At 72.7% G+C, this 92,409-nt stretch carries 85 protein-coding genes; 45 read left to right on the top strand and 40 right to left on the bottom strand.

The window, feature by feature from the left end; all coding sequences use genetic code 11:
- The 3 genes from ACH01S_RS30185 to ACH01S_RS30195 form a co-directional block, all read right to left on the bottom strand.
- Positions 1 to 929, bottom strand: a 929-nt coding sequence (locus ACH01S_RS30185) for an AMP-binding protein (protein ID WP_157406331.1), incomplete at its 3' end; no start/stop codon positions are given.
- A gap of 16 nt (positions 930 to 945) precedes the next feature.
- A complete protein-coding gene (locus tag ACH01S_RS30190; RefSeq protein WP_067899218.1) occupies positions 946 to 2,205 on the bottom strand; it encodes a CaiB/BaiF CoA transferase family protein in 1,260 nt (419 codons plus the stop codon).
- A 111-nt stretch (positions 2,206 to 2,316) separates the two neighbouring features.
- Positions 2,317 to 2,946 (bottom strand): TetR/AcrR family transcriptional regulator, encoded by a 630-nt coding sequence (locus ACH01S_RS30195; RefSeq protein WP_067899220.1) that lies wholly within the window; start codon positions 2,944 to 2,946, stop codon positions 2,317 to 2,319.
- Between the two features lie 195 nt (positions 2,947 to 3,141).
- Here ACH01S_RS30195 and ACH01S_RS30200 point away from each other — a divergent pair, with 195 nt between their 5' ends.
- Genes ACH01S_RS30200 through ACH01S_RS30240 form a run of 9 tightly spaced genes read left to right on the top strand, consistent with a single transcriptional unit; the run spans position 3,142 to position 13,107 of the window.
- Complete coding sequence (locus ACH01S_RS30200; protein WP_067899225.1) at positions 3,142 to 4,524, top strand: 4-hydroxyphenylacetate 3-hydroxylase N-terminal domain-containing protein; 1,383 nt, start codon at positions 3,142 to 3,144, stop codon at positions 4,522 to 4,524.
- A 4-nt stretch (positions 4,525 to 4,528) separates the two neighbouring features.
- Positions 4,529 to 5,764, top strand: a complete 1,236-nt coding sequence (locus ACH01S_RS30205) for an acyl-CoA dehydrogenase family protein (RefSeq protein WP_246236831.1) — start codon at positions 4,529 to 4,531, stop codon at positions 5,762 to 5,764.
- Positions 5,765 to 5,776: 12 nt separating this feature from the next.
- Complete coding sequence (locus ACH01S_RS30210) at positions 5,777 to 6,871, top strand: homogentisate 1,2-dioxygenase (protein WP_067899228.1); 1,095 nt, start codon at positions 5,777 to 5,779, stop codon at positions 6,869 to 6,871.
- Positions 6,868 to 8,052: an alpha/beta fold hydrolase gene (locus tag ACH01S_RS30215; protein WP_067899231.1), complete on the top strand. Its 1,185-nt coding sequence runs from the start codon at positions 6,868 to 6,870 to the stop codon at positions 8,050 to 8,052. The genes ACH01S_RS30210 and ACH01S_RS30215 overlap by 4 nt, the downstream gene beginning before the upstream one ends.
- Positions 8,022 to 9,188, top strand: coding sequence for an acyl-CoA dehydrogenase family protein (locus ACH01S_RS30220; protein ID WP_067899234.1), 1,167 nt, complete (start codon positions 8,022 to 8,024; stop codon positions 9,186 to 9,188). Before ACH01S_RS30215 ends, ACH01S_RS30220 begins: the two co-directional genes overlap by 31 nt.
- Before the next feature lie 19 nt (positions 9,189 to 9,207).
- Positions 9,208 to 10,419: a thiolase family protein gene (locus tag ACH01S_RS30225; protein WP_067899237.1), complete on the top strand. Its 1,212-nt coding sequence runs from the start codon at positions 9,208 to 9,210 to the stop codon at positions 10,417 to 10,419.
- Positions 10,416 to 11,174, top strand: a complete 759-nt coding sequence (locus ACH01S_RS30230) for an SDR family NAD(P)-dependent oxidoreductase (RefSeq protein ID WP_067899241.1) — start codon at positions 10,416 to 10,418, stop codon at positions 11,172 to 11,174. Before ACH01S_RS30225 ends, ACH01S_RS30230 begins: the two co-directional genes overlap by 4 nt.
- Entirely contained in the window at positions 11,171 to 12,343 is a 1,173-nt protein-coding gene (locus ACH01S_RS30235; RefSeq protein WP_067899437.1) for an acyl-CoA dehydrogenase family protein, read from the top strand. The genes ACH01S_RS30230 and ACH01S_RS30235 overlap by 4 nt, the downstream gene beginning before the upstream one ends.
- A complete protein-coding gene (locus ACH01S_RS30240) occupies positions 12,340 to 13,107 on the top strand; it encodes an enoyl-CoA hydratase/isomerase family protein (protein ID WP_067899243.1) in 768 nt (255 codons plus the stop codon). Before ACH01S_RS30235 ends, ACH01S_RS30240 begins: the two co-directional genes overlap by 4 nt.
- Here the strand turns inward: ACH01S_RS30240 and ACH01S_RS30245 are convergent, their stop codons facing one another.
- Positions 13,108 to 13,419, bottom strand: coding sequence for a hypothetical protein (locus ACH01S_RS30245; protein WP_067899246.1), 312 nt, complete (start codon positions 13,417 to 13,419; stop codon positions 13,108 to 13,110).
- 111 nt (positions 13,420 to 13,530) lie between these two features.
- Here ACH01S_RS30245 and ACH01S_RS30250 point away from each other — a divergent pair, with 111 nt between their 5' ends.
- Both ACH01S_RS30250 and ACH01S_RS30255 read left to right on the top strand, forming a co-directional pair.
- A complete protein-coding gene (locus tag ACH01S_RS30250; protein WP_067899249.1) occupies positions 13,531 to 15,495 on the top strand; it encodes a sensor histidine kinase in 1,965 nt (654 codons plus the stop codon).
- Entirely contained in the window at positions 15,473 to 16,111 is a 639-nt protein-coding gene (locus tag ACH01S_RS30255; RefSeq protein WP_067899255.1) for a response regulator, read from the top strand. The genes ACH01S_RS30250 and ACH01S_RS30255 overlap by 23 nt, the downstream gene beginning before the upstream one ends.
- A gap of 32 nt (positions 16,112 to 16,143) precedes the next feature.
- Here the strand turns inward: ACH01S_RS30255 and ACH01S_RS30260 are convergent, their stop codons facing one another.
- The 9 genes from ACH01S_RS30260 to ACH01S_RS30300 are packed head-to-tail and all read right to left on the bottom strand — an operon-like array spanning position 16,144 to position 26,875.
- Positions 16,144 to 16,797: a GntR family transcriptional regulator gene (locus ACH01S_RS30260; RefSeq protein ID WP_067899257.1), complete on the bottom strand. Its 654-nt coding sequence runs from the start codon at positions 16,795 to 16,797 to the stop codon at positions 16,144 to 16,146.
- 33 nt (positions 16,798 to 16,830) lie between these two features.
- The gene (locus tag ACH01S_RS30265; protein WP_067899259.1) at positions 16,831 to 18,015 is read right to left on the bottom strand and encodes an acyl-CoA dehydrogenase family protein; all 1,185 of its coding nucleotides are present in this window, start codon (positions 18,013 to 18,015) and stop codon (positions 16,831 to 16,833) included.
- 50 nt (positions 18,016 to 18,065) lie between these two features.
- Entirely contained in the window at positions 18,066 to 19,694 is a 1,629-nt protein-coding gene (locus ACH01S_RS30270) for a flavin-containing monooxygenase (protein ID WP_067899262.1), read from the bottom strand.
- A gap of 17 nt (positions 19,695 to 19,711) precedes the next feature.
- Positions 19,712 to 20,689 (bottom strand): cyclase family protein, encoded by a 978-nt coding sequence (locus ACH01S_RS30275; RefSeq protein WP_218010448.1) that lies wholly within the window; start codon positions 20,687 to 20,689, stop codon positions 19,712 to 19,714.
- The gene (locus ACH01S_RS30280; protein ID WP_083981302.1) at positions 20,686 to 21,825 is read right to left on the bottom strand and encodes an ABC transporter substrate-binding protein; all 1,140 of its coding nucleotides are present in this window, start codon (positions 21,823 to 21,825) and stop codon (positions 20,686 to 20,688) included. The genes ACH01S_RS30275 and ACH01S_RS30280 overlap by 4 nt, the downstream gene beginning before the upstream one ends.
- 5 nt (positions 21,826 to 21,830) lie before the next feature.
- Positions 21,831 to 23,558, bottom strand: coding sequence for an ABC transporter permease (locus ACH01S_RS30285; RefSeq protein ID WP_067899268.1), 1,728 nt, complete (start codon positions 23,556 to 23,558; stop codon positions 21,831 to 21,833).
- Positions 23,555 to 24,667, bottom strand: a complete 1,113-nt coding sequence (locus ACH01S_RS30290; RefSeq protein WP_067899271.1) for an ABC transporter ATP-binding protein — start codon at positions 24,665 to 24,667, stop codon at positions 23,555 to 23,557. Before ACH01S_RS30290 ends, ACH01S_RS30285 begins: the two co-directional genes overlap by 4 nt.
- Entirely contained in the window at positions 24,664 to 25,659 is a 996-nt protein-coding gene (locus ACH01S_RS30295) for an alpha/beta hydrolase (RefSeq protein ID WP_067899273.1), read from the bottom strand. The genes ACH01S_RS30290 and ACH01S_RS30295 overlap by 4 nt, the downstream gene beginning before the upstream one ends.
- Positions 25,643 to 26,875: a CaiB/BaiF CoA transferase family protein gene (locus ACH01S_RS30300; protein WP_067899275.1), complete on the bottom strand. Its 1,233-nt coding sequence runs from the start codon at positions 26,873 to 26,875 to the stop codon at positions 25,643 to 25,645. Before ACH01S_RS30300 ends, ACH01S_RS30295 begins: the two co-directional genes overlap by 17 nt.
- Positions 26,876 to 27,062: 187 nt before the next feature.
- Here ACH01S_RS30300 and ACH01S_RS30305 point away from each other — a divergent pair, with 187 nt between their 5' ends.
- The 5 genes from ACH01S_RS30305 to ACH01S_RS30325 all read left to right on the top strand — a co-directional run bounded on the left by ACH01S_RS30305 (position 27,063) and on the right by ACH01S_RS30325 (position 32,549).
- On the top strand, positions 27,063 to 27,683 hold the full coding sequence (locus tag ACH01S_RS30305; protein ID WP_067899277.1) for a dihydrofolate reductase family protein: 621 nt from the start codon (positions 27,063 to 27,065) through the stop codon (positions 27,681 to 27,683).
- 226 nt (positions 27,684 to 27,909) lie between these two features.
- On the top strand, positions 27,910 to 29,322 hold the full coding sequence (locus ACH01S_RS30310) for a peptidase inhibitor family I36 protein (RefSeq protein WP_148344507.1): 1,413 nt from the start codon (positions 27,910 to 27,912) through the stop codon (positions 29,320 to 29,322).
- A gap of 4 nt (positions 29,323 to 29,326) precedes the next feature.
- Positions 29,327 to 29,938, top strand: coding sequence for a helix-turn-helix transcriptional regulator (locus ACH01S_RS30315; protein ID WP_067899283.1), 612 nt, complete (start codon positions 29,327 to 29,329; stop codon positions 29,936 to 29,938).
- Complete coding sequence (locus ACH01S_RS30320; protein WP_067899288.1) at positions 29,938 to 30,552, top strand: Pvc16 family protein; 615 nt, start codon at positions 29,938 to 29,940, stop codon at positions 30,550 to 30,552. The genes ACH01S_RS30315 and ACH01S_RS30320 overlap by 1 nt, the downstream gene beginning before the upstream one ends.
- Positions 30,549 to 32,549 (top strand): ATP-binding protein, encoded by a 2,001-nt coding sequence (locus ACH01S_RS30325; protein ID WP_067899291.1) that lies wholly within the window; start codon positions 30,549 to 30,551, stop codon positions 32,547 to 32,549. Before ACH01S_RS30320 ends, ACH01S_RS30325 begins: the two co-directional genes overlap by 4 nt.
- A gap of 13 nt (positions 32,550 to 32,562) precedes the next feature.
- Here the strand turns inward: ACH01S_RS30325 and ACH01S_RS30330 are convergent, their stop codons facing one another.
- Together ACH01S_RS30330 and ACH01S_RS30335 are read right to left on the bottom strand one after the other, a co-directional pair.
- On the bottom strand, positions 32,563 to 34,020 hold the full coding sequence (locus ACH01S_RS30330; RefSeq protein ID WP_148344506.1) for a COG1470 family protein: 1,458 nt from the start codon (positions 34,018 to 34,020) through the stop codon (positions 32,563 to 32,565).
- A gap of 93 nt (positions 34,021 to 34,113) precedes the next feature.
- Entirely contained in the window at positions 34,114 to 34,740 is a 627-nt protein-coding gene (locus tag ACH01S_RS30335; RefSeq protein ID WP_067899297.1) for an eCIS core domain-containing protein, read from the bottom strand.
- A gap of 218 nt (positions 34,741 to 34,958) precedes the next feature.
- On the opposite strand from ACH01S_RS30335, the gene ACH01S_RS30340 reads away from it, so the two are divergent.
- The 5 genes from ACH01S_RS30340 (at position 34,959) to ACH01S_RS44645 (ending at position 38,675) form a co-directional block, all read left to right on the top strand.
- The gene (locus ACH01S_RS30340) at positions 34,959 to 35,924 is read left to right on the top strand and encodes a toxin glutamine deamidase domain-containing protein (protein ID WP_067899301.1); all 966 of its coding nucleotides are present in this window, start codon (positions 34,959 to 34,961) and stop codon (positions 35,922 to 35,924) included.
- Between the two features lie 143 nt (positions 35,925 to 36,067).
- Positions 36,068 to 37,633: a phage tail sheath family protein gene (locus ACH01S_RS30345; protein WP_067899304.1), complete on the top strand. Its 1,566-nt coding sequence runs from the start codon at positions 36,068 to 36,070 to the stop codon at positions 37,631 to 37,633.
- A 48-nt stretch (positions 37,634 to 37,681) separates the two neighbouring features.
- Positions 37,682 to 38,131 carry a phage tail protein gene (locus tag ACH01S_RS30350; protein WP_067899307.1) on the top strand — a complete coding sequence of 150 codons (450 nt, stop codon included), beginning with the start codon at positions 37,682 to 37,684 and terminating at the stop codon, positions 38,129 to 38,131.
- Entirely contained in the window at positions 38,131 to 38,535 is a 405-nt protein-coding gene (locus tag ACH01S_RS30355; RefSeq protein ID WP_218010449.1) for a hypothetical protein, read from the top strand. The genes ACH01S_RS30350 and ACH01S_RS30355 overlap by 1 nt, the downstream gene beginning before the upstream one ends.
- Entirely contained in the window at positions 38,532 to 38,675 is a 144-nt protein-coding gene (locus ACH01S_RS44645; protein ID WP_169809383.1) for a DUF6760 family protein, read from the top strand. The genes ACH01S_RS30355 and ACH01S_RS44645 overlap by 4 nt, the downstream gene beginning before the upstream one ends.
- A gap of 433 nt (positions 38,676 to 39,108) precedes the next feature.
- Here ACH01S_RS44645 and ACH01S_RS43900 read toward each other — a convergent pair whose 3' ends face one another.
- Complete coding sequence (locus tag ACH01S_RS43900; RefSeq protein WP_148344505.1) at positions 39,109 to 40,257, bottom strand: hypothetical protein; 1,149 nt, start codon at positions 40,255 to 40,257, stop codon at positions 39,109 to 39,111.
- Between the two features lie 1,081 nt (positions 40,258 to 41,338).
- On the opposite strand from ACH01S_RS43900, the gene ACH01S_RS30360 reads away from it, so the two are divergent.
- The 8 genes from ACH01S_RS30360 (at position 41,339) to ACH01S_RS30395 (ending at position 48,792) form a co-directional block, all read left to right on the top strand.
- The gene (locus ACH01S_RS30360) at positions 41,339 to 41,602 is read left to right on the top strand and encodes a hypothetical protein (RefSeq protein WP_067899311.1); all 264 of its coding nucleotides are present in this window, start codon (positions 41,339 to 41,341) and stop codon (positions 41,600 to 41,602) included.
- Between the two features lie 10 nt (positions 41,603 to 41,612).
- The gene (locus ACH01S_RS30365) at positions 41,613 to 42,038 is read left to right on the top strand and encodes a phage tail protein (protein WP_067899313.1); all 426 of its coding nucleotides are present in this window, start codon (positions 41,613 to 41,615) and stop codon (positions 42,036 to 42,038) included.
- Positions 42,038 to 42,742: a CIS tube protein gene (locus tag ACH01S_RS30370; RefSeq protein WP_067899315.1), complete on the top strand. Its 705-nt coding sequence runs from the start codon at positions 42,038 to 42,040 to the stop codon at positions 42,740 to 42,742. Before ACH01S_RS30365 ends, ACH01S_RS30370 begins: the two co-directional genes overlap by 1 nt.
- A 16-nt stretch (positions 42,743 to 42,758) precedes the next feature.
- Positions 42,759 to 44,543, top strand: coding sequence for a VgrG-related protein (locus ACH01S_RS30375; RefSeq protein ID WP_067899318.1), 1,785 nt, complete (start codon positions 42,759 to 42,761; stop codon positions 44,541 to 44,543).
- 14 nt (positions 44,544 to 44,557) lie between these two features.
- The gene (locus ACH01S_RS30380; RefSeq protein ID WP_067899321.1) at positions 44,558 to 45,031 is read left to right on the top strand and encodes a GPW/gp25 family protein; all 474 of its coding nucleotides are present in this window, start codon (positions 44,558 to 44,560) and stop codon (positions 45,029 to 45,031) included.
- The gene (locus ACH01S_RS30385) at positions 45,031 to 46,983 is read left to right on the top strand and encodes a putative baseplate assembly protein (protein WP_067899325.1); all 1,953 of its coding nucleotides are present in this window, start codon (positions 45,031 to 45,033) and stop codon (positions 46,981 to 46,983) included. Before ACH01S_RS30380 ends, ACH01S_RS30385 begins: the two co-directional genes overlap by 1 nt.
- 112 nt (positions 46,984 to 47,095) lie before the next feature.
- Positions 47,096 to 47,608 carry a phage tail protein gene (locus tag ACH01S_RS30390; protein ID WP_218010450.1) on the top strand — a complete coding sequence of 171 codons (513 nt, stop codon included), beginning with the start codon at positions 47,096 to 47,098 and terminating at the stop codon, positions 47,606 to 47,608.
- On the top strand, positions 47,605 to 48,792 hold the full coding sequence (locus tag ACH01S_RS30395; protein ID WP_067899331.1) for an NADase-type glycan-binding domain-containing protein: 1,188 nt from the start codon (positions 47,605 to 47,607) through the stop codon (positions 48,790 to 48,792). The genes ACH01S_RS30390 and ACH01S_RS30395 overlap by 4 nt, the downstream gene beginning before the upstream one ends.
- A gap of 51 nt (positions 48,793 to 48,843) precedes the next feature.
- On the opposite strand, the gene ACH01S_RS30400 is transcribed toward ACH01S_RS30395, so the two are convergent.
- The 3 genes from ACH01S_RS30400 to ACH01S_RS30410 form a co-directional block, all read right to left on the bottom strand.
- Complete coding sequence (locus ACH01S_RS30400) at positions 48,844 to 50,034, bottom strand: serine hydrolase domain-containing protein (protein ID WP_067899336.1); 1,191 nt, start codon at positions 50,032 to 50,034, stop codon at positions 48,844 to 48,846.
- Positions 50,035 to 50,154: 120 nt separating this feature from the next.
- Positions 50,155 to 50,811, bottom strand: a complete 657-nt coding sequence (locus ACH01S_RS30405; protein WP_067899338.1) for a response regulator — start codon at positions 50,809 to 50,811, stop codon at positions 50,155 to 50,157.
- A complete protein-coding gene (locus ACH01S_RS30410) occupies positions 50,799 to 52,073 on the bottom strand; it encodes a sensor histidine kinase (RefSeq protein ID WP_067899341.1) in 1,275 nt (424 codons plus the stop codon). The genes ACH01S_RS30405 and ACH01S_RS30410 overlap by 13 nt, the downstream gene beginning before the upstream one ends.
- 173 nt (positions 52,074 to 52,246) lie before the next feature.
- Here ACH01S_RS30410 and ACH01S_RS30415 point away from each other — a divergent pair, with 173 nt between their 5' ends.
- Positions 52,247 to 52,486: a hypothetical protein gene (locus tag ACH01S_RS30415; protein WP_067899344.1), complete on the top strand. Its 240-nt coding sequence runs from the start codon at positions 52,247 to 52,249 to the stop codon at positions 52,484 to 52,486.
- Between the two features lie 41 nt (positions 52,487 to 52,527).
- On the opposite strand, the gene ACH01S_RS30420 is transcribed toward ACH01S_RS30415, so the two are convergent.
- The 3 genes from ACH01S_RS30420 to ACH01S_RS30430 all read right to left on the bottom strand — a co-directional run bounded on the left by ACH01S_RS30420 (position 52,528) and on the right by ACH01S_RS30430 (position 56,150).
- Positions 52,528 to 54,339: an alkyl/aryl-sulfatase gene (locus ACH01S_RS30420; RefSeq protein WP_067899444.1), complete on the bottom strand. Its 1,812-nt coding sequence runs from the start codon at positions 54,337 to 54,339 to the stop codon at positions 52,528 to 52,530.
- Positions 54,340 to 54,620: 281 nt separating this feature from the next.
- Positions 54,621 to 55,010, bottom strand: coding sequence for a hypothetical protein (locus tag ACH01S_RS30425; RefSeq protein ID WP_067899346.1), 390 nt, complete (start codon positions 55,008 to 55,010; stop codon positions 54,621 to 54,623).
- 159 nt (positions 55,011 to 55,169) lie between these two features.
- Entirely contained in the window at positions 55,170 to 56,150 is a 981-nt protein-coding gene (locus ACH01S_RS30430; protein WP_067899349.1) for a threonine ammonia-lyase, read from the bottom strand.
- Between the two features lie 61 nt (positions 56,151 to 56,211).
- Between ACH01S_RS30430 and ACH01S_RS30435 the strand changes: the two genes are divergently transcribed.
- Together ACH01S_RS30435 and ACH01S_RS30440 are read left to right on the top strand one after the other, a co-directional pair.
- Positions 56,212 to 56,535 (top strand): ArsR/SmtB family transcription factor, encoded by a 324-nt coding sequence (locus ACH01S_RS30435; RefSeq protein WP_246236829.1) that lies wholly within the window; start codon positions 56,212 to 56,214, stop codon positions 56,533 to 56,535.
- A complete protein-coding gene (locus ACH01S_RS30440; RefSeq protein ID WP_067899357.1) occupies positions 56,532 to 57,014 on the top strand; it encodes an SRPBCC family protein in 483 nt (160 codons plus the stop codon). Before ACH01S_RS30435 ends, ACH01S_RS30440 begins: the two co-directional genes overlap by 4 nt.
- Positions 57,015 to 57,042: 28 nt before the next feature.
- On the opposite strand, the gene ACH01S_RS30445 is transcribed toward ACH01S_RS30440, so the two are convergent.
- A complete protein-coding gene (locus tag ACH01S_RS30445; protein ID WP_174564924.1) occupies positions 57,043 to 57,420 on the bottom strand; it encodes a MerR family transcriptional regulator in 378 nt (125 codons plus the stop codon).
- Between the two features lie 45 nt (positions 57,421 to 57,465).
- Here ACH01S_RS30445 and ACH01S_RS30450 point away from each other — a divergent pair, with 45 nt between their 5' ends.
- The 3 genes from ACH01S_RS30450 (at position 57,466) to ACH01S_RS30460 (ending at position 60,283) form a co-directional block, all read left to right on the top strand.
- Positions 57,466 to 58,353 carry an NAD(P)H-binding protein gene (locus tag ACH01S_RS30450; protein ID WP_067899359.1) on the top strand — a complete coding sequence of 296 codons (888 nt, stop codon included), beginning with the start codon at positions 57,466 to 57,468 and terminating at the stop codon, positions 58,351 to 58,353.
- A gap of 222 nt (positions 58,354 to 58,575) precedes the next feature.
- Positions 58,576 to 59,532 (top strand): hypothetical protein, encoded by a 957-nt coding sequence (locus ACH01S_RS30455; protein WP_218010451.1) that lies wholly within the window; start codon positions 58,576 to 58,578, stop codon positions 59,530 to 59,532.
- Between the two features lie 37 nt (positions 59,533 to 59,569).
- Positions 59,570 to 60,283 (top strand): Crp/Fnr family transcriptional regulator, encoded by a 714-nt coding sequence (locus ACH01S_RS30460; protein ID WP_218010452.1) that lies wholly within the window; start codon positions 59,570 to 59,572, stop codon positions 60,281 to 60,283.
- Here the strand turns inward: ACH01S_RS30460 and ACH01S_RS30465 are convergent.
- Positions 60,273 to 60,740: a Pycsar system effector family protein gene (locus tag ACH01S_RS30465; RefSeq protein ID WP_067899363.1), complete on the bottom strand. Its 468-nt coding sequence runs from the start codon at positions 60,738 to 60,740 to the stop codon at positions 60,273 to 60,275. The genes ACH01S_RS30460 and ACH01S_RS30465 overlap by 11 nt on opposite strands.
- A 214-nt stretch (positions 60,741 to 60,954) precedes the next feature.
- On the opposite strand from ACH01S_RS30465, the gene ACH01S_RS44920 reads away from it, so the two are divergent.
- From ACH01S_RS44920 to ACH01S_RS30500, 7 genes are all read left to right on the top strand, one after another.
- Positions 60,955 to 61,704: a hypothetical protein gene (locus ACH01S_RS44920; protein WP_067899368.1), complete on the top strand. Its 750-nt coding sequence runs from the start codon at positions 60,955 to 60,957 to the stop codon at positions 61,702 to 61,704.
- Between the two features lie 4 nt (positions 61,705 to 61,708).
- Complete coding sequence (locus ACH01S_RS30475) at positions 61,709 to 63,859, top strand: hypothetical protein (protein ID WP_067899371.1); 2,151 nt, start codon at positions 61,709 to 61,711, stop codon at positions 63,857 to 63,859.
- A complete protein-coding gene (locus ACH01S_RS43910) occupies positions 63,856 to 65,205 on the top strand; it encodes a hypothetical protein (protein WP_067899373.1) in 1,350 nt (449 codons plus the stop codon). Before ACH01S_RS30475 ends, ACH01S_RS43910 begins: the two co-directional genes overlap by 4 nt.
- Complete coding sequence (locus ACH01S_RS30485; RefSeq protein ID WP_067899376.1) at positions 65,205 to 66,554, top strand: DUF4407 domain-containing protein; 1,350 nt, start codon at positions 65,205 to 65,207, stop codon at positions 66,552 to 66,554. The genes ACH01S_RS43910 and ACH01S_RS30485 overlap by 1 nt, the downstream gene beginning before the upstream one ends.
- A gap of 89 nt (positions 66,555 to 66,643) precedes the next feature.
- The gene (locus ACH01S_RS30490) at positions 66,644 to 68,080 is read left to right on the top strand and encodes a tetratricopeptide repeat protein (protein WP_067899379.1); all 1,437 of its coding nucleotides are present in this window, start codon (positions 66,644 to 66,646) and stop codon (positions 68,078 to 68,080) included.
- A gap of 163 nt (positions 68,081 to 68,243) precedes the next feature.
- Positions 68,244 to 69,095, top strand: a complete 852-nt coding sequence (locus ACH01S_RS30495) for an SAM-dependent methyltransferase (protein WP_083981305.1) — start codon at positions 68,244 to 68,246, stop codon at positions 69,093 to 69,095.
- 156 nt (positions 69,096 to 69,251) lie between these two features.
- A complete protein-coding gene (locus tag ACH01S_RS30500) occupies positions 69,252 to 69,875 on the top strand; it encodes a dihydrofolate reductase family protein (RefSeq protein ID WP_067899383.1) in 624 nt (207 codons plus the stop codon).
- Between the two features lie 29 nt (positions 69,876 to 69,904).
- On the opposite strand, the gene ACH01S_RS30505 is transcribed toward ACH01S_RS30500, so the two are convergent.
- The 11 genes from ACH01S_RS30505 to ACH01S_RS30555 form a co-directional block, all read right to left on the bottom strand.
- Positions 69,905 to 71,050 (bottom strand): RNA polymerase sigma factor, encoded by a 1,146-nt coding sequence (locus ACH01S_RS30505; RefSeq protein ID WP_067899386.1) that lies wholly within the window; start codon positions 71,048 to 71,050, stop codon positions 69,905 to 69,907.
- A 5-nt stretch (positions 71,051 to 71,055) separates the two neighbouring features.
- The gene (locus ACH01S_RS30510; RefSeq protein WP_067899389.1) at positions 71,056 to 71,463 is read right to left on the bottom strand and encodes a YciI family protein; all 408 of its coding nucleotides are present in this window, start codon (positions 71,461 to 71,463) and stop codon (positions 71,056 to 71,058) included.
- Between the two features lie 119 nt (positions 71,464 to 71,582).
- Positions 71,583 to 72,722 (bottom strand): amidohydrolase/deacetylase family metallohydrolase, encoded by a 1,140-nt coding sequence (locus tag ACH01S_RS30515; RefSeq protein WP_067899390.1) that lies wholly within the window; start codon positions 72,720 to 72,722, stop codon positions 71,583 to 71,585.
- On the bottom strand, positions 72,719 to 73,576 hold the full coding sequence (locus ACH01S_RS30520; RefSeq protein ID WP_067899396.1) for an ABC transporter permease: 858 nt from the start codon (positions 73,574 to 73,576) through the stop codon (positions 72,719 to 72,721). The genes ACH01S_RS30515 and ACH01S_RS30520 overlap by 4 nt, the downstream gene beginning before the upstream one ends.
- Positions 73,569 to 74,354: an ABC transporter permease gene (locus tag ACH01S_RS30525; RefSeq protein ID WP_067899399.1), complete on the bottom strand. Its 786-nt coding sequence runs from the start codon at positions 74,352 to 74,354 to the stop codon at positions 73,569 to 73,571. Before ACH01S_RS30525 ends, ACH01S_RS30520 begins: the two co-directional genes overlap by 8 nt.
- The gene (locus tag ACH01S_RS30530; protein ID WP_067899402.1) at positions 74,351 to 75,154 is read right to left on the bottom strand and encodes an ABC transporter ATP-binding protein; all 804 of its coding nucleotides are present in this window, start codon (positions 75,152 to 75,154) and stop codon (positions 74,351 to 74,353) included. Before ACH01S_RS30530 ends, ACH01S_RS30525 begins: the two co-directional genes overlap by 4 nt.
- Before the next feature lies 1 nt (position 75,155).
- Positions 75,156 to 76,274 (bottom strand): ABC transporter substrate-binding protein, encoded by a 1,119-nt coding sequence (locus ACH01S_RS30535; RefSeq protein ID WP_083981306.1) that lies wholly within the window; start codon positions 76,272 to 76,274, stop codon positions 75,156 to 75,158.
- 35 nt (positions 76,275 to 76,309) lie between these two features.
- On the bottom strand, positions 76,310 to 77,365 hold the full coding sequence (locus tag ACH01S_RS30540; protein WP_067899408.1) for an alcohol dehydrogenase catalytic domain-containing protein: 1,056 nt from the start codon (positions 77,363 to 77,365) through the stop codon (positions 76,310 to 76,312).
- Positions 77,366 to 78,115, bottom strand: coding sequence for an RraA family protein (locus tag ACH01S_RS30545; protein ID WP_067899411.1), 750 nt, complete (start codon positions 78,113 to 78,115; stop codon positions 77,366 to 77,368).
- Positions 78,112 to 79,014 carry an amidohydrolase family protein gene (locus ACH01S_RS30550; protein WP_067899413.1) on the bottom strand — a complete coding sequence of 301 codons (903 nt, stop codon included), beginning with the start codon at positions 79,012 to 79,014 and terminating at the stop codon, positions 78,112 to 78,114. The genes ACH01S_RS30545 and ACH01S_RS30550 overlap by 4 nt, the downstream gene beginning before the upstream one ends.
- Positions 79,015 to 79,355: 341 nt before the next feature.
- Complete coding sequence (locus ACH01S_RS30555; RefSeq protein WP_067899415.1) at positions 79,356 to 79,751, bottom strand: RidA family protein; 396 nt, start codon at positions 79,749 to 79,751, stop codon at positions 79,356 to 79,358.
- Positions 79,752 to 79,883: 132 nt separating this feature from the next.
- On the opposite strand from ACH01S_RS30555, the gene ACH01S_RS30560 reads away from it, so the two are divergent.
- Positions 79,884 to 80,849 carry a helix-turn-helix transcriptional regulator gene (locus tag ACH01S_RS30560; protein WP_067899417.1) on the top strand — a complete coding sequence of 322 codons (966 nt, stop codon included), beginning with the start codon at positions 79,884 to 79,886 and terminating at the stop codon, positions 80,847 to 80,849.
- Positions 80,850 to 80,868: 19 nt separating this feature from the next.
- Here ACH01S_RS30560 and pntB read toward each other — a convergent pair whose 3' ends face one another.
- The 3 genes from pntB to dnaE all read right to left on the bottom strand — a co-directional run bounded on the left by pntB (position 80,869) and on the right by dnaE (position 87,574).
- Positions 80,869 to 82,329: a Re/Si-specific NAD(P)(+) transhydrogenase subunit beta gene (gene pntB, locus ACH01S_RS30565; protein ID WP_067899419.1), complete on the bottom strand. Its 1,461-nt coding sequence runs from the start codon at positions 82,327 to 82,329 to the stop codon at positions 80,869 to 80,871.
- A 3-nt stretch (positions 82,330 to 82,332) separates the two neighbouring features.
- Positions 82,333 to 83,859, bottom strand: coding sequence for a Re/Si-specific NAD(P)(+) transhydrogenase subunit alpha (locus ACH01S_RS30570; RefSeq protein WP_067899421.1), 1,527 nt, complete (start codon positions 83,857 to 83,859; stop codon positions 82,333 to 82,335).
- Positions 83,860 to 84,016: 157 nt separating this feature from the next.
- On the bottom strand, positions 84,017 to 87,574 hold the full coding sequence (gene dnaE, locus ACH01S_RS30575) for a DNA polymerase III subunit alpha (protein ID WP_083981307.1): 3,558 nt from the start codon (positions 87,572 to 87,574) through the stop codon (positions 84,017 to 84,019).
- A gap of 104 nt (positions 87,575 to 87,678) precedes the next feature.
- Between dnaE and ACH01S_RS30580 the strand changes: the two genes are divergently transcribed.
- The gene (locus ACH01S_RS30580) at positions 87,679 to 88,647 is read left to right on the top strand and encodes a LysR family transcriptional regulator (RefSeq protein ID WP_067899425.1); all 969 of its coding nucleotides are present in this window, start codon (positions 87,679 to 87,681) and stop codon (positions 88,645 to 88,647) included.
- Here the strand turns inward: ACH01S_RS30580 and ACH01S_RS30585 are convergent.
- Positions 88,619 to 89,341, bottom strand: coding sequence for a DUF4386 domain-containing protein (locus ACH01S_RS30585; RefSeq protein WP_067899427.1), 723 nt, complete (start codon positions 89,339 to 89,341; stop codon positions 88,619 to 88,621). The genes ACH01S_RS30580 and ACH01S_RS30585 overlap by 29 nt on opposite strands.
- Positions 89,342 to 89,580: 239 nt before the next feature.
- Between ACH01S_RS30585 and ACH01S_RS30590 the strand changes: the two genes are divergently transcribed.
- Positions 89,581 to 91,035 (top strand): aldehyde dehydrogenase family protein, encoded by a 1,455-nt coding sequence (locus ACH01S_RS30590; RefSeq protein WP_169809384.1) that lies wholly within the window; start codon positions 89,581 to 89,583, stop codon positions 91,033 to 91,035.
- A gap of 73 nt (positions 91,036 to 91,108) precedes the next feature.
- On the opposite strand, the gene ACH01S_RS30595 is transcribed toward ACH01S_RS30590, so the two are convergent.
- Positions 91,109 to 92,409, bottom strand: a 1,301-nt coding sequence (locus ACH01S_RS30595) for a CaiB/BaiF CoA transferase family protein (RefSeq protein ID WP_157406332.1), incomplete at its 5' end; no start/stop codon positions are given.

A 92,409-nucleotide genomic window follows, 5' to 3' on the forward strand; every position in this document is an offset into this window, starting at 1 on the left:
CAGACCGTCCCGCACGTCTCGGTCAGCCCGTAGACCTGGACGAAGTCGCAGCCGAGCGCCGCCCGCGCGGCGGTCAGCAGCGCCGGGGCGATCGGGGAGCTGCCGTAGGCGACCAGCCGCAGCGCGGACAGGTCGTGCTTCGCGACCTCGCCGCTGTCCACGATCGCGCGCAGCATCGCCGGGACGAGCTGCGCGTGCGTCACGCCCTGCGCCTGGAGCGAGCCGAGGACGTGTCCGGGCGACGCGTCCGCGACCAGGACGATCCGCGCGCCGAGGCGCAGCCCGTACATCGTCCAGACGCCCCCGGCCACGTGGAAGACCGGCGCGACGATCAGCAGGACGGGGGACTCCGGCCACTCCCACCCCGGATAGGCGTCGAGCGCCCTGATCCAGCGCCCGGCCTCGTAGACCACGCCCTTCGCCCGCCCGCTGGTGCCGGACGTGTAGTACAGCAGCGTCGGGTCGCCGTCGCGGGTGCCGCGTCCCGCGTCCGGCTCGGCGGGGAGACCGCCGTACCAGTCGCGGAAGCCGCCCGGCCCGCGGACGACCACGACGGGCGCGGCCGACCCGGCCGGCAGCGCGTCCCGCAGCAGCGGTTCGAACTCCGCCTGGACGACGAACACCGCGGGCCCGGCGTCGGCGACCACGGCGCTCAGCTCGCGGGCGGACAGCCGCCAGTTCAGCGGGTTGGTCACCGCCCCGACCCGCTCGGCGGCGAGGTGCAGCAGCGCGTAGTCGGGATGGTTGCGGCCGAGCCAGGCGACCCGGTCGCCGGGCCGCACCCCCGCGGCGCGCAGCCCCGCGGCGATGCGGTCGGCGGCGTCGTCCACGTCCCGGTAGGTCAGCGGCGGCCCGTCGTGCCCGGCGAAGGCGACGGCGTCCGGCCGCAGCTCGGCGTGCCCGCGGACGAGGGACTCGGTGGTGCGCATCGGCGGTGCTCCCTTGCTAGTGCCGGACGGCGGCGGTCGGACGGGGCGCGGCGGCGGGCCCGCCGTCCGGCGGGTCCACGCGCCGGACGACGCCCCGGGCGGCCAGCAGGTCGATCTCCTTCTCCGGGCATCCGGCCCACTCCCGCAGTACCCGCTCGGTGTCCGCGCCGAGCAGCGGGCCCGCCGCGCGGACGGCGCCCGGCGTCCGGCTCAGCTTCGGCACGACGCCCGGCATCGGGATCTCCAGCCCTGTGCCGGGGTCGGTGAGCCGTACGATCATCTCCCGGGCGGCGTAGTGGGCGTCGGCGAGCATGTCCGCCGGAGTGTAGATCCGCCCGCGCGGGACGGCGTGCTCGTCGAGCAGCCGCTCGGCCTCCGCGAGGGAGAGCCCGGCGACCCAGTCGCCGACGAGCTCGTCCAGCTCCGCCATGTTCCGGCCGCGCGCCTGGTGGGTGGCGAACCGGGGATCGTCCGCCAGCTCCGGGGCGCCCATCGCCGCGCACAGCCGGACGAACAGCGCGTCCCCGTTCGCGGCGATCAGCAGCTCGCCGCCGTCGGCCGCCCGGTAGACGTTGGACGGCGCCACCCCGGGCAGCGTGCTGCCGGTCCTGGTCCGGGTGGAACCGGCGATCTCGTACTCGGCGAGCGTGGACTCCATCAGCGCGAACACCGCCTCGTACAGCGCGACGTCGATCTCCTGCCCGCGCCCGCTGCGGTGCCGCTCCTGGAGCGCGGCGAGGACGCCCATCACCGCGAACATCCCGGCGAGCGCGTCCCCGAGGCTGATCCCGACCCGCGTCGGCGGCCGGTCGGGATGGCCGGTGAGGGCGCGGATGCCGCCCATCGCCTCGCCGACGCTGCCGAACCCCCGGTCGCCCGCGCGCGGCCCGGTCTGCCCGAAGCCGGAGACGTGCGCCATGACCAGCCGCGGGTTCGCGGCGGACAGCGCGGCGTAGTCGAGGCCCCAGTCCGCCAGCCGGCCGGGGGCGAAGTTCTCGACCACGACGTCGGCGCGGTGCGCGAGCCGCCGCACGAGGTCCCGGCCGCGCGGGTCGCGCAGGTCGACGGCCACGGAGCGCTTGTTGCGGGCGAGCTGGGCCCACCACAGCGACCGGCCGTCGCGCAGCACGCCCCAGCGGCGCATGGCGTCGCCGTCGCAGGGCTCGATCTTGACGACCTCGGCGCCGTAGTCGCCGAGGAGCTGGCCCGCGAACGGACCGGCGATGAAGCTGCCGAGTTCGAGGACCCGGACGCCGTCGAGGGGGGCGCGGCCCACGGAACCTCCCGAGGATGGGCGAAAAACTGAAACTGAAACTAGCCTCAGTCTTCCGCGAGCGCAATCCCCCAGGGACGGTTCTAGGTCCGGACGGGCGGGGCGAAGACGGGGTCAGGCGGAGGGTTGGTCCCCGGGTTCGCCGTGGTAGACGGCGCGGTACCAGAGCAGGCTGAGCGTCTCGATCGCGGCCTCGTCGTCCGGCGGATCGACGTCGGTGTCGCCGCCCGACACCATCCACACCCAGCAGAACGCCTCCAGCACGGAGACGATCGCGGAGGCGAGCAGGCCGGGCGCGGCGCCGACGCGGTACCCCGACCGCTCGGCGTTCCTGATCCCGGCCCGGACGACGCGGATGCCGACGGCCCGGTGCTCGCGCCAGCGCTCGGCGAAGGTCTCGTCCGTCATGGACATCTGGAACACGCCCACCATCTCCGCCAGGTACTTGCGGTAGGTGGTCCAGTAGGCGCGGACGGCGGCGCGGATGCCGTCCATCGGGTCCTCGCCCCGGGCCTGGAACGAGCTCTCCAGGACCTCGACGGAGAACTGCTCAAGCAGCGCCTGGAGCAGCTCTTCCTTGTTCTCGTAGTAGTTGTAGAACGAGCCGGGGGACTTGCCCGCCGCGTGCGCGATGTCGGAGATCTTGGCGTTGAGGTAGCCCTGCTCCGCGAAGACCTTCCGGGCGGCGTCGAGGAACGCCGCCTCGGTTCGGCGCCCCTTGGGCGTCGGTGGGCTCGCAGGCATCCTCCATCCCTCCTGATGACGGCGGACCGATCCCCGCGCACACCTGCCTGACGGGCACCGAGTCTAGAGGATCACCCCGGTCCGGCGTGCTCACCGCGATTGACTAAAACTGAATTTAGCATCAGTATTATTGCCGGGGCGGCGACCTGGGCCGCACCGGCGAACGTCCGACCGAAGGACCGAAGGGACGCACCCATGGCGATGATGACCGGGGAGGAGTACCTCGCCTCACTCGACGACGGCCGGCGGGTCGTCGCCGAGGGCGAGGACGTCAAGGACCTCGCATCCCACCCGCAGTTCGCGACGGCGCTCAAGCTGGTGGGCGAGGGCTACGACCGGCACCACCGCCCCGGGCCGGACGCCAGCGGCCCGTACTTCAAGATCCCGCGCAGCCCCGCCGAGCTGAAGGACATCCTGGAGCTGCTGCTCGGCTGGGACATGGTCACCGTCACCACCTCGCAGGGGCTGCTGGCGCTGCTCACGGCGGCGGCCCGGATCCGTCCGGCCAGCGCGGAGTACGCGCGGCGGATCGAGGACTACTTCGCCCACTGCCGGGACAACGACCTGCGCTGCGTCCAGGCGATCACCGACGCCAAGGGCGACCGCCGCGTCCCGCCGAGCGGGCAGGACGACCCCGACGTCTACACCCGCATCGTCGAGCGGCGCCCGGACGGCATCGTCGTCCGGGGCGCCAAGCTGCACATCTCGTCGGCGGCGGTGAGCCACGAACTGGTGGTGATGCCGACCAAGAACATGAAGCCGGGCGAGGAGGACTGGGCGGTCGCCTGCGCGATCCCGGTGAACGCGCCGGGCGTGACGATCGTCAACACGAGCTACGCGCCGCGCGAGCGGGAGGCGGACTTCCCGGTCAGCTCCCGGCACAACATGCCGGAGGGGTTCGTCATCCTCGACGACGTGTTCGTCCCGCACGAGCGGGTGTTCCTCGCCGGGGAGATCGAGCACTCGGCGACGTTCGCGCACTCGCTCGGGCTCTGGGAGCGCCTCGGCGGGACGGCCCACCTCGCCGAGTACGGCGACACGCTCGTCGGGCTCGCGCAGCTCATCGCCGAGGCCAACGGCACCGAGCGGGTCTCGCACATCCGCGAGAAGATCGCCGAGATGGTCATCTACGCGACGCTGGTGCGCGGCGCGCTGGAGGCGGCCATCGCCAACGCCGAGGCCAGCCCGGAGGGCTGGTACTTCCCGAGCGAGCTGTACACGAACGCGGCGAAGCACTACGGCGCGGCCGAGTTCAGCACGATGGTCCGGCACCTGCACGACATCGGCGGCGGGGCGATCGTCACGGCGCCGTCCATCAGCGACCTGGAGCACGCGGAGGTCGGGCCGTTCATCCGCAAGTACATGCGGACGAAGGACGGCGTCGACGGCGAGTACCGCACCCGCCTGTTCCACGCCATCCGCGACTTCACGGCGGACGCCTACGGCGGCTGGCAGCTCGTCACGATGCTCCAGTCCGGCGGCGGGCTCTACGCGCAGCGGCTCGTGGCCCGCAAGCACTACCCGATGGACGACGCGAAGGCCCTCGCCCGCAAGCTGGCCGGGCTCGCGGGGGACTGAACCGGTGCCGAAGAACGACCCCACCAGGCCCACCGGCCCCGTCCCCAGCCTGGCCGAGTTCCGAGCCGAGGCCGAGCGGTTCCTGCGCTCGATCGCCGACGAGTTCACCGACGCCGGGCTCGCCGAGCGGCGCCGCGCGTCCGACCGCATCGCCGCCGTCGAGGAGCTGGGCGAGGAGCACGGGCTCCAGGTCAAGCGGGCGAGGGAGCTCCAGGCGCGGCTGTTCGACGCGGGCCTCGCCTGGCCGAGCGGCCCCGCCGACTGCGGCGGCCGCGGCCTCGGCCGCGAGTACGACCAGGTCGTGGACGACCTCCTCGGCGACCTCGGCTTCCCGTCCCGGGAGATGCTGTTCGTCGGGCTGCACATCGTCGCGCCCGCGATCGACGCGCACGCCGCGCCCGAGCTGCGGCGGCGGACGCTGACCGCGCTCTACCGCGCGGACGTCATCGGCTGCCAGCTCTTCTCCGAGCCCGGCGCCGGATCGGACCTCGCGGGCGTCGCGACCCGCGCCGTCCGGGACGGCGACGACTGGGTCCTCACCGGCCAGAAGGTGTGGACGTCGATGGGCCACCTCGCGGACGTGGGCGAGGCGCTGGTGCGCACCGACCCGTCCGCCCCCAAGCACGCCGGGCTGACCATGTTCCTGGTGGACATGCGCGCGCCCGGCGTGACCGTCCGCCCGATCCGGCAGATGACCGGCGGGTCGGCGTTCAACGAGGTGTTCCTGGACGGGGTCCGCGTCCCCGACGCGCACCGGATCGGGGGCGTCGGCGAGGGCTGGCGGGTCGCCGCGACGAGCCTCGGCAGCGAGCGCGCGACCATGGTCGGCGGCGACGGCCCGGTCAGCCCGTACGTGCTCGGACGGCTCGCCGCCCTGGTCGAGCGGCTCGGCGCGGCCGCCGACCCGGTGCACCGCCCGCAGATCGCCCGGACCGTCGCGGCCGTCGCCGCGATGCGCGCCGCCGCCGACCTCCCGGACGGCTCCTGGGGGCACGCGACGGCGCCCGTCGCCGGGTCCGTCCTGAAGATGCTCATGACCAGGGCCGTGGACGAGATCGCCGCGCTCGCGGCCGAGACGCTCGGCGACCGCGCCTTCACCGACCCCGGCGAGCCCGACACCTTCGCCTGGTCGGAGTTCGTCCTCGGCGCCCCGGGACTGCACATCGCCGGGGGCACCGACGAGATCCAGCTCGACATCATCGCCCAGCGCGGGCTCGGCCTGCCCCGGCCGCCGAAGTAAGGACAGCACACGATGGAATCCTTCATCCAACTGCGCAAGGGAACGACGCCGCGCCGAGTCCACCGCGACCTGGACGGGCTGAAGGAAGACGAGATGGGCCGGTCCGGGTTCACCGGCCGCACCACGTTCTTCTACCGCCGCAACGACCCGAGCGTGTACCGCGTCGAGGGCGACCTGCGGCCCCTCGACGTCCAGACGAACGACCTCGAACCGACCGACCTGCGCGACGCGGCGGGCGAGCCGCTGCTCCTGCTCAGCAACGACGACTGCCGGATCCTGCTCAGCCGCCGCGGCGAGGCCGCGCCGTTCTACGAGCGGAACGTCGACGGGGACGAGCTGTACTTCGTGCACCGCGGCACCGGGCACTTCGAGACCGAGTTCGGACGCCTGCCCTACCGTCCCGGCGACTACGTCTACCTGCCCAAGGCGACGACGTACCGGCAGGTCCCGGACGGCGGCTCGCACCTGATCGTCATCGAGGCGCGGGAGGAGTTCCGGGTGCCGGAGGCGGGCGCGCTCGGCCGGTACTTCCCCTACGACCCGGCGCTCGTCACCGTCCCCGAGCCGGAGGCGTTCGAGGAGCCCCGGCGGGACGAGCACGAGATCCGGCTCCGCCACCGCGGCGGCCGGACGTCGCTGTTCACCCGCCACCACCCGCTGGACGCCGAGGGCTGGCGCGGCGACAACTTCGCCTTCTCCTTCAACATCGACGACTACGACGCGATCACCTCCGAGAGCGTCCACCTGCCGCCGACGGTGCACCTGTTCATGCAGGCCACGGGCGTGTACGTGATGAACTTCCTGCCCCGTCCGGCCGAGTCGGTGCCGGGCGTCGAGCGGATCCCCTGGTACCACCGCAACGTCGACTACGACGAGGTCGCGTTCTACCACGGCGGCAGCGTGTTCGGCGTGGACATGCCCGCCGGGCTGCTGTCGCTCGTGCCGCAGGGCGTCCACCACGGCGTCCCGGAGCGGGCGCGGGAGCGGTCGCGGCGCAGGTTCGACGTCGACACGCGCGTGGAGTGGCAGGTCATCGCGGTCGACACGCGGCGGCGCCTCACCCCGAGCCGGGCCGTGCTCGAAGCCGCGCCGGGGGAGGACGCGTGACCGCCTCCGCCGACCGGTACGAGTACGACCGCATCCCGTACCTGGTGGTCTTCAAGGACGACTCCGCCTACCGCGACACCTACGGCGGCGTGGTCGAGGACGTCGTGCTGGAGAGCTACCTGCTGAAGCCGCGCGGCGTCCCGTCCGACACGGTGCTCGTGTTCATGCACCCGATCGGCGGCGGCGCGTACCTGCCGATGAGCAACGCGCTGCCCAGGGCCGGGCACCACGTCATCTACTGCAACAGCCGCTACCGGGGCGTGGACAGCGCGCTGATCATGGAGAAGGTCGTCCAGGACCTCGGCGCGTGCGTCCGGGACGCGCGGGAGCGGCTCGGCTACCGCAACGTGATCCTCGGCGGCTGGAGCGGCGGCGGGTCGCTGTCGCTGTACTACCAGCAGCAGGCGCAGTCGCCGACCGTCACCGCCACGCCCGCCGGCGAGGCGCCCGACCTGACCGCGCTCGGGTTGCAGCCCGCCGACGGGATGATGCTGCTCGCCGCCCACGTCAGCAGGCACGGCACGCTCACCGAATGGATGGACGCGTCCATCCTGGACGAGCGCGACCCGGAGAAGCGCGACCCGGAACTCGACCTCTACAACCCCGAGAACCCGAACCAGCCCCCGTACACCGAGGAGTTCCTGAGCCGGTACCGCCAGGCGCAGATCGACCGCAACCGGCGGATCACCGCCTGGGTCAAGGAGACCCTCGCGGACCTGCGCGCGAGCGGACGGCCGCTGGAGGAGCGCGGCTTCGTCACCCACGGCACGATGGCCGACCCGCGCTGGCTGGACCCGTCCGTCGACCCCAACGACCGGCGTCCCGGCTGGTGCTACCTGGGCGATCCCAAGGTCGTGAACATGGGCCCGGTGGGGCTGGCGCGCTTCTCCACGCTGCGGAGCTGGCTGTCGCAGTGGAGCTACGACGACGCGCACGGCGACGGGCTGGCCTGCGCCGCCGACCTGGAGGTCCCGACGCTCGTCATCGGCAACTCCGCCGACGACGCCTGCACTCCGAGCCACACCCAGCGGCTCTACGAGGCGGTCGGGCACAAGGACAAGACGCTGCACACCGTCCAGGGCGCGAACCACTACTACTCGGGGCCGAGCCAGCGGCCGCACCTGGCCGAGGCCGTCGACACGATCACCGGATGGCTGGCCGAACGGGGCTGGGCGAGGTGAGCGAGGAGCTGCTGAGCCCGGAGGAGGTCAGGTCCGCGCTGCGCGAATTCTTCGCCGACGCCTCCGCGCTCGACGAGGCCAGGGCGCTCCGCGACGGCGGCTTGGACGGGGGCTTCGACGGCGACGGCTTCGACCGCGACCGCTGGCGGGCGCTGGCGGGCGAGGTCGGCGTCGTCGCCATGGCCGCCCCGGAGAGCGCGGGCGGGCTGGGCCTCGGGCTCGGCCATGTGACGGCGGCGCTCGAAGAGGCGGGCGCGTGCCTGTATCCGGGGCCGCTGCGGGCGGCGATCCTCGCCGCGTGGACGCTCGGGCTGCCCGGCGCGGCCCGGCCCGACGAGGTCGACGGGCTGCTGGACGGCACCCTGATCGCCGGGATGCCGCAGTCGTTCGCCGCGCACCGTCCCGAGGTCGTGCTGTCCGGCGGCGGCCGCGTCTCCGGCGCGGTGCGCGGCGTCACCCACGGCATGGCGGCGGACGTGCTGCTCACCGTGGCCGGGTCGGCGGACGGGGACGTCCCCGTGCTGGTCCGGCTGGCGGGCGGGGGCGGGGAGGTCGGGCGGCGTCCCGTCCGGGCCGTCGACCTGACCGCGCGTCCCGCCGACCTCGACCTGGACGCGGTCGCGGCGGTCCCGCTCGCCGGGGCCGGGGAGGCGCTCGCCCGGACGCGCGACGTCGCGCGGCTGCTGCTCGCGGCCGAGCAGGTCGGCGGCGCGCAGGGCTGCCTCGCGCGGGCGGTCGAGTACGCGGCGATCCGGACCCAGTTCGGCCGGGTCATCGGCACCTACCAGGCGATACAGCACCGCTGCGCGCGGGTGGCGGTCGCGGTCGCCGGGGCGCGCGCCCTGGTGCTCGCGGCGGCCAAGGCGATCGACGCGGGCGGTACCGGCGCCGACGCCGACCGCGCGGCGGCTCGGCAGCTCGTGCCGCTGGCGAAGGCGGAGGCGTCCGAGGCGTTCGACGCGGCGGCCGACGCGCTCGTCCAGGTGCACGGCGGGATCGGGTTCACCTGGGAGCACGACGCCCACCTGTACTTCCGGCGGGCGCGGGCGACGGCCGCGCTGGACGGGCGCCCGTCCCGGCTGCGCGACGACGCCGTCACCGCCGGCTGCCTGTCCCTGCTTACGAACTTCGCATAGAACGTCGAAAGGACTTACCGTGCCGACTCCCGTCATCGTGGAGGCCGTCCGCACCCCGGCGGGCAAGAGAGGCGGGTCCCTGTCCGGGTGGCATCCCGCCGAGCTGGCCGCCGAGACGCTCAAGGCGCTGGTCGAGCGCGCCGGCGTCGCACCGGCGGACGTCAACGACGTGATCATGGGCTGCGTGACCCAGGTGGGACCGCAGAGCACCAACATCGCGCGCAACGCCGTCCTCGCCGCCGGGTGGCCCGCCGCCGTCCCGGGGACGACCGTGGACCGGCAGTGCGGATCGTCCCAGCAGGCGGTCCACTTCGCGGCGCAGGCGGTCGCGTCCGGCTTCATGGACGTGGTCGTCGCGGCGGGCGTCGAGTGCATGAGCACGGTGCCGATGTTCTCCAACGCGCCCGGCGGCGACATCAGGGCCGTGTACGGGGACGAGGTCCAGTCCCGGTACGCCGACCGCGTCTCCTACGGGACGTCCGGGCTCGTCCCGCAGGGGATCTCCGCCGAGCTGGTCGTCGACCGCTGGAACCTCACCCGCGAGGAGCTCGACGCCTACGGCCTGCGCAGCCAGCGGCGGGCGGCGGCGGCCACCGCCGAGGGCCGGTTCGCGCGCGAGATCGTCCCGGTGGCGCGCAAGGTGCGCGACCGGGAGACCGGCGAGGTCACGGCGCCCGGCGGCGCGCCGCTCACCGAGGACGAGTGCGTCCGCGCCACCTCGGCGGAGGCGCTCGGCGGGCTCAAGCCGGCGTTCGTCCCGGACGGGCGGGTCACCGCCGGGAACTCGTCGCAGATCGTGGACGGCGCCGCCGCCGTCCTCGTCATGAGCGACACGGCCGCCGAGCGCCTCGGCCTGACGCCCCGCGCCGCGATCCGGGGCATGGCGGTGGTGGGGGACGACCCGGTCGAGATGCTCACCGCGCCCATCCCCGCCACCCGCGCCGTCCTCGCCCGGACCGGCCTGACCGTGGACGACATCGACCTGTTCGAGGTCAACGAGGCGTTCGCGCCGGTCGTCCTCGCGTGGCAGCGCGAGCTGGGCGCCGACCCGGACCGGCTGAACGTCAACGGCGGCGGGATCTCGCTCGGGCACCCGCTCGGCGCGTCCGGGGCCAAGCTGATGACGACGCTGCTGCACGAGCTGGAGCGCACCGGCGGCCGGTACGGGCTCCAGACGATGTGCGAGGGCGGCGGCATGGCCAACGCGACGATCGTCGAGCGCCTCTCATGACCGGCCTGCCCGGGCTGTTCGCCCTGGACGGGCGGGTCGCCATCGTCACCGGCGCGTCCAGCGGGATCGGGCGGCACATGTGCCGGGTCCTCGCCGAGGCGGGCGCGACGGTGGTGGCGGCCGCGCGCCGCGAGTCGCGGCTCAGGGAGCTGTCGGCGGCCGACGACCGGATCGTCGCGGTGGCGTGCGACGTGACGTCCAGCGCCGACTGCGCGCGGGCCGTGGAGCGGGCCGCGGACTTCGGCGGCCCGGACGTCCTGGTCAACGCGGCGGGCTTCGGCGACCCCGTGCCCGCGCTTGAGCTGCAGGTCGAGGAGTTCCGCCGGACGCTCGACGTGGACCTCACCGGCACGTTCGAGATGAGCGCCCAGGCCGCGCGGGCGATGCGCGGGCGCGGCGGCTCCATCGTCAACATCGCCTCGATCCTCGGGCTGGGCGCGTCGTGGCCGGTGAGCCAGGCGGCCTACTGCGCCGCGAAGGGCGGGGTCGTCAACCTCACCCGCCAGCTCGGCGCGGAGTGGGCGGACGAGGGCATCCGCGTCAACGCCATCGCGCCCGGCTGGTTCCCGAGCGAGCTGACCGAGGAGATGTTCGCCGACGGGAAGGCGATGCGCTGGCTCACGCGGAACACGCCGATGCGGCGTCCCGGACGGCTGGACGAACTCGACGGCGCGCTGCTGCTGCTGGCGAGCGACGCGGGCGCCTTCATCACCGGCCAGACCATCGCCGTGGACGGCGGGTGGACGGCCCGATGACCAGGCGCAGGCTCTACGACGACGTCCACGAGGAGTTCCGGGACAGCTTCCGCGCGTTCGTCGCGGCGGAGATCGTCCCGCACCACGACCGCTGGGAGGAGAGCGGGCGCGTCGACCGGGAGATGTTCGCGGCGGCGGGCGAGGCCGGGTTCCTCGCGATGGCCGTGCCGCCGGAGTACGGCGGCCTCGGCGCGGACGACTTCCGCTTCAACGCCGTCATCGGCGAGGAACTGCAGCGCGCGAACGTCATCGGGTCGGGCATGTGCATCACGCTGCACAACGACGTCGTCCTGCCCTACCTGCTGCGGTTCGCGGACGAGGCGCAGCGGCGGCGCTGGCTGCCCGGGATGGTCACCGGCGAGCTGATGGGCGCGATCTCCATGACGGAGCCGGGCGCGGGCTCCGACCTCGCCGCGCTGGTCACGAGCGCCCGCCGGGACGGAGCCGACTACGTCGTCAACGGCGCGAAGACGTTCGTCACCAACGGGCTGAACGCGGACCTGGTCGTGCTCGCCGTCCGCACCGACCCGGCGGAGCGGCACAAGGGCGTCAGCCTGCTGGTGGTCGAGGACGGCACGCCCGGCTTCACCCGCGGCCGCCACCTCGACAAGATCGGGCTGCGCAGCCAGGACACCGCCGAGCTGTTCTTCACCGACGCCCGCGTCCCGGTCGCGAACCGGCTGGGCGGCGAGGGCGAGGGCTTCGCCATCCTGATGCGCAACCTCGCGCAGGAGCGGCTCGGGCTCGCGGTGTCGGCGATCTCCGCCGCCCGCGCCGCCCTGTCCTGGACGGTCGACTACTGCCACCAGCGCGAGGCGTTCGGGCAGCCGCTCATGAAGCACCAGAACACCCGCTTCACCCTCGCCGACCTCGCCGTCCAGGTGGACGTCGGGCAGACCTACGTCGACAGCCTCGTCGAGGCGCACGGCCGGGGCGAGTTGACGTCCGAGGACGCGGCCAAGGCCAAGTACTGGACGACCGAACTCCAGCAGACGGTCGTCAACCGCTGCCTGCAACTGCACGGGGGGTACGGGTTCATGCGCGAGTTCCCGATCGCCAGGGCCTACCTGGACGCCCGGATCCAGACGATCTTCGGCGGCACGAACGAGATCATGAAGGAGATCGTCGCGCGCACCCTGGACGCCGGCCGTCCGGCGGCCCGGCGGTGAGCGTCGACGTCGCCCGCGTCGGCGGGGTCGTCGAGATCACGCTGAACCGTCCCGGCAAGCGCAACGCCATGACGGACGCCATGTGGGCGCGCCTGGACGAGATCCTGGAGGAGATCCTGGAGGAGATCCTCGCCGATCCCGCGGACACCCGCGTCCTCGTGGTCACCGGCGCGGGCGGCGCGTTCTGCGGCGGCTCGGACGTCTCCGGCCTGCTCGGCGACCCCGGCTCGCTGCCCGCGCGGATCGCCGTGTCGAACCGGTGCGTCCTCGCGCTGCGCGAGCTGCCCGTCCCGACGGTCGCGAAGGTCGCCGGGGTCGCCGCCGGGTCGGGCGCGAACCTCGCCCTGGCCTGCGACTTCGTCCTCGCCTCCGCGGACGCCTACTTCGCGCAGCTGTTCGTGCACCGCGGCCTGTCGGTGGACAGCGGGGCGAGCTGGCTGCTGCCCCGCCTGGTCGGCGACCGGAAGGCCCGCGAGCTGTGCCTGCTGGGCGACCGCGTCCCCGCCCGCGAGGCGCACGCCCTGGGCATGATCACGGACGTCGTCCCGGCCGCCGACCTGGACCGCGCCACCGCCGACCTGGCCGAGCGCCTGGCCGCGCTCTCCCCGCCCGCGCTCGCCGGGACCAAGCACCTCCTGAACCGGACCTGGCAGGCGACCTTCCGGGAGGCCCTGGCGGCCGAGGCGGCGAACCAGGCGGAGGTGATCGAGACCCCCGCCGCCCACGCGGCGATCACCGCCTTCGGCCGGAACCGGCGTCCTTGATCAGCCGGAGATGTCGACGGGCTTCGGGTCGGGGGCGGCGGCGCGGCGCGAGCGGAGCCAGGCGCCGAGGGTCACGAGGCCGAGCCCGGCCGCGTAGATGGCGACGTTGACGAGGGCGTAGCTCCACGGGACGGTGTCCGGGTCCTTCGGGAAGGCGCGGGTCTCGCCGCCGACCCACGCCCTGGTCAGCGTCATCGTCTGGAAGGTGAAGGCGAACGAGTGGACGCCGACGTACGCCAGGTAGGCGGCCGTCCGGTTGCGGACGAGGTAGCCCAGCGGGAGGGGCAGCAGCACCATGAGGATGAGTTCCATGCCGCCGAGCGTCGCGCGACGGGGGTGAGCGGCACATCCGGGCCAGCGCCGGAGTGCGGGCACGTGCTGGCACGGATGTGCGGATGACCTGCGAAGGCGCATGATGTCGGGATGGGGATCGGTCTCGCGTCGCGCCCGCGCACGGCGGTTCCGGCGGGCGTGTTCGCGGTGGGGGCCGGGGCGCAGGTCGCGCTGTCGGCGCGTCCGGACCTCGGGGACCCGGCGCCGGTGCTGGCCGGCACGCTCGCGGTCCTCGCGATCCCCGTCGTGCTCGGCTGCCTGGTCGGCACGCGGGTGCCGGACGGCCAGGTCGGCGCGGCGCTCGCCTGGGTCGGGGCCGCGCCGGCGGCGGTGTTCGCGGTCGAGCTGTGGGGCGAGACGGACCTGACGTCCAGCCCGTGGCCCGGCGCGCACGCCGTCTACCTGGTGAAGCTCGGCGCGTGGGTGTGGAACCTCGCCGGGTTCGCGGCGCTGTGCCTGGTGTTCCCGTCCGGGCTGGCGCCGGGGCCGCGGTGGCGGGCGGTCGCGTGGACGGTCGCGGCGGCGGGCGTCGCGGTCAACGCCGCGGTGTCCTGGACGGCGGCGAACCGGTGGGACGGCCCGGCCGAGACCGCCGCCGTGCTGACCGCGTTCGGCGTGCTGCTGGCGGCGCTCGGCGCGGCCGTGCTGAGCCTCGTCGTCCGGTACCGGCGCGGGACGGAGACGACCAGGACGCAGCTGCGCTGGCTGGTGCTCGGCGCGGGGTCGGTGCCGGTGCTGCTCGCCTGCGGGTGGGCGGCGCAGACGTGGTGGGACGCGTCCAACGACGTCGCCTACTCGGGGTTCCTGCTGGCGATGCTGGTCGCGGTGCCCGCCGCCGTCGTCGTGGCCGTCCTGCGCCACGACCTGTTCGACGTGGACCGGCTGCTCGGCTCGTCCCTCGCCTGGCTCCTCACCTCGCTCGCCTCCGCCGCCGTGTTCGCGTGCGTCGGGTACGCGGCCGGGAGCCTGCTCGGCGCGGACGCCCGGCTCGGGGTGAGCGGCGCCGCGTTCGTCGCCGCGCTGGCGCTGCCCGTCCTGCACCGCCAGGTCAACGACCGGGTCGGGCGGCTCGTGGACCGGGAGCGGTTCGTCCTCGACGCCCGCGTGCGCGACTTCGTCCGGGACGTCCGCGACGGCACGGCGCAGCCGGAGACGGTCGAGGCCGTGCTCCAGGACGTCCTCGGCGACCCGGAACTGCGGCTCCTGGTGCGGCTGCCGGACGGGCCGCCCGGCGAGTACGTCGGGCTGTCCGGTGAGGCGGCCGTCCCGGCGGAGGGGCGGACGCGCATCCCGCTCCGCACCGGCGAGATCGAGGTCGGCGTGATCGTGCTCGGCGCGACGTCCGCGCGGCGGCTGCGCCGCGCCCGGCACGCGGCGGTGCAGGCGCGCCTGCCGATCGAGGTGACCCGGCTGCGGCTGGAGCTGCGCGCCGCGCTGGCGGAGGTGCGCACCAGCCGCGCCCGCCTGCTGTCGGCGTCCGCGCGGGAGCGCCGCCAGCTCGAACGGGACCTGCACGACGGCGCGCAGCAGCAGATCGTCGCGGCGGGCATGCGGCTCCGGTCCGTGCAGCGCGGGCTCCGTCCCGGGACGCCGGAGCACCGCGACCTCGACGCCGTGGTGGAGACGCTGGAGGCGACCGTCGGCGAGCTGCGGCGGCTCGCGCACGGCGTCCGCCCCGCCCGGCTGGACGACGGGCTCGCCGCCGCGCTCGGCGCGCTGGTCGCGGCGAGCCCGGTCGAGGTGCGGCTGTCGGTCCCCGGCGACGTGCGGGTGGACGAGGTCGCGGCGACGACCGCCTACTACGTCGTCGCGGAGGCGTACGCGAACGCGCTCAAGCACGCCGACGCCGCGACGGTCACCATCCGGGTGGACGACGACGGCGGCGTCCTGCGCATCATGGTCGCGGACGACGGGGTCGGCGGGGCGCGCGGCGCGCTCGGGTCCGTCCGGGACCGGGTCGCCTCCGCCGGGGGCGACCTCGCGGTGTCCAGCCCGCCGGGCGGCGGCACGCTGGTGGAGGTGAGCATCCCGCATGCGGATCGTGGTGGCCGATGACTCGGTGCTGTTCCGGGAGGGGATCGTCCGGCTGCTGACCGAGGCGGGGCACGAGGTGGTCGCCGCAGTCGGGGACGCGGACGCGCTGGAGGCGGCCGTCGCCGCCCACCGCCCGGACCTCGCCGTGATCGACGTGCGGATGCCCCCGGCGATGGCCGACGACGGCGCCCGCGCCGCGCTGCGGCTCCGCGCGTCCGCGCCCGGACTGCCGATGGTGCTGCTGTCGCAGCACGTGGAGACGCGGCACTCGGTGTCGCTGGTGGCGTCCGGCGGGTTCGGCTACCTGCTGAAGGACCGGGTGCTCCGCGTCGACGACTTCCTGGACGCGCTGGACCGCGTCGCGTCCGGCGGCTCGGCCCTGGACCCGGAGGTGGTCGGCGCCCTCCTCGCCCCGGCCGGGCGCCCGGACCCGCTCGCCGCGCTCACCGAGCGGGAGCACGACGTGCTGGCCCTGGTCGCCGAAGGCCACACCAACGCGGGCGTCGCCGCGCGGCTGTGCCTGGCCGAGCGGACGGTCGAGACGCACATGCGCGGCATCTTCCAGAAACTGCGCATCACCGACGACGGGGACCGGCACCGCCGCGTCCTCGCCGTCCTCGCCTACGTCACCCGCTGAGGGTCACTCGCTGAGGGTCACCCGATGAAGGGTCACTCGGTCGAGAAGACGGCGGCGAGGCGGCTCGGGACGCGGCTGCGGTGCTGGTCGGACAGCTCGACGACGGCCGCCCGGTCGCCGCGGCGCAGCGCCTCGACGATCGCCGCGTGCTCCTCGACGATGCGCTTGCGCGCCTCCGCCTCGTACAGGTAGACCGAGCGGTACGCCTCGGTCAGGGACCAGATGCGGCGCAGCTCGTCCACGATCAGGTCGAGGCCGGAGGCGCGGAAGACGAAGAAGTGGAACTCGTTGTTGAGCTGCTGGATGGTGAGGACGTCGGCGACGTCCCCGGCCTCCTTGATCCGGCCGTTGATCTCCGCCAGCTCGTCGAGCTGCGCGGCCGACAGCTCCGGCAGCGCGTTGATCACTTCGCGTTCCAGCACGCGGCGCATCAGGTACGCCTGTTCGAGGTCCTGGACGGTCAGCCGCTTCACGGAATAGCCGACATTGCGCTGGTAGTCGAGCACGCCCTCGCTCTGCAGGATGCCGAGCGCCTCCCTGATCGGCGCGCGGCTGACGTTCAGCCGCGACGCCATGTCCTCCTGCCGGATCTGCTGGCCCGGCAGGAGTTCCATGACGGTGATCATCTCGCGGATGCGCGACACCGCCCACCGGACCGAACCCGTGTCGGACGTCGACTTCGCCATTCCCTGTTCTCTGTTCCCGGGGAGCTTTCCGCGTTACCGGAACGCCGATAGGCCGGTGATGGAACGCGCGATGCTCAGCACGTGCATTTCCTCCGTGCCCTCGTACGTCATGACCGTCTCCAGGTTGTTCATGTGCCGCATGACCGTGTGGTCGAGGGTTATTCCGGCTCCGCCGAGAAGGCTTCGCGCGATACGGGCGACGTCCGCCGCCGCCCGGACGTTCGCCAGTTTACCGAAACTGATCTGCTCGGGTTGGAGCGTACCGGCGTCCTTGAGGCGGCCGAGATGGACGGCGGTCAGCGCCGCGCCGTTCACCGCGACCACCATCTGGGCGAGTTTCGCCTGCACCAGTTGGAAGGACGCCAACGGCCTGCCGAACTGCGTCCGCGTGGTGGTGTGCCGCAGCGCCTCCAGGTAGCAGGACCTGGCCGCGCCGACCGCGCCCCACAAGATCCCGAACCGCGCCTCGTTCAGGCAGGTCAGCGGCCCGGACAGGCCCAGCGCCCCGGGCAGGACGGCGTCGCCGGGGACGCGCACCTCGTCCAGTGCCAGTTCCGCCGTGACCGACGCGCGCAGCGACAGTTTCCGTTCGATCTTGCGGGCGGTGAAGCCCGGCGTGTCCGTCGGCACGAGGAATCCGCGGATCCGGCCGTGGTCGGGGCCGTCCGGGTCGGCGACCTTGGCCCAGATGACGGCGACGTCCGCGAACGTCCCGTTAGTGATCCACATCTTCGACCCGCTGACGACCCATTCCCCGCCGGTGCGGACGGCGGTGGTGCGCAGCGAGCCGGGGTCGCTGCCCGCGTCCGGCTCGGTCAGCCCGAAGCAGCCGATGAGTTCCCCGGCCGCCATTCCGGGAAGCCATTTCTCCCGCTGCTCCTCGCTGCCGTGCCGGTGGATCGCGGACATCGCCAGCGACCCGTGCGCCGACATGAAACTGCGCAGCCCCGAGTCGACCGCCTCAAGCTCGCGGCAGGCGACTCCGTAGGCGGTGGCGGGCAGGCCCGCGCAGCCGTAGCCGGTCAGGTGCATCCCGAAAAGGCCGAGTTTCGCGAGCTCCTTCGCCGCCTCCACCGGCAGCCCGCCGCCGTCGTACCAGTCGCTCACGTGCGGCGCCAGTTCCGCCCGCGCGTACGCGCGGACGGTGTCGCGGACGGTGCGCGCGTCCGCGTCCAGCAGTTCGTCGACGGCGAGGAAGTCGTCCGGATCGATCCCCATCGGTGTCGTGTCTCCCCTCGTTGCGGCTTTCGCCGTGGCTCTCGTCGTGGCTAGGAATGGACGTCGAATTCCTGGAACTTCTCGGCGGCGGCGCGCTCGCACCGTTTCCGGTACTCGGCGAACCCGCCCGCGTAGGCGACCGCCTGCCGTTTGGCGCCGGGCGCGATCCGCGACATCCACCAGCTGTCGGTGTGCGGGATCAGGGTCTGCTCGTAGATCTCGTCCACGTGCCGCGACCAGGCCGCCTCGGCGTCCGGGACCGGTTCGGCGGTCGCGCCGTCGCCGCTTTCGCGCAGGTGGTCGATGAGGCGTCCGATGTACCGCGTCTGGTAGTCGGCCAGCAATGGCGGCGAGAAATGCGCGCACGGGCTCTGGTGGCCGTTGACGAAGAACAGGTTCGGGAAATTCGACGTCATCATGCCGAGGTGCGTGCGGACGCCCTCGGCCCAGTGGTCGCGCAGCGGCAGGCCGTTCCGGCCCCGGACGTCCATGCGCAGCACGGCCCCGGCGCCGCCGTTGAACCCGGTCGCGCAGATCAGCACGTCCAGCGGGTGCCGCGCGCCGCTCTCCAGCACCACGCCGTCGGCGTCGCAGCGCGCGATCGGGTCGGAGCGGACGTCCACGAGCGTGACGTTGTCGCGGTTGAACGCCTCGTAGTAGCCGGACTCGCCCGGCGGCCGCCGCGTGAACGGGCGGTGCTCCGGCACGAGCAGGTCGGCCACGGCAGGGTCCTGCACCGCCGCGCGGATCTTCTTCTCCAGGAAGGCGCGGACCGTGTCGTTGGCCTCCGCGTTCCGGCCGAGGTCGCGGAAGATGCGGCCCCAGTGGACGCCGCCGTCCCGCCAGAGGCCCTCGTAGGCGGCCTCGCGGTCGGCGTCCGGGAGCTCCAGCGCGCCGCGCGGCTCCGGCAGCATGATCCGCTTGCCGACGAGCACCATGCCCGGGCCCCGGGTGGTGTGCTCCAGCCTGCGGATCTCCGCGTAGTTCTCCTTGACGAACCGCTCGTACTCGGCGGGCATCGGTTCGTTGCGCAGCGGCAGCGCCCAGCTCGCGCTGCGCTGGAAGACGGTGAGCCGCGCCGCCGTCCGCGCGACGGTCTGGATCACCTGGATGCCGCTCGCGGCCGTGCCGATGACGCCGACCCGCCCGGTGAGGTCCACCTCGTCGTGCGGCCAGGCGCCGGTGTGGACGAGGCGGCCGCGGAAGCCGTCCAGGCCGGGGATGTCGGGAAGGCGCGGGGCGGAGAGGAAGCCGGTGGCCATGACGCAGTAGCGGCAGCGGAGCGCCTCAGGCCCGTCGCCGCCCTCGACGGTGAGCGTCCAGAGGCGGGTGTCGTCGTCGAAGACGGCGCTTCGCACGCGGCGGCCCAGTTCGATGTCGCGCCGCAGGTCGAGTTTGTCGGCCACCCAGCGCAGGTACCGGAGGACGTCCTCCTGCGCCGCGTACCGTTCCGGCCAATGCCATTCCTGCTGCAGTTCGTCGGAGAACGCGTAGGAGTATTCGACGCTCTCGATGTCCACTCGCGCACCCGGATACCTGTTCCAGTACCAGGTGCCGCCAACGTCGTCCCCGGATTCCAGGACCTTCACGCCGAGCCCCTGTTCGCGGAGCCGGTAAAGGGCGTTCAGGCCGCTGAATCCGGCGCCGACGACCAGGACGTCGTAGACGGGTCCGGTCATTGCGTCGCCTCCCTCACTCATTTGATGGCCACCGGGTTGATGGGCGACCCGACGGCGCCGGTGATCGTCAGGGGCTGGGCGGCGAGCAGGAACGCGTAGCCGCCGTCGGCCGCGCAGTCGCCCGCGAGCGCCTCCAGGTCCCACATCTCGCCGATGTAGATCCCGGCGTTGACCAGCAGGATCGCGTGCAGGGGCGCGATCAGGTCGGACGTCTCGTAGGGCAGCGCCTCCAGCCCCCAGGTGTCGGACGCGACGCCGCTCACGCGCCGGGAGCAGAGGAACTCCGCCGCGCTTACGCCGAGCCCGGGCGCGGGCCCGCCCGCGTAGCGGCCCCAGGAGCCCGCCTCCCGCACCCGCGCCAGCTCGCCCGTCCGGACCAGGACGAAGTCGCCCTCACCGACCTCCACGCCCTGGTCGGCCGCGCATCGCGCGAGGTCCTCGGCCTGGATGCTCGCGTCCGTGGGCAGGTGGTCGTGCCCGCTCCACCGCGCGACGTCGAGCAGGACGCCGCGTCCGACCGCGCGGTCCTTCAGATTCGTGACGCTGTTGAACTTCGCGCCCTGATTGGCCGTGACGCTCGACGTGCCGCGGCCGTTGTAGGTGCGGCCGTCGTAGAAGGCGTGGCACAGGCCGTCCCATTGCGTGCCGGACTGCAACGGCATGTAGACCGCGTCGTCGCTGAACCGCTGCAACGGGTTCTCGCCCGGCCACGGGTCGGTCGGCAGGACGAGCATCACGTGCTGCGGATTGGCGCGCAGCGACCCCGCGCCCTGCGGGCCCGACCTGTCCAGCGGAAGGGCGAGCGAGAACACCGCGCCTTTCCGCACTTCCCGGACGGCGGCCAGCACCTTTTCCGCCGTGACGCGGTTCGGCGCGCCCAGTTCGTCGTCCGGGCCCCAGACGCCCCAGGTGCGGTGCCTCACGGCGAGTTCCTCGACGGACGCCCGCGTGTGCTCGCGCTTGCGCAGATCTCCGCGCCGCGTTCCGGCCGTCACGAGTTCACCGGCTTCACCCAGGCCAGGAATTCCTGCAGGACGCGGTTGAAGTCCTCCGGCGGGATCTGCGGCAGCGCGCTTTCCAGCGCGTGGTAGTCGGGCCATTCCGGCGGCGTGCCGACGCCGGGCCGCAGCGGCGTGTTCAGCCCCTTCGACGCGATGAGTTTCTGCGCCTCGGGCGTGAGCATCCAGGACGCCCACAGCTTCGCGGCGTCCTCGTGCGGCGCGCCCTTGATGACGGCCGTCGAGCCGTAGAGCAGCGACGACAGCGCGGGCACGGCGGTGAAGCCCACCGGCGCGCCGTTCTGCTTCTGCCGCAGATACCGCATGTGCGACGCGAAAGGCATCATCGTCGTCTCGCCCGTGACGAGCCGGTCGTAATAGGGGCGGGTCGAGTCGACCTGCTTGCCGTTCTGCTTGAGCTTGCGCATCTGGTCGAGCGTGAGCCTGTTCGCCTTGAACAGCGGCATGAGCGACTGCGCGGTGAGGACGCCGAGGGACGGCTCGTCCAGCACGAACCCCTTCAGGCGGCCCGAGACGAGGTCGTCCATGTTCTTCGGGACGTCTTTCTCCGCCATTTTCTTCGTGTTGTACATGAACCCGTAGACGTCGCCGTACGGGACGTAGAAACGCTGTTCGGAATCGCGGTAGCGCGCCGGGAGGTCGTCCACGGTGGCGGGCTCGAACGGTTGCAGGAGGCCCTTGTCGGCGCAGACGCTCACCGACTCCAGGCCGAGCATGAGGGCGTCGCCGACCTGCCGTCCGCTCGACACCTCGGACTGCACCGCGCTCACCGTCGCGCCCGGCGGCTGCACCTTCGGCACGATCTTGACCGGGTAGCGCTTCGCGAAGTCCTGCCAGATCGGGCGGAACAGCTCGGCGTACGCGCCGTACACGACCACCTGCGTCTGGCCCGCCTTCGCGGCGCGCTCGCACAGGTCGGCCAGCGCGCGGGCGTTGGCCGCGTCGCCCGCCCACGCGGCGTCGCCGGAGGCGCTCGACTCGCACCGCTTCGCCGCCGCCTCCTTCCCGGCCCCGCCTCCGCACCCGGCCGCCGCGGCGAGCGCGACCACCGCCGCCACCATGGCGCCGCCTGCCCTGCGACCTGTGAACACAGTGCCTTTGAACACGGTCATGACACTCACCTCGACGTTGGAACGTGGATTCTTCGGGCGGAGCCCGCCGTTGCGGTGCGGACCGCGTACCGGAGCACGACGTGCCGGAGCACGGCGTACGCGATCCCGAGGGAGCAGATCAGCGCGGTCAGCAGGACGAGCAGGGCGCACGCCTGCGTCGGTACCGCCGAGCTGGAGAACAGGCTGTAGGACAGGGTGGCGACGTTGGCGTCCGTCGCGGGCAGGAGCAGCAGCGGGACGTCCAGTACCCCGGCCATGATCACGCTGCACACCAGCCACCCGGCGAGGAAGCTGCGCGCCATCAGCGGCAGCACGATGCCGCGGAACGCCCGGAGCGCGGACGCGCCCGACATGCGGGCCGACTCCTCAAGGTCGGCGCCGATCTGCGCGAGCGCCCCGGCCGCCGCCCGGCTCGCCACCGGGACGAGCAGGACGACGAGCCCGATCACGCAGAGCCAGGTCGTCCCGTACAGCTGCCGCAGCCCGGGGACCGACAGGTACGCCCAGCTCAGCGCCGCCGCGAGGACGACGCCCGGCAGCACGAGCGGCGCGAGGCTCAGCACGTCGACGTACCGGCTCAGCCGCCGTCCGAGCCGGTTGCTCGCGTAGACCAGCAGCGTCGCGAACACCATCGTGACGAGCCCGGCGGCGACCGACAGCGACAGCGTGAGCTGGAACGCCCCGACCGTCTGCGGGTCGTCCAGGACGGCGGTGTAGTTCGCCAGCGTGAAGCCGCTGTACATGCCGAGGACGCTCTGGAAGGACGTGAGCGCCACCTGCGACGCGGGCAGCAGCACCCCGACCAGCACCAGCAGGACGATCGCGGCGGTGCCGAGGCGCCCGCCGCGGCCGAGTATCCAGCGCGCCGACGTGTAGCCCTTCCCGGTGACGGTCGCGAAACCGCGCCTGCCGGTGTAGCGCCATTGCAGCAGGATCAGGACGGCCATGCAGAGCATCATGATCAGCGAAATGCCGCTGGCCGCCGAGTAGCGGGCCGGGGTGGACGCCGCGATGTAGAAGAAGATGCGCGTCGACAGGGTGTCGATTCCGGCGTTCTCGCCGATGATCTGCGGGATGTCGAACGTGCCCATGCAGTAGATGCCGACCAGGATGCCGACGCCGAACAGCGTGGGGGCGAGGCTGGGCAGGTCGATGGAGAGGAGCGTCCGGCGGCGGCTCGCGCCGGAGGTGTACGCGGCCTCCTCGAAGCTCGTGTTCAGCGTCGAGATGGGCCCGATCAGCAGGAAATAGCAGAACGACGACAGTTTCAGACCCTGCACCAGGATCAGTCCGGGCCACGAATAGATGTTCAGCGGAGAGACGCCGAAGACCGCCTCGATCGGCTTGTTGAGCAGGCCGACCTCCGGATTCCCGAGCAGGCCCCAGCTGATCGCGTACAGCAGCGTCGGCAGCGCGAGCATGAGCAGCATGACCGGCGTTATCAGGCTCCGGCCCGGCGTCGTCGTGCGCACCGAGAGGAAGGCGAAGGAGAAGCCGACCACCATGGCCACGGCGGTCGCGCCCACCGAGAAAAGGACGGAGTTCCACAGCGCGTCGTAGGTCTTCGAGTCGCCGAACACCTCGGGGAAGGCGGACAGCGTCCAGGTGCCGCCCTGCCCGGGCGGCGCGCTGCGGAACGTTCCCGCGAGCAGCATGACGAGCGGCCAGCCGAGCAGCAGCGTCGCGAACGCGACCAGGGCCAGCGCGGGCCCCCGCCCGCGCAGGGCGGTCATGACGCGCGCCCCTCGGCCGGGCCGTCCGCCGCCGGGATCACCGCGATCTGGCCCGGCTCGATGCGGATCGCCGCGTCCGCGCCGTCCGGCCGGGGCCAGGCCGCGACCTGCTTCGCGACGAGCCGCGACCCGAACGCCGCGACCTCGTGCTCGGTGGCGGTGCCGAGGAACGTCGAGCGCACGACCTTCGCGTCCAGCCGGTTCGGGCCGTCCGCCGGGCCCTCGTCGAAGGTGACCGCCGTGCTCCGGATCGCGATCCAGGCGCGGTCGCCCGCCGCGCACCGGGTGGTCCGAGTGCAGGTCAGGGACGTTGCCCAGCCCTCGGGCCGGACTTCGGCGCATCCGTCGCCGACGCGCTCGACCCGTCCCGGCAGGACGTTCTCGTACCCGAGGAACTCCGCCACCCACCGCGAGGACGGCTCGTCGAACACCTCGCGCGGCGTCCCCGTCTGCACCGAGCGCCCGCCGTGCATGACCGCGATGCGGTCGGACATGCTGACCGCCTCCTCCTGGTCGTGCGTGACGTAGACCATGGTCGAACCGGTCTGCTCGTGGATGCGCTTGAGCTCGGCGCGCATCTGCGTGCGGAGCGCGGCGTCGAGGTTGGAGAGCGGCTCGTCCAGCAGGAGGACGCTCGGCTCGCGGACGAGCGCCCGCGCCAGCGCCACCCGCTGCTGCTGCCCGCCGGACAGCGCCGACACCGAGCGGGACGCGTAGTCCGCCAGCCCGACCAGCTCCAGCGCCTCCATCGCCCGCGCCCGCGCGGCGGGCTTGCGCCGCCGCTTCAGGCGCAGCGGATAGCTCACGTTCTGGACGACCGACATGTGCGGCCACAGCGCGTAGCTCTGGAACACCATGCCGATGTCGCGCTTGTGCGGCGGCAGCTCGAACCCCCGCGACCGGTCGACGACGGCGCCCGCGCCGAGGCTGATGCTCCCCTCGTCCGGCGACTCCAGGCCCGCGACGCAGCGGAGCGTCGTCGTCTTGCCGCAGCCGCTCGGGCCGAGCAGGGTCACGAACTCGCCGTCGCCGATGTCGAGGCTGACCCGGTCGACCGCGGTCACGCCGCCGAACCGCTTGGTCAGCGCGTCGATGCGCACGATGCTCACGCCGCGCCCCCGTCCGCGCTTCCGGCCGCGTCCCCGTCCGCGATGGCGAGGCGCTCGCGCAGCCAGCCCGCGATCCGCTCGTTCTCGGCCCGCGCCCCGGCCACCCGGTCGGGGATCTTGAGGAACTCGTGGTCGGCGTGCGGGACGACCGACAGCGTCACCGGCACGTCCGCGTCGGCGAGCCGCCCGGTCATCGCGAGCGAGTGGCCGAGCAGGGCGTCCTCGGCGCCGCAGGACAGGTAGGTGGCGGGCAGGACGTCCAGGTCGGGGCTCTGCGCCGGGCTGACGAGGGGGTCGCGGAGCCGTCCGCTGAAGTTCGGCCCGAGGTAGGCGGCGAGCGAGATCTCCGGCTCGCCCGCGTAGTACTTCGGCTCGGTGATCCAGCGGTGCGCGTCCAGCATCCCGAACAGCAGGAGGAGCGCGCTCACCGTGACCGGCGTGCCCGCGAGGTCGCCGCTGCGCAGCACGGCGGGCGGGCCGTGCAGGGCGAGGACGGTCGCCGCCGCGAGGTTCGCGCCCGCCGAGCTGCCGCCGACCGCGAGCCGGGCCGGGTCGCCGTCGTAGGACGCCGCGTTCCCTACGGCCCAGCGCGCCGCGTACACGCAGTCCTCCAGCGCTCGCGGGAACGGCTGCTCGGGGGCGAGCGCGTAGGCGGCGCTCACGACGAGCATCCCCTCGGCGGCGAGGGACGCGCAGTACCGCCGGTCCATCGCGGGCGACCCGGTGTACCAGCCGCCGCCGTGCAGATACAGCAGCACGGGGTGCGGGCCGGGCCGGGCGGGCTGGTAGACGTCCGCCGTCAGCTCGCCGTCCAGGCCGTGCAGCGCGACCTTCTCGTGGAGCCGGACCCGTTCTGCCTCGTCCGGGGTGAGCGGGGCCGGGGCGGGCGCCCGGCGCCGCGCGACGAGCTCCTCCACCGACCGGGCGACGGTGTGCTCCACCGGCCGCCCCTGGAACAGCGACTGCCAGTGGGCCTTATTCGCGTGGGGCATGTCCCTCCTCTCCTTGGGGTGTGACCAGCGCGCCGCGGCCGAGCAGGGCGGCGATCGCCGCGTCGTCGCAGCCCGCCTCGCGCGCGATCTCGACGGAGTGCTCGCCGAGCCGGGGCGGGAGCCGGGGCGCCGCCGTCGCGCGGTCGCCCATGTCGACGGGGGAGCGCGCCATCCGGAGCCGTCCGACGGACGGGTGGTCCACCCGCTCGAAGAAGCCCGTCGCCGCGAGGTGCTCGTCCTCGAAGAGGTCCCGGATGGTGTTGACCTTGCTGGACGGGATGTCCGCGCGCTCGAACGCCTCCTGCCATTCGGCCGTGGTGCGCCGGGTCAGGTGCTCGTCCATCAGCGAGTACAGCTCGTCGACGTTCTCGGTGCGGGTCCCGATGGTGCGGTAGCGCGGGTCGTCGGCGAGTTCCGGTTCGCCGATCGCGGTGAAGAACGACCGCCACTGCTCGTCGGTGTAGACCATGACGGCGAGGTAGCCGTCCTTCGTCCGGAACGGCTTCCGGTACGGGGACTCGGTGCGCGGATAGCCGATCGGGCCGTCCGGCGGGTCGAATATCCAGCCGCCCTGCTGCTCCAGGAGCATGAACGACGCCATCGACTCGAACATCGGCACCTCGATGGCGCGTCCGCGGCCGGTGACCGCCCGGCCCTGCACGGCCGCGAGCACGGCCGCCGCGCCGAGGATCCCCATCGTCTTGTCGGCCGCCGCCGACCGCCAGTACGCCGGACGGCTGCCGTCCACCGCCTGCACCGCCGCCATCCCCGACGCGCCCTGGATGACGTCGTCGTAGGCGGGACGGTTCTCATACGGCCCGCCGGAGCCGAAGCCGCGGAAGGCGCAGTAGACCAGCCGGCCGTTCAGCGCGAGCATCCGCTCCGGCGTGATCCCGAGCCGGGCCGCCGCGCGCGGGCGGAGGTTGTGCACCAGCACGTCGGCCGTCTCGACCAGCCGGGTGAGGACGCCGCGCGCGCCGTCGTCCTTGAGGTCGATCGCCACGCTGCGCTTGCCGCGGTTGGCGTTCAGGAAGATCGGGCCCATTCCGGGGGCCCGGGCGTCGCCGACGTAGCGGAGGACGTCGCCCTCCGGCGCCTCGACCTTGACCACGTCCGCGCCCCACTGGGCGAGGAGCGTCGTGCAGTAGGGGCCCATGAACGTGGTGCTGAGGTCCACGACCCGGAGGCCGGTCAGCGGGCTCGGCTCGTGCGCCACGGTTCCCCCTGGGGGTGGGATTGCTGCCCAATATTGGCTCCAATATCGCATGCAGTCTCCCGGGCCACAAGGGACCGCCCGAAATCCCCTCGATCTCCGCGAAATGCCGGGCCGCGGACCGATGAGTTCCGCGCGGGGCCCCGGTCGTACTGGGTGACACGAGGAACCGACCAGAAGGAGGCCCACGATGCGGAAGATCACGGCCGGGCTGTTCATCTCGCTCGACGGCGTCATCGACAACCCGCAGGACTGGCACTTCCCCTACTTCAACGAGGAGATGGGGCAGGCCGTCGACGGCCAGCTCGGGGCCGCCGACACGCTCCTGTTCGGGCGGAGGACCTACGAGAGCTTCGCCGGGGCCTGGCCGGAGCGGGAGCGGGCCGGCGGCGAGGACGCCCCGTTCGCCAAGAAGCTCGGCGAGGCGCGCAAGATCGTCGCGTCCGGGCGGCGGCTCGACTTCACCTGGCGCAACTCCGAGCAGCTCCAGGGCGACCTCGTCGAGACCGTGACCGCGCTGAAGGAGGAGGGGCCGGACACGTCGCAGATCGGGATCAGCGGGTCGGTCTCGATCGTCCGGCAACTGCTGGAGGCCGGGCTGCTCGACGAGCTGCACCTGCTCGTCCACCCGATCGTGGTGGGCAAGGGCATGCGGCTGTTCGAGGACCGCGAGGCGCCGCTGCCGCTGGAGCTCGTCTCGTCCAAGACGTTCAAGACGGGCGTCCTCCACCTCGTCTACCGCCGCGACCCGAACGCGCCGACCGGCGACTACGCGACGGCCAAGGCGAGCCTTCCGCAGGACGAGGTGTAGGCCCGCTGAACTGCGGATTCGCTAGGCGGGTACAGCAGCCTGTACCGGTGATTGGGTAGCCTCCGGGGATTCCGGGGACGGCGGCCTTCGCGAGGCTTGTCGGCATGAGTCGACATGTGATCGCGGAGGCCCGCGGGCCCGCCGCGAAGGGGGACATGGTCGCGGCCACCGGGGACGGGCGGGGCGTCCCGGACGGGCGGGGCACCGCATGAGGCAGGGGCCGCCGGTGTCGTTGCTGAGGGCCGGCGCGGTGTCCGGCGCGCTGCTCGTGGCCGCCGCGGTGGCGGGCCCTCCGGCGCGGGCGCGCGACGACGTCCCGTGCCGCGACCACGAGGGCTTCTGGTGCCTGTACGGAAAGCCCGGCCTGCGGGACGGCGGCGGGCTCATCGGCACCAACAACGGCGACACCGATCTGAAGATGGACGGGGACTGGACCTTCTTCAACGATCAGACGCGTTCGGTCAGCAACCGGAGCGGAAGCTACCTCGGCCTTTACGACGACATCGACTTCAAGGGCCTGATGGCGTGCCTGCCGCCCAGTTCGACGCTGAACGGGATCGGCGCGGGCGTCAGCTCCCTGCGCGTCCATCCGACGAGCGGCGCGGCGTGCGGCAGACCGGCTTCGGCCGGGCGGCCGAAGCCGAAGAAGACCAGGCCGGTGGAGAAGCCGACGCCGGAGAAGAGCGACCTTCCGGCGGACCGGCCGAAGAAGTCCGAGGAGCCGGCCGACCCTTCGCCGAGCCTCGCGCTGCCGTCCCTGGACGCGATGCCGAAGCTGCCCAGCGCGCCGCCGGTGAACGCCTCGGCGGACAGGTCCGCCGACGATTCCGGCGGCGTGCCGTGGGGCACGGTCGCCGCGATCGGGGGCACCGTGGCGACGCTCCTCGCGTTAGGCGCGGGCGGCTGGGCGCTCGGCCGCCGCCGCGCCGCCGCCGTCCCGGCGCCCCGCACGAGCACCGACCCGGGGGCGGCCGGACGCGTCCACGCCGCGCTCCTGCTGCTGGCGGTCGACTGCGAGCAGGCGGGCCGGGACGTGCCGAAGGTCCGCGCGGTCACGATCGACGACGCCGAGGTGACGCTGCACCTCGCCGCCGCCGACGAGGCCGCGCCGCAGCCGTGGCGGGCCGCGCCCGGCGCGCGGCGCTGGCGGCTGCTCGTCAGCGACATCGACGAGCTGACCGACGACGTCCACCCGGTCGCGCCCTACCCGCTGCTCGCGGGGCTGCGCCCCGGGACGTGGGTGAACCTGGCCGCGTATCCGGGGCCGATCGCGCTGGTCGGCGGCCGGAAGGCGGCGCGGAAGGCGGCGCTCGGGATGGCGCGGCGGCTGCGCGCGGACCCGTGGCACTGGTCGGTCCGCGTCCGGACGGTGGGCTTCCCGCCGGAGGCGTCGATCGAGCCGGAGGAGGGCGCCGAGCGCGGCCGGGTCGTGTTCATCGACGACGGCATGGAGGTGCCGGGGAAGATCCCGCCGGGTTCGGCGGTGGTCTCGGTCGGGCGCCCGGAGCGCGCGGGGACGATCTGGCGGGTCCGCCGCGACGGGACGGTCGTCCCGCCCGCCGAGCTGCTCGCGAAGGACGCCGGGCCCCCGGACGCCGAGGCGCCCGGCCCCGGCCCGGCGGCGGCGGGGAGGCGGTGACGCCGTGCAGACGATTCCCGTGGCGGTGCACGCTCCGGACCCCATCACGCACGAGGGGGTGGTCGGCGGGCTGCGCCGCCGTCCCGAGCTGCACCTGGTCGCCGAGGCCGAGGCGGTGGTCGTCGTGGTCGTCGCCGAGGTGGTGGACGAGCGGGTCAAGACGGTCCTGCGGCGGTTCTCCCGGACCGTCGGGGCCCGGCCCGTCCTGATCGTGAGCGACCTCAAGGAGGCGCACCTGCTGGAGGCCGTCGAATGCGGCGTCGTCGCGATGCTGTGGCGGCGCGAGGCCACCCCGGACGGGATCGTCCGGGCCATCGTCGCGGCCGCGGGCGGCGGCGGCAGCCTGCCCCCCGACCTGCAGGGACGCCTGCTGAAGCAGGTCGGCCGCATGCAGCGCGGCGCGCGGGCGCAGGGCCTCGCCGCCGCCGGGCTGGCCGAGCGCGAGCGCGAGGTGCTGTGCCTCGTCGCGGACGGGCTCGACACGTCCGAGATCGCGGGGAAGCTCGCCTACTCCGAGCGGACGGTCAAGAACGTCCTGCACGGCCTGATGACCCGGCTCCACCTGCGCAACCGCGCCCACGCCGTCGCCTACGCCCTCAAGGAGGGCTACATCTGATGCTCCACGAAGTGGACGACGCGCTCCGCGCCCTGCTGAGCGCCCGCGCTCTCGCGGGCGGGGACGTGCAGCTCGTGTTCGACGCGCCGACCCGCGACTGGGCGGCGCGCCGCAACACCCCGACCGTCAACGCCTACCTGTACGACGTCCGCGAGGACATGGCGCGGCGGGAGCTCGGCCCGGCCCGCGTGCACGGCGAGGACGGGCGGGTGACCGGCTACCGGCGGCCGCCCCGCCACTACCGCCTCTCCTACCTGATCAGCGCGTGGACGAAGCGGCCCGAGGACGAGCACCGCCTCCTCTCGGCGGTGCTCGGCTGCCTGCTGCGCTACGAGACGCTCCCCGCCGAGACGCTGCCGGACGGGGGCGTGCTCGCCGCGACCGGGACGGCGATCCCGGTGACGGTGGCCGTCCCGCCGCCGGAGCCGCGCTCGATCACCGACCTGTGGTCGGCGCTCGGCGGCGAGCTGAAGCCGTCGCTGGACGTCGTCGTCCTCGCGCCGTTCCCGCTGGCGCCCGACCTCGGCGCCGCGCCGCCGGTCACCGAGGTGGAGGTGGCGGTGCGCGAGCGCGTGTCCGCGCTGGTGGACGTCCGGCGGAAGCGGCTGACGTGACCGATCCGGCCGGATACCTGCTGGCCAGGATCGAGCTGCTGCGCACCCGCGTCCGGCGGCTGGTCGAGGAGCGGTCGGGCGCTGACCCGTCCGCCGGGGACGAGTACCGGGGCCTGTACGTCCCGCCGGAGACGGCGCGGTGGCTGGCCGGGGGGCCGGGGCCGGAGCCCGTCCCCGACCCCCGCTACGACCGGGCCGCGCGGGAGCTGGCGGAGGCGGCGGGCTCGGAGGCGCGCGTGCACCGGCTCGCCGCCGCGTTCGGCCTCACCGACCTCGACCTGGAGATCCTGCTCGTCGCGCTCGCGCCCGACCTGGACCGCTCGTTCGAAGCGCTCTACGGCTACCTCAACGACGACGTGAGCCGCCGCCGCGCGTCGGTCGGGCTCGCGCTCGACCTGTGCGGGACGCCGGTGACCTCGGCGCCCGGCCGGGCCCGGTTCGCGGCCGGGGCCCCGCTGATCACCGGGCGCCTCCTCGTCACGCGGGACACCGACCGGCCGTTCCTGAGCCGGGCGCTGCTCGTCCCCGACCGGGTCGCCGCGTTCCTGCTCGGCGACGACGCGCCCGACGACGAGCTGACCGGCGCGGTCCGCCTCGACGAGGTGACGGAGGCCGTCGCCGGCGGGTCGCCGCCCGGCCTCGCGGAGCGGCTGCGCTCCGCCGACCCGACGCTCGTCTACCTGCACGAGTCCCGGCCCGGCTCGGGCGTCGCGGCGGCCCGCTCCGCCGCGGCGTCCGCCGGGCTGCCCGTGCTGGCCGCCGACCCGGACCGGCTGGACGCGGCGCTCGTCCCGGTCGTCCTGCGGGAGGCGGCGATGCGCGGCGCGGCCGTCGTCGCGGGGCCGCTCCCGGACGGCGGCGCCCTGCTGCGCGCGTTCGCGGAGGCGTCCGCGAAGGTCCCGGTGCTGCTGACCGGCCCGCAGCCGTACGACCCGGGGTGGAGCGAGGCGCAGCCGCTCGTCCTGGACGTCCCCGCGCGGGAGAGCGCCGCCGGGGCCTGGCGCGCGGAGCTGCCGGGCGACCCCGGCTTCGACCTGGACGCCGCCACCGCCACCTACCGCTTCACCCCGGACCAGGTCCGGCGGGCGGTGCGGGCGGCCCTCGACCACGCGGCGCTCGACGGCGTGCCGCTGTCGGCCGCGCACCTGCACCGGGGAGCGCGCCTGCAGAACGCGGGCGGCCTGCACAAGCACGCGCGGCGGATCGTCCCGTCGGTCGGCTGGGACGATCTCGTCCTGCCGGCCGAACCGGCGGGGCGGCTGCGCGAGCTGATCCAGCGGGCCCGGCACCGCGACCGGGTCCTCGGGGAATGGGGGCTGCGCAGCGGCGGCGGCCGGGGCCGGGGCGTGGTGGCGCTGTTCGCCGGGGACTCCGGCACCGGCAAGACCATGTCGGCGGAGGTGCTCGCCGCCGAACTCGGCCTCGACCTGTACGTCGTGGAGCTGTCCGCCGTCGTCGACAAGTACGTCGGCGAGACCGAGAAGAACCTTGAGCGGATCTTCGCCGAGGCCGACCGGATGGACGCGGTGCTCCTGTTCGACGAGGCCGACGCCGTGTTCGGCAAGCGCTCCGACGTCCGGGACGCCCGCGACAGGTACGCCAACCTGGAGAGCGCCTACCTGCTGCAGCGGCTGGAGTCGTTCGGCGGGATCGCCGTCCTCACCACCAACCTGCGCGCCAACATCGACGACGCCTTCACCCGGCGGCTGGACATCGTCATCGACTTCCCGTTCCCGGACGCGGCGCAGCGCCGCGCGCTGTGGGAGCACTGCCTCGCCCCGCCCGTCCCGGTGGACGGCGCCGTCGACCTCGACCGGTGCGCGCGGGAGTTCGAACTCGCGGGCGGCGCGATCCGCGGCGCGGCCGTCACCGCCGGGTACCTCGCGGCGGCGGCCGGACGCCCCGTCGCGATGGCCGACCTGCTCGCCGGGGCGCGCCGCGAGTACCGCAAGCTGGGCCGCCTGCTGCCCGGCGACGTGCCCCCGGCGGACCTCTGACCCGGCGGCCGTCTCATCGCGGGTCGTAGGGGATGCGCATCGCGGAGATCCGGTCCTGGTCCAGCGGGACGTTCGAGCGGACCTCGATCGGCGAGTCGCCCGACCGCACCCAGAAGCCGACGCTCAGCTTGCCGCCATTGATGTCGCGGAAGTCCTCGCCCTCGGCGAACTCCAGGCCGACCTCCTCGGTGTACTTCTGCCATTCCTGGTTCGGTTCGAGCTTGAACGGCTTGAAGACCTCGCGGCGCTGGAGCACCTCCTTGTCCCCGTCGAAGTTCCAGTCGAAGATCACCGAGATGCTGGCGTCGGGGTCGCCGTTCGACTTCACCCAGAAGTCGAACGTCGTCGAGCTGCCCGGGACGTAGGCGTCCTTCATCCCGCAGAGCGTGTACCGGACGGAGCTCCACGTGCACTTCCACTCGTCGTTCAGCCGCTCGAAACCCGGGCTCTTCACCGGGAACGGCCAGGTGGCGGGCTGCTCGCCCGGCTTCGGCGGGTCCGGCCACGGGGCGGCCCTGCTCAGGTAGAGGAGGCGGCGGCCGGGGCCGCCGAGCTGCCGCTCGCCGCCGTCGCCGCCCGGCGGCGGCTCCTCCCCGCCACCGCCGCCGGGCGGCGGGGCGGGCGGCGCCTTCCTCGGCTCCTGGTCGGGCTCCGGCGCCTTGGACGGCTTCCCGTCCGGCATGCTCAGCGGATTGCCCACCGGGACCATGCCGCCGTCGCGCGCCCGCGAGCCGAACTTCGGATCGAACACGAACCAGGCGATGGTGAACGCGACGGCGGCCGAGACGAGCACGCCCATGAAGCCGAGCAGCCAGCGCGGCATCACCGCCCGCTGGACGAACACGCCCCCCACTTCGACCGGCTCCACCCCGGAGCGCAGCACGTTCACCGTGTAGGGGTGCGACTCGCGCTGCCCGAACCAGGTGATGGAGCCGGGCCTGATCCGTCCCTGCACCCACGCGGCCCGGCCCGGATCGACCTGCACGTTCGCGGGGTGCAGCTCGAAGCCGAGCCGCCCCGTGTTGTCCTTGCCGGTGAGCGACGCGGTCAGCCGGGTGTTGCCGAGGTTGTCCAGGGCGAACTTGGGCTTGGCGCGGAACCGTCCGGCCACGGTGTGCGGGAGCAGCTCAGCCCGCACCTCGGTGAACGGCGTGACGGTGAGGTGGCCCTCGACGACGGTCTTGTCCCCGGGCTGCTCGGTCGGGACGATCTCGACGGCGAACGGGTGCCCGCCGGCGGGCGCGTCCGGGGTGCGCGGCGGCCGGAACGTGATCTCGACGGTGCCGGTCGTCCCCGGGTAGAGGCGCAGCGACCGCGGCTCGACCGCGGCCCACACCGCGGGCCCGCCCGCGACCGAGACGCGGTACTCCTCCACCAGGTCGGTCGTGTTGCGCAGCCGCAGCGTGACGGACGCGGCGGCACCGGGGTCCACGGTGGCGGACGCCGGATCAAGAGAACTCCAGATGCTCACCGACCGGACACTAGGCGCGCCCGCGCGGGGCGGGCATGGCCCCGCGTGCACCCTCGGGTGCACGCTCCCCTGCCCCCGCTGACACCGGCGCTCCTACGCGTGGTCGTGCTCGGCGTCGGTCTGGACGGGACGCCGGAGCGCGGCGTCCGCGTCGGCGTCGGCGGCCTTCTCCAGGGCGTCGGACGGGTCCGACACCGACAGGCCGTTCCCGTTGTCCGTGCCGGGGACCGTCCCGGCGCGCTGCTGGTTGTAGTGCGACAGCTCGTGCCCGAGAAGCCGGTTGCCGCCCGGCGACCCGGGATCGTACCGACCCCGCTGGAACGCGATGTGCGAACCGGACGTGAACGCCACCGCCTGGACGGAGACGGCGGCCCGGTGCGCCGCCGAGTCGGTGTGCACGCGGACGCCGGACAGGTCCGTGCCGTACCGGGCCTCCCATTCCGCGCGGACGGGCGCCTCCAGCGGCCGTCCCGGCGACCGCAGCACCTGTTCGACGTGCTCGCGCTGGACGGCCGCCGCCTGCTCGCCGCCGTCCTCGCCTTGGGTCCGGGCGGAGAGCAGGCGCGCCACGGCGGCGTTCCCGACCAGCCGTTGCAGCGCGACCACCGACCGCGCGGCCGGTGTGGTCCCGGCCGTGGCGGCGGCGTCGGTGCGGGCCTTCCCGGCGCTCGGCGTCCGCCGCGCCCCGCCGTCGTCCCGCTGATTCCTCAGCTCACGCACAACACGCTCCCTGTCGACGAGTTCGGTCCCGCGCCCAAGGGTGGAACGCGCCCTCACCGGCTGTGAAGGAACGGACGGGCACCGGACGCGGCACGGGGAGATGCCCGAACGGACACCCGGACAAGGAGGCACCGAACGCTGCCCTTACGGTCCTCCCGCCGCGACGGGCGCGCTGGTAGGTCTGCCCCGACGAAGCCCAGAGGGAAGGCGGTTCGCCGATGCGCAAGAGTGAGTTGCAGGAGTGGCCACGGTCGGGTGGCCGCGCGTCCTCGCGTCCGCGCGCACAGGACGCCGAGACCGGCCCGGACCAGGCCGACCTGGCCGCGGCGGGCGGCCCGGCGAGCGCGGCCGGCGTCCTCGCCCTGCAGCGGACGGCCGGGAACGCGGCCGTCACGCAGGCGCTCGGGGCGCGGCGGCACGACCGCGGCGGCGCGCTGCCCGTGCAGCGGGCCCTCCGGAACAACCAGCGGGAGTACGGCATCACCCCGGGGCTGCTGATGTCGCCCAGGCAGTCGGACCAGAACGAGCTGGAACGCGTCTTCCCCAGGGACGAGAACGGCGCCTTCCAGCAGTTCCCGGACCCGGTCACGCTCGGCGTCGCCGTCGGGGGCAAGCTGAACAAGCTGCTGCACAAACTGAAACACGACCAGCCGGAGGCCACCGTCCCGGAGGCCGCGGACTGGGTGAAGGGCATCAACCCCCGGTTCCCCGAGGGCGGCGGCTACCGCCGCAACTGCGTCGACGCGGCGCGCAGCTTCGTGGCCTCCTGGTCCGGCAACCCCACCGTGGCCGTCGGGGTCGTCGGCACCACCGACCAGGACGTCGAACGCGGCGGCAACGACCGGACGGCGACCTGGCTGGCCACCCGCTGGAAGACCGACGAGGCCGTGGCGCCCGACGGCCAGCCGGTCGCGGACGTGTGGGCGAGGGTCGCGGCCCGGCTGCTCGGGCAGGGGCACGGCGCGGTCAGCATCGTGGTCTTCAAGCGGGAGGAGAACGGGAACGTCCACGCCGTCTGCGCCGTCAACCACGAGAACAAGGTCGTCTGGGTCGATCCGCAGGTCGGGCAGATCAGCGTGGACGGCCCGATGTACCGGGGCACCGCCTTCATGACGATCACCCTCAGCCCCCAGTTCACGCCGGTCGACGCGCCGCCGCCCCAGCCCACGGCGCTGTCCCTGTAGCCCCGCGCCGGGGGCCGCCGCGAGGGGCCGCGCGGGCAGCCGAGGGTGCCCCCGGGACGGGACGAACGGACGTTCCGGGCGGCGCGGCGGGACGGCAGGGTTTCGGTAGACCAAGCCGTCCCGAACCGGGGGAGTAGCTGCCAATGCCCACGTACCTGTCGCCCGGCGTCTACGTCGAGGAGGTGGCCAGCGGGTCCCGCCCGATCGAGGGGGTGGGCACGTCCGTGGCGGCCTTCGTCGGATTCGCTCCCGAAGGCCCGCTGAACGAGCCCGTGCTCGTCACGAACTGGTCGCAGTACGTCGCCTCCTTCGGGGACTTCACCGACGGCTACTACCTCGCCCACGCCGTGTACGGGTTCTTCAACAACGGCGGCGCCACCTGCTACGTGATCCGCGTCGGCGGGACGGCCCAGAACGGGAACGGCGCGGACGGCGCGCCGAAGCAGCTCGCCGCCGCGCCGGAGCCCGCCCGGCTCGGCGGGTTCGACGTCGCGGCCGTCCCGGGGGCGGCGGCCGCGAGCGTCACGGTGGAGGTCGCCGACGCCGACGGCGGCGACAAGGGCGGCGAGAAGGCCGACGACCGGTTCAAGCTCGTCGTCAAGGTCGACGGTGCGGTCGTCGAGAGCTTCACCGTCTCGACGAAGAAGAACACCCGCAACTACGTCGTCACGCAGGTGCGGGAGCGGTCGAAGCTCATCACCGTGACGGAGGCCGCGGCGGGGCAGCTCGTCCGACCCGACAACCAGAGCGTGACGCTGGCCGTCCCGGCGGCGCCCGCCGCGCCGACCGCCGACGGGCGGGCGATCACGCCCGAGCACTACCTCGGCGACACCGCCGACCGGACCGGCTTCGGCGGCCTGGAGGCCATCGACGCGGTCACGATGGTCGCCGCGCCGGACCTGATGAGCGCCTACGAGCGCGGCGTCCTCGACCTGGAGGGCGTCAAGGCCGTCCAGCTCGGGATGATCGCGCACTGCGAGCTGATGGGCGACCGGGTGGCGATCCTCGACCCGCCGCCGGGGCTGAACGTCCGGCAGGTGCACGAGTGGCGGCAGGAGACCGCCGGGTACGACTCGCGCTACGCCGCCCTCTACTACCCGTGGATCAAGGTCTTCGACCCGTCGTCCGGGCAGACGGGGCTGGTGCCGCCGAGCGGTCACATGGCGGGCATCTGGGCCCGCAGCGACGTCGAGCGCGGCGTGCACAAGGCGCCCGCGAACGAGATCGTCCGCGGCGCCGTGGACCTGGGGCTCCAGGTCACGAAAGGCGAGCAGGATCTGCTCAACCCGATCGGCGTGAACTGCATCCGCGCCTTTCCGGGACGGGGCGTCCGGGTGTGGGGCGCGCGGACGCTGGCGTCCGACCCGGCGTGGCGCTACCTGAACGTCCGGCGCTATTTCAACTACCTGGAGGAGTCGATCCTCATCGGCACCCAATGGGTGGTGTTCGAGCCGAACGACCAGGAGCTGTGGGCGCGGATCCGCCGCAACATCTCCGCCTTCCTGGTCACCGAATGGCGGGACGGCGCGCTCTTCGGCGCCACCGCCGACCAGGCGTTCTACGTGAAGTGCGACGAGGAGACCAACCCGCCGGAGTCGGTCGACCTCGGACGCGTGGTCTGCGAGATCGGCGTCGCGCCGGTCAAGCCCGCCGAGTTCGTCGTCTTCCGGCTGGCGCAGATCTCCGGCGGCGGCGAGCTGGAGGAATAGCGCGCCCCGCCGCTTGATACGTGACGGTCTTCAAAGACAGGGAGAACCATGGCATTCAACAAAGCCGACTCGGCAGCCGCGCACAATTTCGGCCTCCAGATCGACGGCACCACCGTGGAGTATCTGCAGCGGGTGAGCGGGCTCGGCCAGGAGCAGGACGTCATCGAGTTCAAGCAGAACTCGGCGAAGGGCCAGCCGGCGACGGCGAAGATGCCCGGCGTCGCCAAGGCCGGGGAGATCCAGGTCGTCCGCGCCACGACGCAGAGCCAGGCCTTCTCCGACTGGATCAAGAAGTCGTTCGAGGGCGACATGAGCTCCGCCCGCAAGAACGCCACGATCATCCAGATGGACTACCAGAACAACCCGGTGCGGCGGTTCAACCTCCGCAACGCCTGGTGCAGCAGCCAGAAGTTCGACGACCTGGAGGCGGGCAGCACCTCGCCCGTCACCGAGACGATCACCATCACCTACGAAGAGATGAAGGTCGAAGGCGGCTGATGCGCCGGTCAGCGCCCGCCGTGGACTCGGTCCGGATGCGGACCGAGTTCACCTTCGAACTCCCGCGCGGCTACGTGGACAAGAGCGGGGCCGTCCACCGCGAGGGCGCGATGCGCCTGGCCACCGCCAAGGACGAGCTCATCCCCCTCCAGGACGTGCGCGTCCGGGAGAACCCGCCGTACCTCTCGGTGGTGCTGCTCGCCCGGGTGATCACCCGGCTGGGCTCGCTGACGGAGGTCCACGACGGCGTCGTGGAGGGGATGTTCGCCTCCGACCTGGCGTTCCTCCAGGACTTCTACCGCCAGATCAACGCCGAGGGCCACACCCTGGCCAGCGTGGAATGCCCGTCCTGCGCGGAGTCCTTCCAGGTGGACCTCGCCGGGAGCCGCCTGGGGGAATCGTGACGTACCCGCCGGACCGCCTGCACCGGGAGATCGCCTACATCGCCTACCACTTCCACTGGTCCCTTGAGGAGATCATGAACCTGGAGCATCCGGACCGGCGCCGGTACGTCACCCAGATCGCCTCCCTGGTGAGCGACTGACCATGGGCCTCCGCGACCTGTTCACCCGCCGCCCGCACCCGGCCTCGGTCCCTGCGGGCGCGCCCGGCTGGCGGGAACTGCCGGAACCGGGCACCCCGCCCCCGATGGGGACGATCTCCAGCACGTCGTTCGGCTCGGCGCTGGCGACGTGGCGGTCGCCGTCGCTCTCGGGGGAGATCGCCCGCCAGGTCCGGTTGGACGCGCCGAACAGCATGGAGTGGGACCCGCCCCGTCCCGTCCACGAGGGCACGTCCCCGCCGATGCCGCTGGCGGCTGCGGAGCCCGACCCGGCACCGCGTCCCACAACGCCTTTGACGACCGCGCGAGCGGTGCCGCGCCCGGTACGCCCGCTAAGGTCGCACCCCGAGGCGCCTCCGCCCGCAACCCCTCCGGCCGACGCCGAGCCCACCGCACCGGCCGATGTTCCGGCGGTTCAGCGCAAGGCGGCGACACCAGGGACACCACCGACCGCGCGGCGGGCGGCTACGAGCACTCCTCCGCCTCCAGCGGAGGAGAGCACGCCGATGCGGCGCTCGGCGGCGGAGCCGAGCGGGGGGACACCGGCGAAGCCGCCCGCCGCGCCCACACGGTCCCGTGGTGGACGCGTCGCACGCTCGATCTCCGAGCCCAGACACCAGACCCAGCCCTCAGCGAAGCCGGGGGTCACGGCTCCGACCGCCCCCACGAACGCCCTTGCACCCGCCGAACGTCCTGCGCCCAAGCCCGACCTGCCAGTGCAGCGCTCGGCAAAGGCCCCGGCTCCAGAACGGCGGCCGTCGAGCCCGCCCCCACCTGCCGCCCACACCCCACCCAAGGCCGAACCACCGGTGCGCCCTTCGGGAGAAGCACAGACTTCGCCGCCTTCAACTCCTCCCGCACCCAAGACTGAATCGCCGGGCACGCCTTCACCAGAGCCGCCGCCGAGTGCTACCGCACCCGTCGCGGGTGTGACGTCCAGCCCCGAACAGGTTGAGCGTCCGTCGAAGCCCTCTGCGTCCACCGCGAGTGCAGCGCCCAAGCCCGAACCGCCAGTCCAACGCTCGACGAAGGCACCGATTTCGGGGTCGCCATCGAACGCTCCCAAGCCCATCGAGAATTCGGTGCCCGCGCCCGAACCACTGGTCCAACGCTCGACGAAGGCACCGAGACCGGAGCCCTCTCCGAGCGCTTCCGCGCCGGGGACGCCGGTCGCGGAGTGGCCGTCGAGCGGGTCCGCGCCTGGCGCGTCCAAGCCGGAACTTCCGGTTGAGCGCGCGGCGGAGATGCCGAGCGCTCCCACGTCCTTCGAGCGTTCTGCGCCCGAGGCTGAACTGCCGGTGCAGCGCTCGGTGGAGGCGCCGGTTTCGGAGCGGCTGTCGAGTGCTTCCGCGCCCGTTGCGCGTGTGGCGTCCGGGCCCGAACAGGTTGAGCGTTCATCGAAGGCGTCTGCGTCCGTTGCGGGTGTGGTGCCCGAGCCCGAACCGCTAGTCCAGCGCTCGGTGAAGGGGCCGAGACCGGAGCGGCCGTCGAGTGGTTCCGCGCCTGGCGCGTCCAGGCCGGAACTTCCGGTTGAGCGCGCGGCGGAGATGCCGAGCGCTCCCACGTCCTTCGAGGGTTCTGCGCCCGAGACTGAAATGCCGGTGCGGCGCTCGGTGGAGCCGCCGGTTTCGGAGCGGCCGTCGGGTGTTTCCGTGCCTGGCGGGCGGGGGGAGGTGGACGCGTCCGCTGGTCGGCCGGAAGTCGTCCGGTCGGGGCGGCGGGCGGTGTCCAAGGCGGCGCGGGCCAAGAGGCGCGCGGGGTTGGGGGCGCCCTTGCCCGCGCCGCCGCCACCCGGGGAGGCGGAGGCCGCCTCGCCGGAAGTGCGGGTCGGTCGTCCTGGATCCCGTCCCACCTCGATGGGACGGGTGGCCGCGGAACCGGCGGGAGAAGAGAGCGCGCTCCGTGCCATGCGCGTCTCCGCCCAGGTTCCGGGTCCCCCACCCGCCGTTCCGCCCACCGCACGGGCGGGACGGCGGGTGGGGCTCGGCCCGCCCGTCCAACGTTCGACGGCGGCTCCGCACCCGACCCCGCCCCGGCAGTCTCCGAAGCCACGCGCTGTGCCAGACGCCCCGAATCGCGATGGGGGAGGCGGTGCTTCAGCGCCGGAGCCGCCCTCGGTCGTTCGTCCGATCCAACGGTCGCCGGGTGCCGTGGCGACCGGCGTCGTTCCGGTTTCTGAAGGTGCGGGCGGTGGGGCGGTCTCGCCGTCTGCCGAGTCGCAGGACGGCGCCTCCGAGCCTCGACCCCCCGTGGTCGTTCGCCCGATTCAACGGTCGTCGACGCGGGGCGCTGACCGGGTGGCGGCTTCGCCGCGTCCGGCTGGAGTGGTTCGGCGGGCGGCGCGGACCGGGAGCGTGATCAGCGCTCCCGCTCGAAGGGACGTGCCCCATGGGGCGGGGAGTCCCGTCGTCATGCGGCGGGTCGAGCGCGGTGGCGCGGCTCGGCCGGTCGCTCTTTCGCGGCCATCGGTTCGGCGCGGCGCGGTTGCCCCAGCCTCCACCGCGTCGTCCGTTCCGGTGGGCCGGGCACCCGGATTTCAATCGGCTCCGGGTTCGCCCACCGCGCGCCCGGCGGCCTCCTTTGACACCGCCCTTGCCTGGGAGGCCGCCGGGCCCGCGTCACGTCCCCCGTCCGCTGCTCTGCCGGTGCAGCGCGAAACGGCGCCGCCGCCTCCGCGGAAAGAGCGGCAGGTCGCGGAACCGGCGCCGCCCAAGCGGCCCCCGGCCGCGCCGGTCCAGCGGCGGACGCAGACATCAGCGGCGCCGCGCACGACCACCGGACGGCAACCGGAGATCGACCTGGACGAGCTCGCCCGCCGACTCATCGGGCCGCTGACGCGGCTGCTGCGGGCGGAACTGCGACTGGACCGGGAAAGGGTCGGGCGGCTGCGCGACCCGCGGACCTACTGAACGGAATGCGATGCCGAAGAAGAACGATCCCGGCTCGACGACGTTCTTCAGGCTCTCCATCGACGGGGAGAGCCTGGGGAACTTCAACGGGTGCGAGGGGCTCGACGCCCAGGTGGACATCGAGCAGCGTGAAGAAGGCGGCAACAACGGGCACGTGTGGCAGTTGCCCACGCGGGTGCGGCACTCGAACATCCGGCTGACCCGTCCGATCAACGAGGAGACGGCCAAGGTGATGGCCTGGATCTCCTCAGTGGCGACGGGGATCGAGCGGCCGACGGCGCAGATCGAGGCGCTGCGCGCCAACGGAACGCTGGTCGCGCGCTGGTCGCTGCTCGAAGTGGTGCCGGTGAGCTGGACGGGCCCGACGCTCGACCCCGACAGCTCGTCCGTTGCGACCGAGGTCCTGGAGATCGCGCACCACGGGTTCATGGGCTGATGGCGGGCAACGCGAGCCATGTCCGGGCGACGCTCGCCGTCCACAACCCCCCGGCGGGGAACGGGACGCAGCCCGGCGCGCAGATGAAGGAGATCAAGTTCCAGTTCAACCCGGCGCAGCTGGAGCTGAGCAAGTCGGCGAACTGGAAGTACACCCCGGCGGTCGCGACCAGGGACGGGGCCAAGGTGGAGTTCCTCGGCTCCGAGCAGCAGAGCCTCGAACTGGAGATCTTCCTCGACTCGTCCAACCGTCCGGACGGCACGCGGGTGCGCGAGGACGTCGAGACGCTGTTCTCCTGCCTGCGGCCCGCGCCGTCCAGCCTGCCGGACCGGTCGTCCCCGCCGTGGGTGATCTTCGAGTGGGGCAAGTTCGCGACCGTGAAGTTCGTCGCCTACGTGCGGCGGGTCAGCGCGACCTACACGCTGTTCAGCCCGACCGGGTCGCCGGTCCGGGCGACGTGCCGGGTGTCGCTTGAGGAGATCCCGCAGGACACGCCGAACCAGAACCCGACCTCGGGCGCGCTGACGGCGCGGAGCGTGCACCGGCTGGTGGCGGGCGACACGCTCCAGTCGCTGGCCTGGCGGGAGTACGGCGACGCGACGGCCTGGCGGGTGATCGCCGAGGCCAACGAGATCGACGACCCGATGCGGCTGGAGCCGGGACGCGAGCTCCTGCTGCCCGCCGCCGAGGACGTCCGGGCCTAGGAGAAGGGGGAGAAGGGTGTCGAAGGGCGCATACACCAACCAGCTCTCGGTGACCGTCGACGGCCGTCCGCTGACGCGCGAGCAGCGGCGGAGCCTGGTCCAGGGCTGGGTGGACTCCAGCGTGAACGTCCCCGCGTCCTTCCAGCTGACCTTCCGGGACCAGTACCGGCGGCTGCTCGGCGAACTGGGCGTGCGGATCGGCTCGAAGGTGGTGCTGCGGGCCCTCGCCGTCGGCAGGGACGGCGGCAAGCCGCTGTTCACCGGGGAGGTCACCGCGCTGGAGGCCGACTTCGACGACACCGGCAAGTTCAGCGTGGTCCGCGGCCACGACCCGGGGCACCGGCTGCTGCGCAACCAGCGCGTCGAGGGCTACCAGAACATGACCGCGTCCGACATCGCGCGCAAGATCGCGTCGCGGAACCGGCTGCGGATCGGCCGGATCGACCCGACCCGGACGCTCTACGAGACGATTACCCAGCCGAACGTCACCGACTGGGAGTTCCTGATCAGGCTGGCGCACGAGAACGGCGTCGAGGTCTACTTCTCGGACGAGGGCGAGTTCCGTTTCGTCGAGCCGAAGCCCGCGTCGGGCGCGCCCGGCAAGACGGCGAAGGCCGCGTCCAGCCCGTACGTGCTGGAGTTCGGGACGAACCTGCGCCGCTGCCGCACCGGCGTCACCGCCGCCGACCAGGTCGGCACGGTGCGGGTGCGGGGCTGGGACGTCCGCCGCAAACGCGAGGTGATCGGACGCGCCGACGCCACCCGCAACCCCGAACTGGACATCGGGCTGACCGGCGTCGACGCCGTCCAGCCGTTCGGGAAGGCGGAGCTGGTCGAGACCGGCATCCCCTACGACACGCACGCGCAGGTGAAGGAGGCCGCGAAGGCGCTCGCGGGCGACGTCAGCGGCGCGTTCGCCGAGCTTGAGCTCGCGGCGGACGGCGACCCGAAGCTGCGTCCCGGGCTGCCGGTCGCGGTGAACCGGATCGGCCGCCCCTTCGAGGGCCGGTACACGGTCACCACCGCGCGGCACGTGTTCGGGATCGGGGACTCCTACGAGACGTGGCTGACGGTGTCCGGCCGCCAGCACCGGTCGCTGTTCGGGCTGGCGTCCGGCGGCGCCGCGCCCGCCGCGCCGAAGGTGCCCGGGGTCGCGTCCGCGATCGTCACCGACATCCAGGACCCGCGCAACCAGGGACGTGTCAAGCTGCGCTTCCCCTGGCTGAGCGACGACTACGTCAGCGACTGGGCCCGGGTGGTGCAGTACGGCGGGGTGCGCGGCGGCGGGCTCCTGATGCCGGACGTGAACGACGAGGTCCTCGTCGCGTTCGACCGGGGCGCCCTCGACCACCCCTACGTCATCGGCGGGCTCTACAACGGCGTCGACCGGCTGCCCAAGTACCGGCGGATGCCGGTGGTCGGGACGTCCGGCCGGGTGAACTGGCGCAGCGTCGCGTCCCGCACCGGGAACCGGATCGAGCTGGTGGACGCGCCCGGCCAGCAGGGCGTGAAGGTCGCGAGCGGCGACGACCGGATGACGGTCGAGATGCGCGAGACCGGGACGCGGCTCACCGTCCACAGCGACGGCAGCGTCGACATCTCCGGCAACCGGACGGTGACGGTGAGGGGCCCGGTCATCCGGGTCAACGCGACGACGCGGCTCGACCTCCAGGCGGCGAGCATCGGCCTCCGCGCGGCGAACCTCATGGTCCAGGGCATCGTCGAGGTGCAGGGCAAGGTCAACGTCACCGGGCTGCTCACCCAGAACCACGCCCCGGTCATGATCATTCCAGCGGGCTGAACGGGGGGATTTCGATGGGGGAGCAGTTCGTCGGCGCGGGCTGGGGGTTCCCGATGCGGGTCAGCGCGTCCGGCGGGATCGTGCTCGTCACCGGGGAGCGGGAGATCGAGGAGGCGATCCGGCTGGTGCTCGCGACCGCGCCGGGCGAGCGCCCGTCCCGGCCCGAGTTCGGCTGCGCGATCCACGACCTCGTGTTCGCGCCCGTCAACGAGGAGACCGCCGGGCGCATCGCCTACGAGGTGCGCGGCAGCCTGGACCGCTGGGAGCCGCGCATCGAGGTCGCCGACGTCCGGGTGAGCGTCGCGCCGGACGACCCGGCGGTGCTGTTCATCGACGTCCGCTACGAGGTCCGCGGCACGAACAACCCGCGCAACCTGGTCTTCCCGTTCTATGTGATCCCGTCCCACGACGACCCGGCGGACGAGGTGGACGCAACGGACGCGACATCCCGGCCGGGCCGCCGACCGTCCTTCGAGAGCGGAACCTGATGCCCCTGCCCGCGCCCAACCTCGACGACCGGCGCTTCCAGCAGTTCGTGGACGACGCCAAGCGCTACATCCAGCGGCGCTGCCCGGAGTGGACCGACCACAACGTCTCCGACCCGGGCGTGACGCTGATCGAGACCGTCGCGCACATGGTCGACCAGCTCGTGTACCGGCTCAACCGCGTGCCGGAGAAGAACTACGTCGCGTTCCTCGAACTGCTCGGCGTCACGCTGCTGCCGCCCGCCGCCGCCCGCACCGACGTGACGTTCTGGCTGTCCGCGCCGCAGGAGGAGGACGTCCTGCTGCCCGCCGGGGCGGAGATCGCGACGCTGCGCACCGAGCACGAGGAGGCCGTCGTGTTCACCACCGAGCGCGACCTGCGCGTCGTGCCGTGCGAGCTGTCCGCCGTCATCGCGCAGCCGGAGGGCGGGACGGTCGCCGACCACACCGCCGACGTCCGCTCCGGCGAGGATTTCGCGTGTTTCTCCGCCGTGCCCCGGCCGGGCGACGTGCTGGCGCTCGGGCTGTCCGCGGCCGTCCCGTCCTGCGCGGTGATGATCAGGCTGGACAGCCGGGTCGACGGCGTCGGCGTCGACCCCCGGCAGCCGCCGCTGCGCTGGGAGGCGTGGACGGGCGAGGGCTGGCGGGAGTGCGAGGTCGCCTCCGACGGGACCGGCGGGCTGAACCGGGCCGGGGAGGTCGTGCTGCACGTCCCGGACGGGCACGTCATGTCGCGGCTCGGCGTCCACGAGGCCGGATGGCTGCGCTGCCGGGTCACCGAGCCGCTGCCCGGCCAGCCGTTCTACTCGGTGTCGCCGACCGTCCGGGACGCGGAGGCCGCCACGGTCGGCGGGACGACCGGCGCCGTCCACGCCGAGACGATCCGGGACGAGACGCTCGGCGAGTCCGCGGGCGTCCCCGGCGAGCGGTTCCGGACCGAGCACGCGCCCGTGCTCGCGGGGGACCCGCCGCTCGTCCTGGAGTCGTCGGACGGCGACGGCTGGCGGGAGTGGGAGCAGGTCGAGCACTTCTCCGCGTCCGGGCCCGGCGACCGGCACTTCCGGCTGGACGCGGCGACCGGCGAGGTCTCGTTCGGCCCGGCCGTCCGCACCCCGGACGGGCTGCTGCGGCAGTACGGCGCCGTCCCGGACAAGGGCGCGGTGCTGCGCGCCCGCCGCTACCGGACCGGCGGCGGCCGCGCCGGGAACGTGGCGCGCGGCGCGCTGAGCGTGCTCCGCACGTCGATCCCCTACGTCGCGCAGGTCGAGAACCGGGAGGCGGCGCGCGGCGGCGTCGACGCCGAGACCCTGGAGGAGGCCAAGCGCCGCACCCCCGTCGCGCTCCGCGCCCAGGACCGCGCGGTCACCGCCCGCGACTACGAGGAACTGGCCCGCCGCGCCGCGCCCGAGACCGCCCGGATCCGCTGCCTGCCCGTGGACGACGCGGGCGCGGGCGCGGTCCGCGTCCTGGTCGTGCCGCAGGCCGTGCCCGACCCGGGCGGACGGCTCCGGTTCGAGCAGCTCGTCCCCGGCGACGACCTGCTCCGCCGCGTCACCCGCTACCTGGACGACCGCCGCCCGATCGGGGTCAGGCTCGCCGTGGGCCCGCCGTTCTACCAGGGCGTCACGGTCGTCGCGACGGTGCACGCGTTCGGGACCGTCGAGGCCGAGTCCGTCCGCCGCGCCGCGCTCGACGCCCTCTACGCCCACCTCGACCCGCTGACCGGCGGCGCGGACGGGCGGGGCTGGCAGTTCGGCCGCCCCCTCCAGGCGGGTGAGATCTTCGCCGTCCTGCAGCGGGTGCCGGGCGTGGAACTCGTGGACGAGGTCCGCCTGCACGCCGCCGACCCCCTGACCGGCAAACGCGGCGACGCCGTAGACCGCATCGACCTCGACCCCTCCGCGTTGGTCTTCTCCTACGACCACAAGATTCGGGTGCGGGGAGGAGCGTCATGACCGGAGCGAAGCGAGGATCATGGCGCTCCCCCTGCGGGGGTCTGGGGGTCGCCCCCCAGAAAGGCGGGGCGTCGTGAGAGGCGGCGTCGATGGGGTGCGGTCGGCTTATCCGTTGGGGGAGCGGCTGCCGTCGGTGTTCGCCGAGGACGATCTCGCGCAGCGGTTCGTGGCCGGGCTCGACGACCTGTTCGCGCCGCTGCTCACCGTCCTCGACAGCCTGGAGGCCTACTTCTCGCCCGCGCTCGCCCCGGCCGACTTCGTCGGCTGGCTGGCCGGGTGGGTCGGCGCCGAGCTGCGGGGCGACGAGCCCGAGGCGCAGGCCAGGGACGCGGTCGCGAAGGCGACCGGCCTGCACCGGCTGCGCGGCACCCGGCACGGTGTCGCGGCGGCCGTCCTGATGGCGTTCGGCGTGGCGCCGGAGATCGTGGAGAGCGGCGGCGCGGCCTGGTCGGAGCGGCCGCTCGGCGCGATCCCGGGCGAGGCCGCGCCGCGCCTTGAGGTGATCCTGCGCGTCCCCGACCCGTCGCGGGTGGACGCGCGGCGGCTGGACGCGCTGGTCGGCGCGGTCCGTCCCGCCCACGTCCCCTATGCCGTGCACGTCCTGGAGAAAGGAGCGGCCCGATGACGTCCCCCGGAGGAGTCTGCCCGGACTGCGGGGCCACCGGTCAGGGCGGCTCGTTCTGCGACCGCTGCGGCGCGGTGCTCAACTGGACGCCCGCCCACGGCGTCCCCCTGCCCACCCCGCCCGAGCCGCCGCCCCCGGAACCGCCGACCGCGCCGCCCGACACGCGAATCGAACGGCCCCTCCCACCCGCCCCGCCGCGCCCGGCCGGTGGCCCGCCGCGTCCGCCGGACGCGGCGCCGCCCGACCGGCGGGTCGCGCCGCTGCCGGGACGGCGGCCGCCCGCGCGGGACGACCGGGCCCGGCGCCTGCTGATCCCGGTGACCCCCGAGACCCCGGCCCAACCCCCTCCGGCGGGGCCCGCGCCGGTGCTGCCCGGACGTCCGGAGGCGGCCCGCCCGCAGGTGCGGGCGCGGACCCCGGAGATGACGGGCGGCGTCCCGTGCCCGTGGTGCGACACGCTGAACCCGCCCGACCGGCACTTCTGCCGCCAGTGCGCGATGCCGCTCGCGGCGGCGGACAAGGACGGGTTCCGCACCCGCACCTGGTGGCAGCGGATCGTCCACGGCGACCGGAACCGGGAGGTGCCCTGGGCGGGGGAGCGGCCGCGGATCCGGCGCGGCCCCGGCACCCTGCTGACCAGCGCCGTGCTGGCCCTCGCGGGCGTGGCCGTCGTCGGGACGGCGGTCGTGAAGGCCGACGACGTCGCCAACGGGGTCGTGGACCATTTCGTCAAGCGGGCGCCCGCCCCGCCGAACGCGGCGAAGGCGTCGCACACCGACCCGAAGCACGGTCCGCAGCTCGCCGTGGACGGCCTCACCAACACCTTCTGGGGCACCGGCTTCGGCGGCGGCAGCCAGGGCGTCTTCCTGGAGGCGTCGTTCGTCCAGCCCCGCCGCCTGCTCAACGTGATCATCACCCCGGGCGTGTCGAAGCAGCCGGACCAGTACGCCACCCAGGCCCGCCCGCAGATCCTGGACGCGACGGTCTTCTCCTCAGACGGGAGGAGCCGGACGACGGAGCTGCGCCTCGACGACGCCCCCGGCCCGCAGAAGCTCAAGCTGCGCGGGGACGACGTCGTCCGGGTCCGGCTCACCATCCGCTCCGCCTACGGCGCCGCGCCCAACCGGCAGGTGTGCATTGCGGAGGTCGAGTTCTTTACGCGGTCGACCGTCAGGAACCTCTGACCAAAGGGGAAGCTCCCGGCCCGGAGGAGGGCCGGGAGCCTCCGGAGAGGGTCAGGAGCAGAGCGCGGTGTCCAGCGTGTCCAGGACGTGCTGGTGCACCTTCATCATGTCCTCCTCCTTCGCCCTGATCGCGCTGGGCAGCGCGGTGACCGCGACCGTCGCGGCCCGCCCGTCCGCGGTGGCGCCGTCGCGCGTCTCGTAGCCGTTGATGTCGCCGCCGTGGCCCCACAGGTAGCCGCCGCAGGACAGTTTCGTGCTCATCAGGCCGAGGCCGTAGGACGCGCCCGGCAGGTCGCCCGGCGCCGGGAGGGTCCGCTTCATCTCCGCCAGCTCCGCCGGGCGGAGCAGCCGGCCGCCGAGCAGGGCGCCGAAGAAGGCGTTCAGGTCGCGCGGGGTGCTGACGAGCTGCCCGGCCGCCCAGCCCGCGGACGGGTCGAGCCTCGTGATGTCGCGCAGCGCGCCGCCCGGCTCGGCCGCGTCGTAGCCCTTCGGGTGCGCGCCGCGGATGCCGCGCTCCCCGACGAGCGGCCAGTAGGTGTCGCGCAGCCCGAGCGGGCGGATGATCCGGTTGGTGATCTCCTCGCCGACCGGACGTCCCGTGACCTTCTGGACGAGCAGCCCCGCGAGCACATAGTTGGTGTTGCTGTACTGCCATTTGGTGCCCGGCGGGAAATCGGCGGGATGCCGGAACGCGATGTCGAGCAGTTCGCGCGGTTCCCGGTAGAGGTCGCGGGTGTTGAAGGCGTTCAGGTCCAGGTACCGGGTGTATTCGGGAATGCCGCTCGTGTGCTGGAGCACGTTCCGCACCGTGATCTTGTTCGGGTCGATTCCCTCGCCCCGGACGAGGCCCGGCAGATACTTCTCGATCGGCGCGTCCAGCTTCACCCTGCCCTCGCCCACCAGTTGCAGGACGACCGCCGCCGTGAACGTCTTGGTGTTGCTCGCGATCCGGACATGCCCGTTCACCGGCGGCTTCGCGCCCGTGTCGCGGTCGCCGACGCCCGCGACGTAGTCGGTCGTGCGCCCGTCCCGGTCCCGGACGGCGGCGAGCACGCCGGGGAACCCGTCGCGCACCAGGCCGTCCATCTTCCGCTGGACGGCGGGATTCCCCGGCGCCCCGCCGCCCTTTTCCGTACGGGCCAGGGCGGGCGCGCCCAGCGCCGCGATTCCGCCGAACACCGTCAGCGCGGCGAGCACGGCGGGAAACTTCCGGCCGCGCCTCGATTTGATCAGAGAATTCATCGGGAGCTCCTTGCGAGTGGCGTTTTATCGGACGCTCCAAGCGTCTCCACTCGCCGCCGCCGGGACGAGCCAGCGGGGCCCCGGAAAAGAGGTGTAGCCAGCCCCACCCCTCCGTCCGGATCAGGTCCGGGAATTGGCCTCCAGGTAGTGCAGGACGGCGGTGACGCGCCGGTCCGCCCCACTGGTGGGCTCCAGGCCGAGCTTGGCGAAGATGTTCCGGATGTGCTTGTGCACGGCCCCCTCGGTGACGACGAGCCCCTCCGCGATCGCGGTGTTGCCGAGGCCCTCCGCCATCAGGGCGAGCACGTCCAGCTCGCGCGGCGTCAGCCGCTCCAGCGCGCAGTCGGAGCGGGTGCGGGTGAGCAACTGCGCGACGACCTCGGGGTCGATGGCGGTGCCGCCGCCCGCGACGCGGTGCAGCGCGTCGAGGAACTGCTCGACGCGGCCGACCCGCTCCTTGAGCAGGTAGCCGATCCGGCGGGCGCCGCCGTCCAGCAGCTCGGTCGCGAACGCCTGCTCGACGTAGGCCGACAGCACGAGCACGGCGAGGTCCGGGCGCCGCCGCCGCGCCTCGACCGCCGCCCTGATCCCCTCGTCGGTGTGGGTCGGCGGCATCCGCACGTCGACGATCGCGGTGTCCGGCTCGTGGTCGTCGACGGCCGCGAGGAACGCCTCCGCGGAGTCGGTGGTGGCGACCACGTCCAGGGACTCGGCGCGCAGCAGCAGCGCCAGCCCCTCGCGCAGCAGCGCGTCGTCCTCGGCGATCACGATCCGCACGGCAGCTCCACCTCCACGATCGTCGGCCCGCCGGGCGGGCTGGTCAGGACGAGCCGCCCGTCGTGCGCCTCGATCCGGCTGCGGATCCCGGCGAGGCCGGAGCCGCCGCGCGCGTCCGCGCCGCCGACGCCGTCGTCCTCGATCCGCAGCCGCAGGAGCGGGCCCTCGCGGCGGACGGTCACGAGCGCGTGCCGCGCCCCGCTGTGCCGGGACACGTTGGTCAGCGCCTCCGCCGTGACGAAGTACGCGGTCGCCTCGACGGACGCGGCGCACCGGCCCGGCACGTCGACGTCCACCTCGCAGGGGACGCCGCAGTTCGCCGCGAGCCCGGCCAGCGCGCCGGTCAGGCCCCGGTCGTCCAGGACGGGCGGCAGGATGCCGCGCACCACCGCGCGCAGCTCGGCCAGCGCCTCCTCGGCCGCGACCTGCGCGCGGTCGAGGATCGCGAGCGCGCTCGCCGGGTCGCGGGCGAGCGCGCGCCGGGTCGCGCCGAGCAGCACGGTCACGCCGACGAGGCGGTTCTGCGCGCCGTCGTGCAGCGAGCGCTCGATCCGCCGCAGCTCCGTGGCGTGCGCGTCCAGCGCGGCGGCCCGGGTGGCCGACAGCTGCGCGACCCGCAGGGACAGGTCGGTGTCGTCGGTGGGCGCGAGCAGCCGCCGCCCCGGCCAGGCCTGCAACCGGGCCATCCCCGGGCCGAGCAGGACGAACGCCAGTGCCAGCCCGATCCCGAACAGGGTGACCGGGAGGGCGTCGGAGAAGTCGCGGACCGTCCAGAACACGCCGGTGGGCTCGCGGTTCTGCGCGGGCAGGAACCGCCACCACAGCGGGTAGGTGATGTCCTGCGCGGACGCCACCGGCATCGTGATCGCGGCCGCGCTGAACAGCAGGCCCGCCGTCCCGTGCCCGAGCACCCAGCACAGCTCGCGGGGGACGGCCGGGTCGGCGAGGGCGGCGCCGAGCCGGGACGGCACCGGCCCCGGCCCGATGATCTCCGGGCCCCAGCGGGACAGCCGCGCCCGCTCCCGGGACGCCACCGCCCGGACGCCGCGCAGCGCGCTCGGCACGAGCAGCAGGCCGACCCCGGCGACGGACAGCACCATGACCGACGTGACCCACGCCATGGCGACGAACGCCAGCAGGGCGGTGCCGAGCCCGCCGACGAGATGCTCCAGCGCGTCGAGGACGGCGCGGGCGCGGCGCATGAGGACGCCACCCTGCCCGGCGTATCGGGGAGCCGCCGGCTCCGGCCTGCCCGCCACCATCCGCACCCTCCTGACGCCCCCGACTTTAAGACGACAAGTCGGAAACCGCCCGAGGGGCGGCGCAGGAGTACAGCCTGCTATACCAACGTGGACGGGTTGGCTGGATCGTCCGCGGCGCTCGTAGTTCCTAGAGTGATTCGCGGCGATCGTCACCCCGTTCTCGGAGTTGCAAGATGAACGATTCTCACGGCCGGTCGGAGACGACGAGCCCGGCCGCCGCCGGGGCGTCCCCGAGCGCGCGGAGCAGGGCCGTGCGGCCGGTGCTGTGGGTGCTTCTGGTGATCTTCGCGGCGGGCGACATGGTCCTGTCGCGGCTCGACGCGAACGTGGCCGTCGACGCGGCGTTCGGGCTGGCCACGATGGCCTGCGCGACGTGCCTGATCGTCCACCACTACCGCAACCGGCGCGGCTGACCGCCTCAGCCGACGAGACCGGCCGGCCCTTCCCGACGTGGTCAGGGGGTCACGATGGGGAAGTCGGGCTCGGGTGCGTCCATGACGGCCAGCAGCCTTCGCAGGGCCGCCGCGTCACCGGAACTGGTGATGCCTTCCGGGCCTTTCCCCGCTATCAGCGCGAACAATTGCGGACGGGTGAGCGTGAGCGTCAGATCGGCGCCATCGGTATCGCCCGTCACCCGCCGGTGAATGAGGACGCCGTTGGACAGCATCATCCGGTACCGCTCGCGGGCGTCGGTGAAGTCCCAGTCGATGGTGACGTGCTCGTCCCATGCCTTTGGGCCGTTCACGCGGATCGCCATCGAGTCGAAGACCTGCTCGACCGTCAGCCCGGCGGTCATTCCGCCGGAGATGCTCATCGGGACCGGCTTGATCCCCTCGCGCAGTTCCATCGCGCCGGTCAGGTAGAAATTGCGCCACGTCCCGTTCTCCGCGCCCCGGCCGAGCCGCTGGTAGACGTCGGCGAGCCCGGACTTGGCGTCGGCGTTCTCCGGGTCGGCGAACACGACATGGTCGTAGAGGGTCGCGGCGAAACGCAGATCGCCCTTATCGGCGTAGTCGCGGGCCATCGACATCACCTTGGACGCGCCGCCCATGCATTCCACGTACCGTTTCGCGTTCTCGACCGGCGGGTGCTCCCAGAGATGCGCGGGATTGCCGTCGAACCAGCCCATGTAGCGCTGGTAGATCGCCTTCACGTTGTGGCTCACCGAGCCGTAGTAGCCGCGGGCGTGCCAGGCGTTGGCGAGGGCGGGCGGCAGTTCCATCTGCTCCGCGATCTCGATGCCGGTGTGGCCCTGGTTGAGCATGCGCAGCGTCTGATCGTGCAGGTAGGCGTACAGGTCGCGCTGCTGCGAAAGGAAGGCGACGATGTCGTCGCGTCCCCAGATCGGCCAATGGTGGGACGCGAACGCCACGTCACTGGCGTCGGCGAACAGCGTGATCGCCTCGTCCAGATAGCGCGCCCACACCCGCGCGTCCCGGACGAGCGCCCCGCGCAAAGTCAGGATGTTGTGGAGGTTGTGCGTGGCGTTCTCGGCCATGCACAAGGCGCGCCGTTCCGGGAAATGGAAGTTCATCTCCGCCGGAGCCTCGGTTCCCGGCGTCGACTGGAAGACGATCCGCACGCCGTCCAGGACTTCCTCCTGCCCGGTACGGGTGATGTGCGTGTTCGGCGGGACGAGCGAGACGCGCCCGGACGACGCGGTCTGCCCGAGGCCCGTCCCGACCATTCCGTCCGGGCCCCGCTCCAGCAGGACGCCCGCGTGGTACATGCCGCGACGGGCCATGGCCGTCCCCGCGTACACGTTCTCCGCGACGGCGTTCTCCACGAATCCGGCGGGCGCGACGATCGGCACCCCGTCGGCGTTCCCGGGCGCGACGACGCCCTCGGCGCCGCCGAAATGGTCGACGTGCGAATGGGTGTAGACGAGCCCGGTGACCGGACGGTCGCCCCGGTGCTCGCAGTACAGCCCGAACGCGGCGGCGGCGGTCTCCACCGACACCAGCGGGTCGATCACGATCACCCCGCGCTCGCCCTCGACCAGCGTCATGTTCGACAGATCCAGGCCCCGCACCTGGTAAACGCCGTCCGTCACCTCGAAAAGGCCCTGCTTGGCGCACAGTTGCGACTGCCGCCACAGGGACGGGTTCGCCGTGTCCGGGCAGGGGGCGTCGAGGAAGGCGAAGACGTCGTTGTCCCAGACGACCCTGCCGCCCGAGTCCCGGACCACCCCCGGCGACAGCGACGCGACCAGGCCGCGTTCGGCGTTCTCGAAATCCGTCCGGTCGGTGAAGGCGAGATCTCCCATGGCGTCCATTTCTCCACCCGCATACCAACCCAAAGTCCCCGGCTGGCAAAGGCTCCTCGACCGGACGCCCCGTCACGCCCGGCGGTGCGGACAGGTGGTGGGCAGGACCGTGGCCCCGGCCGCCGCGATCCGGCGGACCAGCTCCCACATCTGGAGCTGGCTGCGCGGGTTCGGCCGAGAAAGGCGGGGAAATGGTGGTGCCACGCCGGACAAGGGCGGTTGTCCGCACAATTCCTTCGGCCCTTGTCCGGCGTGGTCAATGATCTTCTAGGGGCGGGGGATCAGTCCCAGTTGATGGCTTCCTGGGTCAGGAGTTCGCGGCCCTCGTAGACGGAGACGACGGCGTTCGTGCCGCGGCCGTCGGGGGACGGCGTGAGGTCGAGGCCCTGCCACTGGTCGCCGGCGGCGACGTTCGCCGCCGAGGTGACATGGCGTCCCGTGACGTAGTCGATGTCCACCCTCACCTGGCTGTCGGCCGAGCAGTGGACGGACCAGCCGTCCGCCGCGATGCCGTTCGGGCCCAGGTCGCGGACCGTCACCTCGTCCGCGAACAGCCTGGCCTCGCACGACGTGTCGGCCTTGCCGGGGGCGGCCAGGGCGGGGGCCGCCACCGGTCCCGCCGCCAGGGCGGCGACGACCAGGGACGTTCCCGCCAGGATCGCTTTGCGCATCACACTCTCCTTTTTGCGCAGGATCTTCTTGCATATTCACCGTTCCATCCCGGCGGTAGGGCGGTAAGCCTCGGAAAGGCAGCCCAAAGGGCAGCGATCAGTGCCCGCGGAGCACCGGGCGCGGTGACGCGCGAACCCGTTGGAAGAATGGCGGAATTGTCAAGCCCGATGGGGGGAGGATATGTCCACCCATTGGCGGTAGGCGGCCATGTCAACGTTGCCGCCGCACACGATGGCGGCCACGTGCCGTCCGGCGAAGCGGTCGCGGTCTTCGAGCACCGCCGCGACGCCGAGCGCGGCGGACGGCTCCACCACGAGGCCCGCGCGGTCGAGGAGCAGCCGCATCCCGGCGATGATCGACGCCTCCTCCACCAGGACGGCGTCGTCGGCGACCAGCAGGAGGTCGTCCAGGACGGCCGGGATGGGACGGCGACCGGCGACGCCGTCCGCGATCGTGTCGGTCGAGTCGGTGGTGACGACGCGCCGCCCGCGCCACGACAGCGTCATCGCGGGCGCCCCGAGCGGCTGGACGCAGATCACCTCGACGCCGGGCGCCAGCGCCTTCACCACGTGCCCGACGCCGGTGGCCAGCGCACCGCCGCCGAGCGCGATCAGGACGGCGTCGAACGCCGGGCCGGACTCCACCAGCTCCAGGCCGATGGTCGCCGCGCCCTCGCAGGTCTCGATGTCGAGGCTGTCCTCGACCAGCCGGACGCCGTCGTGCCGCGCGATGGCCGCCGCCCGCTCGCGGGCGAGGTCGAAGTCGCCGTCCACCAGCTCCAGCGTCGCGTCCAGCGCGCGGATGCGGTCGAGCTTGGCGGCGGGCGCGAAGCGGGACGCGACGACGGTGACCGCCAGCCCCCGCTCGCGGCCCGACCAGGCGAGGGCCTGGCCGAGGTTGCCCGCGCTGGCGCACACGACGGCTCGTGAACCGTTCGAGGCGAGCAGGCTCGAGACGACCTCCGTGCCGCGCCCCTTGAAGCTCCGGACCGGGTTCGCCGTTTCGAGCTTGACGCTCACCGCGCACCCGAGATCGGGTTCGAGCGCCTCGCAGCGGTAGAGGGGGGAGTCGAGGAAGAGCGGGTCGATCATCCGCCGGGCCGCCCTGATCCGGGCGAGGTCGAGACGCGTCTTCGGCACGGTACGGCAGCGTAGCGACGCGCCTTGACACGCTCCAATGGTAAGCCGTAGCTTACGGTTCGTGGATGCTTACCAAAGTGGTTCCGGATGGGAGGCGCTGGGCGATCCCACCCGGCGCGCCATCGTGGTCTGCCTGGCCGAGCGGCCGAGCGCCGTCGGCCAGTTGGCGGAGCGGCTGCCGATCAGCAGGCCCGCGGTGTCCCAGCATCTGAAGATCCTCAAGGACGCGGGGCTGGTCACCGACCGCGCCGAGGGGACGCGGCGGGTGTACCGGCTCAACCCGGCGGGCCTCGCCGCGCTGCGCGACCAGCTGGAGACGTTCTGGGACCGCGCGCTGAGCGGCTACCAGGACGTCGTGGACCAATCGACCGAGGAGAGATCATGACCCAGGCAGCGGACGTGGTGGTCCGCCGGACGATCGTCGTCGACGCGACGGTCGAGCGGGCCTTCGAGATGTTCACCGCGCGCTTCGGCGACTTCAAGCCGCCCGAGCACAACCTGCTCGGCGCGCCGATCGCCGAGACCGTGTTCGAGCCGAAGGTCGGCGGACACATCTACGACCGGGGCGAGGACGGCACCGAGTGCCGCTGGGCGCGCGTCCTCGCCTTCGACCCGCCGGACCGCGTGGTGTTCAGCTGGGACATCAGCCCGCAGTGGCGGATCGAGACCGAGCCGGACAACACGAGCGAGGTCGAGGTCCGGTTCGTCGCCGAGAGCCCGGAGCGCACCCGCGTGGAACTGGAGCACCGCAACCTCGACCGGCACGGGCCCGGCTGGGAGTCGGTCCGCGACGGCGTCGACAACGACGAGGGATGGCCGCTGTACCTGGCCCGGTACGCCGCCCTGGTCGCCGAGTCCGGCTGACCCGGGAGCCCGGCCGGGCTCAGGCCGCTCAGGCTTCGCGGGCGAAGGACGCGCAGTCGGGGCACTCGTCGAGATACCGGTGCCGGCATTCGACGGTGTGCCGCAGGAAGGAGATCGCCCGCCGCCGGTGGACGACCTCCGCCTCGAGCGCCTCGATCTTCGCCTGCACGACCGCCTGCGCCGTGGCCTTCCGCGGCGACATGGCGGCCGTGATCTCGGGCAGCGACAGCCCGACCCGCCGCAGTTTCAGGACGGTGCGCGCCTGCTCCAGCGCGTGGTCGTCGTAACTGCGGTATCCGCTCGCGTCGCGGGGCACGGCGAGCGCGCCCGCGTCCTCCCAGTGCCGGAGGACGTGGGCCGCGACGCCGAGCTCCGCGGCGGCCTGTCCGATCGTCCTTCCCGCCACGCGCGCCTTGCCTTCATGTCGACCTGAACCCCTACCGTTCCGATCATGCCCGACACTCACCCCGGCGGCACCCGCCGCCGTCCATCGGTCCTGGTCACGGGCGCGAGCGGCAACCTCGGCCGCGAGGTCGCCGCCCGGCTCGTCGCGCGCGGCGCGCACGTTCGGGCGCTGGAGCGGCGGCGGAGCCGCCCCCGTCCGGGAACGGAGCCGGTGGTCGGCGACCTCACGGATCCCGCCGTTCTGCGCGAGGCGCTGAACGGAATGGACGCCGTCTTTCTCGTCTGGCCGCTGCTCGACTCCGCTCCGGCCCGTCCGCTGGTCGCGGAACTGCGCGCGGTCCGCGTCGTCTACGTCTCCTCGGCCGCCATCGACGACGGCGCCGAGCGCCAGAGCGACCCCATCGTCCAGGTGCACGCGGACATGGAGGCCCTGCTCCGCGACGGCGGCGTCCGGCCCGTGGTGCTGCGCAGCGACACGCTGGCGTCCAACACGCGCGGCTGGGCGGCGCAGTTGCGGGCGGGCGACGTCGTGTCGGGCCCGGACATGGCGCCCACACCCGTCGTGGACGAGCGCGACGTCGCCGAAGCCGCCGCGACCGTGCTCCTCGCGCCGCACGCCGAACCGGACCAGGGCCCCTACGTGCTGACCGGGCCTGAGGTGCTCAGCCGCGCCGACCTGGTCGCCCGCCTCGGCGCGGCCCTCCACCGGCCGCTGCGGTTCGAGGCGGTCCCCGCCGACCTCGCGCGGGCGCGGATGCTCGCGGACGGCCGTCCCGAACCGCTGGTGGACGCGCTGATCGCCGCCGCCGTGGCGCGGCCGCCGTCGTCCCGCGTCAGCGGCGACGTCGAGCGCCTCACCGGCCGTCCGCCCGGCACGTTCGCCCGCTGGGCCGCCGACCGCGCCGCCGAATTCAACCGGCCGGACGAAACCTGAATCAACGCCCGGAGTGAATCGAATTTCCAAGCGCCGCGCGTTCGGCGGGGCCGGGACTGAGCTGCGCTTTCAGAGCCTACTTGACCGCCATTCACGGCAATCGACGGAGGCGGGGAAGGGCGACGCAAAATACCATCGCCGGGCAGACATGCGTCGCGCCCTTACGGAGCCTCCAGCGGAGCAGGGCGCGACCGACACGGTTCTGCCGAAGCGAGGTCTCCCGTGAAACACACCGGCCGTCGTCTGACCCTCCTGTCCGCCGCCGTCGCGCTGTCGCTGGCACCCGTCCCGCTGTCCGCTACTTCGTCCGCCGCCTCGACCGCGCCGGGCCGTCCCGCGGCGGCCGAGCCCTTCTGCTACGGGGAGCCCTCGACCCCGGACGCCGACGTCAGCGACCTCAAGGGCCGTTTCGGGCCGTCGAACTGGATGCCGGTCCTCCAGGAGATGTACCGGCGGCGCTGGCCGAGCGGGGAGAAACTCGCCGTCGCGCAGGCGGGCGACAAGTACTGGAGCCAGTTCGTGAACACGAAGAGCTTCGAGTCTTTCGCGGAGTCGATGATGGTGGCGATCCACGAGGAGACCCATATGTGGGATCTGGATCCGTCCCGGACGCAGTGGGACGTGCGAATAGCGTCCTGGATCAACGCCTCGCAGCAGACGACGGCCGTCCCGCTGCACGGCGGCTTCCCCCGCAAGGAGATCCTGCCGCTGATCACCGACAAGCTCAGCGACAGCATGGACGGCATCTACCTGCGGGACTCCCAGCAGGGCGAGTACAAACTGCAGGGCGTCCTCGCGGAACTGAACGCCGGGCTGATGGGGCTGCCCGCCGTCACCGTCGTGCAGGAGTACATCAAGGGCGTCGGGGCCAGCAACGCCCGGGACATCGCCGCGACCAACCTCCGCTACCTGCTGCTCTACCTGCGCGTCGCCAAGGACAAGCACCCCGACTACTGGGCCAAGATCAAGAACGAGCCGAAACTGCGCGAACTCGTCCTGATCCAGTTCCTGCGCACCGCGTACTGGCTGGACAGGTCCGCGCCCTACACCGGCAAACTCGGCAGCCCCGACGCCGACAAGATCACCGCGACGAACTACTCCCCGGCGAACCTCGCCATCGTCGAGGAGTTCACCGGCGCGACCGTACGCCGCGACACCGATAAACACTGCACCACTTGACACCCATCGCCCCGCCTCGGACGGGGATAGTGGGAATGTGGGCGAAGCAGGGAGAGAGAACTGGCCGATCGGGACGTTCATGGCGGGGCTGAAGGCGTCGCTCCAGGCCGAACTGCTCGCGATCGCGCCGGAGCAGCGCGTGCGCGCCGGGCAGCGGCTGATGGCGCAGGGCGCGTCCACCGACCAGGTGCTCGTGCTGCGGGCGCGGGGCAGCCGCTCCCCGGCGTGCGTGAAGGTGGTCGGCGGCCTGGACAACGGCGCGGAGGTCCTCTTCGGCATCAGGGTCAGCGGTGACCTGGTCGGGGAGCTGGCGGCGATCCGCGACACCGACCGGTCCGCGACCGTGATCGCGTGCACGGACGGCGCCGTCCACCGGCTGCCGAAGGAGCGGTTCCTGGGCTTCCTCCACCGCAATCCGGAAGCGTGGCGGCTCCTCGCGACGATGCTCGGCGACCGGCTCGACTGGGCCAACCAGCGGCGGCTGGACTTCGCGGGGTACCCCGTCGACCAGCGGCTCGCGCGGGTCCTCGTCCAGCTCGCCGAACGGCACGGCTACCCGGACGAGGACGGCGTCAACCTCGGGATCGAGCTCACCCAGGAGGAGCTCGGCAAGCTGGTCGGCGCCGCGCGGGAGTCGGCGGTCAAGGCCGTCAAGCAACTGCGCGCCGCCGGGCTGATCAGGACGGGCTACCGCCGCGTCGTCGTGTCCGACCTCCGGGGACTGCGGGAGTTCGCCATGGTCAGCCGCTGACCGACACCCAGAGGACCTTGGCGAGGGCCAGCACCACCGACGCCGCCGTCCAGGGGATCGCCCGGACGACGTGGTGGTGCTTCAGCGCGGCCGCCCCGGCGAGGGTGCGGGCCATCGCCCACGCCTCGTCCCGCTGGGCGGCGGCGTCGGCGGGCAGCCGCTCGGTGATCCCGAGGATGCCGAACGCGCTGACCGTGGGCTCGCCGCCCAGGCGCGGCCGGATCGCCTGGGTGAGGTGGACGCCCGCGCCGACGAACACCGCCAGGTAGCCGAGGGCGAAGAGCGCGGACGTGTCGCCCGCGGCGCTCAGCACCGCCGCCGCCGAACTCGCGAGCACCGCGTACAGGACGGAGACCTTCGCGTCGGCGTGCTGCAGGTAGTTCTGGAAGGTTCCCATGGCGTTCAGGGCGACCATCGCGTCGTGTTCGGCGTCATGAGCGATGGAATCGGAATCCACATTCTCTCCTCACGGCGGACTTCGCGTACGTTCAGCGAACCAGCCCGGAGGCTCCGAGATCAGGTACTAATCCGCAATGCCGGAGTGATGTAGCCGACCTGCCCGAAACGAGTATTTGTACAGCGTCTACCGCTTCGGGGCGTGCGACGATCCCGATTCCCGACTCCAACTCGCCAAGGGGGGCACGGTGGTAGGGGAATTCGAACGGCGTCCGATGATCTCGGTCGACGCCACGGGGTACGGAAGCGGTGACGACCAGCGGCAGTCGGCCATCCAGACGGGGCTCCTCGACGTCCTCGACCGCGCCGCGGACTCGACCGGACTCGACCGGGGCGGCTGGGAGCGGCAGCGCGCCGGGGACGGCGAGTTCTCGGTCCTGCTCCCGCAGACCGCCGAGGGGCGCCTGGTCGGGGACTTCCCGCGCCACCTCGCGGCCTTCCTGAGCCGGCGCAACGGGGACGCGCCGTGGGAGCACCGCCTGCGGCTCAGGCTCGCCATCCACTACGGGACGGCCATCGCCGACGTGAACGGGCGCAGCGGCCGGGGCCCCGTCGAGGTCGCCCGGCTCTGCGACAGCCCCCAACTGCGCGCCGCCCTCACCGAGTCCAGGGCCGACCTGGCCGTCATGCTCTCCGACCGGATCTTCACCGACATCGTCCGCAACGGCCACGCCCTCTCGGTCGCCCCCGAGGACTTCCGCGAGGTGCGGGTCGAGGTGAAGGAGTTCCGCGAGCGGGCCTGGCTCTGGATCCCGCGCGGCCGCGACGTCCACTCCCTCTCGCTCACCCTCCCGGCGGCCGCCGAGCCCGCGCCGAAGACCGAGCCCGCGCCGAAGCCCGACCCCGCGCCGGACGCCGAGGCCACGTCGCGGGAAGGGCCGGCGCGGAAGCGGCCCGCCGGGGTGCACAACGAGTTCCACGAGCGGGTGGACGCGAGAGGCGCCAATTTCGGTTTCCGGAGTTGATCCCATGGCAGCGGATCCCCCCGTCGACGGCGTCCGCACCGACGACGACGGCCAGCCGTTCCAGCGCGTCGACAAGCCGGCCGAGAAGGAGGGGCCCGAGGAGGCCCCGCCCGCCCCCGAGCTCCCGCCGGTCAACCAGCTGATCAACATCTTCAACAACGACGTGGAGGCGTCGGGGGCGAACTTCGGGTTCGGCGAGGGGGCGAGCCGGGCCAGCCGCCAGGCGGTGAGCGGGCCCATGCCCCGCGACCGGGTGGACGCGCTGACCCGCCACTTCGTGGCGCCCGAGCCGTTCGAGGCCGCCGACGAGGCGCTGCGCAAGCACTCCGTCGTCACCCTCACCGGGCCGGACGGCGTCGGCAAGGTCACCGGCGCCGTCAACCTGCTCGTCGAGGTGCTCGGCCCGGAGGCGCCGATCGTCAAGCTGTCCCCGACCAGGAGCCTGCGGGAACTGGCCGCCCGCGCGTTCGACGAGCGCACCGGCTACCTGCTGCCGGGCTGGTTCGGCGTGTCCGACCAGGAGGCCGAGCACCACTGGGAACGGGTCCAGGGGGAGCTGTGCGAGAAGGGCTCCTTCCTGGTGGTGACCTCCTCGGAGGAGAACCGGCGCACGGCCGTGACCGCCCGGATCGAGTGGTGCCCGCCCGGGGACCTGGCGGCGGTCGTCCGCGCCCACGCGGGCGACGGACCGTCCGGCCCGTCCGACGCGGACATCGCGAAGCTCGTCGAGGCGCTGCCCGAGGCGGTGACGATGGCGTCGCTGGTCGAGATCACCGAACTGCTCGTCCGGGGGCTGCCGCCGGAGGAGGCGATCTCCTCCGTCCTGCGGCGGGCGGCGCAGGAGCGGGTGCGCGAGTGGTTCGAGGGGAAGCCGACCCGGGACGAGGTGCTCGACGTCACCGTCCTCGCGTTCCTGCCCGGCCTGTCGGAGCGGCTGTTCGGGGAGTGCCGGGAGCTGCTGAAGGCGGAGCTGGCGATGACGGTGCCGGTGCCGGTGCCGGCGGAGCCCGCCGCCGCCGATCCCGCGGAGCGTCCGCCGGGGGCCGCGGCGGGGGAGGCGTTCCCGCAGGCCAGGGGCAGGCAGTTGGAGAACCCGCTGATCGGGATCCGGCAGGTGAGCGTCGACGGGCGGCCCCGGCGGGTGATCGAGCTGCGGGAGGAGGAGGCGCGGCGCTTCGTCTTCGCCGAGATGACCGGACGGTTCGACGAGCACTTCTGGGACGCGGTCCGCGCCTGGCTCGAACGCATCCTGATCGAGCCGGAGTTCGCCCTGCGCATCGCGGCGGGCCTCGCCCGGCTGGCCGCGTCGAGCTTCGACGAGGTCGAGGGCTCCTACCTCGTCCCGTGGTCGGTCGCGATGGGACGCGGGGAACCGGCCCGCTCGCACGCCAGGCAGCGGCGGCTGACGACCGTCCACGTGCTGTGGTTCATGTGCTTCGACGAGGACCTCGCGCCCGTCGCGCTCCGGGTCGCCGAGGGATGGACCGGGCGGGGCAGCACGTACGGGCAGCGGTACAACGCGATCATCGCGTTCTCGGGCGTCCTCGGCCGGCTCTTCCCGCTGGAGGCGGTGAAGAACCTCTGGCGGCTGGCGGGCAACCGGGGCGCCGTGCTCGGGCCGCTCGCGGTCGAGGCGTTCGGCGGGCTGTTCCTGTCCCAGGAGGACGCGGCCGGGCGCGTCCACGTCGTCCAGTTCCTGGAGAACAAGATCAGGAAGCTGCGCGGCGTGCCCGGCAAGATCGAGATGTACGGGGCGGCGCTGCGCGCGATGCTCGCCGTCTACCGGACCGACGACCCGCAGGGCCGCCCGCTCGCGGCGCGGCTGCTGTGCGAGCGGCCGGACCTCGCGGACGCCTTCGGCTACACCTGGTCGGTCCTCCTCGTGAACCGGCCGGTCCGGCACGCGGCGCTCGCCGCGCTGCACGCCAACCTCGACGCCCTGCGGCACCACAGCGAGGAGCCGGAGCGGATCGCCCAGCGGCTCGGCGACGTCCTCGGCGGCCTCCTCACCGAGGAGCAGCAGGACGAGCTCGCCAAGGACTTCACGGCGCTCGCGGAGAGCCCCGCCAACCGGCGCGACGGGACGAACCCGGTCACCGCCGCCCTCTTCGCGGCCATCGAACGAGCACGACGTCGTATGGGAGAACAAGCGTGACCTACCCGATCATCACCCAGAAGGTCCTGTCGCCGGTGCCGAGGTCCGGCCTCCTCGGGCTGCGCTCCCGGAGCCGCGACGCGGCGGAGATCCCGGTCCCGACGGCGGGCGAGGTGCTCGTGCTCCGCTCGGGCGGCAGGCACGTGCTCGACAGCGGGCGGCTGGGCCTGGACGACGAGATCGTCGTGGAGGCGACGCACGTGAGCGTCGTCGACATGACGGAGAACAAGCAGCTGAGGGTCGAGCTCTCCATCCCGTCCGCCGAGGGCGGCCTCTTCGCCGTCGGCGTCGAGTTCACCTGCCGCGTCCACGACCCGGTCGCCGTGGTGGAGGCCGGGCTCGGCGACATCCGCGACTTCCTCGCCGCGTATCTGCGGGCCCACGACGACGTCTTCAAGGCGGGGGCCAAGTACCGGCTCGCCGACTTCCTCGCGGCCCGGACGGAGGTGCGCGCCGAACTCCAGGCCTACAACCACTACGTGCCCGTCCAGCTCTCCGGGATGACGGCGACGCTCGGCAACGTCGAGATCCCCGCGCCGCCGGAGGTGAAGGAGTACCTGGGCAAGGCCGTCAAGGACGATCTCGTCCACCAGGACCGGCTGGCGGGCCTCGCGAGGTCCGGGAGGTTCGACCGGGCCGAGGCCGAGGAGGAGGCCGAGACCAAGCTGCGCAAGCTCAAGCTGGAGGTGCTCGGCACCGAGCAGGAGATCCACAAGCTGCGCGGCGACCGGCTGAAGGCGGAGCAGCGGGAGCGGGACGAGGAGGACGCGCTGGCCGCCGCGCACCGCAGGCGCGACGCGGAGACGACCTTCAACCTCGGCCAGGCCGCGAAGGTGACCGCCGCGGTCGGCGACAACCCGCTGATGGCCCACGCCATCGCCGCCGAGCGGGGCGAGATCAGCGCCAAGGAGCTGGCCGAGCTGTACCAGCAGGAGGCCGACCGGCTCTACGCGCTGGAACGGCTGCGCGAGGACCGCGCCTACGACGACACGGTCAAGAACGCGCAGCTTTCCCGGGACACCAGGGTCCAGGGCATCATCATGCGGCTCGACGTCTTCAAGGAGATGGTGCGCAAGGGCCTCCTCGACGAGCGCGGCATCAAGGAGATCGACTCCATCCTCACCGAGCTCGTCGCCGGGAATGCCGTCGAGGTGCCGTCCACGCCGGAGCCCAGCCTGAAGGTCGAGGTGGCCGACCCCGTTCCGGACGAGCCCGCGCCCCCGCTGGAGTCCGCCGCGCCCGCGGCCGTCGACGCCGGGACCGCGGACGACGGGACCGGCGGCGCCGCGGCCGGCGGCGCCGCCACCGCCGACGACGACGAGCCGTACCGGGAGGAAGACCTCTGATGACGGCGGTCCAGGACCCCTTCACCGCGCCCCCCGAGGAGGCGGAGCCGCCCCGGGGGCCGGAGCGCGGTCCGAGCGGGCGGGGCCGGTGGCTCCGCTCCCTGGTCGGCGTGGACGAGAAGGTCCTCGGCAGGGCCCCGCTGGACCGCGGACGCTACACCGCGATGGCCTTCATCGTGCTGAACGCGGGCCTGCTCGCCGCCGCGTCCATGTTCGTGATGGTGCAGAAGTTCGCGGACGTGCCGCTCCCGGTGGCGCTGCTGTTCGCGCTGTTCTGGGGCTGGATCATCTTCTCGGTCGACCGCTGGCTGATCGCCAGCTCGCACGGGACGCAGGGCGGCCGCGGGGTGTTCCTCGCCCGGATCGTCCTCGCCGTCGTGCTGGGGTTCGTAGTGGCCGAGCCGCTGCTGATCAAGATCTTCGAGCCCGCGATCCACCGGCAGGTGGCCGAGGACCGGCGGGTCGAGCGGGCCGCCAGGCTCAGCGCCTTGACGGCCTGCAACCCCGTCCCGTACCGGCGGCTGCCCGCGAAGGACGCCGACTCGTGCCGGGACCGGCGGCTGCTCATCACCGTCAGCGCCAACCCGGTGGCGGCGGCGGACACGGTCGCCTCGCTCGACGCGCAGGCGGCGGCGCTGTCGAAGGCCATCGACAAGGACACGCAGGCGCTGCGGCGGCTGGAGAGGCTGGGGCACGCCGAATGCGGCGGCGAGCGCGTCGGGGACGAGACGACCGGTCGCCGCGGCGAGGGCCCGAACTGCCGCCAGATCCGCCGGGAGCGGGAGGCGTTCCTCGGCACGTCCAAGCTCCCGGAGCGGCGGGCGCAGCTCGCCGACCTCCAGGGCAAGGCCAAGGCCGCCGTCGAGGACCAGGGCAGGGTGAACGCCGCCTACGCGTCCGAGGTCATGCGGGAGATCGACAAGCAGCTGCCCCGTCCCGAGGGCAGGATCGGGATCCTGGAGGAGGACGACGCGCTCTTCACGCTCCAGCGCCGGAGCCCGATGGTGTTCCTGTTCGCCGTCCTGGTCCGGCTCGCGCTGATCATCCTGGACTGCATGCCGGTGCTGACCAAGCGCCTCGCCGGGCTCAGCACCTACGACCGCCAGGTGGCCGACCACGTCGTGGCCGACATGGAGAAGCACGAGATCTTCCTCAAGTACGAGAAGACGCTGAGCGTCCAGTCGCGGCTCGACGCCCTCCGCGTGATGGAGGAGCAGGAGCGCGACCGCCGCCTGCACAGGGAGCGCACCGAGGCCGAGGCGCGCGACAGCGAGGGCGAGCAGGTGAAGCAGCAGATCCGGGACATGGCGGCCCGGCTGAAGGGCAGTCCCGGCCCCGCGTCCGAATGACGGGCGGGGTTTTCGGCGAACCCGTGATCCCGTTTCGGCGTCGGTCTTGACGACCGATCGGCGAACACGAGATCACGGGGAGTGCTCCCATGAGCGATGCCGGGCGCCCGGCCGAGGCGACCGTCCTGTTCGAGAAGGGGCTCGCCGCCCTGCGCGAGGACGACCGCGCGGAGGCGGAGCGGTGCTTCCGGGAGGCGTCCGAGAAGGGGCACGGGGGCGCGTCCCTGAACCTCGGGGTTCTGCTGGGCGAGCGCGGGGATGTGGACGAGGCCAAGCGGTGCTATCTGCGCGCCTGGGAACTGGAGGCCAACGACAAGGCGGCCTCCAACCTCGGGGCGATCTACGACGACGGCGGGAAGGGCGACCTGGTCGCCGCCGCCGAATGGTACGGCCGGGCGGCCGACCTCGGTAACGCCATCGCCGCGTACAACCTGGGGTTCGTCTGGCAGGACCGGGGCGAACCCGAGAAGCGCCTTGACGCGTGGCGGCGCGCCGCCGACCTCAAGCACCCCGACGCCGCGTACGCGCTCGCGGACGTCCATCTCTCCCGGCAGGACGTGGACGAGGGAGTCGCCTGGCTGCGCAGGGCGGTCCTCGACGTCGGAAACGAAAAGGCCGCGCGCAGGCTCGGCGACATCTACGCCAATGCGGGACGGCACCGCATGGCCCGGTTCTGGAGCGCCTTCCCGGACGGCCCGACGTTCTACAGCCCGGAATTCCAGGCGTTCGCGAGCGAGATATCCGCCGCCGGAATCCAGCAGCAGGACGTCTTCAACGACGCGTTCGCGCAGAACCGCGTCGAATGGGATCCGGAGGCGGCGACCGTCACCTTGGACGGCCGCACCCTGGGGGGACTCACCGTCCTCGGCAGCTTCTCCAACCTTTCCCAGACCTGGCTGTGGGCCTGGGACAATCCGAGTTGGGATCAGGACCTGCCCGCCTTGGCGGCCCTGCGCACCATTCGCGGATTCGGTGAACGGAACCAGATCCCCGAACTGATCAAGGGGCATCTCGACTTCTCCCGGTTCAACCGTCCGGCCGACGGCGCCGCCACGATGGCCCTTTCCGCCGCCGCGCTGATCGGCGCGAAGGGGGTCAGCCTCGTCACCGTGAACGGCGGCAAGGGGCGTCTCGTTCTGGCCGTCGACGATCCGGGCGTGCCCACCGCGGCGTTCGACCCGCTGTCGGCGCCCCGGCTCCTCACGCACGCCGCCGAGGTCTGGCCGGACGAGCAGCACCGCGTGGTCCGCGGCTTCATGGAGCACCACGGGTTCGAGGTCTCCGAGTCGCCCGCCGTCATCGTCGTCGAGTCGGCGGACGGGCACCGCGTCACCGTCCGCTGCCCGTTCGCGAACGCCAAGGAGCATCCGGAGGTCGCCGCCGTCCTCGGCCGCGACGGCGCCAGGATCGTCGCGAACACGCCCGCCCGCATCCAGGGGGAGCGGCGGGACGGCGCGAACCCGTACCGCCTGACCGTGCTCTTCGACCTCGACGACCGCGTCACCGCGATCAGCGCCGACCGGTGAGCGGCACGGCCGAAAACCGGACGCCGCGCATTGTTCGATCGCTAAAACGATCAAACGTATAAGCGGCGACAGCGCCCCGGCGAAGGGCATAATAGACCGGGAACGCCAAAGCATCGCCCGCTAGGATTCTCGCGACCGGCCGATCCCCTTCGAGGAGCCGACGATGCCTCCTGCCGACAGTTCCTCCGGCGACCCCACCGCTGATATTCCTCCCCAACTGCCCCAGTATGCGCAAGAACGGTTTAGGACCGACATTCCGTCCCCGGCGCGGACGTGGAACTACTGGATGGGCGGCAAGGACAACTACGCGGCCGACCGGATAGTCGGCGACTCCACCGCCGCGATCAATCCCGAGGTCATCACGCTGGCCAGGGAGTCGCGCCCGTTCCTGATCCGCGTCGTGACCTACCTGGCCGCCGAGGAGAGGATCCGCAACTTCCTCGACATCGGCGCCGGGCTGCCCACCGAGTCCAACACCCACGAGATCGCCCAGCGCGTCGCGCCCGACGCCCGCGTCGTCTACGCCGACAACGACCCCATGGTCCTCGTGCACGCGCGCGCGCTGATGCGCGGGACCACCCCCGAGGGCGTCACCGACTATCTCGACGCCGACTACCACGAACCCCGGCAGATCCTCGAACAGGCCGCCAACGTCCTCAACTTCAGCCAGCCGATCGCGGTGATGTTCATGGGCGTGCTCGGATTCTGCCAGGAATACGAGACGGCCAAAAAGATCGTCGCCGACACCATGGCGGGCGTCCCCTCGGGCAGCCTCCTCGCACTGTGGGACTGCACCGACACTTCCGAGGCCGCCAAGCGGAGCACCCAGCAATACGCCGATTCCGGGACCGTGCCCTACGTCCTGCGCAGCGTCGAACAACTCGACGGCTTCTTCGACGGCCTGGAAAAGGTCGACCCGGGCCTGGTCTCCATCACCCAATGGCGCCCGGACAACCCCGAAGCCGGCCTCCCCGCACACGTCAACGGCTACGGCGCCGTCGCCCGGAAGCCCTGACCACCCCGCCCTGAGCGCCGCCCCACCACCGGGGGCGGCGCTTGCATGTGCCCGAGCGGGCGTGGTGACCGCCCACGAATTCCCGGCGCCGCGATGAGTCCGGCGGCGCCGGGAAGTCCATCTCTCGACAGGAAGACCAACGCACCGGGAGTGGACATGGGACAGGTACAGATCGAGATGTTCGCGACGCTCGACCTCGTCGGGCAGGCGCCCGGCGGGCCCGACGAGGACCCGATCGGGTTCCCGTTCGGCGGCTGGCAGGCGCCCCTGATCGACGAGGTCTCGGGCGCGCAGATCGGCGCCGCCTACGAGGGCACCGACGCCCTCCTGCTCGGACGGCGGACGTACGACATCTTCGCCGCGTACTGGCCGCACCAGGAGGGCGGCCCGGCCAACGAGATCGCGACGCTGTTCAACAGCATCCCCAAGTACGTGGCGTCGCGCGGCAATCCGGACCTGTCGTGGGCCGGGTCCCACCAGCTCGGCTCGGACCTGCCCGCCGCCGTCCGCGAGATCCGCGACCGGCACGAGCAGGTGAAGGTCGTCGGCAGCCTGAACCTCGTGCAGACCCTCCTCCACGAGAAGCTCTTCGACGTCCTCGACCTCTGGGTGCACCCCATCGTGCTCGGCGTCGGGAAGAAGGTGTTCGACGGGGGCGAGGTGCCGACCAGCCTCACGCTCGTCCAGCCGCCGGAGGCCAGCCCGAACGGCGTCGTGCACCTGCGCTACGGGCTCGCCGAGGGCACCCCCCAGACGGGCGACATGGCCGTCGAGAGCTGACGCGTCCGCTCAGGTGCGCGGACCGGCGCTCAGGCGTGCGGCACGGCGTTGAGGCGGGCGGCCTGGCGGGTCAGGTGGTCGCGCTCGGGGACGTTGGGCGCCGCCCGGGCGGCCTCGGCGTAGAGCCGGGCCGCCGTCGCCCGGTCGCCGTCGCGTTCGTGCAGGTACGCCGCGGCGGCGGTGTAGCGGGGGAGAGCGGGGTCCAGCTCCGCCAGCGCGGCGAGGCCCGCGCGCGGGCCGTCGGCCTCGCCGACCGCGACGGCCCGGTTGAGGCGGGCCACCGGGTTGTCGGTGAGGCGCAGCAGCTCGTCGTACCACTCGACGATCTGCACCCAGTCCGTCTCCTCGGCCGTCCGGGCGTCGGCGTGGAGCGCGGCGACGGCGGCCTGGGCCTGGAACTCGCCCAGCCGGTCGCGGGCCAGGGCCGCCTGGAGGATGCCGACGCCCTCGGCGATCATGCGGGTGTCCCACCGGCCGCGGTCCTGCTCGGCGAGCGGGACGAGCCTGCCGTCCGGCCCGGTGCGCGCCGGGCGCCGGGCGTGGTGCAGCAGCATGAGCGCGAGCAGGCCCGCGACCTCCTCGTGGTCGATCCGGGCCGCCAGCTGGCGGGTGAGCCGGATCGCCTCGGCGGCGAGGTCGACGTCCCCGGAGTAGCCCTCGTTGAAGATCAGGTAGAGCACCCGCAGGACGGTCGCGATGTCCCCGGGACGGTTGAGCCGGACGCCGGAGATCGACCGCTTCGCCCGGCTGATCCGCTGGGCCATGGTCGCCTCGGGGACGAGGTAGGCCTGCGCGATCTGCCGCGTGGTCAGCCCGCCGACCGCGCGCAGCGTCAGCGCGACCGCCGAGGACGGGGTCAGCGACGGGTGCGCGCAGAGGAAGTAGAGCTGGAGCGTGTCGTCCACGGCGTCGCTCGGGCCGGGCGGCGGCTCGGCGTCGGCGCGCTCCTCGCGCCGCCGCCGCGCGGCGTCGGCGCGGGCGGCGTCCAGGAACTTGCGCCAGGCCACCGTGATCAGCCAGCCCTGGGGGTCGTGCGGCGGGTCGTCCGGCCACACGCGCACCGCCTCGACCAGGGCTTCCTGCACGGCGTCCTCGGCCGCCGCGAAGTCCGCTCCGCGCCGGCCGAGGACACCGATCACGGTCGGGGTCAGAGCCCGCAGCCGTGCTTCGTCCACGTTCGCTACTCCGCGGTCGTCGGGTGCGCGCCGAGGAACGGGCGCACTTCGAGCCACTCGTGGATCGGCTTGCCGCCCGCGCCGGGAGCCGCGGACAGCTCACCGGCCAGCTCCACCGCCCGCTCCTGGGAGTCCACGTCGATGATCATCCACCCGGCGATCAGGTCCTTGGTCTCCGGGAACGGGCCGTCGGTGAGCGGCGGGCGCCCCTCGCCGTCGTAGCGGACGAACATGCCGTCCGGGGAGAGCGCCTGGCCGTCGACGAACTCGCCGGTGGCTTCGAGCCGGGCCGCGAAGTCGTTCATGTACTGGACGTGGGCCGAGATCTCCTCCGGCGTCCACTGCTCCATCGGCACGTCGTTGACCGCCGCCGGGGCGCCCCGGTAGTGCTTGAGCAGCAGGTACTTGGCCATCAGATCCTCCTCTGTGCGGACGGCCCGTCGGGGCCGTGTTCGCTGCTGGGACGGAGCCGGGCACCGGTTCTCGACATCCCACCACGATTTTTTCCGGGGGATTTTCGGAGCTCCTCAGCTCACCTTATCCAGGACGTCCGGCGGACATCGCCCGCGCGGACGGTGGCCACCGGCCTGAGCCTGCGCCGGGCGACCCGCCGGTCGCCGACCGCGTCGCCGTAGCCGAAGCGGCCCTCGTCGAAGGCCAGCACCGCGAGGTCGGCCTCCGCGCCGGGGCGCAGCGCGCCGACGCGGCCGGCCAGCCCGAGCGCGGCGGCCGGGGACGCGGTGGCCGCCCTGATCACGTCGGGCAGCGGCAGGCCGAGGGCCAGCCACTTGTTCATGACCGTGAGGAGGCCGGGGGCCAGGTCGGGGAACGAGCGGCGGCTGAGGTCGCTGCTGATCGTGTCCGGCGGGAAGCCCTGGGCGAGCAGGGCCTCCGCCACGGCGAAGCCGAAATGGCTCATCCCGTGGCCGCAGTCGAAGAGGACGCCGCGTTCCCGCGCCTCCCTCGCGGCGGGCAGGAGGACCCCGTCCCCGTCCAGGAGGCCGTTCGGCAGCGGTGTCTGGTAGTGCGTCACCGTGTCGCCGGACGACAGCAGCGGGAGGAGCTCCGTCATGCTCTCGACCGTCCCGCCGATATGGACGTGCAGCGGCTTGCCCGTCTCGGCCGAGACGCGCCGCCCGAGCTCCAGCATCGGGCGGCACGGCCCGCCGGTGATCCGCGCGGAGAGGCGCAGCTTGATCCCGACGATGACGTCCGGGTGGTCGCGGATGAGGCGGGCGACGCCGTCCGGGTCCACCAGACCGGGACGAAGCTCGCCCACCAGCCCGGTCAGCCCGACGCGGGAGAGGTTGAGGTGGCACAGCACGCGCGTGCGGGAGCCGCCGACGATCCAGCGGCGGAACCCGGCGAACGCGTCGGTTCCGGCGCTGCCGCCGTCCGCGACGGTGGTGACGCCGCCGTCCGCGCACACGTCGTCCGGCCAGGCGCCGATCGACGTCGCGCCCCAGTAGACGTGCGCGTGGACGTCGACCAGGCCGGGGCACACGAGCGCGTCCGAGGCGTCGAGCACGGTCGCCGCGCGCGCCGGGTCGAGGCCGGGCGCGACGGCGACGACCGTCCCGTCCCGGACGCCGACGTCGTGGCGTCCGTCCAGGCCGTCGCCCGGCGCGAGCACCCGCCCGCCCCTGACCAGCAGGTCGTACTCGGCCGTCATCGCGACGACTCGAAGAACCGCTCCGTGCCCGCCCGCAGCAGCCCGAACAGGATCTTGTTCTGCGCGACGCCGAGCAGCATCAGCACGACCAGCACCGAGAACTCGGCGGCCACGTTGATCGACTCGCTGTAGCTGAGCAGGAGTTGGCCGAGGCCGCCCGCCGAGGGCGCGACGAACTCGCCGACGATCGCGCCGATCAGCGCGAACGCCATGCTGATCTCCAGCCCGGACACGATGCCCGGCACCGCCGACGGCAGCGAGATCCGCAGCAACCGCTGGCGGCGGCTCGCGTCGAACGCCGCCGCCATCTCCAGCCGCGTCCGCGGCACCGCCGCCAGCGCGGCCAGCGTCGCGACGACCGCCGGGAAGAACGCGAGCATGGCCGCGAAGCTGAACTTCATCGTCAGCCCGAACCCGAGCCACAGCGCGCACACCGGCGCGAGGGCGATCTTGGGAAGCGACTGGAACGCGACGACGTACGGGTAGAGGACGAACCGCACGATCCGCGACTCCGCCATCAGCAGCCCGAGCGCCACGCCCGATCCCGCGCCCAGCGCGAACCCGATCAGCGTCGCCTTCCACGTCTCCCAGGTGCTCTGCCCGACCTGCTCCAGGAAGATGTCCGAGCGCATCACCGCGGCCACGTCGGTCGGCTTCGGGATCACCACTCCGCTGATCTCGAACCGGGAGATCACTAGCTGGATCAGCAGCACCCCGGCCAGCCCGACCGCCACCGGGGGCAGCAGGAGGAACGCCGCCCGCGCCGGGAGCCCGGCGCGCCACGTCCCGCGCGGGACGGCGGGCTCCCGCCGCTTGACGCGCTCTCCCGCGCCGCGAGGGGTCGCTCTATTCATCGGGCATGCGCTCCATCACGAGATGCCGGGCGAGGCGCACCAGCGACGCGAGCGCCAGCCCGACGGCGACCAGGATCAGCAGGACGGCGAACTCCTCGGCCAGCCGGAAGTCGCGCTGGTACACCTGGAGGATCACGCCGACCCCGGCGTTCGCGCTGATCAGCTCACCGGCGATGGCGGCGAGGAAGGACAGCACCACCGAGATCTCCAGCCCGGAGAAGATCGGCGCCACCAGCCCCGGGAACACGACCTTCATCCGGATCTGGGCCCTGGACGCGCCGAACGCCGTCGCCATCTCGATCCGGTTCCGGTCGGTCTCGGCGACCCCCGCCATCGTGCTGACGAGGATCGGGAACAGGGTCGCCGCCCCCACCAGCCCGATCTTGGACGCCATCCCGAACCCGAACCAGATCACGAAGATCGGGGCCAGCGCGATCGGCGGCAGCGCCTGGAGCGCCACCGCGTACGGGTAGACGCCCTGCCGCAGGATCTTCGACTCGCCGAGCAGCACGCCGAGCACCACTCCGGCCACGAGCCCGATCAGCAGCCCGAGGAACGCCTCCCCGAGCGTGACCCGCAGCGCCTTCAGGTATTCGCCCCACTCGCCGGACGGCCCGAGCGCCTTCAGCGTCGCGTCCAGCCTCGGCACCGAGGAGCCGTCGCCCTGCACGCCGGACGGGACGAGCTGCCACGCCGCGAGGAGGACGGCGGTGACCAGGACCAGCCCGCCCCAGCGCGCCGCCGTCCCGGCCCTCGCGCGGGCGGGCGGGACGGTCATCCGCCGACCCCCACGTCCGCGGCGAACAACCGGTCCCGGACCCGCCCGCACACCTCGGCGAACTCGGGCGTCGCCATCAGCTCCTTCGTCCGCTCCCGGGGGAACGGCGGGGTGACGACCTCCACCACCGTCCCCGGCCGCGCGGAGAGGATCACGACGCGGGTGGACAGCAGCACCGCCTCCTCGATCCCGTGCGTGATGAGGACGGCGGTCTTGCCCGTCTCCCGCCAGACCCGGTTCAGGTCGATGTTCATCTGCTCCCTGGTCAGCGCGTCCAGGGCACCGAACGGCTCGTCGAGCAGCAGCAGCCGGGGGTCGTCGGCGAGCGCCCGGCAGATCGCCACCCGCTGCCGCATCCCGCCGGACAGCTCCTTCGGCCGCCGCGACTCGAACCCGGCGAGCCCGGCCCGCTCCAGCAGCCCGGACACCCGCTCCCGGGCCGCCTCCGTGACCCTGCCGTGCAGTTCGACCGGGAACAGGCAGTTGGACATCACGTCCCGCCAGGGGAGCAGCGTCGCGTCCTGGAGCGCGATGCCGATGTCGCGGCGCGGCCCGGTGACCGGCTCGCCCCAGACCCGCACGGTCCCGGCGGTCGGCCGCAGCAGGCCCGCGATCGCCTTCAGGACGGTGCTCTTGCCGCAGCCGCTCGGGCCGACGACGCTCACGAACTCCCCGGGCCGGACGGTCAGGTCCACGTTCGCGACGGCCTCGACGTCCCGCACGGCCCGGCGTCCGCGGCCCCGCCCGGCGAACACGTGCCGCAGCCCGGCGAGTTCGACCGCGTGCTCCGTCGTCGTCATGTCATCCCTCGAACTTGTAGTTCTTCGCCGAGTTCTTGATCTGCTGACCGTCGAAGTCGTTGAACGCCTGGACGAACTCGTTGGTCACGAACTGCTCGGGCTTGAACGGCCGCGGCGTCAGCTTCGTCGCGACGGAGAAGTCGCTCCACGCCTTCACCCCCGACTCGGGGAACGAGCCCCAGTTCCGGTGGCCGTCCGGGTCGCCGCTGGTGAGGTGCGTGGTGCGCAGCGCGAGGATCCGCTTGTTGTCCTTCATCTTCTTGCCGTCCGGGACGCCCGGGACGTTCGTCTTCGGATAGACCGCGTACATCATCTTGATCGCCGCCTCCGGATTGGCGGTGGCGAAGACGTCGGCCTTCGCCATCGCCCGCCCGAACCCCTCGATCACCTTCGGGTTGGCCTTCATGAACGACTGCTTCGCGGAGAACCCGGTCGAGAAGAGCTGCTGGGAGAGCGCCGAACTGAAATAGCGGAGTTTCGCGCCGAGGTTCTCCATCGCCGCGTACTGCGAGTCGAACAGCATCAGGGCGTCCACCTGCCTGCTCGTCAGCGCGTGGTAGGCGCCCGCCTCCAGCCCGACCGACACGAACTGGACGTCGGTGTCCGGGTTCAGCCCCTGCTCCCGCAGGAGGGCCTTGGCCAGCGGGATCGTCCCGCTGCCCAGGCTCTGCGCGCCGATCTTCTTGCCCCTGAAGTCGGCCCAGTTCTGGATCGGGCTGCTGGACTGGACGGCGAAGCTCGCCACCTGCGACCGCGCCCAGTTGAAGAACATCCGCTGGTCCGACCTGTTGTTCACCGCGTCGGGAATGAGCGACTGCGGCACCGGCGCGGCCATGTCCATCTGCCCGGCGGCGACCGCCTGGATCGCCTGGGTCGAGCCGGGCGTGAACGTGGTCTCGACCTTGAGGCCCTCGTCCTTGAAATAGCCGAGATAGCGGGCCACCGGGATGGCGGCGAAGCTGGCGTTCATCGCCTTGATGGCCAGGGCGACCTTCACCGTCCGCAGGTTCTTGCCATTCTCCTTCGAATTGCCGTCGCCGCCGCCGCACCCGGCCGCCGCCATCAGGACGCACACCAGTAGTACGCGGAATGCCAGAGAGACCGGTCTACGAGGTCCCATCTCCGTTTCCTTCCCAGTTCATTCCGGGTGTCAGGTCATCCGGCGCTGTCGGGGACGAGGAGAATGCGGCCGGTCGCCGAGCCGCTTTCGAGGATCTCGTGGGCTCTCGGCGCCTCCGACATCGGCAGCGTCCGCGTCACCACCGGGGTCACGAGGCCCCTTTCCATCAGCGTCAGGACGTCCTCCAACTGCCGCCGGGTGGTGCTCGCCGCCGACCTGATCGAGATGTCGCGGTTGCGCCAGCCCACGAGGTTCGCCTCCACCGGCGGCGGCGACTTCTGCACCTCGCCCACCAGCACGAGGCGCCCGTGCAGGGCGAGGGTCTTGACGCTCGACAGGAAGGACGTGGCGCCCACGTTCTCCAGGACGATGTCGCAGCCCCGGCCGTCCGTGACGTCCAGGACGTCCTTGCTGTAGTCGGCGCCGCGCTCGACGAGGACGATCTCGTCCGCGCCCGCCGCCCGGACCGCCTCGACCTTGCCGGGCGACGTCGTCTGCGCGACCACCCGCGCGCCGGACGCCTTCGCGAGCTGGATCGCGTGCAGCCCGACCCCGCCGCCCGCCCCCGTGACCAGCACCGTCTCGCCCAGCTCCAGGTGCGCGACGTCGCGCAGCGCGTTGAGCTGCGTGCCGATGGCGCAGGACGCGACCGCGACGTCCGGCGCCGTGAGGCCCGGCGGCACCTTCACGAGGCTCCCGTCCGACACCGCGACCAGCTCGGCGTAGCCGCCGTTCAGCCCGATGTCGCCGAGGAACACCTTGCGCGGGCACCGGGTCTCCCGGCCCGACCGGCACTCACGGCACTTGCCGCAGACGCGCTGCCGCTGGTTGGAGACCACCCGGTCGCCGACCGCGAAGTCCACGACGGCGGCGCCGACCTCGACCACCTCGCCGACGACCTCGTGTCCGGGGATGATCGGGAATCCGGTGCCCTGGATCCGGTCGCCCCGCCTGACGAGCACCTCGTGCATGCACGCCCCGCACGCCTCCACCTTGACGACGCACTCGTCGGGGGCGGGGGACGGGGGCTCGGCGTCCGTCCACTCCATGACGCTCGGCGGACCGGTCCTCTCGGCGACGACGGCCTTCATCTAGGCTCCGTTCTCTCGGTGGTCCCATTCGGCGTCGACGAAGCGGCCGCCGTCCGCCGGGAAGTTCCCGGCCCAGTCGCGCACCGCGAACAGCGACTCGCCCGCGCGCACCCGCGGCGTCAGCGTCGTCGCCTCCCGCAGGTCGCGGGCGGCGGCGGCGTCCGCGACCCGCGCGGCGTCCTCCAGCGGGACGACCGCCACGCCATCCCCGTCCGCCACGATCAGATCGCCCGGCCGGACGTACGCGCCGCAGCAGACGACGGGGACGTTGCCCCACCCGGCGCGGGTCTTGCCGGTCGCCGCCGGGGTCACGCCCAGCGCCCACAGCGGGAACCCGACCCGCTCGATGTCCGCGATGTCGCGCGCGTGGCCCTCGATCACCGCGCCCGCCAGCCCGCGCGCGGCGGCCGACTCGCTGACGTTCGCGCCCCACACGGCCGAGTCCACCGGCCCGTGCTGCGACGTCCACACGAGGACGTCGCCCGGCCCCGCCACTTCGAGCATCGCGTGCAGGGTCAGGTTGCTGCCGGACAGGTCGAGCGCCGTGACGGCCCGTCCGACCGCGCGCGTGCCGGGCGCCAGCGGCCGGACGCCGCGCAGCAGGTTCCGCTGCCCCATCGCCTCGTGGACGGACGCCGCCGCCAGCCCGTCGTAGGCGCGCAGCACCTCCTCCGGCGGGCGCGGCGCCCGGGTGAAGACCGTCCCGCGCGGCGGCAGCCTGCTCATCGCGTCGTCCCTCGCCGCGGTCATGGCGCCCCACCGAAGTCGGCCAGTTCCGCCGGATTGGCGACGAGGACGCGGTGCCGCGCCTTCTCGTCCGGGACGATCCGCTCGATCAGGTCGACGAGCACGCCGTCGTCGGGCATCTCGCGGACGTTCGGATGCGGGAAGTCGGTGCCCCACAGGCAGCGCTCGGGCGCCTGCGCGGCGAGCAGCCGGGCCAGCTCCACCGCGTCGGCGTAGGGCGGGCCCTGCCTGGACAGCCGGTCGACCGCGCTGAGCTTCACCCACACGCCGGTGTCGAGCAGGCGGCGGAGGGCGCGCACCTGCTCGCCGTCCAGGCCCGTCGCGAGATCGACCCGCGCCATGTGGTCGATCACCGTGGGCAGCCCGGTGGAGCGGAGCGTGTCGAACATCTCGACCACCGCGTCGCCGCCGATGTGGAACGCCACGTGCCAGCCGTAGGGGCGGACGAGGTCGAGGATCGCCCGCAGCTCGGCGGGCGTCGGCGCGGCCCCGAGCCGCGGCATGAACTGCACCCGCACCCCGCGCACACCCGCCCGGTGCAGTTCGGCGACCTCGCCGGGCGCCGTCCGCGGAGTCAGCAGGGCCACGCCCCGGTACCGGTCGGGAAAGGCGCGCAGCGCGTCGAGCAGGGCCGAGTGGTCGGTGCCGTGCGCGGCGGACTGGACGACGATGGCACGCTCCAAACCCAGCAGGTCGTGCCGTCGCCGCAGATCCTCCTTGGAGACGTCGGGCGGGTCGTAGGCGCGGTCGTCCGGAAAGGGGAAGACGTGGCCGGGGCCGAAGATGTGGCAGTGCGCGTCGCAACTGCGCGGCGGCAGCCGCAGGTCGGGCGCCTTCGGATGGGGGTCCGGCGGCGCGGCGACCCTCCGGGGGGAGACGGGTTCGGACGGGGGAGGCGGCATGTTCGGGACCTTCCTGAACGGACGCCCGTGGCGGGTGGGAGTAGTCTCGAACGCACTGTTGATGAAGTCAACAGTTGCATTTCGCGAGAGCCTGACGACCGACCGAAGATCGGTTCTCGCCACCGCGCAGCATGACCGCTCTCAACTGCCTAAATGCTCCCGCGAACCACTTCGCTGACGACTTCGATTACGCGGCGAGAGATACGCTGAAGCGCTCTGTTGTCGTTATCATCAGCGAAGTCGGAGTGAGTTTCCGCCGGGGCCGCCTAGGCTTCCGCGTCATGCGCTCCAGCGCGCTCGCGGCTCGTGCCGGTCCGATCGGCACGAGCCGCGGCGGCGCGTCAGGCGACGGCGGTGCCCTCAAGCTCGACCATCAGGTCGGGGATGGCGAGCCGCGTCACCCCGAGCATCGTGGTGGTCGGAGCGACCCCGGCCGCGCCCAGCCGCGCCGCCAGCACGCCGTAGTGCTCGAAGAGCCGGTCGACGTCCGTCGTGTAGACGGTGAGCCGGACGAGGTCGGCGAGCGACATGCCCGCCTCGCCGAGCACGGCCTCCAGGTTGTCGAGGCTGAGCGCCAACTGCGCCGCCATGTCACCGGGGTGCTCGGGCTTGCCGTCGCCGCTCATCGCGGTCTGCCCGGAGCAGTACAGCGTCCGGGTCTGACCGGAGACGATCTCGCCCTGGTTGTACCCCATCTCCACCGACCACGCCCACGGGTTGACCGCCGTACGCTCCATGGCCACACCATCCCCATTCGCTCCGTATCGTCCAGGTGCGGACGCCGGTCGGCCGGGTGGCCGTGGCGTCCGCTGACCAACCCTCCCGAAGAATCACGACACCCTCTGTCGTGTATTTCGTAGAGTCTTCGCATGCGCGCCGACCGGTTGGTTTCCCTGGTGCTGCTGCTGCGCCGGCACGGTCGGCTGTCCGCAGCCACGCTCGCGCGCGAGCTGGAGGTGTCCACCCGGACCGTGCTGCGCGACATCGAGGCGCTGTCGGCGGCGGGCGTCCCGGTCTACGCCGAGCGCGGACGGCACGGCGGTTTCGCGTTGCTCCCCGGCTTCCGGACGGAGCTGACCGGGCTGAACCACGACGAGGCGCTCGCCCTGCTGATCGCCGGATCGCGGCGCGGCGCGCAGGCGTTCGGGCTCGGCTCGGCGCTCGCCTCCGCCATGCTCAAGGTCGTCGACGCCCTCCCCGAAGCCCACCGGGACACCGCCGCCGACGCCGCCCGGCGCCTCCTCGTCGACCCGGACACCGACCTCCTGTCCCGCCGCGCGACCACCGAGGAGGTCCCGGACGCCGTCGTGGCGGAAGTCCGGCGCGCGGTGCTCGGCGGGCACAGACTGCGCATCCGCTACGCGGCCTTCGGCCGGCCCCCGGAATGGCGGACGGTCGACCCGATCGGCCTGGTCACGGTGCGCGGCCAGGGCTACCTCCTGGCCACGAGATCCGGCGCGGACCGCACCTACCGGCTGTCCCGGATATCCGCCGCCGAGGAACTGGACGAACCCGCGCAACGCCCGGACCAGGTGGACCTGGGCAGGGCCTGGCAGGAACGCGGCACCCGCTTCCGCACCGGCGGCGACCAGGTGGCCGTCCTCCTGCGCGTGGACCCGGCACGCCGGCAAGAGCTGGTGGACACGGCACTCGCCGTCCACGCCGAGGAGACCGACCCCGACGGCTGGCTACGCCTGGAAGTGACGTTCCAGGACGCGAGGCACGCCGAATGGGCCCTGTGGCAACTGGCCACGAACGCCGAAGCCCTGACCCCGGAGTGGCTGCGCACCACCCTCCACACCCGTGCCAAGGCACTGACCACCCGCTACGAGTGACGTCCGCGCGGGCGGGCGGTCAGGAGCGGGCGCCTGCCTTTTCGCGGGCGGGGGTCAGGTGCTTGAGGGCCTGGAGGATGTCGGTCACTCGTTCCTTCGCGTCGCCGAAGAGCATCTGGGTGTTGTCGCGGAAGAACAGCGGGTTCTGGACGCCCGCGTACCCGGTGGCCATCGAGCGTTTGAACACGACGACCTGCCGGGCGTTCCAGACCTCAAGGACGGGCATCCCGGCGATGGGGCTCGTCGGGTCCTCTTCGGCGGCGGGGTTGACGATGTCGTTGGCGCCGATCACGAGGACGACGTCGGCGGTGCCGAAGTCGTCGTTGATCTCGTCCATTTCCAGGACGAGGTCGTAGGGCACCTTGGCCTCGGCCAGCAGGACGTTCATGTGCCCGGGGAGGCGTCCGGCGACCGGGTGGATGCCGAACCTCACCTGGACGCCGTGGTCGCGCAGCCGGGCGGTCAGGTCCGCGACCGGGCCCTGCGCCTGGGCGACGGCCATCCCGTAGCCGGGCGTGATGATCACCGAGGAGGCTCCGGCGAGCGCCTCCGCGGTCTCCGCGGCGGTGATCTCCCGGTGCCGGCCCTGCTCGCCGCCGGACGCGGCGGGCGCTTCGAGGCCGAAGCCGCCCGCGATGACCGACAGGAACGACCGGTTCATCGCCTTGCACATGATGGCCGACAGGTAGGCGCCCGAGGAGCCCACCAGCGCGCCGACGATGATCAGCAGGTCGTTGCCGAGCAGGAACCCGGACGCGGCCGCCGCCCAGCCGGAGTAGCTGTTCAGCATGGAGACCACGACCGGCATGTCGCCGCCGCCGATGGAGGCGACCAGGTGCCAGCCGAGCAGCAGCGCCACCGCGGTGACCGCGATCAGCGCCCACGACTGGGGCTCGACGACGAAGACGACCGTGAGCGCGGCGAACACGACGAGCGCCCCGACGTTCAGCAGGTTCTTGCCCGGCAGCATCAGCGGCGCGGACTTCATCTTGCCCGACAGCTTGCCGAAGGCGACGACGGAGCCGGTGAGGGTGACGGCGCCGATGAAGACGCCGATGAAGACCTCGGCGCTGTGGATGCCGAGCATGTCCTCGCGGGCGAGCTTCGTCGCCTCCGTCCCGCCGGGGTGGCGCTCGACGTGCAGGTAGCCGCTCCAGCCGACGAGGACGGCGGCCAGCCCGACGAAGCTGTGCAGCAGCGCGATGAGCTCGGGCATCGCGGTCATCTCCACCGCCCGCGCCCGGTTCAGGCCGATCAGCGCGCCGACCGCGATCGCGGCCACGAGCAGCGCGAAAGCGGGGACGTCGATGCCGTCGTCGATGGTGAGGGCGATGGTGGCGACGAGCGCCACGGCCATGCCGAGCATGCCGTAGGTGTTGCCCAGGCGGGCGGATTCGTGCCGGGAGAGCCCGGCGAGCGCGCGGATGAAGAACAGCGCCGCGACGATGTACGCGGCGGTGGCCGCGGTTGCGATCGTCATTGCCTAGCTCCTGATGAACATGGCGAGCATGCGGCGGGTGACCGCGAATCCGCCGAAGACGTTGATGCTCGCGAGCAGGATCGCCGCGAGCGAGAGGACGGTGATCGCCGCGTTCCCCGAGCTGATCTGCACGAGCGCGCCGACCACGATGATCCCGGAGATCGCGTTCGTCACCGACATCAGCGGGGTGTGCAGCGCGTGGTGGACGTTCCCGATCACGTAGTAGCCGATCACGATGGCCAGCGCGAACACCGTCAGGTGCACCTGGAGCGCGGCGGGCGAGAGCGCGATCAGCGCGAACATCGCGGCGGCCGCGGCGGCGACGCCGGCCCGGCGCACCACCGGGTTCGCGGTGCGGGACGGGGCGTCCGGCTCGGCCTCCGGCCGCGCCGCCTGGACGGCCGCGGGCGCCGCCGACACCGCCACCGGGGGCGGCGGCCAGGTCAGCTCGCCCTCGCGGACGACGGTCATCGACCGCTGCACGACGTCGTCGAAGTCCAGCACGAGGACGCCGTCCCGCTGCGGGGTCATCAGCCGGATCAGGTTGACCAGGTTGGTGCCGTACAGCTGCGACGCCTGCGCGGGCAGCCGTCCGGCCAGGTCGGTGTAGCCGAGGATGACCACGCCGTTCGGGGTGACGACCCGCTCGCCGGGGACCGTGCCCTCGACGTTGCCGCCGTTGGCCGCGGCCATGTCGACGATCACCGAGCCGGGCCGCATCGTCGCGACCATGTCGGCGGTGATCAGCCTCGGCGCGGGCTTGCCCGGGATCAGCGCCGTGGTGACGATGATGTCCACGTCGCGGCACTGGTCGGCGTAGAGGGCGGCGGCGCGGACGTTGTAGTCGTCCGACATCTCCTTGGCGTAGCCGGTGTCCGGGGCGTCGTCGGCCTCGGGCTCGGCGACGGCGAGGTAGTCGCCGCCGAGCGAGCGCACCTGGTCCGCGACCTCGGGGCGCGGGTCGGTGGCCCGGACGATCGCGCCCAGGCTGCTCGCCGCGCCGATCGCCGCGAGCCCCGCCACACCGGCGCCCGCGACCAGCACCTTCGCCGGGGGCACCTTGCCCGCCGCCGTCACCTGGCCGGTGAAGAACCGTCCGAACTCGTGCGCGGCCTCGATCACCGCCCGGTATCCGGCGATGTTGGCCATCGAGGACAGCACGTCCATCGACTGCGCGCGGGAGATCCGCGGCACCGCGTCCAACGACAGCGCCGTGATGGGACGCTTCGCGAGGTCCTCGACCAGTTCCGGCTTGAACCGGGGGTTCAGCAGGCCGATCAACGTGGCGCCGGGGCGCAGCGCGTCCAGCCGCTCCGGCGGGCCGACGCACAGCACCACGTCCGCGGCGTCCGCGGCGCCGATGGCGGCGCCCGCGGCCTCGTACCGGTCGTCGGTGAACCCGGATCCGGCGCCCGCGCCGGCCTCGACGACCACCTCGTATCCGAGTTTCTGCAGTTGGGTCACGGTGTCCGGCGTCGCCGCCACCCTCCGCTCGCCGGGCGGATCCTCCTTGCGCACCCCAATGATCATGGCAATCACCTCACAGCGGACGGCGTCCGATATCTCGGTATCAAGCTAATTCTGCCGCGCTGGGGCGCGCATCCGCTTTGCGCTGTCTGCCAGTCTTGGCCATGACTCTTTGGGCACTTGGGACAGTCACGCCACGGACGGTGACGACGGGGCTCCGTCAGGGTCCCGCGAGGGCGTCCGCGCCGAGGAGCGCCTTGACGTCGCCGTAGAAGGCCGGTTCCGGCGAGACCCGGAAGGGCCGCAGGTCGAACAGCACGCTTCGGGCCGCCGGACGGTGGACCAGCAGGTGGACGGGCGCCGGGCCGGGATGGGCGGTCAGGACATCCCTGAACTCCCGGACGAGCCGCAGGGTCAGCCGGGACTCCCGGACCGAGATCACCACGGGCGGCGCGGCGCCCGCCCGGCTGAGGTCGAGGGGAGTGATCTCCTCGCCGTAGACGCTCACCGTCTCGTCCCGGACGTTGATCCGGCCGCGCAGCGAGATCACGCGGTCCTGCGCGAGCGCCTCCCCGTAGAGGGTGTAGGTCTTGGGGAAGATCAGGCATTCGACGGCGCCGTCGTGGTCCTCGACGGTGGCGATCGCCCACGGGCTGCCCCGCTTGGTGACCTTGCGCTGCAGGCCGGAGATGATCCCGGCGATCCGGACGGTCCCGTCGGCGCGGCCGGAGGCGAGCAGGTCGGCGATCGTGGTGTCGCGGTTGGCCTCCAGAGCCTGCTCGGCGCCGTCCAGCGGGTGGGACGAGACGTACAGCCCGAGCATTTCCCGCTCGAAGGCGAGCAGCGTGGCCTTGTCCCATTCGACGGCGGGGATCGCGACCGAGAACGTGTCGTCGGAGTCCGTTCCGGCGAGTGCGCCGAAAAGGGAGTCCTGGCCCCGGGACTGGTTGCGTTTGAGGTCGATGACCGCGTCCACGGCCTGCTCGTGGACGGTGACGAGCGCCTTGCGCCGGTGCCCGAGGCCGTCGTACGCGCCCGCCTTGGCCAGCGACTCGATGACGCGCTTGTTGCAGACGATCGAAGGGACCTTGGCCAGGAAGTCGTTGAAATCGGTGTAGGCGCCCTTCTCGCGGCGGGTGCGCACGATCGCGTCGACGACGGACGCGCCGACGTTGCGGATCGCGCCGAGACCGAACCGGATGTCCCTTCCGACGGCGGTGAAGGTCAACTCGCTCTCGTTGACGTCGGGCGGCAGCACCTTGATGCCGAGGCGGCGGCAGTCCGACAGGTAGACGGCCATCTTGTCCTTGTCGTCGCCGACCGAGGTGAGCAGCGCCGCGAGGTATTCGGCCGGGTGGTTCGCCTTGAGGTAGGCGGTCCAGTAGGAGACGACGCCGTATCCGGCGGTGTGGGATTTGTTGAATCCGTAGCCGGAGAAGGGGACGAGAACGTCCCACACCGCCTTGACGGCCTCGTCGGAGAAGCCCCGCTCCTTCATTCCGGCGGAGAACCTGCCCCACTCGGCGTCCAGGACGTCCTTCTTCTTCTTGCCCATCGCGCGGCGCAGCATGTCGGCGCCGCCGAGGGAGTATCCGGCGAGGCGCTGGGCGATCGCCATCACCTGCTCCTGGAAGACGACCAGGTGGTAGGTGTCGCCGAGGATCGGTTCGAGCGCCTCCGCGAGTTCCGGGTGGATCGGCTCGACCTTCTGCTTCCCGGTCTTGCGGAGCGCGTAATTGGTGTGCGCGTTCATCTCCATCGGCCCCGGCCGGTAAAGGGCGCTGACGGCGGCGATGTCGGTGAACACCGTCGGCTGCATCAACCGCAGCAGGACGCGCATTCCGGCGCTGTCGAGCTGGAACACCCCGAGCGTGTCGCCGCGCGCCAGCAGCTCGTAGGTCACCGGGTCGTCGAGGGGCACCTCGCGGATGTCGATCTCGATGCCCCGGTTCGCCTTGATGTTGGCGATCGCGTCGTTGACGACGGTGAGGTTCCGCAGCCCGAGGAAGTCCATCTTGAGCAGGCCCATGTCCTCGGCCTGGGTGAACGGGAACCCGGTGAGGACGGGGCCGTCCTGCTTCGGCTTCACCAGGGGGAGCACGTCGAGCAGCGGCTCGGCGGAGAGGATCACGCCCGCCGCGTGGATCCCGGTGCCGCGGGTCAGCCCCTCGACGCCCCTGGCGGTGTCGATGACCCGCTTGACGTCGGGCTCGTCCTCGTACAGCCTCCGCAGTTCGGCCGCCTCGCCGTGGCGGGGGTGCCGCTCGTCGTGGACGGCCGACAGCGGGATCTCCTTGCCGCCCGCAGCGGCCGGGAACGCCTTGGTGATCCGGTCGCCGAGCGCGTAGGGGTAGCCGAGGACGCGGCAGGCGTCCTTCACGGCGGCCTTCGCCTTGATCGTGCCGAAGGTGACGATCTGGCACACCCGGTCGGCGCCGTACGTGGCGGTGACGTAGTCGATCATCTCGTCCCGGCGGCGGTCGTCGAAGTCCAGGTCGACGTCCGGCATCGTGACGCGCTCGGGGTTGAGGAACCGCTCGAAGATCAGCTTGTGCTCGATCGGGTCGAGCTCGGTGATGCCGGTGCAGTAGGCGACCAGGGAGCCGGTCGCCGACCCGCGTCCCGGGCCGAGCCCGATGCCCCGCGCGCGGGCGTACCGGCAGATGTCGGCGACGACGAGGAAGTAGCCGGGGAAGCCCATGCCGTCGATCACCGAGAGCTCGTAGTCCACCCGGTCGAGGACGTCGCGCGGCGGGTCGCCGCCGTAGCGGCGCCGCGCCCCGGCCAGGGTCTCCTTCCGGAGCCAGGACGACTCGGTCTCGCCCTCCGGAACGGGGAACATCGGCATCAGGTCCCGGTGCGCGAACACCTCGCCGTAGTCGCCCACGCGCTCCGCGACCAGCAGGGTGTTGTCGCACGCGCCGGGGACCTCGGCGTCCCACAGCGCCCGCATTTCCTCGGCGGTCTTGATGTAGTAGCCGCTGCCGGAGAACCGGAAGCGCTTGGTGTCGGCGAGCTGCTTTCCCGTGCCGATGCAGAGGAGCGCGTCATGCGCGTCCGCCTGGTCCTCGGTCACGTAATGGGAGTCGTTGGTGGCAAGCGGCGGCAGCCCCAACTCCTTTCCCAATTTCATCAGGTCGTCACGGACGCGGCGTTCGATGGCCAATCCGTGGTCCATCAGTTCGAGGAAGTAGTTTTCCTTTCCGAAGATGTCCTGGTATTTGGCGGCCGTCTCCACGGCCTCGCTGTACTGGCCCAGGCGGAGGCGGGTCTGCACCGCGCCGGACGGGCAGCCGGTCGTGGCGATGATGCCCGTGCCGTGCTCGGCGAGCAGTTCGTCGTCCATTCGCGGGTACTTCTGGACGTGGCCTTCGAGCCAGGCGCGCGACTGGAGCCGGAACAGGTTGCGCAGGCCGCCGGCGTCGGCCGCCCACATCGTCATGTGCGTGTACAGGCCCCGCCCGGAGACGTCGCCGCCCGCGCCGGTGACCTCGTCCGACCGGCGCAGCGCGGGGTCGTCGCTGTAGAACACCGGCTTGCGGTGGCGCCGTGAAGCGGGCGCCAGATAGCTCTCGATCCCGATGATCGGTTTGATCGCCGCCGTGCCCGCCGCCCGGTAGAACTCGTACGCGCCGTGCACGTTGCCGTGGTCGCTCATCGCCACGGCGGGCATCCGCCGCCGGGCGACCTCGTCCATCAGCGGGCCGACCTTGGCGGCGCCGTCGAGCATGCTGTACTCCGTATGCACATGGAGGTGCACAAAGGACCGCGTCGGCAACCACGCCTCCCGGTTGTAGGCTCATCCGCGACGAAGAGCATTCGAACCGGGGAACGGCGGCATTGTCCAACAATCAACACGCCGGTGATTCACAACCGTCCGTTGTGGACAAAGGTGAAGCGGACCTTGATCTCGCGGCGGTGCGCGCCTTCCTCGCCATCACCGAGGACCGCTATTTCAGCGAGGCCGCGGCCCGGCTGGGAATCAGCCAGCAGGCCATCTCCAAGCGCGTCGCCAAGCTCGAATCCGTCCTCGGCGCGCCCCTTCTCGCCCGCTCGCGCGGCGGCGCCGAGCTCACCGACGACGGCGCCGCGTTCCTGCCGCACGCGCGGCTGCTCGTCGGCACCGCCGACCGGGCTCTGGAGCTGCTGCGCGACCGGCGCCGCGCCCTGCGGGTGGACGTGCTGGACACGCGGGTGGCGCCGATCGACCTGGTCCGGGACTTCCACGGGGCCGTCCCGGACGTGGAGATCGAGATCATCACCTCGGACGGCCTCCGGTCGGCCCGCGGCGCGCTCGCCCGCGGCTCCGTCGACGCCGCCTTCTGCCGGGTCGGCGGGACGCCGGGCGACGACCTGGTGTGCCTGCCCGCGCACCTCGAACCGGCGCATCTGCTGGTCGGCCGCGACCACCCCTTCGCCGGACTGCGGCAGGTGGAGATCGCCCGGCTGGCGGGTTCCACCGTGTGGATGCCCGGCAACACCGCCGGAAGCGAATGGGCCGACTACCACGACCTGCTCAGCGCCGAATTCGGCTTCCGGATCGACACCACCGGGCCCAACTTCGGCTACGAGCATTTCGTGGCCGAGGTCGCGTCCGGTGAACGCGCGACGAGCATCGTCGGGGAGAACGTCCGGATTCCGTGGCATCCGGACACCGTCCGGATTCCCTTGGTCGATCCCGTTCCCCTCTACCCGTGGTCAATGCTCTACCACCGCCGTAACCAGCACCCCGCCCTCGCCCTGCTCGCCCGCCACATCACCGGAAACCACCGCCCGTTCGACCCTCGCCGCGAATGGCTTCCGGCCTCCGACCGCGCCGCCTTCACGGCTGTTCAGGGGGAGTCACGGTAATGAGGGGTGAAGGCCGGAAGCCCTTGGTGACGAGCCAGATTCCGAGGAAAGCCTCCCAGATGATTTCCGGTGTAGTGAACAGGAAATTCAGGGGGGATTCCTGCTCGTAGGCGCCGAACAGGACGGCGGTCGCCGTGGCGCAGGCGATGGGGCCTCCGACGAGGCCGACGAGCGCCATGGGGCGTGGTACCAGCCCCGACCGGTACATCAGGTAGCCCAGCAGGAAGCCATTGCCGAAGCCCGCGCAGAACGCGGGGCCGAGCAGGAACGTCTGGTCTTTCAACGCCACCAGTGACTGGCCGATCAGCTTGGCGTCCGCACCGCCCTCGCCCGCCAGATCATGCCGCAGCGCGACGATGGCGAGCACACTGACGACCCCAATCACGATAATGGTCGACTCGACGATTCGGATGCCTACGTAGCCGATGGCAACGCTTTCGCTCTGCCGTTTCAGGATCGGGAACAACGTGACCGCGGTGGCGATGTTGGCGACGGCGGTCAGGATCTCAAGAAGGGCCCCGAAACGGACTTGGGTATCCGCGCCCGCGCCCAGGATGTAGTTCGCGTCATTGAGGACCGGGTCATACAGCAATAGCGCTGGAATTGAGAATACGAAGGTGAGGATAAACCAGACTCCGGCGATTCTGGCGGTCCGCTGGGCGGCTTCCGGCGTCCGGGATTCGGTCGTGTTCACTTGGCTCCCAAGGCTTGGGTCGGCCCGCTCGCGCGGCCGTGACCGTAGAGAACCACGCGGGGCGGACGCTGTCTCCACTTGGCGATGGCCGGTTCGAGCCGCGCGTCACGTCCGGCACGCGCGACGCGCGGCGCCCGCCGGGGCCCCGGCGGGCGCCGCGCCGGCGCATTCATGCTCTCCGGGGCCTATTCGCTTGGCGCGGAAATTGATACGATAATGACGTCTAGGAAAGGATGCTCATGTCATTTACCGCGTCTTCGGCTGCCGAGTCCTTCGCGTCCTGGATCGACGGATCATGGCGCGAAAGCGACACGCGGTACCCGGCGCTGAATCCCGCCACGGGGCAGCCGTTCACCAATTTGGCCGCGGCGTCGGCACAGGATGTCGATATCGCCGTCGCGAGCGCCGGGGCGGCCTTCCGGAAAACCCGCGGCGCACGGCCCGCCACCCGCGCCGAATGGTGCCGGTCGGCCGCCCGGGCACTGCTCGCCGCGCACGGGGAACTCGCCGAGGTCCTGTCCACCGAACACGGGAAGCCGGTAGCCGAGGCGCGCGGCGAGATCCTGTTCGCGGTCCGCGGGCTGGAGCTGGCCGCGGAGTCCGTACTCGCCAACGGCGGTGAGTTGCCGCAGGTGGAGGACGCGAACAAGCGCGCGATCGTGCGCCGCGAAGGGCTCGGCGTGTGGGCGGTCATCACCCCGTGGAACTTCCCGGTGAACATCCCGGTCGAGTACATCGGTCCGGCCCTCGCGTCCGGCAACGCCGTCGTGTGGAAGCCCGCCCCCACCACGGCCGTCGTCGCGGCGAAATTCCGGGAGATCCTCCTCGCCGCGGATTTCCCGCAGGAACTCCTGCAGTTGGTGATCACGAACGAGGTCGAGGTCGCCAGCCATCTGGTGACGCATCCGGGAATTGCCGCGGTCGGATTCACCGGCGGCAGCGGCACCGGCCGGTCCATCGCGAAATCGGCCTGGGACAAGAAACTCCTGCTGGAGCTCGGCGGAAACTCGCCCATCGTCGTCCTCGGCGACGCCGACCTCGAAATCGCGGCGGCGGCGATCTCCAACGCGGCGTTCTGGAATGCCGGGCAGGTGTGCAGCGCGGCCGGAAAGGTGCTCGTGGCGGCGTCCTGCGCGGACGAACTCGCCCGACTGCTCGCGAAACGAGCCGCGGACACGGTCGTCGGCTCCCCGCTGGACCCCGACGTCACGATGGGACCGGTCCACCTGGAATCCGGCATCGCCCGCTACGACCGGTTGGTCGCGGACGCCCGGGAACGCGGCGCGACCGTCGTCACCGGCGGCGAGCGGATCAAGGACAAGGACGGCTTCTTCTACCACCCCACCGTCATCACCTCGGTCGGCCGCGACGCCGCCGTCTTCTCCGAGGAGACCTTCGGCCCGATCGCGTCGCTGACGGTCTTCGACGACGAGGAGGACATGATCGCCGCCGCGAACGCCGGTGACTTCGGCCTCGTCGGCGCGCTGTTCACGACCGACCTGTCCAAGGGGTTCCGGCTCGGCGAGCGCATCGACTGCGGGTTGGTGGTGGTGAACGACACCACCAACTACTGGGAGTACAGCCTGCCGTTCGGCGGGGCGGCCGGGCGGCACTCCGGCCGGGGCCGACTCGGCGGACGCTGGGTCATCGACGAGTTCAGCCAGGTCAAGACCCTCGCGATCGACATCCGCTGAACCGCGCCGGCGCCCGCATGAGCGATCATGCGGGCGCCGCCGTGGTCTCAGGCCGTGGTCTCAGGCCGGGGTCTCAGGCCGGGGTCTCCGTGCGGCCGGTGCGGCTCGGGTCCGCGAGGACCGCGTCCTGGTCCTGGCCGAGGGTCGGCGCCGGAGCCGGGTCCGGGGGAGTGTAGTCACGCATCGTGAACGGGAACCCCTTGCGGCGCGACTCGCCGTCGCCCAGGAAGACCCGCCGGTCGCGGAACCGCGGCTCGCGTCCGCGCTCGGCCGCCGAGAGCACCGGCGCGTTGGCCACGCCCGCCCCGGTCAGAGCGCGGACGCAGTCCGTCCGGGAACGAGCGCGCGTCCAGGCCGCGACCAGCCCGTCCACGAACGACTCGTGCCGCCACCACCACTCCTCGGATTTCCCCGCCAGTTCCCCGGGGGCGACGAGTTCCGCGAGCGCGTCGCGTTCGGCCTGGTGGTGGCACGCGACCGCGACCCATTCGCCGTCGCCCGCGCAGGGGTAGACGTCGTGCGGGGTGGCGCCGGGACGCCGGTTGCCGGTGGGCCCGGGAAGCGCGCCCGTCGCCGTGTGCTCGGCGATCCGGTCGGCGAGCGTCCAGGTGATGAGCTCGCGCTGCGCGACGTCCAGGTGGACGCCGCGCACGTCGCGTTCCAGGCAGTACGCGACGATGGCCGCGCCGAAGAGGGACGCCGCCTGGTCGGGGTAGTTGACCTCGGCGGACGACCACATCGGCCCGCCGTCCAGGTATCCCGTCACGGAGGCGAGCCCGGACAGGAGGTCGAGCGTCGACCCGTACGACCTGCGGCCCGCCTCGGGGCCGTCCTGCCCCTGGCTCGACAGGGAGAGGTAGACGAGCCGCGGGTTGACCGCGCGCAGCGTCTCGAAGTCGGCGCCGAGCCGCTCGGTCACGCCCACGGTGAAGTTCTCGATCACGACGTCGGCGCGGGCGGCCAGCCGGTGCAGCGCCGCCCGGCCCGCCTCGGTCTTCAGCTCCAGCACCACGGCCAGCTTGCCCGCGTTGTTGGACTCGAACATGGGCGAGACGCCCCGGCCGTCCGCGTCCGGGGCGCGGCCCGCGACCGGCCACTGCCGGAACGGGTCCGGACGGCCCGCCGACTCGATCTTGATCACCGTGGCGCCGTAGTCGGCGAGCAGGCGTCCGGTGGCCGCGCCCGCGGTGATCGTCCCGAGGTCCAGCACGGTCACGCCCGCGAGCGGCGCCTCCCGCCTGGGCCGGGACGTCCCGCCGCGGGAGTCGGACGGTGACGGCGCCCCGGCTGTTGAGGCGCCGTCACCGAGCGCGGGCGGCGGGCCCGAGCGCCACGGCAGGCCCGTGGCGCGCACCGGGGGGCCGACCGGGGCGG

Source organism: Actinomadura chibensis NBRC 106107, assembly GCF_001552135.1.
Classification (GTDB): Bacteria; Actinomycetota; Actinomycetes; order Streptosporangiales; family Streptosporangiaceae; genus Spirillospora; species Spirillospora chibensis.

What these genes read in the sequence shown, in the direction of transcription:
- ACH01S_RS30220 (WP_067899234.1), top strand. Translation starts at nt 8,022, where the DNA reads ATGGCTGGCCGAACGGGGCTGGGCGAGGTGAGCGAGGAGCTGCTGAGC.
- ACH01S_RS30490 (WP_067899379.1), top strand. Translation starts at nt 66,644, where the DNA reads ATGAGCGATGCCGGGCGCCCGGCCGAGGCGACCGTCCTGTTCGAGAAG.
- ACH01S_RS44920 (WP_067899368.1), top strand. Translation starts at nt 60,955, where the DNA reads ATGATCTCGGTCGACGCCACGGGGTACGGAAGCGGTGACGACCAGCGG.
- ACH01S_RS30475 (WP_067899371.1), top strand. Translation starts at nt 61,709, where the DNA reads ATGGCAGCGGATCCCCCCGTCGACGGCGTCCGCACCGACGACGACGGC.
- ACH01S_RS30425 (WP_067899346.1), bottom strand. Translation starts at nt 55,010, where the DNA reads ATGCGCAAAGCGATCCTGGCGGGAACGTCCCTGGTCGTCGCCGCCCTG.
- ACH01S_RS30555 (WP_067899415.1), bottom strand. Translation starts at nt 79,751, where the DNA reads ATGGAGCGTACGGCGGTCAACCCGTGGGCGTGGTCGGTGGAGATGGGG.
- ACH01S_RS30355 (WP_218010449.1), top strand. Translation starts at nt 38,131, where the DNA reads ATGCGCCGGTCAGCGCCCGCCGTGGACTCGGTCCGGATGCGGACCGAG.
- ACH01S_RS30540 (WP_067899408.1), bottom strand. Translation starts at nt 77,365, where the DNA reads ATGAAGGCCGTCGTCGCCGAGAGGACCGGTCCGCCGAGCGTCATGGAG.
- ACH01S_RS30400 (WP_067899336.1), bottom strand. Translation starts at nt 50,034, where the DNA reads ATGAATTCTCTGATCAAATCGAGGCGCGGCCGGAAGTTTCCCGCCGTG.
- ACH01S_RS30530 (WP_067899402.1), bottom strand. Translation starts at nt 75,154, where the DNA reads ATGACGACGACGGAGCACGCGGTCGAACTCGCCGGGCTGCGGCACGTG.
- ACH01S_RS30340 (WP_067899301.1), top strand. Translation starts at nt 34,959, where the DNA reads ATGCGCAAGAGTGAGTTGCAGGAGTGGCCACGGTCGGGTGGCCGCGCG.
- ACH01S_RS30570 (WP_067899421.1), bottom strand. Translation starts at nt 83,859, where the DNA reads ATGATCATTGGGGTGCGCAAGGAGGATCCGCCCGGCGAGCGGAGGGTG.
- ACH01S_RS30410 (WP_067899341.1), bottom strand. Translation starts at nt 52,073, where the DNA reads ATGGTGGCGGGCAGGCCGGAGCCGGCGGCTCCCCGATACGCCGGGCAG.
- ACH01S_RS30280 (WP_083981302.1), bottom strand. Translation starts at nt 21,825, where the DNA reads ATGACCGTGTTCAAAGGCACTGTGTTCACAGGTCGCAGGGCAGGCGGC.
- ACH01S_RS30545 (WP_067899411.1), bottom strand. Translation starts at nt 78,115, where the DNA reads ATGACCGCGGCGAGGGACGACGCGATGAGCAGGCTGCCGCCGCGCGGG.
- ACH01S_RS30295 (WP_067899273.1), bottom strand. Translation starts at nt 25,659, where the DNA reads ATGCCCCACGCGAATAAGGCCCACTGGCAGTCGCTGTTCCAGGGGCGG.
- ACH01S_RS30305 (WP_067899277.1), top strand. Translation starts at nt 27,063, where the DNA reads ATGCGGAAGATCACGGCCGGGCTGTTCATCTCGCTCGACGGCGTCATC.
- ACH01S_RS30285 (WP_067899268.1), bottom strand. Translation starts at nt 23,558, where the DNA reads ATGACCGCCCTGCGCGGGCGGGGGCCCGCGCTGGCCCTGGTCGCGTTC.
- ACH01S_RS30250 (WP_067899249.1), top strand. Translation starts at nt 13,531, where the DNA reads ATGGGGATCGGTCTCGCGTCGCGCCCGCGCACGGCGGTTCCGGCGGGC.
- ACH01S_RS30485 (WP_067899376.1), top strand. Translation starts at nt 65,205, where the DNA reads ATGACGGCGGTCCAGGACCCCTTCACCGCGCCCCCCGAGGAGGCGGAG.
- pntB (WP_067899419.1), bottom strand. Translation starts at nt 82,329, where the DNA reads ATGACGATCGCAACCGCGGCCACCGCCGCGTACATCGTCGCGGCGCTG.
- ACH01S_RS30365 (WP_067899313.1), top strand. Translation starts at nt 41,613, where the DNA reads ATGCCGAAGAAGAACGATCCCGGCTCGACGACGTTCTTCAGGCTCTCC.
- ACH01S_RS30195 (WP_067899220.1), bottom strand. Translation starts at nt 2,946, where the DNA reads ATGCCTGCGAGCCCACCGACGCCCAAGGGGCGCCGAACCGAGGCGGCG.
- ACH01S_RS30415 (WP_067899344.1), top strand. Translation starts at nt 52,247, where the DNA reads ATGAACGATTCTCACGGCCGGTCGGAGACGACGAGCCCGGCCGCCGCC.
- ACH01S_RS30535 (WP_083981306.1), bottom strand. Translation starts at nt 76,274, where the DNA reads ATGGGACCTCGTAGACCGGTCTCTCTGGCATTCCGCGTACTACTGGTG.
- ACH01S_RS30235 (WP_067899437.1), top strand. Translation starts at nt 11,171, where the DNA reads ATGACCAGGCGCAGGCTCTACGACGACGTCCACGAGGAGTTCCGGGAC.
- ACH01S_RS30500 (WP_067899383.1), top strand. Translation starts at nt 69,252, where the DNA reads ATGGGACAGGTACAGATCGAGATGTTCGCGACGCTCGACCTCGTCGGG.
- ACH01S_RS30200 (WP_067899225.1), top strand. Translation starts at nt 3,142, where the DNA reads ATGGCGATGATGACCGGGGAGGAGTACCTCGCCTCACTCGACGACGGC.
- ACH01S_RS30255 (WP_067899255.1), top strand. Translation starts at nt 15,473, where the DNA reads ATGCGGATCGTGGTGGCCGATGACTCGGTGCTGTTCCGGGAGGGGATC.
- ACH01S_RS30385 (WP_067899325.1), top strand. Translation starts at nt 45,031, where the DNA reads ATGCCCCTGCCCGCGCCCAACCTCGACGACCGGCGCTTCCAGCAGTTC.
- ACH01S_RS30515 (WP_067899390.1), bottom strand. Translation starts at nt 72,722, where the DNA reads ATGACGGCCGAGTACGACCTGCTGGTCAGGGGCGGGCGGGTGCTCGCG.
- ACH01S_RS30590 (WP_169809384.1), top strand. Translation starts at nt 89,581, where the DNA reads ATGTCATTTACCGCGTCTTCGGCTGCCGAGTCCTTCGCGTCCTGGATC.
- ACH01S_RS30230 (WP_067899241.1), top strand. Translation starts at nt 10,416, where the DNA reads ATGACCGGCCTGCCCGGGCTGTTCGCCCTGGACGGGCGGGTCGCCATC.
- ACH01S_RS30440 (WP_067899357.1), top strand. Translation starts at nt 56,532, where the DNA reads ATGACCCAGGCAGCGGACGTGGTGGTCCGCCGGACGATCGTCGTCGAC.
- ACH01S_RS30270 (WP_067899262.1), bottom strand. Translation starts at nt 19,694, where the DNA reads ATGACCGGACCCGTCTACGACGTCCTGGTCGTCGGCGCCGGATTCAGC.
- ACH01S_RS30245 (WP_067899246.1), bottom strand. Translation starts at nt 13,419, where the DNA reads ATGGAACTCATCCTCATGGTGCTGCTGCCCCTCCCGCTGGGCTACCTC.
- ACH01S_RS30520 (WP_067899396.1), bottom strand. Translation starts at nt 73,576, where the DNA reads ATGAATAGAGCGACCCCTCGCGGCGCGGGAGAGCGCGTCAAGCGGCGG.
- ACH01S_RS30260 (WP_067899257.1), bottom strand. Translation starts at nt 16,797, where the DNA reads ATGGCGAAGTCGACGTCCGACACGGGTTCGGTCCGGTGGGCGGTGTCG.
- ACH01S_RS30495 (WP_083981305.1), top strand. Translation starts at nt 68,244, where the DNA reads ATGCCTCCTGCCGACAGTTCCTCCGGCGACCCCACCGCTGATATTCCT.
- ACH01S_RS30550 (WP_067899413.1), bottom strand. Translation starts at nt 79,014, where the DNA reads ATGCCGCCTCCCCCGTCCGAACCCGTCTCCCCCCGGAGGGTCGCCGCG.
- ACH01S_RS30395 (WP_067899331.1), top strand. Translation starts at nt 47,605, where the DNA reads ATGACGTCCCCCGGAGGAGTCTGCCCGGACTGCGGGGCCACCGGTCAG.
- ACH01S_RS30345 (WP_067899304.1), top strand. Translation starts at nt 36,068, where the DNA reads ATGCCCACGTACCTGTCGCCCGGCGTCTACGTCGAGGAGGTGGCCAGC.
- ACH01S_RS30350 (WP_067899307.1), top strand. Translation starts at nt 37,682, where the DNA reads ATGGCATTCAACAAAGCCGACTCGGCAGCCGCGCACAATTTCGGCCTC.
- ACH01S_RS30510 (WP_067899389.1), bottom strand. Translation starts at nt 71,463, where the DNA reads ATGGCCAAGTACCTGCTGCTCAAGCACTACCGGGGCGCCCCGGCGGCG.
- ACH01S_RS30320 (WP_067899288.1), top strand. Translation starts at nt 29,938, where the DNA reads ATGCTCCACGAAGTGGACGACGCGCTCCGCGCCCTGCTGAGCGCCCGC.
- ACH01S_RS30210 (WP_067899228.1), top strand. Translation starts at nt 5,777, where the DNA reads ATGGAATCCTTCATCCAACTGCGCAAGGGAACGACGCCGCGCCGAGTC.
- ACH01S_RS30265 (WP_067899259.1), bottom strand. Translation starts at nt 18,015, where the DNA reads ATGGGGATCGATCCGGACGACTTCCTCGCCGTCGACGAACTGCTGGAC.
- ACH01S_RS30450 (WP_067899359.1), top strand. Translation starts at nt 57,466, where the DNA reads ATGCCCGACACTCACCCCGGCGGCACCCGCCGCCGTCCATCGGTCCTG.
- ACH01S_RS30560 (WP_067899417.1), top strand. Translation starts at nt 79,884, where the DNA reads ATGCGCGCCGACCGGTTGGTTTCCCTGGTGCTGCTGCTGCGCCGGCAC.
- ACH01S_RS30420 (WP_067899444.1), bottom strand. Translation starts at nt 54,339, where the DNA reads ATGGGAGATCTCGCCTTCACCGACCGGACGGATTTCGAGAACGCCGAA.
- ACH01S_RS30370 (WP_067899315.1), top strand. Translation starts at nt 42,038, where the DNA reads ATGGCGGGCAACGCGAGCCATGTCCGGGCGACGCTCGCCGTCCACAAC.
- ACH01S_RS30525 (WP_067899399.1), bottom strand. Translation starts at nt 74,354, where the DNA reads ATGACCGTCCCGCCCGCCCGCGCGAGGGCCGGGACGGCGGCGCGCTGG.
- ACH01S_RS30380 (WP_067899321.1), top strand. Translation starts at nt 44,558, where the DNA reads ATGGGGGAGCAGTTCGTCGGCGCGGGCTGGGGGTTCCCGATGCGGGTC.